A 115,343-nucleotide genomic window follows, 5' to 3' on the forward strand; every position below is an offset into this window, starting at 1 on the left:
ATTAGCCGAAGGTTATTATCATGTAAGGGTTCCAGAAAGTAATGTTAAAGAAACGAGAGAATTATTCGTCACCACTAATGAGCTAGCCAGAAGATTACAACGATTAAATCATAAACAAAAGTTACAATCTAATCGATTGAAAACAACGATAGAAAATATTCCTAGTTCAATTTTAATGATAGATAAATATGGTGAGATTGTAATTGCAAACAAATCATATTATGATGTGTTTAATCCTGAGAATGTTGTAGAACATAAAAGCTATATCGACTTTATAGATCCAGAGATTCAAAAGTTAATCGCCGAAGCATTTAAAGTTGAAAAATCAACTTATGATCAAATAGAGTTGACAATTGACCAAGTCCACCAAAAATACTTTGACACAGCATGTATTCCAATTTTATCTAAAAGTAAAAAGAATCTTTACGGTATGGTAGTCGTGCTACATGATATTACAAATTTGAAAAAATTAGAAAATTTAAGACGTGAATTCGTAGCTAATGTATCACATGAATTGAAAACACCTATCACTTCTATAAAAGGCTTCGCCGAAACACTTTTAGATGGTGCTAAAAATGATGAACAAACATTAAATGACTTTTTAAACATCATTTCTAAAGAATCGAATCGTATTGAAACATTAGTATATGACTTATTAGATTTGTCTCATGTTGAGCAACAAACACAATTAGAAACAGAACCAACAAGTTTATCTGAAATTGCTGAGTCAACAATGAAGCATATGCAAAATATCGCAGAAAGTAAAAATATAACAATAGTTAATGAGATTGAACCAGATATTATTATTGAGGCAAATAAAGATAAAGTTTCGCAAGTAGCACTTAATTTACTTTCGAACGCAATAAGTTATTCTAAAGTTTCTAGTCAAGTCATTGTGCGTGTTTTCAAAGAAGGTAATAAGCGTGTGCTTGAAGTTCAAGATTTTGGTATTGGTATTAGTAAGCAAGATCAAAAACATATCTTTGAACGCTTTTATCGTGTAGATAAAGCCCGCAGTAGAGATTCAGGAGGCACAGGTTTAGGCTTATCTATTACAAAGCATATTATGGAAGCCCATCAAGGTAGAATTAATGTGTTTAGTGAACCAGAAAAGGGTTCTACTTTTAGAGTCACATTTTTTGATTAAAATAATAACTACGACCGATTTAACCATAACCATCATAGGCCAAGGTTAATCGGTCGTTTTATTTTGTGTTAGTAAAAATAGAGTAAGAAAAACTCAAATTTATTAGAAATCATTGTTTTGTCCTATACAAAGAGAAAAGTGCTTGTGAATGAATAGGTTGGAAAGCTGCCTGTGATAGAGACGATAAACATGTGCATAGTGATGCTTAATCATTAAACTATAATATGTGGATTAACAGTGACTGACAATAACATGGAGATTAATTGAAATAATTATTTTATCTCAACCTCATCGAATGAATACGGATTGACCTATAATTTATGATAAAATGGAAAGTAAATATGTGTTGGAGGTTAAAATATTGAATAAATTAATTTTAATTGATGGAAACAGTTTGAGCTTTAGAGCTTTTTATGCGTTACCATTATTACAAAATAAAGCTGGTATTCATACGAACGCCGTTTATGGTTTTGCAATGTTGTTGGAAAAAATTATAAAAGAAGAACAACCCACACATTTTTTAGTTGCTTTTGATGCTGGGAAAACAACATTTAGACATGCGCAATATAGTGAATATAAAGGTGGACGACAATCCACTCCTCCAGAACTTAGTGAGCAATTTCCATACGTTAGACAATTATTGGATGCATACCGTATCAAACGTTACGAATTAGAAAACTATGAAGCAGATGACATTATAGGTACTTTAAGCAAACAAGCTAATCATGAAAACTTCCAAACAATAATCATTACTGGTGATCGTGACTTAACACAATTAGCTACTGACGATGTTACAATCTATTACACTAAAAAGGGTGTTACAGATGTCGACCATTATACTCCAGAATTTATAGCTGAAAAATATAATGGTTTATCGCCGAAACAAATTATTGATATGAAAGGTCTAATGGGGGATAGTTCTGATAATATTCCTGGTGTGGCAGGCGTTGGAGAAAAAACAGCCATTAAACTATTAAACCAATTTTCCACAGTAGAAAATGTATACGAACATATAGATGAAGTTTCGGGTAAAAAATTGAAAGAAAAGCTTGAAAATAGTAAAGATGATGCTTTAATGAGTAAAACGTTGGCGACTATCAATTGTGATAGTCCAATTGAAGTATCATTAGAAGATACTAAATTGCCTGATCAATCAGATACTGATGACAAAATTGAACTATTTAAAAAATTAGAATTTAATCAACTCTTAGACCAGATGGATGCTTCAATTAATGACTCTGACGTTCAAGAGATGGATATTGAACTAGAAGATGATTTTACAAAAATTGATTTCAACTCATTAAAAACAGCAATCATCCATTTCGAGTTAGATGGTGCCAATTACTTAAAAGACAATATTTTGAAATTTGGCTTCTTCGATGGTCAACATTATGTCGTAGTCAATGCCGAACAACTTTCACAAAATCAGTCACTGGTTGCTTGGCTTGAAAATGAGAAGACTGAAAAAATCGTCTACGATGCCAAAAAGTCTTATATCGTAGCACATCGACTTGGTATTAATATTAAGCATATTGTGTTTGATGTGATGCTAGCTAGTTACATTATTGATCCTTCACGCACAATAGATGATGTGAATTCTGTGGTAGCAAACTATGGTCAGCATTATGTTCAATCAAGTGTAGCAATATATGGAAAAGGCAAGAAAAAACAAATTCCATCAGATGACGTATTAAATCCTTATGTGGGAACTATTATCAACGCCATTAACCAAGTTAAACCAAAAATTCAACAACAATTGGATGACTATAATCAAACTGATTTATTACATGATTTAGAATTACCGTTGGCTCGTATTTTAAGTGAAATGGAAGAGACAGGTATTTATACTGAACTTAGTGAACTACAACAAATGGAAGTAGAAATTCAAAGTAAATTAGATGTCTTAATTGACAATATCTATGATGCTGCAGGTGAAAAGTTTAATATTAACTCACCAAAACAATTAGGTGTTGTATTATTTGAAACATTAAAATTACCTGTCATTAAAAAGACAAAGACAGGATACTCTACAGCGGTTGATGTATTAGAACAGTTACAAGGAGAACATCCAATCATAGAATATATTTTAGAATATAGGCAATTAGCTAAATTACAATCAACGTATGTTGAAGGCTTACAAAAAGTGATTGCTGAAGATAATCGTATCCATACTCGATTTAATCAAACATTGGCTCAAACTGGACGTCTATCATCAATCGATCCAAACCTTCAAAATATACCAGTACGTTTAGAAGAAGGTCGAAAAATTAGAAAAGCATTTAAGTCAAGTGATAAAAATAATGTTATCTTTTCAGCCGATTATTCACAAATTGAATTAAGAGTACTGGCACATATTACACAAGATGAAAGTTTGAAACAGGCGTTCATCAATGATGAAGATATTCACACAGCCACAGCAGTGAAAGTTTTTGACGTAGAACCTGAAAATGTTGATAGTTTAATGCGGAGACAAGCAAAAGCTGTGAATTTTGGTATTGTTTATGGTATAAGTGACTATGGATTAAGCCAAAGCTTGGGAATAACTAGAAAACAAGCCAAAAAATTTATAGATGATTATCTGGACAGTTTCCCTGGTGTTAAACAATATATGGAAGACATAGTTAAAGATTGTAAAGCGCAAGGTTATGTAGAGACACTGCTTCATAGAAGACGCTATATTCCAGATATTACAAGTAGAAATTTTAATTTAAGAAGTTTTGCTGAAAGAACAGCAATGAATACACCTATACAAGGAAGCGCAGCAGATATCATCAAACTTGCGATGGTTCATTTTGCTAACGAGGTTAAACATACAGATTTTCATGCTCAACTATTACTACAAGTACACGATGAGTTAATTTTTGAATTGCCAGAAGAAGAAGTAGAAGACTTTGAAAAATTTATTGAAAAGATAATGGATAATGCATTGAAATTAGATGTTCCATTGAAAGTAGAATCTAGTTATGGACAAACATGGTATGACGCGAAATAGAAAGAGGGGAATATGGTGCCTGAACTACCTGAAGTTGAACATGTTACAAGAGGGATAAGGCCTTTTGTAAAAGGGCAAAAAATTGAGGATATTATGTTCTCTGATAAAGTGATAGAAGGAAAAAATAATAATAAAGAAACGATTATTAAAGGGTTATCTTTAGATACATTTAAACATTATACTAAAGGCTACACGATTCATAATATTGAAAGACGTAGCAAATATATTGTTTTTTATATTGAAAATAGTTCGACACAAAGAATAATTATTAGCCATTTAGGTATGGCAGGTGGTTTTTTTGTCGTAGATCATTTAGAAGATATCAGTGCTCCCAATTATCGTAAACATTGGCATGTTATTTTTAAATTAGATAATGACAAACTCTTAGTTTACTCAGATATTCGGAGATTTGGTGAGATTAGAAATGTTGCTTCATTTGAAGGATATCCATCATTTTTAAAAATCGCACCGGAACCTTTTGAGAAAGAAGCATTACCACATTTTATGTCATGGTTTGATAAAAAATTATATCAAAATAAACCAATCAAACAAATGATATTAGACCATAGAGTAGTTTCAGGTTGTGGTAATATCTATGCCTGTGAAGCATTATATAGAGCAGGTATCCATCCAGCACGTATATCTAAAGATTTAAATTATCAAGAAAAAGAAATGTTATTTTATTATGTTCGAGAAGTGTTAGAAGCGGGTATTAAATATGGAGGTACCAGTATTTCAGATTATCTCCATGCAGATGGAAGTACAGGTACGATGCAACAACATTTAAATGTATATAAACAAAAGACATGTAAAGTGTGCGGAAATGATATTGAGACACAAATCATTGCAACACGTAATAGTCATTTCTGTCCTGTATGTCAAAAATGAAGGAAGAGTGAAATTATGCCTAAAGTTATTGGATTAACTGGTGGTATCGCATCAGGAAAATCAACTGTTTCAGAATTGTTAACAGCACATGGTTTTAAAATTGTTGATGCAGATATTGCATCTCGTAAAGCTGTTGAAAAAGGTTCTGAAGGACTAGAGCAGGTGCGTTCAACATTCGGAGAAGAAGCAATCGATGAAGATGGTAATATGAACCGAGAATATGTAGGAGATATTATTTTCAACTATCCAGAAAAAAGATTAGAATTAAATGAAATCGTACATCCAATTGTTAGAACCATTATGGAACAAGAAAAAGAAGCATTTCTAAAAGATGGATATAATGTAATAATGGATATCCCATTACTTTATGAAAATGAACTACAAGATACAGTCGATGAAGTATGGCTTGTCTATACTTCTGAAAGTATCCAAATTGATAGATTAATGCAACGTAATGATATTTCTATGGAGGATGCAAAGGCACGTGTTTATAGTCAAATATCCATAGATAAAAAACGCAGAATGGCAGACCATGTTATCGATAATCGAGATTCTAAATTAGATTTAAAACAAAACTTAGAACAATTATTAACTGATGAAGGTTATATCGAAAGTGAAACAGGTCATTCGCAAGAAATTTAAATAACAATGTTTTTAAAATCATACTTATTTGATTCCTTCAAAGTGGACATTTAACAAATGAAAACTTTGGAGGGATTTTTTGTATATCAATAATAATAAGGATAAAGATTTTTCTAAAATTAATCGTTTAGAAAACTACAATTTTAATTATTTTAAGTTTTTTAAATTTTTCTTTAAGAAAACGCTTTCGCATTCGTCGATTTATGTTATACTAATTCCATAAAGTATAACACTAAAACGAGGGGTGCTTCGAATGACGACAAATATTGCAATTAATGGAATGGGTAGAATAGGTAGAATGGTATTAAGAATAGCGCTAAAAAATGAAAATATGAATGTAGTCGCGATTAATGCTAGCTATCCACCAGAAACAATTGCTCACCTAATCAATTATGATACAACACATGGTAATTTCGATTTAAAGGTAGAACCTATTGAGAATGGTATAAAAGTCGATGACCGCGAAATAAAACTTGTTGCTGACAGAAATCCAGAAAATTTACCATGGGGCGAACTTGATGTAGATATTGTAATTGAAGCTACTGGTAAATTTAATCACGGTGATAAAGCAGTCGCTCATATTTCGGCTGGTGCTAAAAAAGTGTTGTTAACAGGACCATCTAAAGGTGGAGATGTACAAATGATTGTTAAAGGTGTGAATAATGATCAATTAGACATTGAAAAATATGATATCTTTAGTAATGCTTCTTGTACAACGAATTGCATTGGGCCTGTGGCAAAAGTACTTAATGACCAATTCGGTATTCAAAATGGTTTAATGACAACAGTGCATGCTATTACTAATGATCAAAATAATATTGATAATCCACATAAAGACTTAAGACGTGCGCGTTCATGTAATGAAAGTATTATTCCTACTTCGACTGGAGCGGCTAAAGCACTTAAAGAAGTTTTACCTGAACTAGAAGGCAAACTACATGGCATGGCTTTAAGAGTGCCGACTAAAAATGTATCATTAGTTGATTTAGTGGTTGATTTAGATACTAACGTCACAGTAGAACAAGTTAATGAAGCTTTCAGAAATAACACATTAGAAGATGTGATTGCGACTGAAGATGCACCGCTTGTATCTATGGACTTTAACACAAATCCACATTCAGCCATTATTGATACACAAAGTACAATGATTATGGGTGAAAATAAAGTGAAAGTTATAGCTTGGTATGATAATGAATGGGGTTATTCAAATAGAGTTGTTGATGTTGCCGAAGAAATTGGTCAATTATTAAAAAATAATGTATCAACTGTTGTTAATTAATAGCCTAATTACTGTAAATATTTAATGTGGTTACTGCTTTGTAATTGCGTATCCAAGAAAATTAATTTATTGTTAACTTATATCTTTACCTCTCTTTAAAGTGAATGTGCATTTTCACTTTAAAGAGAGGTTTTATTTTAAATATGAAGGATTAAATGTATTTATTATAAATAAATAGCGTTATTGTGTAATACGATTCTTTTGTGGCATAACGATTTATAGTATAATGAATGGTAATCAAATTGAGAGGGTGGTAATTCGATGAAATGCCCGAAATGTAGTTCAACGCACTCTCGCGTTGTAGATTCACGACATGCTGATGAAGTTAATGCGATCAGACGTAGAAGAGAATGTGAACAATGTGGCACAAGGTTTACTACGTTTGAACATATTGAAAAAAGACCGTTAATCGTTGTCAAAAAAGATGGCACACGTGAACAATTTTTACCTGAAAAAATACTCAATGGTTTGGTGCGCTCATGTGAAAAAAGACCTGTGCGTTATCAACAATTAGAAGATATTACTAATAATGTAGAATGGAAATTAAGAGATGAAGGACGTGCCGAAATTTCTTCAAGAGAAATAGGGGAACACGTCATGAATTTATTGATGCATGTGGATCAAGTTTCTTATGTGCGATTTGCATCTGTTTATAAAGAATTTAAAGATGTTGATCAACTATTACAATCAATGCAAGGAATTTTAGCAGAAAACAAACGGAGTGATTCTTAAATGGGATTACAGTCCTATGATTATGGTTTAAGACCACAAGATGATTTCCACGTGTTGCGTCATTTTTATTTAAATCATAAACATTTAGAAATACTTAATAGATTATTTACGCCAATGATTGGCTCAAATGCTATTGGTTTGTATCATTATTTGAATCAGTTCGTAGAATTTGAACAAGATGTTGTGTTGACACATTATATTATTATGAATGAATTAAAAATAAACTTACTTGAATTCAGAAAGGAAATGGATTTGTTAGAAGGCATTGGATTATTAAAATCTTTTGCGCATCATTCTAAACAACACTCTTCTTTTGTATATAAGCTTGTACAACCACCATCAGCAGAGCAATTTTTTAATGATCCTATGTTATCTGTATATTTATATAGTCAAGTAAGTAAGCAACGCTACTTGCAACTGAAATCACATTTCGAGGATCAAATGACCATTGACTTAAGTCAGTACAAAGATGTGACGCGCACATTCATTGATGTGTTTAAAGTGCCTAACAAAGCACTGACTGAAGATACACAGATGATTGAAAGTGAAGAAACTTATGGTGGTGCAGATTTATCTAATGTAAATTTTGATTTTGAAGCACTTTATGATTTATTACAAAATCATTTTATTAGCACTAAAATAATTGATAGTGAAGCTAAAGCATTGATCACACAGATTGCGACTTTATATGGTTTAACACCAGAAGCAATGAAACGCATTATTTTAAAATCAATCACTAGTGCACAAGAGCTCTCTTTTGAAGAAATGCGTAAACATGCTAGAACGTATTACCTCATAGAACATGAGCAACAGCTTCCAAAATTAAAGGCTAAAAAATCAAATTATATAGATGGTGTCAGCACGGAAAAAAATAATATAACAGAAGATGATTCAAATCATTGGTTAAAACAATTAGACGAAACTAGCCCCATCGATATGCTTGCTTCGTGGTCAGAATCTGAACCGACGACGCAGCAAAAGTATATGGTCGAAGAATTAGTTGAAAGAGAACAACTACCATTTGGTGTAATTAATATACTTTTACAATTTGTAATGTTAAAAGAAGACATGAAACTTCCTAAAACTTATATCTTTGAGATTGCATCAAATTGGAAAAAAAAGGGTATCAAAACTGCAGAAGAAGCGTATCATTATGCTAAAAAGGTGAACCAACCTACATCCAAACAGTCAAATCAAACTAAAAATGGTAGTTATAAACCTAAACAACTCGTTTCTAGGGAAATGACACCTAAATGGCTAGAAGAACGAGATAGTAAAGAAACGAAAAATCAAAGTTTAGAAGAACTTAATAATCCAGATGAAGATAAAGCGTTAAAAAGAGACCGTGAAGCGTTGTTAAAACGATTGAATAGTAAGCGAGAGGAGGAATAATATATGAAGTCTTTCAATCATATTATGGGTGACTCTAAGGATTTAAGTCAGCGAATTGAAAAGATAAAAAAAGATGTTATCAATGATCCAGATGTCAAAATGTTTTTAGAGACACATCAATCAGAAGTAACTAATGCAATGATTGATGAAGATTTGAATATTTTACAAGAATACAAAGATCAAGAAAAACATTATGATGGCCATGCCTTTAAAGATTGTCCGAACTTTGTTAAGGGTCATGTGCCTGAATTATATGTAGAAAATCAGCACATAAAAATTCGTTACCTACCTTGTCCATGTAAAATCAAACATGACGAAGAAAAATTTGATGCCCATTTAATTGCTTCACATCATATGCAACGAGATACATTAAATGCGAAATTAAGCGATATTTATATGGACAAAAGAGATCGTATAGATGTTGCAATGGCAGCAACCGATATTTGTGAAAAAATAGTAGAAAAAGCGCCCCAAGTCAAAGGTTTATATATACATGGTCCTTTTGGAACTGGAAAATCATTTATATTAGGTGCGATTGCCAATGAATTAAAAGTTGAAAAAGTACCTTCTACGATTGTATATCTACCAGAATTTATTCGCACTTTAAAAGGTGGATTTAAAGATGGCAGTTTCGAATCAAGGTTAGCGAAAGTACGTGAATCACATGTGTTAATGTTAGATGATATTGGTGCTGAAGAGATTACACCTTGGGCAAGAGATGAAGTAATTGGCCCATTACTTCATTATAGAATGGTTCACGAATTACCAACGTTTTTTAGCTCTAACCTAAGCTTTGAAGAATTAGAATATCATCTTTCTGTTACGCGCAATGGTACTGAAAAAACAAAAGCAGCTAGAATAATGGAAAGAATTAAATCGTTAGCAACACCATATTTTTTGGAAGGCAAAAATTATCGTAACGATTGAATTATTAAAAAAATGTTGTATAATATAATTAAATCTAAATCAAGCGAAATAAAATGAAGACATGATAGATAATTTCATACTTCACAGAGAACCAATGTGTGATGAGAATTTGGTAAGTATCATTATCTGTTACTACTTCATGATAGATGTTCTAATCAACATCCGGCTCAAGACCGTTAACTTATGTAGAGTAAAGTATTTTTATCATTATAAAAATTACTTTAATTAGGGTGGTACCGCGAAGACCTCGTCCCTTTTAGGGATGGGGTCTTTTTGTTTTACGTTTGTAATATGACTATTTCGTGATGATTTAAGGCAAGTATAAATAGGAGGAATTTAAATGGATCAAATAAATATTACTTTTCCAGATGGTAATGCGAAAGCATTTGAAAAAGGAACTACTACAGAAGAGATTGCACACTCAATCAGTCCTGGTTTAAGAAAAAAAGCTGTAGCGGGAAAGTTAAATGGACAAATGATTGATTTAACAAGACCAATCGAAACAGATGGTGAAATTGAAATAGTTACACCTGGTAGTGATGAAGCATTAGAAGTTTTGCGTCACTCTACTGCACATTTAATGGCACAAGCTTTAAAGCGTTTATATGGAGATGTGAAATTTGGTGTGGGTCCAGTCGTTGATGGTGGATTTTATTATGATTTTGATATGTCTGAAAGCGTGTCATCTGATGATTTTGAAAAAATAGAAAAAACAATGAAACAAATCGTCAATGAAAACTATCCTATAGAACGAAAAGTAGTATCGAGAGATGAAGCGAAAACATTTTTTGCTGATGATCCGTATAAACTAGAACTAATAGATGCTATTCCAGAAGATGAAAATGTTACTTTGTATTCGCAGGGTGAATTCACTGATTTATGTCGTGGTGTTCATGTACCATCAACTTCAAAAATTAAAGAGTTTAAACTTTTATCAACTGCAGGCGCATATTGGCGTGGAGATAGTGATAATAAAATGCTTCAACGTATATATGGTACTGCTTTCTTTGATAAAAAAGACTTAAAGGCACATCTTAAAATGCTAGAAGAACGCAAAGAACGCGATCACCGTAAAATTGGTAAAGAATTAGAACTATTCTCAAACAATCAATTAGTAGGTGCAGGTTTACCATTGTGGTTACCGAACGGTGCAACAATTCGTCGCGAAATTGAACGATATATTGTAGATAAAGAAGTAAGCATGGGTTATGATCACGTGTATACACCAGTGATGGCAAATGTAGATTTATATAAAACATCAGGACACTGGGATCATTATCAAGAGGACATGTTCCCAACTATGAAATTAGATGAAAATGAAGAAATGGTGTTAAGACCTATGAATTGCCCTCACCATATGATGATTTATGCGAATAAACCACATTCATATCGTGAATTACCAATTCGCATTGCGGAATTAGGTACAATGCATCGTTATGAAGCAAGTGGTGCTGTTTCTGGATTACAACGTGTTAGAGGAATGACTTTAAATGATGCACATATTTTTGTAAGACCAGATCAAATAAAAGAAGAATTCAAACGCGTTGTTAATTTAATTGTCGATGTTTATGAAGACTTTGGATTTGAAAATTATAAATTCCGCTTGAGTTACAGAGATCCTGAGGATAAAGAAAAGTACTTTGATGATGATGAAATGTGGAATAAAGCAGAGAGCATGTTGAAAGAAGCGGTAGATGAACTAGGTTTAGCATACGAAGAAGCCATTGGGGAAGCAGCCTTTTATGGTCCTAAGTTAGATGTTCAAGTACAAACAGCTATGGGTAAAGAAGAAACGTTATCTACGGCTCAATTAGACTTCTTACTACCTGAAAAATTTGAATTGTCATATATAGGAAAAGACGGTGAGCAACACAGACCTGTAGTCATCCATCGTGGTGTTGTTTCGACAATGGAGCGCTTTGTTGCATTTTTAACAGAAGAAACTAAAGGAGCTTTCCCTACGTGGTTAGCACCAAAACAAGTTGAAATTATTCCAGTAAACGTTGACTTGCATTATGATTATGCTCGACATTTACAAGACGAACTTAAATCACAAGGTATAAGAGTCGAAATAGATGATCGAAATGAAAAAATGGGTTACAAAATCAGAGAAGCACAAATGCAAAAAATCCCTTATCAACTTGTCGTTGGGGATAAAGAGATGGAAAATAATGAAGTGAATGTTAGAAAATATGGTTCGCAAGATCAAGAAACGGTTGAAAAAGAATCATTTATTTGGGATTTGGTAGATGAAATCAGACTTAAAAAACAAAGATAACCTTGAAAGTAATGTTGAAATCATGTATATTGAATCTTAGTGAAATAAAAAAATAAAAAAATTGAGTTAGAGGTTGCGTTTTTAATCAGTAACAATCTGTAAGCTATTTGGAGCGTATGTAGGATTTGTGAAAGGTAAAAATGCCGAAATCAAAAGTGACCATTTTTCACTATTGGTTGGGTCAGTTTTCGAAAGAGACTGGACTGTCACATATGTGATGTGCTACCTATATAAATGCTATGACTAAAATGGTTGCATATCTAATAGGTATGTAACCATTTTATTTAGGTTTAAGATTATTATTCATACTAAAATGGGAAATTTATAGCAAATTGGTTAAATAACATGTATATTCCGATGTAAAGGTTATTAATAACTATAAAAGTATAATTATAATCGCATAGTAAGTTGGCCTCTAAGTTTAAAGGAAAGGGAGCATCTATGGCAAAAGAAGTAAATCAAAATAATGGAGTTAAAAGAGGGCTAAAAGATCGTCATATATCCATGATAGCTATTGGTGGTTGTATTGGTACTGGTTTATTTATGACTTCTGGTGGTGCAATTCATGATGCAGGTGCCTTGGGTGCATTACTTGCATATGCAATTATTGGAGCAATGGTATTTTTCCTTATGACATCTTTAGGAGAAATGGCTACTTATTTACCTGTTTCTGGTTCATTTAGTACTTATGCTACGCGTTTTGTTGATCCATCACTTGGATTTGCATTGGGATGGAATTATTGGTTCAACTGGGTTATTACAGTTGCTGCAGATGTTACGATTGCTGCACAAGTGATTCAATATTGGACACCTCTTTCAGGTATACCAGCTTGGAGTTGGAGCTGTTTGTTCCTAATTATTATATTTGGACTAAACGCTTTGTCTGTTAGAGTTTATGGTGAAAGTGAATACTGGTTTGCATTAATTAAAGTTGTTACAGTTATCATTTTTATTGCCATCGGTCTACTTACTATACTTGGAATTATGGGTGGAGAATTCGTAGGTTTTGACACATTTTCTAAAGGCGGTGGCCCAATTCTTGGTGACGGCTTAGGTGGTAGTCTACTGACAATTCTTGGTGTATTCTTAGTTGCAGGCTTCTCATTCCAAGGTACTGAATTAATCGGTATTACAGCTGGTGAATCTGAAAATCCAGAACGAGCAGTACCTAAAGCAATTAAACAAGTATTTTGGAGAATATTGATTTTCTATATATTAGCAATTTTTGTAATTGGTATGTTAATACCGTATGATAGTCCTTCTTTAATGGGTGGTGGCGATGATATTGCTACCTCACCATTTACACTTGTATTTAAAAATGCTGGATTAGCATTTGCAGCATCATTTATGAATGCCGTTATCTTAACATCGGTATTATCTGCTGGTAATTCTGGAATGTATGCATCGACTAGAATGCTATACTCCATGAGTAAAGACAAATTAGCATATCCAGTTTTTGGTAAAACAAATAGAAACGGCGTACCGTATGTATCGTTAATTACGACAGCTGTGATTGTCGTGGGCATCTTTGTATTGCAACATTTGAGTGGTGATGCTTACGAATATATTGTTGCTGCAAGTGGTATGACTGGTTTTATCGCTTGGGTAGGTATCGCAGTCAGTCATTATAGATTCAGAAAAGCATTTGACAAGCAAAATTATGATAAATCTAAATTAAAATACAAAGCTAAACTATTCCCATTTGGCCCAATCTTTGCTGGTGTCCTATGTGTGTTAGTCATTATTGGACAAGACGTAGATTTTATCAAAACAGGTGACTTTAACCTGAACCGATTTATTATCACATATATGGGTATTCCAGTATTTCTAGCATTCTTTATTTATCATAAATTACGTTATAAAACGAAAATGGTACCATTAGAGAAAGTGAACTTACGACAAGACATAGATATGGACGAAATTAAACATAATTAAAATAAACTGTTGACTTATTTGAAGATAGTTGCTAAGATAGGTAATGTTGAATACGAAACGAACCAAGTAGAAGCTCCCGCTTCTCACCTGTAGCGACGCTAAATGCAGTTGGCAGGTCTATATATACATGAAAATATCATGTGTAGAGAAGAGCGGGTATATTATATACTCGCTCTTTTTGCTTGGGATAATTTCGTAAAAATCTTGGAGGTGTCAACCATAGCAAAAGATCAGACTCAAGTTAACGAAACGATTCGCGCAAAAGAATTACGTTTGATAGGGCAAGACGGAGAACAAATTGGTGTTAAATCAAAATCCGAAGCCCTAGAAATGGCTGAAAGAGTAGGTTTAGATGTAGTCTTAATGGCTCCAAACGCTAAACCACCTGTTGCAAGGATTATGGATTACGGTAAATACAAATTCGAACAACAGAAAAAAGAAAAAGAAATGAAGAAGAAACAAAAAACAATCAACCTTAAAGAAATTCGCTTAAGTCCAACAATTGAGGAACATGATTTCCAAACTAAATTGAAAAATGGACGTAAGTTCTTAGAAAAAGGCGATAAATGTAAAGTTTCTATTCGTTTCAGAGGACGTGCGATTACGCATAAAGAAATTGGTCAACGAGTTTTAGAAAAATTCGCTGAAGAATGTAAAGATATCGCAACTATTGGGCAAAGACCTAAAATGGACGGTCGTCAAATGTTCATTATGCTTAACCCAATAAACGAAAAATAATATTAGATAATACAGGAGGAAATGAATCATGCCTAAAATGAAAACCCACCGTGGAGCTGCTAAACGTGTTAAAAGAACTGCTTCAGGTCAATTAAAACGTTCAAGAGCTTTCACTTCACATATGTTTGCAAATAAAACAACTAAACAAAAACGTAAATTACGTAAAGCTTCATTAGTGCACAAATCAGACATGAAACGTGTAAAACAATTATTATCTTATAAAAAATAATTGACGAGATAGCCTGAGAAACAGCGAAAAATTTAAGAATGTACACATTTTAAGGAGGAATTTATTATGCCACGAGTAAAAGGTGGAACAGTAACAAGAGCGCGTCGTAAAAAGACGATTAAATTAGCTAAAGGTTACTTTGGTGCAAAACGCACATTATATAAAGTTGCAAAACAACAAGTTATGAAATCAGGTCAATATGCTTTCCGTGACCGTCGTCAAAGAAAACGTGACTTCCGTAAATTATGGATTACACGTATTAATGCTGCAGCACGTCAACATGACATGAGTTATTCAAGATTAATGAATGGTTTGAAAAAAGCTGATATCGACGTAAACCGTAAAATGCTTTCTGAAATCGCGATTTCAGATGACAAAGCTTTTGGTGAATTAGTAGCAAAAGCTAAAGAAGCTTTAAAATAATTTTCAAATAAAGCCTGGGACACCATATTGTCTCAGGCTTTTATGTGGTATTGGCACTGCGTAAATACTTTATGATAGATATGCTTGTGTTAATACCTTTATAAGGTTAATGATTTAGATTCAAAGGTTGAAATATTAGATGATTAATAATTTACCTGCGAGTAAGCGTTTTGCTATTAGTATTGTTTTGAGATACGTGAATGTTTTGATAAAATGACAAGGAAGTCACATATGAAGGAGAAACTAATGTCTAAATTTGACGAAATGATTACGGTAGTACCAAGAAAAATTTTATTTGATAATGAAAATAATCAGTTTAATGGATTTTTAGATAAAAATTCGAACAAGGGACAAGACATTTTTGAAACACTATCGAATTATGAAATTAAACGACGTGGTGATATGGAAGAAGATCCAAGTTATAAACAACTTATTTCGTATTGCATTTTAGAAAATGAGCACGATGAAATATTAGTTTATGAACGACTCTCAGGTGGCGGAGAAACACGTTTGCATGGTCAGTCTTCGATCGGTGTTGGTGGCCATATGAATGACGTTAAAGGTGCTGAATCTATTAATGAAGTGCTTAGAGTGAACGCTCAGAGAGAATTAAATGAAGAAGTAGGCCTTTCTGAAAGTAAATCACAAAATTTAGCATACATAGGCTTTATCAATGATGATACAAATGAAGTTGGTGAAGTACATTTAGGTGTTGTATTTAAGATTAATGTTAACAGTAATGATGTAGAAGCAAAAGAGACCGACACTTTAAAAATTAAATGGGTCAACTATAACAAGATAGACAATTATGATGACTTTGAAACATGGAGTGCGCTCATTTTACAGGCAATACAATAGAGGTGTTGATTAATGTCTGATATCATTCCATTTCCGAGATCAAAAGAAAAGTTGATTAGAGAAATTAAACAAGCTTTTAATGAAAATAATTTAGCACAAGCTTATCAGTTGTTTGAGTCATTAGAAGCTCAGTTCGAACTTGATGAACAAATGGCTTTATTAAAATGTGCGATGCTTTTTAAAATGGAACATTATTTAGAGCTACGTGAAGAAGCAATCATTCTATTAAAACAAGGTATATCTAATTATGATGATTTAATGATTTATTATGTTAAAAGTTTAAATGGCTTAGGACAATATTTTGAAGTTGTTGAAATTATTAATCAAATCATAGATGAAGTCAATGATCATAAGACTAGAATGGAATTATTTCCAATCAAGGAATTTGCTTTAAGCCAAATTGATAAACATAATGAACATGCAGCTCAAATGCTACAAAGTTTTGATACATTAACACTTAAAGAACAAGTTAACATTATGCTGACGCTCATAGATCATAGTCAATATCGTTATCAAGATACAGTGATTCATTTGTTGAATGAGCTGAAACTCGCACCGAATGTCGTAACTATTATGTTGGAATACTTGCGTTTTGCAAAAAATGACCAAACGATTTCTATTCATAAATATGGATATGAAATCAATGTGATTCCACAGAATCTTGAAGGGCTAGAACAAACTTTATTTAAAACTGAAGTTATACCTAACGTTCTGAAGCAACTTGAAGATGGTGCAGCACAACAACTTGTAGAAGAAGCGCTTCATATGCTGAATAATCATGCCATTTTACTTTATCCATTAAATGTTGAACTCATTGCAACAAAGGAAACTTGGATAGAAGGTTATACAAATTATTTCAAATCAATGTTAGGTTTAGAAAGTATCGATGAAACGAATCATGTGCTTGCATTCATTGAGTCGTTAGATAAAGAAAAATAAGTAGTTTTATCATTAACTCATATGAAAAATGGGTAATGGAGTTAAGAGGTAATATAAAATTATAATAAATTTCAACTTTTTATTAATTATTCATATAAAATTCATAATTTGTGTCGAGCTTTGACGTGTGCTATAATAATGAAGTTGAAAAAATAAAATAGGATAATCATGGAGGTTTTTATACATGACAGCAACTTGGGAAAAAAAGGAAGGTAACGAAGGTGTTTTATCTGTTACTGTTCCAGCAGAAAAAGTAGACAAAGCAATTGATCAAGCTTTCAAAAAAGTGGTTAAACAAATTAATGTGCCGGGCTTCCGTAAAGGGAAAGTACCTCGCCAAATTTTTGAACAACGCTTTGGTGTAGAAGCATTGTATCAAGATGCAGTTGATATCTTATTACCAGAAGCGTATGGTGAAGCTATTGACGAAACTGGCATTAAACCAGTTGATCAACCAGAAATCAATGTAACATCAATTGAAAAAGGTAAAGACATGACATTTGAAGCAAATGTTGTAGTTGAACCTGAAGTTGAACTTGGTGATTACAAAGGTTTAGAAATTGAAAAACAAAATACTGAATTAACTGAAGAAGAAGTACAAGAATCAATCGATCATCAACTTGGACATCTAGCAGAAATGGTTGTTAAAGAAGATGGTGCAGTTGAAAATGGTGATACGGTAAACATTGATTTTGATGGTTATGTTGATGGTGAACAATTTGAAGGTGGACAAGCTGAAGGCTACGATCTTGAAATTGGTTCAGGTTCATTTATTCCAGGTTTTGAAGAACAATTGGTTGGTGTTAAAACTGGCGAAGAAAAAGATGTTAATGTAACATTCCCAGAAGAATACCATGCTGAAGAATTAGCTGGAAAAGAAGCTACTTTCAAAACAAAAGTTAATGAAATCAAATATAAAGACGTTCCAGAATTAAATGATGAAATTGCAAACGAATTAGATGCAGAGGCTAACTCAGTTGATGAGTATAAAGAAAACTTACGTAAACGTTTAGCTGAACAAAAAGCTACAGACGCTGAGAATACTCAAAAAGAAGAAGCTATTAATAAAGCTACGAATAACACAACAATTGATGTTCCAGAAGCGATGATTAAAACTGAGTTAGACCGCATGGTTCAAGAATTTGGACAACGTATGCAACAACAAGGTCTTAATTTAGAAACTTATTTCCAAATTTCTGGACAAGATGAGTCACAATTAAGAGAGCAAATGAAAGATGATGCTGAGGAACGCGTTAAAACAAATTTAACATTAACTGCGATTGCTGATGCAGAAGAAGTAGAAGTATCTGATGCTGACATCGACAAAGAATTAGAAAAAATGAGTGAACAGTTTAATATATCTGTAGAAGATATTAAACAAACACTTGGTAACACTGACATTGTTAAAAATGATGTACGTATTCAAAAGGTTATTGATATGTTAGTAGAAGAAGCGAAATTAGTAGAACCATCTAAAGATGACTCTGAAGCATAACTAAAAATGTCACAAGCATATTGTTTGTAGAAACAAAGTATAGTTGTTTAATATTGTAAACTAGTAGCAGATGCATTCAATTAATGTGTCTGCTACAATGTTTTGTGCAAAAAACTTGAGATTTGTTCAAGTTGCATATTAAAATGCTATCTAGTATAGTCTTTAGGGAATAGGGGTGTAAATAGAATGTTCAAATTCAATGAAGATGAAGAAAATTTAAAATGCTCTTTCTGTGGTAAAGATCAAGACCAAGTTAAAAAATTGGTCGCAGGAAGTGGCGTATATATTTGTAACGAATGTATTGAGCTATGTTCAGAAATAGTTGAAGAAGAGTTAGCTCAATCAGAATCAGAAGGACTAACAGAATTACCAACTCCTAAAGAAATTATGGATCAATTAAATGATTATGTTATTGGCCAAGAAAAAGCTAAAAAATCTCTAGCTGTCGCAGTATATAATCATTATAAACGTGTTCAAAATTTAGGTCCAAATGAAGATGACGTGGAATTACAAAAAAGTAACGTTGCTTTAATTGGTCCAACAGGTAGCGGTAAAACCCTTTTAGCCCAAACTTTAGCTAAAACATTAAATGTGCCTTTTGCAATCGCAGACGCTACGAGTCTCACTGAAGCCGGATATGTTGGCGATGACGTTGAAAATATATTACTTCGCTTAATTCAAGCAGCTGATTTTGATATAGATAAAGCTGAAAAAGGTATCATTTATGTCGATGAAATCGACAAAATCGCTAGAAAATCAGAAAATACTTCTATCACAAGAGACGTTTCAGGCGAAGGTGTACAACAAGCGCTATTGAAAATTCTTGAAGGTACAACTGCAAGCGTGCCACCACAAGGCGGACGTAAACATCCTAACCAAGAATTAATTCAAATAGATACTACAAATATCTTGTTTGTACTTGGTGGTGCATTTGACGGTATTGATGAAGTCATTAAACGCAGACTAGGTGAAAAAGTCATTGGATTTTCTAGTAGTGAAGCATCTAAATATGATGAGGATGCTATCTTAGAACAAATCAGACCTGAAGATTTACAATCATACGGTCTAATTCCAGAGTTTATTGGTCGTGTGCCTATTGTTGCAAATCTAGAAACACTAGATGTTGATGCATTGAAAAATATTTTAACACAACCAAAAAATGCTTTAGTAAAACAATATACAAAAATGTTAGAACTAGATGATGTAGAACTAGAATTTACAGACGAAGCATTGTCTGCAATTAGTAACAAAGCGATTGAGCGTAAAACAGGTGCGCGTGGCTTACGTTCAATTATTGAAGAAGCATTAATCGATATTATGTATGATGTTCCATCTTCCGATGGTGTTGTAAAAGTGGTAATCACTGAAGAAACGATTAATGATGAAAAAGATCCTGAACTATACGATAAAGAAGGAAATCTCGTTAATAAGGAACAAACTTCTGCTTAATAAAATAGTTTGAAAATAAAGGGCTGAATCAAAGCGAATCAATTGATTAGTACTGGTTGCCCTATGAGTTTTGATTAACGTTGTATATATTAGATTATCAAAGTTTTATATTAGTCAATGTTGAAAATTAAGACTAAAAGGCTGAGACATTATAAATGTGTCTTAGCCTTTTTCTTTTAAAATGGAATATAAATCATATAAAAATACATATAAATAAGTGAAATTGTGTAATATAATAATGAAGTGACTTTAATAGAAAAGAGGGTCGGTAATGAAAATAAATCCTAATGAAATAGAATTATTAATCAGTGCGGTAAAGCCTGAACAATATCCTGAAACTGGTTTGAGCGAGGTAGGACTCAGTGGTCGTTCCAATGTTGGTAAATCATCTTTTATTAATAGTATGATTGGACGTAAAAATATGGCACGAACTTCACAACAACCAGGTAAAACACAAACGCTCAATTTTTATAATATTGATAATCAACTGGTATTTGTAGATGTGCCAGGTTATGGTTATGCTAAAGTGAGTAAAAAACAACGTGAAGCGTTTGGAAAAATGATTGAAAAATATATTTCTCAGAGAACGTCTTTAAAACTTGTCATTCAGCTTGTTGATTTGAGACATAATCCTACAGAAGATGATATTTTAATGTATAACTATTTGAAGTATTTTGATATTCCGACATTAGTAGTTGCTACAAAAGAAGATAAAATCGCTAAAGGTAAAGTACAGAAACATTTAGCCAATGTCCAGCGAAAACTTGAAATGGAACCTGAAGATGAAATTATCAGTTATTCTTCTATCCAAGCGAATAAGCAACAACAAGTATGGGATATAATTGCAAAATATATATAGAATGTTGAGAAAACGGTTAAAGCCTATAAATTATGACAACTATTTGAATGTAGATTAGAATATTTCTAATTTACGTGTGCAATATGCTTAACTCAAATGATAATTGTGTTATAATTTAGTTATTGTAATATGTATGGAGGGCGTTATAAATGCATTTAATTGCGATAAGCATTAATCATCGTACAGCAGATGTAGCACTAAGAGAACAAGTTGCTTTTAAAGATGATGCCATACGTTCAGCCAATGTTGATTTATTCGAAACTAAATCTATTTTAGAAAATGTAATATTATCAACTTGTAATCGCACAGAAGTATATGCTGTTGTTGATCAAATTCATACAGGTCGCTATTATATTCAACGTTTTTTAGCGAGAAATTTTGGGTTTGATGTTGAAGAGATTAAAGAAATGACTGAAGTAACTGTGGGGGACGCAGCAGTAAGACATTTATTGCAAGTTACTTCAGGCTTAGATTCTGTAGTGTTAGGAGAAACTCAAATTCTTGGACAAATTAGAGATGCATTCTTTATTGCTCAAGAAGAAGATACAACTGGTACTATATTTAATCATCTGTTTAAACAAGCGATTACTTTTGCGAAAAAAGCGCATAATGAAACGGATATTGCAGATAATGCAGTTAGTGTTTCATATGCAGCAGTTGAACTTAGTAAAAAAGTATTTGGCAAAATTAATAATAAAAGTGCTTTGATTATTGGTGCAGGGGATATGAGTGAGCTATCACTCTTGAATTTGATAGGTTCAGACGTAACTGATGTAACCATTGTTAATAGGACTGTGAGTAAAGCACAGAAATTAGCAACTGCACACAATGTTAAATATGAATCTATAGAGGCACTACCACAACTTTTGGCACATGCGGATATTGTGATTAGTTCAACGAGTTCAGATGAATATATCATTACAAATAGCATGATGGCTACGATTCAATCACAACGGAAAAATGATTCTCTCGTGTTGATAGATATTGCGGTTCCAAGAGATATTGAACCAGGCATAGATACGATTCAAGATGTTTTTAATTATGATGTTGACGATTTGAAAGGTTTAGTAGACGCGAACCTAAAACAACGTCAAAATGCTGCTGATGAAATTTTACAAAGAATTCCAGCAGAAATTGATGCACATAATGAATGGGTTAATATGTTAGGTGTTGTTCCTGTTATTCGCGCGCTTAGAGAAAAAGCGATGGATATTCAAGAAGATACAATGAGTAGTATTGATCGAAAACTCCCTGGATTAACAGAAAGAGAACGTAAAGTGATATCAAAACACACTAAAAGTATCATAAATCAAATGTTAAAAGATCCTATTAAGCAAGCAAAAGAGTTGAGTAGTGACAAAAAAAGTAACGAAAAATTAGAGCTATTTCAAAACATTTTTGACATTGAAGCTGAACAAGCCTATAAACCAAAAGAGAAAAAACGCAATGTAACAACAACAAGTCAAATTTTTAGTTTTGAATAAGTAAATGCAAATGGTGATGATATGCAAGAATTTTCGTTCATTAGATTAAATGAACTTATATTATTAATTTATTTATTTAGCATTGCTTGTTATTTTTATGATTTTTTGAAAAAGCATCATAGAGTTAAAATGATTGGTTTTGTTTCATTGGGGATTGTTTGGATGTTACAAACAATCTCTTTATCTTTATATGTAAATGTAACGAAACAAATTCCATTAGGTAATATATTTGATGTGTTTTTTGCTGTAGCATGGCTTATTATTTCTATTTCCATAGTAATCAATGTGATAAAACAAATAAACTTATCTATATTTTTATTTAATATGATTGGTTTTTTATTTATTGCAATCAATACGTTCCAACCTATGCATTATCAAAGCACTGGTGAAAAACTCAATATTATCAATGAATTGCTTATTGTGCATATAAGTTTGGCGGTAATTAGTTACGCATTATTTGCCTTTGCGTTTGTAAATTGTATCTTATATTTAATACAATACAATAATTTGAAGCAAAAACGGTTTGACCAGAAATATTTTAGAATAGGTAGTGTAGCTACGCTTGAACAAGTGGTATTTTACAGTAGTTTAATTGGTTTCATATTCATCATATTAAGTATTGTATTAGGTGCACAATGGGGGTTTAATACATTAGGGGTAAATATCATTGTAGATCCTAAAGTTATTATGTCTTCAATCATAACATTACTATATGGAATTTATTTAATTTTTAGAGTTAAAAAAATGCTAACAAAGCACAAATTAATTTATTTTAATATCATATTGTTTTGTCTTAGTATGATTAATTTATTTTTCGCTTCACATATATCTGATTTTCATCAATGGACAGGTATTTATTGAAGTGTGATTTAGTTGAATGAATAGACTTGTTTCTAGGAGGTTGCGCATGATGCGTAAATTAGTAGTAGGTTCACGAAGAAGTAAGTTAGCTTTAACACAAAGTAGACAATTTATTGATAAATTAAAAATGGTAGATCCAAGTTTAGAAGTGGAAATAAAAGAAATCGTAACGAAAGGCGATCGAATTTTAGATAAACAATTATCTAAAGTGGGCGGAAAAGGTCTATTTGTTAAAGAAATTCAAAATGCTCTATTTAATGGAGAAATTGATATGGCAATTCATTCTTTAAAAGATGTTCCAAGCGTAATTCCAGATGGATTGACTTTAGGCTGCATACCTGACAGAGAAAATCCATACGATGCATATATTGCTAAAAATCATGTTCCGCTAGAATCATTGCCAAATCAAAGTATTGTTGGTACCAGTTCGCTAAGACGTGGTGCACAAATACTTGCAAAATATCCACATTTACAAATAAAATGGATTCGCGGTAACATTGACACACGATTGAGTAAATTAAATAATGAGGATTATGATGCCATATTATTAGCTGCAGCAGGGCTAAAACGTATGGGTTGGTCAGATGATATCGTAACATCATATTTAGATGAGCATACTTTAATCCCTGCAATCGGTCAAGGTGCATTGGGTATAGAATGTCGTTCTGATGACAAGGAGCTGCTAGAGCTTCTTGCTAAAGTCCACAATGAGGATGTTGCAGAATGTGTAACTGCCGAACGTACATTTTTAGAACGCATGAATGGAAGTTGCCAAGTGCCTATAGGGGGCTATGCTAGTAAAAATAGTGATGGTACAATAGAATTTACAGGACTAATTATGTCACCTGATGGTAAAGAACGTTACGAACATACCGAGCGCGGGAAGGATCCTGTTGAATTAGGTGAAAAAGTAACAGAAGTCTTAAATACACAAGGTGCGTACGAAATAATAAAAGCACTAAACGAAGAACAATAATCGTTCGAGGTGAAAATAATGAGACCAGTTATAGTTATGACACAAACTTCTAAATTTAAACAAGATGATAAGCATATTTTACACAAGCCGTTTATAGATGTAGAACCTTTATCATTTGATATAAATTTATTAGATGTCGACTATGACTGGCTTATTTTTTCGTCTAAGAACGCAGTGAAGTATTTTCAACCATTTCTATCGCAAGTGAACGTAAAAAATTTTGCTGCAATAGGCGCTAAAACTGCAGAATATTGTAAATCATTGGGATTAGATGTATTATTTTATCCTTCAGATTATTCACAAGAAGGTTTTCTTAAATGTTTTCAAACTGCAAAAAACAGTAAAATATTGATTCCTTCAAGTGCTTATGCACGTCCTTTATTGCAGAGAAGTTTATATCAACAAGGGTATCAAGTTTGTAAAATTGATTTATACCGTCCAGTGCCACATACTAAAAATATAGCAGATGTTAAACGTATGATGCGAAATAATGAGCTAGATGTCATTACTTTTGCGAGTTCATCTGCAGTAAAATATTTTTTTGAGCAAAGTGAAACACCGCGATTTAATCATTATTATGTCATAGGACAACAAACCTTAGACACGGTCAAACAATATGGTTATGATGCAACAACATCAAATATTCAAACGTTAGATTCATTAATAAATAAAGTTGAAGAAAGTTGGGAAAATGATGCAATTTGATAGACATAGAAGATTACGTAGTAGTAAATCTATGAGAGAAATGGTTCGTGAAACACATATACACAAAGAAGATTTAATTTATCCTATTTTTGTGGTAGAACGAGACAATGTTAAAGAAGAAATTAAGTCAATGCCAGGTGTGTATCAACTTAGTTTAAATCTGCTTGATGAAGAAATTAAAGAAGCATATGATTTAGGTATCAGAGGCATCATGTTCTTTGGCGTACCTAATGAAAAAGATGCCATCGGTACAGGCGCTTTTGATCATAATGGTATTGTTCAAGAAGCAACAAGAAAAGCCAAAGCAATGTACAGTGATTTACTCGTTGTTGCAGACACTTGTTTATGTGAGTATACTGACCATGGTCATTGCGGTGTTATTGATGAAAAAACAAATGATGTAGACAATGATAAATCTTTACCATTACTAGTGAAAACTGCTATTTCACAAGTAGAAGCGGGTGCTGATATCATTGCACCAAGTAATATGATGGATGGTTTTGTTGCAGAAATTAGAGCAGGTTTAGATGATGCTGGTTATTATAATATACCAATCATGAGTTACGGTATAAAATATGCTTCTAGCTTTTTCGGTCCATTCCGTGATGCTGCTGAGTCTGCACCTCAATTTGGCGATAGAAAAACGTATCAAATGGATCCAGCAAATAGAAGAGAAGCATTGAGAGAGCTAGACAGTGATTTACATGAAGGTGCAGATATGATGATAGTTAAACCGGCATTAAGCTTTTTAGACATTATTAGAGATGTGCGAAATACGACTAATGTACCAGTAATTGCATACAATGTAAGTGGTGAATATAGCATGACAAAAGCTGCTGCACTTAATGGTTGGATTGATGAAAAACAAGTTGTGATGGAACAGATGATTTCAATGAAACGTGCAGGCGCAGACATGATTATCACATATTTCTCTAAAGATATTTGTAGATATATTGATGAACAATAAGGAGGCAATTTTAAATGGGATATAATAATTCTATAGAAGCAATGAAGACAGCTGAAAATCTAATGCCAGGGGGCGTAAATAGTCCAGTTAGAGCATTTAAATCTGTAGATACACCTGCGATTTTTATGGATCATGGAGAAGGTTCAAAAATATACGATATTGATGGCAATGAATATATTGATTATGTTCTAAGTTGGGGACCATTAATCTTAGGTCATAAAAATAAACAAGTTAATGAAAAATTACATGAAGCTGTTGATAATGGAACAAGTTTTGGTGCTTCTACATTAATTGAAAACAAGTTAGCAGAATTAGTTATTGATCGTGTACCTTCCATTGAAAAACTACGTATGGTATCTTCAGGAACAGAAGCAACATTAGATGCATTACGTTTAGCAAGAGGTTATACTGGTAGAAATAAAATAGTGAAATTCACTGGATGTTATCATGGTCATAGCGATTCGCTTTTAATCAAAGCTGGATCTGGCGTTGCAACTTTAGGATTACCAGATTCTCCTGGCGTACCCGAAGGTATTGCTAAAAATACAATATCAGTGCCATATAATGACTTGGCATCATTAAAAGTAGCTTTCGAAGAGTTTGGTGATGACATTGCTGGCGTTATCGTTGAACCAGTAGCAGGCAATATGGGTGTTGTACCACCAGTTGATGGATTCTTACAAGGTTTAAGAGATATCACAAATGAATATGGCTCATTATTAATATTTGATGAAGTTATGACTGGCTTTAGAGTAGGTTATCATTGTGCACAAGGTTACTTTGATGTGATGCCAGATTTAACTTGTCTCGGTAAGGTTATAGGTGGTGGATTACCTGCAGCAGCATTTGGCGGTAAAAAAGAAATCATGGACCATATAGCACCATCAGGTAATATATATCAAGCAGGAACATTATCAGGAAATCCGCTAGCTATGACAAGCGGTTATGAAACTTTGAAACAATTAACACTAGAGTCATATGATTATTTCAATAGACTGGGAGATATATTAGAAAGTGGATTAAAAGATATTTTTAAAAAACATAATGTACCCATAACTGTGAATCGTGCAGGTTCTATGATAGGGTATTTCCTGAATGAAGGACCGGTAACTAATTTTGAAGAAGCAAACCAAAGTGATTTAGAAATGTTTAGTCAAATGTATAGAGAAATGGCTAAAGAAGGCGTATTTTTACCACCTTCTCAATTCGAGGGGACTTTCCTTTCTACTGCCCATACAGAAGCGGACATAGAAAAAACATTAGCAGCATTTGATACTGCTTTAAGTCGTATTGTTTAATGTTAGTCATTTAAAAATTTAATGTTGGTATTTACTACTTAGCCAAATTAAACAGTATTTTAAAAGCTTCATTAACAAATATTTAATTGTACTTACTTTTTAGAGTTCTTTTTACCTTAATGGGGCGAGGATTCGAAATCAAATTAAGCATTTTGATTTCTAACTCGCTCCATTGTTTTAGTTAGACATGTATATATAACGATACTAAGGAAAGTTGTGAGCATATGAATAAGCATTTTAAAAATAATATAATCGTATTAATATTAGCGCTTATTTTTAGTTTGGCACTAAATGCTGCCCATGTTTTGCTACCATTTATGTTTGGTCCAATTATTGCTAGTATCGTTTGTATACGCTATTTACATTTAGATATAAAGTGGCCGTTTTGGTTGAGCCAAATCGGGTTAGTGCTTTTAGGTGTTCAAATTGGCTCTACGTTTACTAAAAATGTCATATTTGACATTAAAGATGATTGGCTCACGATTGTTTTAATAACAATTATGTTACTTATTTTAGCACTAATCATTGCTTATTTTTTCAAAAAAATTGCCAATGTAAATACTGAAACGGCAATTTTAAGTGTAATTCCTGGCGCTTTAAGTCAAATGTTAATAATGGCAGAAGAAAATAAAAAAGCGAATATCATGGTTGTTAGTTTAACTCAAACATCAAGAATCATTTTCGTAGTTATATTAGTGCCATTTATTTCGTATTTTTTTCAAAGCCCTGGAAATCATTCAACGTCTGGACAATCTACAGAAGTTTTGACACGGGCTTTAACAATTCCCAATATGGCTTTACTCATTATCGCAATAGTCGCTATTTATTTTGTTATGTCAAAAATAAATTTTCCAACCAAGCAATTACTTGCGCCTATCCTCGTACTGATATGTTGGAACTTAGTTACAGGCGTGACTTTCACATTAGATAATTACATCATTGCTGCAGCACAAATCATATATATGATTCGAATAGGGATACAAATAGCAAAATTACTTGACCAAATGAAAGGAAGAATTGCAATAGCAATAGCATTTCAGAATATTTTATTGATATTATTAGCATTTGTCATGGTCTTGTTTATAGCAACGGTATCTCATCATCAAGTAAATGAACTATTCCTTGGTGCTGCGCCTGGGGGTATGAGTCAAATCGTATTAGTTGCTATTGAAACTGGCGCAGATGTTGCGATGATATCTAGTTATCATATCTTTAGAATTTTCTTTATATTATTTTTAATTGCACCGATGTTAAATTATTTTCTTAAATTTAGAGAAAGTCAACGTGAAAGCAATAAAAATGATTAGCGAAATATAACTTTGTAAATCTTTTATTTTTTTACAATAATTTAATATTTAATATATTGAACAACACATTTCTGTTTGATATTATAGAAGAGAAGTACCTCCAGTACTTCATCCTTTTGACCACTCTTCGGAGTGGTTTTTATAAATTTAAATTTTCATGATTTTATGCATATCATTTATATATTTATGACATCGATTCACTTTTGAAAGATTCCTAGTTGTTTAATCTAAAAACATGAACAAAAGCTCATGCCAGACTGACGACAAAGTCTCTAATATGCTCCTCCATGTAGACATTTAAAAATAAAAACTATGAGGGAGCATGTCACTTTTTATACCAAAACTAGTTTGATGTTAATGAAAACCCTCACCGTTGTATATATTAGGATTATAAGGACATGATTGTAAGTGAGCGTTATATAGTCCTGCTGCCTCTAAAAATGAGAAGACAGTTACCGGACCTAAAAAACTAAATCCATATTGTTTTAATTTTTTAGAAAGTTCAGTTGCACGTTGATCGACTGTAATCCGTTCACTTGATTGAATATAACCTAAATCGAGTGGTTTATGATCGACATAAGACCATAAAAATTTACTGAAACTGCCGTAATCTTGCTCAATTTTGAAATAACCTTTAGCTTGATTGACAATAGCCTCTAATTTTTTTCTGTTATGAACAATATTAGGAAATGCCATTAACTTATCAATATCTTCTGAAGTCATTTTTACAATTTTAGCTGGATTGAAATTATAAAATGCTTGTTCATACGCTTCTTTTTTCTTTAAAATGGTTAACCAAGATAGACCAGCATGTTGGGATTCTAACGCCATTAATTTAAACAATTTCAAACTATCATATATAGGATGTCCCCAACTTTCATTGTGATAATTAATATATACAGGATCTGTAGTGCCGAACGCACATTCATTCATAAATTTCACTCCATTTTATTGACTTATTTTCATATCCATTATACTATAATCAAGTAAAGAAATATTGTCTAATGGGAAGAGTAAATAAGCTGAAATTTAACAGAGAGTACATGGTCGCTGAAAATGTACAGTTTAACTTATTGAAGGTAGCCCTCATTGAACTTTAGCTGAAATTTGTCAAAACAAAGATAATAAAGTAGGTTAAAGCGTGTTTGAGCGTTAATCATAATTTTAAGTGCTTGAAATTATTATGTTAATTTCTTGAATTTAGGTGGTACCACGGTAAACCCGTCCTATTTTATAGGATGGGTTTTTATTTATTTAAGGAGGATTTTAAACATGGAAATGAACCCCAAATATAATCCAAACGAAGTTGAAGCTGGGCGTTATGACCAATGGGTCAGTAATGGCTATTTTAAAGCAGCAGAAGATCATTCAAAAGAAACATATACAATTGTTATTCCACCCCCAAACGTAACAGGTAAATTACATTTAGGTCATGCCTGGGATACAACATTACAAGACATTATAACAAGAATGAAACGTATGCAAGGGTATGACACACTATATTTACCAGGTATGGATCATGCTGGCATCGCGACACAAGCTAAAGTAGAAGCGAAACTCAAAGAAGAAGGTTTATCTCGCCATGACTTAGGTAGAGAAAAATTCCTCGAAAAAGCCTGGGACTGGAAAGAAGAGTATGCTGATTTTATCAGACAACAATGGGCAAAATTAGGTTTAGGTTTAGATTATAGTAGAGAACGCTTTACGTTAGATGAAGGACTTAGTAAAGCGGTAAAAAAAGTATTCGTCGATATGTATAATAAAGGACTCATCTATCGAGGTGAATACATTATCAACTGGGACCCAGTTGCACGTACTGCTTTATCTGATATAGAAGTCATTCATGAAGATGTTCAAGGCAAGTTCTATCATTTCAAATATCCTTACGCAGATGGCAATGGGTATATAGAAATAGCAACTACGCGCCCTGAGACAATGTTAGGTGACACTGCAATCGTGGTGAATCCGAATGATAACCGTTATAAAGATGTGATAGGTAAAACTGTAATCTTGCCTATAATTGGAAGAGAATTACCAATTCTAGCAGATGAATATGTGGATATCGATTTTGGTAGTGGTGCGATGAAAGTTACGCCATCACATGATCCAAATGACTTTGAAATTGGTAACCGTCATGATCTAGAGCGCATTACTGTTATGGATGAGTCTGGTCATATGAATGCACATGCTGGTAAATATCAAGGTATGGATAGATTTGAATGTCGTGAAGCATTAGTAAAAGATTTACAAGAACAGGATTTAGTGATTAAAATTGAAGAACATGAACACTCTGTTGGACATTCTGAACGTTCTGGTGCGGTCGTTGAACCTTATCTATCCACACAATGGTTTGTTAAAATGAAACCATTAGCAGAACAAGCGTTAAATAACCAAAAAACGGATAATAGAATTGATTTTGTACCTCAAAGATTTGAAAAAACATTTAATCGTTGGATGGAAGAAATTAGAGATTGGACGATTTCACGACAATTATGGTGGGGGCATCAAATACCTGCATGGTATCATAATGAAACAGGAGAAATTTACGTCGGTGAAACACCTCCACAAAATTCAGAAGAATGGACGCAAGATGAGGATGTATTAGACACTTGGTTCTCAAGTGCGCTTTGGCCATTTTCAACATTAGGTTGGCCTGATACTGAAAACGAAGATTTTCAACGTTATTATCCAACTAATGTACTTGTAACCGGTTATGATATTATTTTCTTTTGGGTTGCCAGAATGATATTCCAAGGACTTGAGTTTACAGGACAACGACCATTTAATGATGTGTTATTACATGGATTAGTACGTGCTGAAGATGGCCGTAAAATGAGTAAATCTTTAGGCAATGGTGTTGATCCTATGGACGTAATCGATGAGTACGGCGCAGATAGTTTAAGATATTTCTTAGCAACTGGGTCATCTCCTGGTCATGATTTACGTTATTCTACGGAAAAAGTTGAATCAATTTGGAATTTTATTAATAAAATTTGGAATGCTGCTAGATTTAGTCTGATGAATATTGGTGACAATTTCAAAGTTGAAGATGTTGACTTAACTCGTAATTTATCATTAGCAGATAAATGGATTTTAACACGCTTAAATGAAACAATAGATACAGTCACTGATTTAAGTGAACGTTATGAATTTGGAGAAGTTGGCAGAGCTTTATATAACTTTATTTGGGATGAATTCTGCGATTGGTATATAGAAATGAGTAAAATACCTATGAACGGAGAAGATGAAGATCAAAAACAAGTTACACGTTCTGTATTAACATATGTATTAGATAATACGATGAGAATGTTGCACCCATTTATGCCATTTGTAACAGAACAAATCTGGCAAAATTTACCACACGAAGGTGAAACGATTGTCAATGCAGCTTGGCCAAAATCCAATAATGAGTTAGTATTTGATGAAAGTAAAGAAACGATGCAACAACTTGTTGAAATAATTAAATCCGTAAGACAATCACGCTTAGAAGTAGATACGCCATTATCTAAAGCAATTCCAATTTTTATTCAAGCAAAAAATGAAAATATAAAAGAGACTTTATTAAATAATTCAAATTATATTGATAGATTTTGTCATCCAAGTGAGTTGATTATTAAAACAACAATAGATATCCCTGAAAAAGCAATGACATCTATTACTTCTGCTGGTGAAGTCGTATTACCATTAGAAGGCTTGATTGACATGGATAAAGAAATTACACGCTTAGAAAATGAACTCAAAAAATGGGAAAAAGAGTTAGACCGTGTTAATAAGAAACTAGCAAATGAAAACTTTGTTAATAAAGCACCTGAAAAAATTATTAATGAAGAACGTGAGAAAAAGCAAACATATCAAGAAAAATATGATGGTGTACAAGAACGCATTAATCAATTAAAAGCATAGGAGTCCTTAACATGAATTACCTAGACAGCTTATATTGGATACATGAACGAACTAAATTTGGCATTAAACCAGGTGTTAAACGCATGGAGTGGATGCTAGATAAATTAAACAATCCACAATTTAATATCAATGGTATTCATGTCGGTGGTACAAATGGTAAAGGATCAACAGTTGCCTATTTAAGGTCAGCGCTTGTTGACAATGGATATGAAATTGGGACCTTTACATCTCCTTTTATAGAAACGTTTAATGAACGTATAAGTTTAAATGGTGTACCAATTAGCGATGATGCCATTGTAGAATTAGTTCAAAAGGTAAAACCAGTAAGTGAAGCATTAGAAGCAGAAACAGAACTTGGAACAGCAACAGAATTTGAAATTATTACAACGATGATGTTTCTATATTTTGGAGAAATTCATCCAGTTGACTTTGTAATAGTAGAAGCAGGCTTGGGTATAAAAAATGATTCTACCAATGTATTTAAACCAATACTTAGCATTTTAACAAGTATTGGTTTAGATCATGTTGATATTTTAGGCGACACATATGTAGATATTGCCAAAGATAAAGGTGCAATTGTTAAACCTGAAACACCTGTTATATATGCTGTGAAGAATGAAGATGCACTTAAAGTCATTCGTGATTTTGTAGAACAACAAAATGCAGAAGGTATCGAGTTAGATAGAGATATCAGTGTGATTTCACAAGGTGAGGAATTTACATATCGCTATAAGAATTATGAACTAGAAACGCTTATTTTGGATATGTTTGGTGAACATCAAAAAGAGAATGCAGCATTGGCAATTACAGCATTAATCGAATTAAATGAATCAGGATTAGTGGAATTAGATTTTAACAAGATGATCAATGGGATTGAAGCGGTGCATTGGACAGGAAGAATTGAAAAGGTTAAAGATGATCCATTGATGATTATAGATGGTGCGCATAATTTAGAAAGTATAGAAGCACTCATAAAGACATTAAAAGATTATTATAAAATAGACAATGTGGACGTTTTGTATGCAGCTATTAATGGCAAACCTATCCACGCAATGGTTGATCAATTAAAAACAATTGCTTCTACAATGTATATTACCGATTTTGATTTTCCAAAAGCATGTACAAAAGAAGAAATTTATGATGAAATACGATTCGAGCAAAAAGAAACTGTAGATGATTTTGTTCAATTTATTGAAAACTATGAAGGACAAGGATTAGTCATTACAGGTAGTTTGTATTTCATTAGTGAAGTTAAAGCGAAAGTGAATTTCTAAATATTTTTATTTGAATATCATAAAGCTAGTTACTATTTTACAACTAAACCAAAGGTATTTATTGTTTTTGTTAAATAGTTAACTAGCTTTTTCTACAAATATTTACTATTCTTTAAAAAATGATGTTTTTGTTAAAAAGCTAGGCTCTTGCAGGTATAATAAGCAAGAGGAGGCGATTCATTGCTGTTATTGTTTGTTGTATGTCCTGTATTATTTAGTTTTCTTTACCAGTTATGTTTTGTAGAAACTTTTAAATTAAAGTATTTGGTAAGTAGATCTAAATGTGATTTCTGTAATAAGCAATTGAGGTACAGAGATATCATACCAATATTCAGTTATATTAGACTTTTTGGAAAGGCGTCGTGCTGTAATCAAACGCTTAGTAGATGTTATATCTTAGGTGAAATATTGTCAGTAGTACCAGCACTTTATACATTATTTCATCCAAGTGTACAAGCGTTAAGTACTTTCATATGTTTATATTTATTTCTGCTTGTTTTTGCTCTCTTTGATATACAAACACTTTCTATCCCATTACATATATTTTTAATATTTGCTTTTGTTAGTGCAATAATTTTTGAGGGTCATCTTAATTATTTTGTCATTGTTACATTCTTTCTACACATATTTTATTTCTTGTTCAAACATGCTATTGGATATGGCGATATATTAATTTGTTCACTTTTATCTTACTTAATACCTTATTCCATCTTTATTAACATACTCTTTCTTACTTTCTTACTAGGCAGTGTAATTTCAACGATATTAGTGCTTCAAACAAAAAAACGAAAAATTAAAATACCACTTATCCCATTTATATATCTTGCTTTTTGTATAGAGACAGTTTTATTACATTTAAGAATTTTCGAAGTAGGATTTAGATATTTATGATTAATTCAGGCAACTATAGCGATTAAAAATGCTTAAAAGAGGGTAAAATATAAAAGTAATGATTTAAAATCAATTTAAGGTTGATTTGTAACAAAACTCACCTAATATTGAAAGGAAGTTATAAATTGAGTTTAAATAAAAAGTTTCTATTAAATGATGGTACCACATTACCTCATATAGCATTAGGTACAGTTAATATTCAAGGTGGTAAAGGTGTTAAAGAATTAGAAAATGCATTAAATCTAGGTTATAGCGTCATTGATACTTCTACTAACTACAATAATGAAGGGATGTTAGGTGAAGCTATTCGTCGTTCTAGTATTCCAAGAGAAGAAATTTATGTCAGTGCCAAATTACCAGGTTCGGCTCATGAATATGATAAGGCAATTAACTTGATACAAGAATCTCTTTATAGAACAGGTTTAGATTATTTTGATAAATATCTAGTTCATTGGCCTAATCCTAAACAAGGTAAATATGTAGAAGCTTGGCAAGCATTAGTTGATGCTCAAAAATATGGATTAATAAAATCAATAGGTGTATCTAATTTTATGCCTGATCATTTAGATGACATCATTGAGGCAACAGGAGTTACTCCAGTAACTAACCAAATAGAAATTCACCCATACTTTAATAATAGTGAATTAATTGAAGAAAATGATAAGCGTGGTATTTTATCAGAAGCGTGGAGTCCATTGGGTCGTGAGATTAATGATGTGCTAATGAATGATACAATTAAAGAAATTGCTGAAAAATATCATCGTTCTACAGCACAAGTCATTATTAATTGGGTAAACCAAAAACATGTTTTTCCTGTAGTTAAAGCATCACAATATAACCATCAACGTGATAACTTTAACTATCTAGACTTTGAACTATCAGATCAAGATATTGCTAAAATTGATGCATTAGACAAAGGTGAAAATGGTCGTGTTGAAGGACAAAATCCTTATGAATACGAAGAGTTTGTATAATAGAATTTAAAGTTACATTTAAGTACTAAAATCTTTAGAAGCTTAGTATTTTAAAAATCTGTGTTTGTTAACTCCTAGAAGCGGGAAATAGAATTGATTAATTTTAGTCGATTTTATTCTCGCTTTTTAATATATTTAAATAACATAAGTATAAATCTGCTAACAGTATAGCATATGCTATTTTAATATTTAAAAATATGATAATATCAAGAAAAGGGAGGGGAACTCATAAAATGGCAGAAAAGAAATTCCCAAAAGATGCAATGCGCGTTTTAAAAGAGACAAGCCGTACGTTTTATATTCCAATTACTTTTTTAGAAAAAGAACTAAAACATTCTGTAGCTTGTGCATATTTAGTTATGCGTGCAATTGATGAAATTGAAGATCATGAAGAAATTAGTAATGATTTAAAGTATCATTTGTTAATGCAAATTAGCGATTTACTTAAAACACCTTTTGATTCAGAAAAATATTTAGAAATCATAAATCCAGTCAAAGATAAATTACCAGAGGTTACAGTAAGATTGGAAGATTGGTTGGATGCTTGCCCTGAACACACACGGTCAATCGTTAGAGAATCTTCTAGTGAAATGGCGTATGGTATGGCAAAATGGGCAAAAGCTAATTGGAGAATTAAATCTCGCGATGATTTAGATGATTATACATATTATGTGGCTGGGCTTGTAGGTGTAATGCTATCTAAACTCTGGGATGTTTGTGCAAATGTTAAAACAGATAGAGATTTAGCAATAGGCTACGGAAGAGGACTGCAGGCTGTCAACATCCTTCGTAACGAGGAAGAAGATCTTGAAGAACGTGACGTAAGCTTTGTTCCAGATGGTTGGACTCGCGCAGATTTATTTGCATATGCTGAAGAAAATTTAGCAAAAGCCGATGAATACATGAAGGCTATCAATAAAAGAACGATATTGTTGTTCTGTCGTTTACCATTAGCGTTCGCACATAAAACATTAAAAGCAATGAAAAATGGACGTGAAAAAATGACACGTGAAGAAGTTGAAAAAACAGTAGAAGAAGTTAAAAAAGAAGAGTAGTTTGATTAAAAGCATAGTTATTTTAATATGTAAGATTTACATGTTGAAACTTACTATGCTTTTTAATTATATATAAAATGTATGATTTTATTTGTCGAATTTTAACGCACTATTATGAGATATCTTTGAACAGACATTAATTTAAGGATGGATTCAGTTATGAATAGAACGACACTATTAAGTTTATTAAATTTTGTATTTTTAATAATATTTGCTTTAGCATTTTTAACTAATATATTTGGGAAACTCACAATATATTTCATCATCATACTTCCTTTAATCATACTTGGATTAGGCATTTTCATTTTAATAGATAGTTTTAGAAAATATCAGCATGATAGTAATCATTTTGATAATCATAAATTTTAATGATGCAACTGTTTCATATTGAATTAAAAATTTTTAGCTAGAAATTAACAATTATTAGATTAATGAGAAAAAAGTCTACATGAGATATCATTCGTAGTAGAATAAATACATCTCACTTTTGAAATCTTCTAAAGAATCTTATTCCAATGACATTACAAATGATTAAGTTTACCAATATTGTAATACATCTAGATTATTTCATAGGAGTTGTTATTTATTGAAAATAAATGAACTTGCAGATCATCAAAAACCAAGAGAACGTATGTTGAGTCAGGGTGCTAGGTATTTATCACATGCTGAATTATTAGCTATTCTAATTAATACAGGTAGAAAAGGTAGTTCAAGTTTAGACATAGCTAATGAATTACTAAAATCAGTAGATAATTTAAAGGAGTTAAAAGCATTATCCATTAACGATTTAAACAAAATAAAAGGTGTGGGACTGTATAAAGCACTTATATTGAAAGCAGCATTTGAATTAGGAGAGCGCATACATTCTGGCAGCGTCGATGATAAAATTCAAATCACTAGCCCTAAAGATGTGGCGGACTTTATGATGGGTCAGATGGAACACTTAAAACAAGAAAAATTTATTGTACTTTTCTTAAATTCCAAAAATATCGTTATAAAAAAGAAAACAATATTTATAGGTACGTTAAATGCTTCAATCGTACATCCAAGAGAAATATTTAGTGAAGCGATTAAATGTGCCAGTAATGCGATTATCGTTTTACATAACCATCCATCTGGTGATACATTAAACATAGTATCCTAAACTAGAGTACTCTAAGTACTCGAAGTTTAGGATTTTTTAATTACAGTGCTTTAACTATTAAATATATAAGGGTATTATTAATAGTAGTTAAAGTATTTAAAGGTGGTGGAAAGATGAAGGTTCAGAAAGTAATTGTGGAGGAAAAATCATATCCGTTATACATATTGCTAGATAAAGAATTTGAAGTGATAGAACCGGTTAAGCGATTTATAAAGTACTTGGATAATACGGGCAAAGCTCCAAATACCATTAAAACATATTGTTATCATCTCAAGCTGTTTTATGAATTTATGAGCCAAAGTAGAATCGAATTAGGAGATTTACAATTTGAGGATTTAGCAAACTTTGTAGGATGGTTAAGAAATCCAGCAGGGCATTTAAAGGTAATAGATATACAACCAAAGAAGGCTAAAAGAGAGGAAACATCAGTTAATTCCATACTTAACGCTGTAACTAGTTTCTTAGAGTATTTAAATCGCACAGAAAATTTTAAAGCTATAGATATGTCTAAAGAAGCAAGAGGAAGAAACTTTAAGGGGTTTCTTCACCATATTTCTAAAGGTAGATCCTATAAAAAAAATATTTTAAAGCTTAGGGTCAAAAAGAAACTTGTACAAGTATTAGAACATGGACAAGTCAAAGCAATAATTGAGGCATGTCATACCAAAAGAGATAAGTTACTTATTATGCTTATGTATGAAGGGGGACTTCGGATAGGAGAAGCATTATCCCTTCGTATTGAAGATATTTCAACATGGGATAACCAGATTAACATCAGGCCAAGAGATCATAATGAAAATGGAGCTTATATTAAACTTAAAAAAAAAAGAACTATTGATGTAAGTAAGGAATTAATGGCATTATATACCGATTACTTAGTACATGAATATGGGGAAGATTTAGATCATGATTATATATTTATTAATCTTAAAGATTCTTATTTTGGCCACCCTCTAAAATATCAAAGTGTATTAGACTTAATAAGAAGACTAGGAAAACGGACAGGGATTACTTTCACTGCCCATATATTACGTCATACGCATGCCACAGAGCTTATTAGAAGTGGATGGGATGCTGCATATGTACAAAAAAGATTAGGGCATGCCCATGTACAAACAACACTTGATACGTATGTTCATCTTTCTGATCAAGATATGAAGAATGAATATAAAAAGTATCTTCAAGGGAGAGAAACATGACAATGAAATTTCCAAGTGTAGCAACTAATCGAAAGCTTATCGCTAGTACAGAGATTAATAAAAAAATAGCTAATATGACAAGTGTTTTAAAAGGTTATTGGGCAGCAGATAGATGGGATATAAGAATTTGTCCGCATCCTAGTGCAATTGAGTTAAGTAAGAATCCGTCACTAAGAAATCGTTGGGTAAATTTCGATAAGGTGGAAAATGTCTGGTTGAAAACAGAATTAAAATATTTTTATTACCTTCACTTGAATAATGGAGCTTGGAATGCAAAATCCGTTTGGATTAGAAAGGGAACAGTGATAAGCCGGATGATGGGATTTTTAAATTTAAAATATCCTAATATTACATCGATAACCGAAGTGCCTATAAAAAAAGCTTTGACAGAATACCGGACCTACTTAACAGAACAAAAAGTAAAAACTACGACTACTAATTACAAACTTGATGTAAATCAGCAGAAAGTTACTGTACATGCGAATTCCTATTACGTTACTCATCTTAAGCAGTTTATGGAATTCTATGAGGACTTCTATTTTGATGGGGAAGAATGGGAAAAAGATGTTTGGAATCGAAGAAAATTATCATTACCGGAAGATAAGGTAAACCCAACATCCTACGAATATACGATCAACTTTAAGGGTTTTAAGAATAATTATTTTAAAGAAATAGTTAAGCGATATTGTAAACTAATGTTAAACACAGCTAGCTTTTCTCACGTAGTAGATATAGCTTCAAAATTAAAAGAATTTTTTAATTTCATGAACAAAAATTGTGAAGGTATACAAAGGATTCATCAATTAACTAGAAATGAAATTGAGCAATATTTTAATTATATTAATTTAAAAGGTTTAAAACCCAGTACTGTAACTGGACGAATATCTACTTTAGACGTTTTTTACTACAATTCAAAGATATGACTGGAAGGATACACCTTCTAAGATCCTTATCTTTCAAGAAGATTACCCTAAAGTGCCGAAGGCACTACCACGTTATATTGATGAACATATACTTGAACAATTAAATGGGAAATTAGATAAATTGGAACCTTATATTGCTACAATGGTTATGGTACTTCAAGAATGCGGGATGCGTATCAGTGAACTTTGTACATTGAAAAAAGGGAGCGTCATAACCGATAAAGAAGGGGATTGCTTTTTAAAGTATTATCAGTGGAAAATGAAGAAAGAGCATATCATTCCTATTTCTAAAGAAATTGCTGCATTGATATTAGTTCAAGAGCAAAGGGTGGCTGATGAACTCGATGATGGATGTGTATATGTGTTTCCCCGAAAAGATTGCTCACCATTGAAACAAGATACCTTTAGGGTTAAATTAAATGAACTAGCTTATGAAGAAAAGATAACGGACAGCAACGGAGAAATTTTTCGTTTTCATGCTCATGCCTTTCGGCATACAGTTGGCACTAGAATGATAAATAACGGAGTGCCACAACATATTGTCCAGAAGTTCTTGGGTCACGAATCACCGGAAATGACGGCAAGATATGCACATATTTTTGATGAAACCCTAAAGAAGGAATTTACGAAATTTAAGGAAACCTTAGTAACGAATAACGGTAGCATTCTGGATTTAAGTGAGGAAAATACTGAAGCTGACAATACAGATCTTCAATGGTTTAAAAAGAATATCAATGCACAGGCACTTCCTAATGGCTATTGTCGGTTACCAGTAATTGCAGGACCATGTCCTCACGCAAATGCATGTTTAGATTGTACGAATTTCTGTACAAGTAAACAATTTCTTACTGAACATGAAGAGCACTTAGAGCGAACTAAAGAAATACTAAATAGGGCTAAACAAAACCAATGGCAGCGTCAGGTTGAAACCAATGAACGTGTTAAAAATAGATTAGAACAGATTATTCATTCGTTAAAGGAGACGAATTAAAATGATTAGAAAAGGTAACACAACTGCCATAGTTCAGCTAGCTAAAGACAAGTCGGAGAAAACAAGAATTAGGGTTGAAAAGACAATTTCAGAGATGGCATTGAAAGAAGAGAAGATTAATTTTAATTCCGTTGCACAAAAAGCAAATGTTTCAAAGTCATGGCTTTACAAACAAAAAGATATTAGAACTAGAGTGGAGACATTAAGAGGGATGCAGATAAGTGAGTTAACCCCCCGTAAACCTAGTAAAAGCCCTCGTTCAGAGGACGTATTAATAAAAACCTTAAAAAGCCGTATAAAGGCGTTAGAAGAAGAGAATGAACGGTTAAAGGATCAAGTTCAAAAATTACATGGCAAGCTGTTTTAGCAGATTTGTGTTTCTTGGAATTTATTGGGCACTTTGAATTGGCTACCTAAAATGAAATCGCTAAAACCTTCAATAACTTCAATAGCCCATTTCCCTAAATGTGTTAAGGGGAAATGGGCTTTCTTCTAGTATTGTTGGCATGATCGCAGAAGTGTTTTATGCTCTTAAATAATACTTTTTAATATATTGCAAATACTCATTAGCACTTTTCTGTATCTCTTCGCCCTTCATATCCGAATTAGCACCGTAAAGTACAAACTCTGGTACATATTCAGCATGAATCTATGCACATAAAGATTTGAATGGTGTTAACATCTGGGTTAATGTATGCTTGTTTTTACCCATACTTGTAAATTCACCTTTTTTACGCCAGCTGATATAGCTAATCCTAATTTTCGATTATAAAATATTCTTTTACCCTTTGATCCGTAAGCCCATCCATATATAATCACTTCATCGATCCATTTTTTTAATAATGAAGGAGAACTATACCAATATAATGGAAATTGAAAAATAATATTATCATGATTTTCAACTAATTCCTGCTCTCTTTTTACATTCATAATAAAATCAGGATACTCTCTATAAAGATCATGAATGGTAATTTCGTTTGAATAAGACGCTGCTTTTTCTACCCAAACTTTATTGATTCGAGAATTTGGCATATCTGGGTGAGAAACGATCACCAATGTTTTCATTGTTTCATCCTTAACATACTCAACTTTCGCACCAATAAAACAGTGTACGAAAGTTGAGTTACTTAAAAGTATTCTATTCTAAGAAATTCAAATTTGCGTGATTCCTAAGCTATTTATTTACAGCTTAAACTATAGAAGATGAACTAAACAATAACTAATCTTTACATAACTAAGTTATTACCCACGCTTTTTAAACCTAATCCAGCTATTAAGGCAATGAGTATTGCCCCTGTAGCTGCAAGGAACGCATCTGAGTAGGACATAGCGTCCAATATATATAATGGATTTATCGGCTCAGTAGCATCACGTCGAGCGGATAATAATGCTCCAATCATACCTGCTCCAGTTCCTGCTCCAAGGTACAAAGCACCTTGGAAAATCCCCATTCCGACACCAACCTTGTCTGCATCGAGTGCACTTACTGCGGCGTTATTTGCGGGAGAATTCGTGAATGCAAAAGCAATCCCTACTCCGAGGACCCCCACGGAAACTAACAGAGGTGAAGCACCAGATGCATAGGTGGACAAGAATAAGGTAGACAGCCCCATCAGAGTCATCCCAGTAATTATCAGACGTTTATCCCCAAATCGATCAGAAAGACGGCCAACGAAGGGAGATAAGATTGCAACAGCCACACCACCTGGCAACAATATCATTCCAGCCTGTCCAGAAGAGAGTCCATTCACCTCAACGACTAGTAATGGGACGAACATAAGAACAGCGAAATAAGCAAACATCGAAAAAAATGCAATTATGACCGTATTGACATAATCCTTGTTATTGAACAGGACAGGTGGTACAAATGGATTTTCTGCGGTAACAATTCTCCAAATAAATCCCACCAAAGCTACAACAGAACCAATTAGGCTAGTTAACGATGAGAACGAAGAAAAACCAGAAGTTTCTCCTTGAGTGATGCCAAAAAGGAGTAATCCTACTGTGAGGCCGAGGAATAAACCACCAATGAAATCAAAGTTCTTATTGCTTCCTACGGATTCTGCCGGTTTAATTGTCGGTAACGCGTAGTAGGCACCAATAACAATCATAATGGCTAACAAAAATGTGAACCAAAACAAGGCATTCCACCCTAAATATTGACCAACTACTCCACCAAATATTGGACCAGCAGCAGTTCCAACACCAATACTTCCTGCGATAATTCCCAAAGCTCCCCCACGTTTTCCTTGTGGGAAAACCTTCGAAATTGCAATGACTGATAGAACTGGAATTGCGGACATCCCAGCACCCTGAACCATTCTTCCCAAAACCAACAATGGGAGGTTCGGGGCAATTGCACATAAAAGACTACCACTTGCCAGAATCATAATGGCAAAGATATATAGCTTTCGTAACTCAAAAAAGTCTGAGATTCGACCATAAATCGGAACTCCAATCGCAAGAACAAGTGCAATACCACTAACTATCCAACTCACTTGAGATTTCGAAGCTTCTAAATCTTTGCTTATTAGTGGAAGTACGGGATTGACTGAATCAGCCGTAATTGCACCTACAAGTACAGATAGGGAGAGTACCATCATTAAAAGCCTAGTAGAACCCCTTTTTTCAGATTGAATCATTTCTTTAGATTTACTATCCTTTTTCATTTTATTTCCTCCTAAAATATATTGTGATTTTAGGAGGCTAAATCCACTGCTTTCACCATAAACCTCACCTCATATCTATTTATATTGTAAAACCAAATCAACGAACTCACCATATTTCTACAGCATGATTAAAGATTCGGTTCTCCAAACTAACTGAACTGATCAAACAAAAAAAAGGCACCAGTTTAACAACCGGTGCCTAATCATTCGTATGCATTTTTACAAATGCAATAGATTCATAAATTTTTGCCCATTATATAAAAGGAGGCAAAAAGTTTTCCGGTAGTGTTTCCATTTTTTGTTTTTGTGAAAAAGGACATACTGATCCCGTTGTACCTAAATCCCTGAAACTTTTACATGCTTTCTAAACTCGACATTAATGAAATCAATTCCCATTACTTTTTGCCTCCTTTCTCATATTGTGATAATAACACAATAATAATTGATGAAAAAGAAATAATCAACCCTACTTTTTGAAAACCAATTTAAAGCTTTACTACTTTTACTTACATAATAAAGGCAGGTGCAGTATAAACTTTTTTAAATAGGTCTTCTTTAACGAGCAGGTAGCGTCAGTTAAAGTAGATAATTTAAGATCGAAATCATATTATAGATATTCCGAAATTGGGCGTGATTGTTGCAGGTCAAAAGCTTAATTCCTCGATAAAATAAAAAGGAATTAGTTTTTTTATTTGTGGTACATTCTTCTGACCGTAATCAATTGTCATCTAATAATGACATTGTATTTTTTCATTTGATTTAACACGTTAAATATATGTTCTTAAAGTAAAAACATTGATGTTAATGGATTTTTAGTAATTTACTCTTGATAAGACATCACACCTTCAAATGAAGATATTAAAACCACCGAAAGACTTAGAGAATGTGGACAACTTTTAGGTATTGATTTATTAGACCATGTCATTATAGGAGACCATGAATATTTAAGTATGGTAGAAGAAGGATATTTTGATTAAACTGTGTTAGTTTAAATGGAGTTAATATTGCTGATGATATTGAATAGCTCTGTCATTATATACTAGATAGTTATTTTATATCCGAGACATCAAATTAGCTGGTTAAGCAGTAGGCAATATACTTTTAGTTGCGCTATTATTACCTGTGATTTATTAAATGCAAATGATTAAAATGATTATAATGATTATAATGTATTTATATAGTACTATTTTGATTTTGACGGTTGGCGGTACAGTTTCATCAACGCGTCTTAATTTTTGAAAGATTAGGATTATTCATTTATAGTACGGTCGTCGTTAGATTAATTTGGGCGTTATTATTGTGTGCTTGTTATTAATGTAAGCGTGTAATTGCGAAAACAGTCATATGAATTAAAAAAGGCGCTTATTGGACATCAATGTCTATAAGCGCTAAAATTTTAATTTATAAAACTGAAAAATTGATTATAATTTTCCATTAACCAAAGAATGCCTTGGTATCCTAGGTAAATACATAATACAATTATGCCAACATAGATTAAAAATCTTAAAATAGATAAACCTACTCTAAATAATAAGATAACTAAGAGTGCAAGCAGGATTATAGATAAAATACTCATTGTCTATTCACTCCTTTTAATATAGTTTAATATTAATGCATGAAACATACATCGGTCTATAGTTAAAATATAAATACACCTATAGTCTGATGATAAACTTTATTAAACATACTATAATTTTGATGAATAAAATAGGAGGATGGTTCATGCGTTTCATATTTAGCATTATAAAGAATATTATAGCTATTATTGCCATTATAGTAATTGTATTTTTCGCACTCAAATACGCGCCTTTTTTAAAAGACCAAGATTGGAATCCAATGCACAATGATGAATCATCCTTAAATAATAGCGCAAATAAAGGGCATCTAACAGGTGGACAAAGATATTCAGTGGAAGATAATGATATTTTAAATAACGTTCCACTTAGTCAAACGAAGAATATGTTTAATTGGATTGATAAACGAGAGTTTATGTCAGTAACTGGTATTGAAAGAATGGGATATAACGACTCTTATTTGGCTGGGCAACGTGGCGATGAATTTATTATATATAAATTTGGTTCTGAATCTATGAGAGTTTATAAAACTGAAATAGAAATGAATCAAGACCTTAATCAATTAGGTGAACATATAGAATTAAAGCCAGCATCAAATTATGAGTAATGGATTTGAATTCTTTTAATAAATAAGTTAGCCTTATATAAGTAATAAGAAAAGGTTGGTGTTTATAATGAGTGAAAAATCTAATGAAAAAAAAGCAGACGAACAAGCAAAAGCACAAAATTTATTTGCACGTTGGCGTAAAGAAGAAACGCTTTATAAAGAAGATGAAAAAGAATCTAGTAAGTCTAACGACTCTAAAACATCATCAGATGAAGAAAAAAATTAGATTTATTTAATCAAGTACTAAAAGTTAATCGAATGTGTATGTAAGAGCAGTTTACACTGCTTCTAAGCATTTCTTAGATTTTTAAAAATAAATAGGATAAATAAGCAGGACGAGTTTTAAAGTCGATTTGGATATGATTGATTTTGACTCGTTCTTTTTTTATGCGGTTGGATATTTATTGAAATGAATAATGGGTTACCTTGACGTTATTTTTAGTTGCCTATTATAAAAATTAATTGATGTGTTAAAATCAATACTAAATAATACACTATTCTATATAATTACTGCTATAATACAAGTTATCACAATGTTTGAATATAAAATATAATAAACTTATCTTCATATTTAAATCCGTAAATAAATTTTGTTCTATATTCTTTATGTTCGTGCTTTATTTCGTTTTAGTAGTAATATAAAATGATAAGAAGAAGATAAAATAGTTGGTTAATAGAGGTGTTTAGGTTGTCAAAGTTTTTTAGAAACAACAAATTGATTGTTATATTATGTGCAATCATTGTGTTTATAGCCTTGATTGGTGTGTCATTACGCTCACAATCACAATCACATGTTGAACAATATGTGGGAGATACGGTTGCTTTTGGCCAAAAAGCTGTGAGTTATCCAGTCCACTTTGTTACTGGATCTATCAATAGTATTTTTTCTAATGGCGACTCCAAAAAGCAATCAAGTGAAATAAAACAGTTAGAAGCAGAAAATCAAAGGTTAAAATCAGAAAATAAAAAGTATAAAAAAGAATTAGATATTGAAGATATATCTAAATTTGATCCAATTTCAAGCACAGTTCTTTCAAGAAATCCTGATCAGTGGATGAATACATTAGTGATTAATCAGGGTGCAAAAGATGGCATCAAAAATAATATGGCAGTAATGACTTCTGATGGATTAGTTGGACGTATCTCTAAAGTGAATCAATTCTCTTCACAAGTAGATTTAATATCAACAAATACAAGGGCGAATCGCTTATCTGTCAATATTCAACATGATGACAAAAATGTGTTTGGTCTCATAGACCATTATGATGCTAAAACTGAAGAGCTAGTAATATCTGATATAAACAATAAAGACAGTATTAAAAAAGGAGATAAAGTAGTTACAAGTGGATTAGCTGATCAGCTTCCAACAGGGTTATACATAGGTGAAGTAGCAAAAGTTGAAAATGATGAGTATGGCTTATCTAAAGAAGTTAGAGTGAAAACTGGTACTGATTTAGCTGATTTAAGCCATGTTTATGTTGCTAAAAGAGACCCTAATACGGTGCCTGATACTGAAAGTGGTGATAATTAATGCGTACGTTTTACTACTTTCTTATTGGTATCATTCTTTTTTATATTGATACTGCAATTGCACTAGTGATACCTATGCAAATTTCTGGAAATGAAATCATCTTCGTGCCTCATTTAACGATAATGTACATCTTAATCATGAGTGTCTATAGAGGTTTTGGTGTAGCAATGGTTTTCTCAATTGTCTTAGGATTAATTACCGATTTATATTATGGAAGTTTTTACGGACTATATTTATTTGGTTATATTTTATTAGTTGTCATCATGGATTTTTTCTTCAAAGTATTTTATCGAGATCATTCGATGCTATTTACAATCGTATTGTTGAGTACACTCGTGTTAGAAATTTATGTAGCAATTATATATAGTGCTTTAGGATTAGTTCAATTTAATTTATTTGAATTTGTGATTTTTAGAATGTTACCGACGTTTATACTTAACTTTATTTTATTAATTATTTTGTATCCGCTAATAACAAAATTTCTCAAAAAAATCCAATTGAAGATTGACAGTAAAAGATTGTAATGCTAAAATGCAGTAGTTGAGTAGTTTCTAGCTACATACAACCGCTCAAATTCAGGTTCAAGTACAGTGATGTCACCTGATTTTGGCGTGACTTAAATTATAGGAGGTGCAAAGTATGTTTGCTATTATTGAAACAGGTGGAAAACAAGTAAAAGTTGAAGAAGGACAAGAAATTTTCGTTGAAAGATTAGACGTAAATGAAGGTGATTCTTTCACTTTTGATAAAGTATTATTTGTAGGTGGAGATTCAGTTAAAGTTGGTGCGCCAACAGTTGAAGGTGCAACAGTTACTGCTACTGTAAACAAACAAGGTCGCGGTAAAAAAATTACTGTATTCACTTATAGACGTCGTAAAGACTCTAAACGTAAAAAAGGTCATCGTCAACCATACACTAAATTAACAATCGACAAAATCAACGCATAATTATGATTAAAGTAGATGTTACATTAAATGATTCGGGCCAAGTAACAGACGTTGTCATGGATGGTCATGCCGAACATGATGAGTATGGTTATGACATTGTATGTGCAGGAGCATCTGCAGTTATTTTCGGTAGTGTTAATGCTATAATGGGATTAACAACCGAGAAACCCGACATTGACTATAGTGATGACGGTGGATACTTCCATGTTAGAAGTGTCGATACACATAACGAAAAAGCGCAATTAATTCTTCAGGCAATGTTAGTCTCTTTGCAGACAATTGAAGAAGAATACAAAGAAAATATTAGATTAAATTATAAGTGAGGTGCAACCAAATGTTAAAATTAAACTTACAGTTCTTCGCATCTAAAAAAGGGGTAAGTTCTACAAAAAACGGACGTGACTCTGAATCAAAACGTTTAGGTGCTAAGCGTGCGGATGGTCAATTCGTTACTGGCGGTTCTATTTTGTTCCGTCAACGTGGTACTAAAATTTATCCTGGTGAAAATGTTGGTCGTGGTGGCGACGATACATTATTCGCTAAAATCGACGGCGTTGTAAAATTCGAACGTAAAGGTCGAGACAAAAAACAAGTATCTGTATACGCAGCTGCTGAGTAATTTTTGTTAATGTTAACACCAGAAGTGATGACTTCTGGTGTTTATTTTTGTCTTTATTTTCTAGTTATCTAGAAAATGCTATAATATACAAGATATGTAAATTAAATTTAGTAAAAAAGAGGTGAAATCATGTTTGTTGATCAAGTTAAAATATCACTTAAAGCTGGTGATGGTGGTAATGGCATAACTGCATACAGAAGAGAAAAATACGTACCATTTGGTGGACCAGCTGGTGGTGATGGTGGTAACGGAGCTTCAATTGTGTTCGAAGTAGATGAAGGTCTAAGAACGTTATTAGATTTCAGATATCAAACACATTTCAAAGCTAAAAGAGGTGAAGGTGGCCAAAGTAGTAATATGCACGGGAAAAACGCTGAGCATTTAGTATTAAAAGTGCCACCAGGTACAATCATTAAAAGTGTTGAAACTGAAGAAGTATTAGCAGATTTAGTAGAGAATGGACAGCGTGCTACAGTTGCTAGAGGCGGTCGTGGTGGTCGTGGGAATTCACGCTTTGCTTCTCCACGAAACCCTGCACCAGATTTTAGTGAAAATGGTGAACCAGGTGAAGAAATTGAGGTTACTTTGGAATTAAAACTACTTGCAGATGTTGGTTTAGTCGGTTTCCCAAGTGTTGGGAAATCTACATTACTATCAACAGTTTCTAAAGCAAAACCAAAGATTGGAGCTTATCATTTTACGACTATTAAACCTAACTTAGGTGTTGTCTCTACCAAAGATCATCGAAGTTTTGTGATGGCGGATTTACCTGGTCTTATACAAGGCGCTTCTGAAGGTATCGGATTAGGTCATCAGTTTTTAAGACACGTTGAGAGAACCAAAGTAATTGTGCATATGATTGATATGAGTGGTTCAGAAGGTCGAGATCCTTACGAAGATTATCAAATTATTAATGAAGAATTAAAAGCTTATGAACATAGATTAGAAGATCGACCACAAATAGTTGTTGCTAATAAAATGGATATCCCCGATGCAGAAGATAATCTAACTATTTTTAAAGAACAATTAAATGATACCAGTGTACGTATTATTCCGTTGTCTACAGTAATGCACGACAATATTGATGAATTATTATATGCTATTGCTGATACACTAGAAGAAGTTAAAGATGTAGATTTTAATAAGGAAGAAGAAGATTTGGGTGTTAATAGAGTTGTCTATAAACACACGCCTAGCCAGGATGCATTTACGATTACAAGAGACGATGATGCTGCTTACGTAGTGAGTGGTAAAGCCATAGAAAGAATGTTCAAAATGACTGACTTTAATAGTGATCCAGCCGTTAGACGTTTTGCGCGTCAAATGCGTTCAATGGGTATTGACGATGCACTACGTGAACGTGGTTGTGAAAATGGAGATATTGTAAGAATACTTGGTGGAGAATTTGAATTTGTTGAATAGGAGTGCTTGATATGGACAAAAATGAAAATAAAAAGTTTTATTTAATTCGTGAAGATGTTTTACCTGAATCAGTGGTTAAAACTTTACAAATCAAAGAAGTTTTGAAAAATGACCCATCATTGTCCATATTTGAAGCAGTGAAGCAATTCGATTTATCCCGCAGTGCGTTTTATAAATATCGAGACACGATATTTCCAGTTGACGAAAAATTAGAGGAAACAAGAGAGTTTACATTGATATTGTATGTAAATGACATCATAGGTATGTTAGCTAAAGTTTTAAATACACTTTCTAAATTAGATTTGTCAGTGCTGACGATTCATCAAAGTATACCGATGGACGGTAGAGCTACCATTACACTATCATTAGATGGTAAAGACACAGATTTAGAAATAGATGAAGTTATAAATTCATTGAAAAAGATTGAACATATTTCTAATGTTGAACTCATTAGTATGACTATATAAGGAAGTGTGACTGTGTACGCATATATTAAAGGAACTTTAACTGTTTTAAATCCTACTCATGTAGTGTTAGAAGCTTCAGGTGTAGGTTATGAGATTCAAACGCCAAACTCATATCGATTTCAAAAATATAAAGATCAAGAGATTTTGATCCATACTTCATTGATTGTAAGAGAAGATGCACAGCTGCTTTATGGCTTTATTAATCAAGAGGAAAAAGACATGTTCTTAAGTTTAATTAAAGTGACAGGCATCGGTCCTAAATCAGCATTAGCAATTTTAGCTAGTAGCTCACCAAATGAAGTGAAAGTTGCAATTGAGAATGAAAATGATGCTTATTTAACAAAATTCCCAGGTATAGGTAAAAAAACAGCGCGTCAAATTGTTTTAGATCTTAAAGGTAAAGTACAAATAACTGAGGAAGATAGCAGTCACTTATTTAATGTAGAACATGATAATCAGCAAAATTCTGCTATTGTTAAAGAAGCGTTACTAGCTTTAGAAGCGCTAGGTTATTCTAAGAGAGAGTTAAATAAAGTTGAAAAAACTTTAAATAAAGAATCTTTTGACTCAATAGACGATGCAGTGAAGCGTGGTTTACAATTGCTCATAGCTTAAGTTTGTTGAAATTTTAAGAAGGGGGAATTACAAATGGATGATAGAATGGTAGATCAATCTATGCATGAAGATGAATCATCATTTGAGTTATCTTTAAGACCAGAAAGATTACGCCAATATATAGGACAGTCAACGATTAAATCAAATTTAGAAGTTTTTATCAAAGCAGCTAAAATTAGGAAAGAACCGTTAGATCATGTGCTATTATTTGGCCCCCCTGGATTAGGCAAGACAACTTTATCCAATATCATCGCGAATGAAATGGAAGTTAATATTAGAACCATATCTGGCCCATCTATTGAAAGACCGGGTGACTTAGCAGCCATTCTGTCTAGTTTACAACCTGGAGACGTGTTGTTTATCGATGAAATACACAGGTTAAGTAGTGTTGTGGAAGAAGTTTTATATCCAGCAATGGAAGATTTCTTTCTTGATATTGTAATAGGTAAGGGAGAAGAAGCGCGAAGTATACGTATAGACTTGCCGCCTTTTACATTGATAGGTGCTACAACCAGAGCAGGAAGCTTAACTGCGCCTTTACGTGATCGATTTGGTGTTCATCTGAGATTAGAATATTATAGAGAAGATGAATTAAAAGAAATTATAATACGCACCGCAGAAGTATTAGGTACGACTATTGATGATGAAAGTGCAATTGAACTTGCGAAAAGAAGTAGAGGTACACCGAGAGTTGCGAACAGACTGTTAAAACGCGTAAGAGATTTTCAACAAGTTAAAGAAGATGAATTGATTAGTATTGATACGACAAAACAATCACTAGCATTGTTACAAGTAGATGATGAAGGATTAGATTATATTGATCATAAGATGATGAACTGCATCCTAGAACAATATAAAGGTGGCCCAGTAGGTTTAGATACAATTGCTGTTTCTATTGGAGAAGAACGTGTCACAATAGAAGATGTTTACGAACCATTTTTAATACAAAAAGGTTTTATTGAACGTACACCAAGAGGGCGTAGAGCGACAGCTTATGCTTATGAACATTTTAGTAAGAATGGAAAGAAGGAATAGTTTTGGATATTGAAGCATTTGATTATCATTTGCCAGAATCATTAATCGCTCAAACGCCTCTAAAAACTAGAGATGAGAGTAGATTGCTTGTGCTTGGTAGAAAAACTGGAAATATTGTGCATAAACACTTTAAAAATATCATTGATTATTTAGAAGCAGGAGATACATTAGTACTTAATGACACAAAAGTCATGCCTGCACGCTTATTTGGTTTGAAAGAAGAAACAGGTGCAAAAGTGGAAATGCTGATGCTAACGCAACTCGAGGATAATGACTGGGAAGTCTTATTGAAACCAGCCAAAAGAATTAAAGTAGGAGACAAATTGTCTTTTGGTGAAGGCAAAATAGTAGCTGAATGTATCGAAACATTAGATCAAGGCGGAAGAATCATGCGTTTAAACTATGAAGGTATATTACAAGAGCGCTTGGATGAATTAGGCGAAATGCCCTTACCTCCTTACATTAAAGAGCGTTTGGATGACCCAGATCGTTATCAAACCGTTTATGCAAAAGCATCCGGATCGGCGGCGGCTCCTACAGCTGGACTTCACTTCACCGATAAACTACTTGAGCAATTGCAAGCTAAAGGTGTTAATATCGCATTCATTACTTTGCATGTTGGATTAGGTACATTTAGACCTGTGAGTGTTGAAAATATAGATGATCACGAAATGCATAGTGAATATTATCAGATGGATCAAGATACGGCAGATTTACTAAACCATACAAAATCAAATGGACATCGTATTATTTCAGTAGGTACGACTTCTACTAGAACATTGGAAACAATCATGCAATCACGTAACAATTTTGTAGCAGACAGTGGATGGACTGATATTTTTATCTATCCTGGCTTTAAATTTAAAGCGATAGATGGATTAATTACCAACTTTCACTTGCCGAAATCCACATTAGTTATGTTAGTTTCTGCATTTAGTTCAAGAGATTACATACTGAACGCCTATCAACAGGCAGTCAAATTGGAATATAGATTTTTTAGTTTCGGCGATGCAATGTTAATTTTATAGGAATGAAACGAAAGGAGTTTTTGTATGCCAGCTGTAACGTATGAACATATAAAAACATGTAAACAATCTGGAGCAAGATTAGGAATCGTGCATACACCTCATGGATCGTTTGAAACACCAATGTTTATGCCTGTTGGAACCAAAGCCACAGTGAAAACGATGAGTCCTGAAGAATTGCATCAGATGGAAGCAAAAATAATATTAGGAAATACATATCATTTGTGGTTGCAACCAGGAAATGATATTATCAAAAAGAGTGGGGGATTACATCAGTTCATGAACTGGAATGGTCCAATACTGACAGATTCAGGTGGTTTTCAAGTATTTAGTTTAAGTAATTTAAGAAAAATTACTGAAGAAGGTGTTGAATTCCGTCATCATACTAATGGTTCGAAATTATTCTTGAGTCCTGAAAAATCAATGCAGATTCAAAATGACCTTGGTTCAGATATTATGATGGCATTTGATGAATGTCCACCTATGCCAGCTGAATATAAATATGTAAAAGATTCAATCGAAAGAACAAGTAGATGGGCTGCTAGATGTTTACAAGCGCATCAAAGACCCGAAGATCAAGCTTTATTTGGTATTATCCAAGGTGGAGAATATAAAGATTTACGTCAACAAAGCGCTGAAGAGTTAGTGGCGTTGGATTTTCCTGGATATGCAATTGGAGGTTTATCTGTTGGAGAACCAAAGCCAGTAATGTATGATATGGTCTCGCATACACAACAATTTATGCCTAAAGACAAACCGCGCTATTTAATGGGTGTGGGTTCGCCAGATGCATTAATAGAATGTAGCATTCGAGGTATGGATATGTTTGATTGTGTATTACCTACGCGTATTGCACGTAATGGTACATGTATGACTTCACATGGCCGTGTTACTATAAAAAATGCTAAATATGCTGAAGATTTAGGTCCACTTGATGATAATTGTGACTGCTATACTTGTAAAAATTATAGTAGAGCATACATAAGGCATTTAATAAAAGCAGAAGAAACTTTTGGTATCCGTCTTACTACTTATCATAATTTACATTTCTTGCTGAAATTAATGGAAAACATCCGACAAGCTATTCGTGATGATCGTTTACTTGATTTTAAAGAAGAATTTTTTGAACAGTATGGACTAAATGTAGAAAACCCAAAAAACTTTTAAAAGGGAGCAATAACTATATGCAATTTACTTCATTGATATTACCGATATTATTATTAGTATTAATGTGGTTCTTCTTAATTAGACCACAACAGAAAAAGGCTAAAGAGCATCGTGAAATGATTAGTCAGATTTCATCTGGACAACACGTTACGACTATAGGTGGCATTAAAGGAACTGTACGTAGCGTTGACGAAACTACAGTTGTATTAACTTTAAATGGCAACGGTACAGAAATTACTCTAGAAAAGCCAGCTATTAAACAAGTTGATCCTTCATAAATCACGTTATAATTACGAACTGATATATACTATCAGTTCGTTTTTTGTTTAACAAAACCTAAAGATATTGGACTTTAAAGATATAGTTGGTGTTATAATGAAAGATAGACAAAAGCAAATATTTTATATAGCTTAAGTAATCATTACAATTGATAACACTTACATTTAAAAAGAAGTTACAAATAAGTTAAGTTTGTTTTTACACTACATGTAATGTGTTAAAATATGTAAGGTTATTGAGAAAAAGTTTAATCGTCGAGTAAATGATAAAGATGGCGATTGAATTCTGACAAAATTATAACATAAGCTTACAATGAGGTGTTCAAGTGAAGAAGAGTAGTAGAATAGTTGCATTTATATTACTTGTGGTTCTATTGTTAGGCGGGATAGGACTTACATATAAAAATGTAGTTAAAAATGTCAGCCTCGGATTAGATTTACAAGGTGGTTTTGAGGTTTTATATCAAGTTGATCCTTTACAAAAAGGAGATAAAATTGATGATAAAGCTGTCAAAGCCACAGCAAAAACACTTGAAAACCGTGTGAACGTTTTAGGGGTTTCTGAACCTAAAATTCAAGTGGAAGATAAAAATAGAATCCGTGTACAATTAGCAGGTATAAAAAATCAATCTCAAGCTAGAGAAATTTTATCATCACAAGCTAATTTAACGATTCGTGATGCTGATGACAATATCAAACTTACGGGTAAAGATATACAACAGGGTTCAGCGAAACAAGAATTCAAACAAAATACGAATCAGCCCGCGGTTACTTTTAAATTAAAAGATAGTGATAAATTTAAAAAAGTAACAGAAGAAATTTCAAAAAAAGATGAAAATGTCATGGTTGTATGGCTAGATCACGAAAAAGGTGATACTTACCATAAAGAAATGAATAAAAAAGATCCAAAATACGTGTCTGCTGCTTCAGTTGACAAACCTATCAATTCAGATAGTGTGGAAATTTCTGGTGGATTTAAAGGTGAAAAAGGGATTGAAGAAGCAAAACAAATTGCTGATTTATTAAATTCCGGGTCATTACCTGTAGATTTAAATGAAATTTACTCTAATTCAGTAGGTGCACAATTTGGACAAGATGCATTAGATAAAACCATATTTGCTGCGGCAATTGGTATTGCAGTTATTTATTTATTTATGTTAGGTTTCTATCGTTTACCAGGATTAGTAGCTGTTATTGCACTTACTGTTTATATTTACTTAACATTAGTAGCATTTAATTTCATTTCTGGTGTCTTAACGTTACCAGGCCTTGCAGCTTTAGTGCTGGGTGTCGGTATGGCAGTCGATGCGAATATTATCATGTATGAACGGATTAAAGATGAACTGAAAATTGGACGAACACTTAAACAAGCTTACAAAAAAGCGAATAAAAGTTCATTCTTAACCATAGTAGATGCGCAGCTTACAACTGTGATTGCTGCTGCTGTATTGTTCTTCTTTGGTGAAAGTTCTGTTAAAGGTTTCGCAACGATGTTGTTACTTGGCATATTAATGATTTTTGTAACAGCAGTATTTTTATCCAGATGGTTGCTATCATTGCTTGTTTCTTCAAATTTCTTCAAAAAATCATCTTGGTTGTTTGGTGTGAACAAGCATCATATTGCAGATATAAATGAAGGTAAGGAAGTTCATGATTTAAAAACCCCTTATGAGCGTTGGGATTTCATGAAGTTAGCCAAGCCATTGTTGTCACTAAGCGTACTAATTTTAATTGTCGGTGCAGTGATACTGTTTATTTTCAAACTAAACTTAGGTATTGATTTTACAAGTGGTACAAGAGTTGACTTTGAATCAAAAGATAAAATATCTGAAGCGAAAGTGACAAAAACACTTGAAGATCAAGATTTTAAACCTACACAAGTTTCTTTAGGTGAAAATGGTAAAAATGCAACAGTACAATTTAAAAATGATTTATCTAAAGATGAAGTTTCAAAAATTAAGAACACAATTGATAAATCATTTGGCAATGATCCAACGGTAAATACTGTTTCACCAGTTATAGGTCAAGAATTGGCTAAAAATGCGATGATGGCATTATTATATGCTGCCATTGGTATCATTATTTATATCACTTTCAGATTTGAATGGCGTATGGGACTGTCTTCAGTACTAGCATTATTACACGATGCATTTATGATTGTGGCAGTTTTCAGTCTATTTAGATTAGAAGTTGATATTACATTTATTGCAGCCGTGCTAACTATCATTGGTTACTCAATTAATGATACGATTGTAACGTTTGACAGGGTGCGTGAGAACTTGCATAAAATAAAAGTGATTACGAAACCTGAACAAATCGATGATATTGTCAATAGATCGATTCGTCAAACAATGACGCGTTCTATCAATACAGTACTGACAGTGATTATTGTCGTAGTTGCACTATTAGCATTCGGTGCACCAAGTATTTTCAATTTCTCATTAGCGTTGTTAATTGGTTTAATATCTGGTGTGTTCTCATCAGTATTTATAGCTGTTCCTTTATGGGGAATTATGAAAAAACGTCAGCTTAAAAAATCAGACGACAATAAACTTATTGTATATAAAGAGAAAAAATCAAATGATGAAAAAATATTAGTTTAATTAATATCTAATAGGTACTAACTTAAAAATCAAACATAAATCAGTATGGGAGAAAAAGCCCGTTTCTAAAATAGATGACTAATCCGTGGTAAAATGAACTGCACCCTGTCAAGTAGACAGTGAAAAAAACAAAATGTTTATGGCTACCTTATATTTACGATATAAGGGTAGCCATTTTTAATGTTATTCTTTCTTGATTAAAAAATTCTATATATGAATTAATTGCTTTTATTGCTGTAGCCTTGTCTTTAAAAATCACTTTTTTTCTTCCTCTAAACAATTCACTTTTAATAGTTCCCCATACACCTTCCATAGGCCCATTATCTATGCAACATCCTGGTCGTGACATACTTTGTTTTATACCAAGTTGCTCTAACGTAACTTTAAATAATCTGCTTGTATATTGATATCCTCTGTCGCTATGCAAGAGTATACCTTCGGTATTCGGCACAAGTTTGACTGCTTTTTTGAGCGTATCTAATACAAATTTATTGTTATTTGAGGTACTTAATTTATGACTGATAATCTGTTTGCTGCCTAAGTCATAAATAGCACTTAAGTAAAGTTTTTTACCATTGCTGAGTTTGAATTCTGTAACGTCAGTTAACCATTTTTTATTTGGGATTTGTTCTTCAAATTTTCTATTTAATATATTATGTGCTGTAATTTCAGGTGTTGTTTTAATATATCGTTTTCTTTTAGGGCGGATAGTAGATTTTAGATTAAGTTGATTCATCAATCTATAGACACGTTTATGATTTACTTTTTGATGTAGTTTAAGTCTTAAATATATGTATATACGACGATATCCATATATGCCTTTGTATTTATTGTAGATATCAACGATATCTTTGATTAATTTTTGATTTTCAATTTCTTTATTTGATGGTTTGCGATGTAACCATTTATAGTAACTTGAACGTGATATCTTTAATACTGAACATAACCAAGCTATCGGATAAAGGTTTTTAAATGCTTTTACCGTTTGGTATGATGCTTTTTGTCTGATGCCTGTTTCATCAACTTCCTTTCTATTTCTTCTTCCTTTTTAAAACGTCATTTTCCATTTGAAGAAATTTATTTTTCTCTTTAAGTATCTTAATTTCAGCTTTTAATGCCTCTTCAGGTGTTAATACAGACTGGGGTTTCCTTTTCCACGTCCATCTTTAAGCCCATCATACCCATGCAAGTTGTACTTTTTACCCAGTTATATACTTGGCTATAATTGATGTTAAAATGATTTGCTGTTGTCTTATACGATTGGCCATGATTCATATAATAATCAACGATTTCTACACGATCTTCAAATGTTAATGATTTATATTTCAATTGATACACCTCGGGTTTTGGAGAATATGTTTTTAATATTTTACCCGATAAATACTTTGAAATCCATTTGTTTACAGTTGAAGTAGTGGGGATATTATATTTAACTACTAAATCAGTTAAAGATAGGCCATCATTTATATATTCGTGCACAACTTTAAGCTTAAATTCATTTGAGTAGGTATTATTTCTCTGAATTGGTAAAAGCACCTTTATTCCATGCTTCTTAAATTTATAATAGTTAATCAATAATGTTCTAGGAGAACAATTTAAATTTAATTTTTGAATTACATTTTTCATACTATATCCTTCTTCATATAAGCTGAAAGCTTTTTGATAAGTTTCAGGTGATAATTTTCTATGAGTCATAAAAAAGCTCCCTTCAAAGTTTACATTTTTAAGTGTCTACTTTGAAGGGAGCATATCAAAAGCGGATTAGTCATTTTTTATATTGAATGTATTGTAATTTTTGACTATGCATGTACTCATAGATAAATGATTTATTTATGTCATAAACTATTCAACTATTAAGAATAGGAGTTTTAAGTTATGGTTGAATTAAAGGTTACTACTTTTTATTTTTTGGATTCTTTTGTATAATTGCTTGTGGAAATGAGGGAGAATAGTATGATTAAATCAAAATATAATTGGGACGTTAAATTACCTGAAGTTGAAATATCAGATCATATTTCAGCAGATTTAAAGCTAACTCCTATTGTAAAAAAAGTTTTGGAAAGTAAAGGTATTACAGATGAAACCGATATTCGTAATCTTTTAGAAGGAGTCCAAATGACACATGATCCTTGGAAGATGAGCGATATGGAAAAAGCTATTGAACGTATCAATGTGGCGATAGATCAAAATCAAAAGATTTTAGTATATGGTGACTATGACGCGGATGGTGTTACTTCAACGACTATATTGGTCACTACATTGAAAGAACTTGGTGCCCATGTAGGTTGGTATATACCAAATCGTTTTTCTGAAGGTTATGGTCCTAATGAATTGGCTTTTAAGAATGCCTATGATGAGGGGATATCTTTAATCATAACCGTAGATAATGGTATTCAAGGACATGATGAAATACAAATGGTTCAAGACTTGGGTGTTGATGTTATTGTCACAGACCACCATGAAATTGGTGAAACGATGCCTAATGCATACGCTATTGTCCATCCAATGCATCCTGAGTTTGAATATCCTTTTAAATATTTATGTGGTGCGGGCGTTGCTTATAAGCTAGCTCAATGTTTATTGGAAGAACCACCTGTTTATTTTTTAGGTTTGGTTGCAATTGGAACAATCGCTGATTTAGTATCTTTAACGGATGAAAATAGAACATTGGTTCAAAACGGTTTAGCATCATTAAATAAATATTGTCCTCCATCAATAAAAGCTATACTTAACCAAGCAGGTTATAATGATGAAATCAACGAGGAGACCGTCGGGTTTATTATAGGGCCTCGATTAAATGCTGTTGGTCGATTAGAAGATGCTGCACTTGCTGCAGAGCTACTAATGACTGAAACAGAAGATGAAGCGATGTTTTTAGCCGAACAAGTTGAATTTTTTAACCAAGAGCGTAAAGACATCGTGTCTCAAATTACCGAAGAAGCACTTGTAATGGCAGAAGAACAAGTACAGCAAGGCTCAAAATTTTTATTGTTAGCCAAAGCAGATTGGCATGAGGGTGTACTTGGTATTGTAGCGTCAAAAATTGTGGAAACATACAGTCTACCAACATTAATTTTAAATATAGATGAAGCTCAAAATCACGCAAAAGGTTCAGCTCGAAGCATCGATCAAGTGTCGATGTTTGAAATTTTAAGTGATTATTCTCAGTTAATTACAAAATTCGGTGGTCACCATATGGCAGCTGGGATCACAATGCCTATAGAAAATATTCAACAACTACAAAACAGTTTAAATGAGTGGATGGCACAATTAGCCAAAACAACTTCACTTGAACCACGTAAAAAAGTTGATGTATTGATTTCAGAAAGTGACATTACGATACAAAACATCAAAGATATTCAGAGATTACGACCATTTGGCACAGATTTCACTAGCCCGTGCTTTGAATTACAAGACGTTCTTGTACAACAAGTTAAAGGCATTGGTCAGGAGAAAAAACATTTGAAACTCGTTATCGGTGAAAGTCAATTACAAGCAATTTTTTGGCAAAATGGTGCTTTAGTAAAAGAATTGGGTGTACAACAGCCTATTAATGTCATTGGCACATTACAAATTAATGAATGGAATGGATTTCAATCGCCTCAATTTATGATTGAAGATTTAGCGAGTCATAATTTACAGATTTTAGACTATAGAAGTAAAAACAAAGTAAATGATTTAAATGCTGATGCTAAGGATGTTGCTTATTTAATTCATCAAAGAAGTGAAAAGTTAGGTGAAAATTATCATTATTATGGTGATGAAATTAGTAATAACTATGAAAAATACGTCTTTAGAGATCTGCCAACGTCTATAAATGATTTAAAAACAACATTAAAAACTGTTGATATATCCCAAATATATCTCGTGTTAAATCATGATAGATCAATATACTTTGAAGGTATGCCAAAAATGGAAACATTTAAACAATGTTTTAAGGCACTTGCTACTAAAAAAGAAACAAATTTAGCTAATGAAGGCGTACAACTATGTAAATTTTTAAATATTCAACCAAACATGCTTAAATTTATCTTGAAAGTTTTCTTGGATTTAGAGTTTATTCAAGTTGAAGATGGTATAATCAAATTAAAAGATGTTTCAACGAAACGTGACATTGCTTCGAGTAAATATTATCAAAGTCGTATTGATAGAATTGAAGTTGAAAAGTTATTGCTTTATGAAGATTTTAATCGCTTAAAGCAATGGATAAAAGATGAATTGGTACAATAATAGGAGGAAGTTTGTATGGATTTAAAACAATATGTATCTGAAGTTTCAGACTGGCCACAACCAGGGGTTAACTTCAAAGATATCACAACAATAATGGACAACGGTGAAGCTTATGGATATGCAACGGATCAAATTGTTAAATATGCAAAACAACGAGATGTTGATGTCGTTGTAGGACCAGAGGCTAGAGGTTTTATCATTGGCTGTCCTGTCGCATATTCAATGGGTATTGGCTTTGCACCAGTGCGAAAAGAAGGCAAACTTCCTAGAGAAGTCATTCGGTATGAGTATAATTTAGAGTATGGCACAAATGTATTAACTATGCACAAAGATGCAATTAAACCAGGGCAACGTGTGTTGATTACGGATGATTTACTAGCTACAGGTGGTACGATTGAAGCGGCAATTAAGTTGGTTGAACAATTAGGTGGTATAGTTGTAGGTATCGCTTTCATTATAGAATTAAAATATTTAAAAGGTATTGAAAAAATTAAAGCGTATGATGTAATGAGTTTAATCTCATATGATGAATAATAATATTTATAATTGACGAAATTTTAAAGCCAAATGAAAACATTTAAGATGATTTCATTTGGCTCTTTATATTTATTAAAATAGTATTTATGATTAATTAACTGAAACATCTTTTATGTGTATTAAAAAAATTAAAATTCAACTACATTTTGCCAATTGTCAAAGGTACGCATTTATTTATTTAATAACATGTAGTATTATATAACTATTATACATAATTTGACCTAATAGCGTAAAAATACGTTACAATCGATATAAAATAATACTGGGTATCTAATCATGATTAATATTTAGTATAGGGGTGTCTTAAGTGAACAATGAATATCCATACAGTGTGGACGAAGTATTATCTAAAGCAAAATCATATTTGTCAAAAGAAGATTATGAATATGTATTGAAAAGTTACCATCTAGCTTATGAGGCACACGAAGGTCAATTTCGTAAAAATGGCTTGCCATATATTATGCATCCTATACAAGTAGCTGGGATTTTAACCGAAATGCATTTAGATGGTCCAACCATTGTTGCAGGTTTTTTACATGACGTGATTGAGGACACACCTTATACGTTTGATGATGTAAAAGGCATGTTTAATGAAGAAATTGCCATAATCGTAGAAGGCGTGACGAAGTTAAAAAAAGTAAAATATCGTTCTAAAGAAGAACAGCAAGCAGAGAACCATCGCAAGCTATTTATTGCTATCGCTAAAGATGTCCGCGTTATTCTTGTTAAATTAGCGGATCGGTTACATAATATGAGAACATTGAAAGCAATGCCACGAGAAAAACAAATAAGGATTTCAAAAGAAACCTTAGAAATCTATGCTCCTTTAGCACATAGATTAGGGATTAATACGATTAAATGGGAATTAGAAGATACAGCACTTAGATATATTGATAGTGTGCAATATTTCAGAATCGTTAATCTCATGAAGAAAAAACGTAGTGAACGAGAAGAATATATACAAAATGCTATCAATCGCATAGATACAGAAATGGGAAAAATGAATATAATCGGCGATATTAATGGTAGACCTAAACATATATATAGTATTTATAGAAAAATGGTTAAACAAAAGAAACAATTTGATCAAATATTTGATTTATTAGCTATTAGAATCATCGTTAATTCAATCAACGATTGCTATGCTGTATTGGGTCTTGTGCATACACTATGGAAACCTATGCCTGGTAGATTTAAAGATTATATTGCTATGCCGAAGCAAAATATGTATCAATCTCTACATACTACGGTCGTTGGACCCAATGGCGATCCTTTAGAAATTCAGATAAGAACTTATGAAATGCATGAAATTGCAGAACATGGGGTTGCAGCACATTGGGCATATAAAGAAGGTAAAAAAGTTACTGAGAAAACACAAAATTTCAATAAAAAATTAAATTGGATCAAAGAACTTGCTGAAACGGATAGTACTACGACCGATGCAGAAGAGTTTATGGAAACTTTAAAATTTGATTTACAAAGCGATAAAGTATATGCCTTTACACCAGAAAGTGATGTAATAGAGTTACCTTATGGTGCTGTGCCAATCGATTTTGCATATGCTGTACATAGCGAGGTAGGAAATAAGATGATTGGTGCTAAGGTCAATGGGAAAATTGAACCAATAGATTATGTGCTGAAAACCGGTGATATCGTTGAGATTAGAACAAGTAAGCACTCTTACGGTCCAAGTCGTGATTGGCTGAAAATTGTTAAATCTTCTAGTGCCAAAAGTAAGATACGCAGTTTCTTTAAAAAACAAGATCGATCTTCTAATATTGAAAAAGGTAAGTTTATGGTCGAAGCAGAAATAAAAGATCAGGGTTACCGAGTAGATGCAGTCTTAACGGATGATAATATAGAAGTTGTAAAAGATAAATATAATTTTTCTAACGAAGAAGATTTATTTGCTGCAGTAGGATTTGGTGGCGTAACTGCTTTACAAATCGTAAATAAGTTAACTGAAAAACAACGGATTCAAGACAAACAAAAAGCCTTGAATTCAGTACAAGAAGTACAAAAATCTGTGCCCATTAAGGACGACATTACTACAGATAGTGGCGTTTACGTTGAAGGAATTGAAAATGTACTGATTAAATTATCAAAATGTTGTAATCCAATCCCTGGTGATGATATTGTTGGATATATCACTAAAGGTCATGGTATTAAAGTGCATCGAACGGATTGCCCTAATATCAAAAATGAAAAAGACAGATTAATTAGTGTCGAATGGGTACGCTCTAAAGATGCGACACAACGATATCAGGTTGACTTAGAAGTTACAGCTTATGACCGCAATGGTTTATTAAATGAAGTTTTACAAGCCGTTAATTCCACTAAAAGTAACTTAGTTAAAGTTTCTGGTCGTTCAGATATTGATAAAAATGCAATCATTAATATTGGTGTTATGGTGAAAAATGTAAATGAAGTCTATCAAGTTGTTGATAAAATAAAACAGCTTGGTGATGTTTACACAGTAACAAGAGTTTGGAATTAGAGGTGAAACATACATGAAGATTATAGTTCAAAGAGTGAAAGAAGCATCTGTTTCTAATGGTTCAATAGATAATAAAATTAATAAAGGCTATTGTTTGTTTGTTGGAGTAGGTAAATCATCTACAGAAGCTGATATTGATACATTAGTAAGAAAAATCGTGAATGCCCGATTGTTTGAAGATGATAATGGCAAACTTAATTTGAATTTGCAACAAGTACAAGGCGAGATTCTTTCTATCTCACAGTTCACACTATATGCAGATGTAAGAAAAGGCAATAGACCTGGGTTTACCAATTCAATGCCGCCAGATAAAGCTAATGAACTTTATGAAAAATTTAATGATGCTTTACGCGATTATCACATAAATGTATTAACAGGTGAATTTGGTACAGATATGCTTGTAAATATTGCTAACGATGGACCAGTGACGATTATTTATGAAAGTCAGGATGGCAAAATCGTATGAAAACAATCAATACTTGGCTAGATAAACATAATTTTAAAAATTTTCCAACGCTAATTGTTGCGTTAGCATTTGTCATATTTATTTTTATGCTCATCGCTTTTCTAAATCATAATGATGAAGATTCGAATACGATATATATCACTGAAGATACTGATTTGAGAACAGGTCCTAATGCTGTATATCCAACTATTAAGCCGGCAAACCAAGGTCAAAGTTATAATAAAATTGGTAAGTCTGGTAAATGGATAGAAGTTGAGTCAAGTAATCATAAAGATAAAGGATGGGTGGCTGGTTGGCATACAAATCTAAATATTCAGGCAGATGCGAACGTAAACGAGAAACCACTAAAAGATAAAACAATTGTACTTGATCCTGGTCATGGAGGAAGTGACCAGGGTGCTTCAAGTAATACAAAAAAGAAAAGTACTGAAAAAGTTTACACACTGAAGACAGCTAAAGAAATGAAAAAACTGCTTGAAAAAGAAGGTGCTACTGTAAATATGACGAGAAGTTCAGATAGTTATGTGAGCTTGGACGATCGTAATATTAAAGGTGATGCTTTTATCAGTATACATAACGATTCACTCAAATCTTCTAAAGCTAATGGAACGACAGTTTATTGGCTTAAAAACAACCAAGAGGCACTTGCAGAAACATTAAATATGTACATACAAAAGAAAGCCTTACTGACAAATAAAGGCGCTAGACAAGAAAACTTCCAAGTATTGAGACAGACGAATGTACCCGCTGTTTTATTAGAGTTAGGTTATATTAGCAACCCAACCGATGAAAATATGATAACAAATCAATTACATCGCCACATTGTTGAACAAGCAGTTGTCGATGGTTTACGTGCATATTTTTCAGAATAAAAAGGTTGCATATTAATCAATAACTCGTTATTATTAAATATGAATTCTATATTAAAACCGTTATTATTCTTGACTATGCTAAATGAAACGTCAACATTTTTAAATGTGTAGAGACATAATTCGTGGCTGGAAAATTATGCTTAGTAGTTTAGTTATAAAAACACAAGAAGAGGTGCTTTATGAAATTAAAGCCGTGTGACGAACGTTATCCGTATGAAGTGGGTTAGAAAAAATTCATTGATGACTTTTTCTAATCAATTAGGGTGGCAACACGGATATTCGTCCCTTGTATAACTGAATAGTTATGCAAGGGACTTTTTATTGTATAAAAGGAGAGGTTTTATGATAAATATTCCTAGAGGAACACAAGATATTTTACCAAGTGAAACAAAAAAATGGCGATATATTGAAGCAAAATTAGATGAATTGATGGAATTATATAATTATGAAGAAATCCGTACACCGATATTTGAAAGTACTGAATTATTTGCACGTGGTGTTGGTGATTCAACGGATGTCGTACAAAAAGAAATGTATACATTCAAAGATAAAGGTGATCGCAGTATCACTCTGAGACCTGAAGGTACTGCTGCAGTCGTACGTTCATATATTGAAAATAAAATGCAAGGGTTACCTAATCAACCAATAAAATTGTACTACAATGGGCCAATGTTCCGGTATGAACGAAAACAAAAAGGTCGTTATCGTCAATTTACACAATTTGGTGTAGAAGCCATAGGTGCAGAAAATCCAAGTATCGATGCTGAAATTTTGGCAATGGTCATGCATATCTATCAGTCATTTGGTCTTAAACATTTAAAATTAGTCATTAATAGTATTGGAGATATTGATTCTCGTAAAGAATATAATGAAGCTTTGGTTAAACATTTTGAACCAGTAATTGGCGATTTTTGTAAAGATTGCCAAGCACGCCTGCACACGAATCCAATGAGAATTTTAGATTGTAAGATTGATAAAGATAAAGAATCAGTTAAAACCGCACCACGAATTACGGAATATTTAAATGCTAATTCAAAGACTTATTTTGAGGAAGTAAAACAACATTTAAATGATTTAGACATTGAATATGAAGAAGATCCTAACTTAGTAAGAGGTCTAGATTATTATACACACACAGCATTTGAACTTATGATCGATAATCCGAATTATGAAGGTGCAATTACGACATTATGTGGGGGTGGCCGTTATAATGGTTTACTTGAATTGTTAGATGGTCCAAGTCAAACTGGTATTGGTTTTGCACTTAGTATTGAGAGATTATTAATGGCCTTAGAAGAAGAAGGCATTGAATTAGACGTAGACCACGACTTTGATTTATTTATCGTTACGATGGGTCAAGAAGCAGACCGTTATGCAGTAAAATTATTAAATGATTTACGTCAAAATGGTGTGAAAGCGGACAAAGATTATATGGAGCGTAAAGTGAAAGGGCAAATGAAACAAGCTGATAGATTAAATGCCAAATATACTGTTGTGATTGGCGATCAAGAGTTAGCAGAAAAAAATATTAATGTAAAAAATATGGAGACCGGGGAATCAGAACGTATTGATTTGAACGAACTTGTTAACTATTTTAGAAATTAAGGAGAAGATATCATGAGTAAGCGTACAACATATTGTGGTTTAGTGACTGAATCACTATTAGAACAAGAAGTTATATTAAAAGGTTGGGTACACAATCGTAGAGATTTAGGTGGACTGATCTTTGTAGATTTACGTGACCGCGAAGGTTATGTACAAATTGTGTTTAATCCAGATTTTTCTGAAGAAGCATTACGTATAGCTGAAACAATTAGATCTGAGTATGTAGTTGAAGTAAAAGGTATTGTAAAAAAACGTGACCCAGAAACAGTAAATCCCAAAATTGCTACAGGTCAAGTTGAAGTACAAGTATCAGATATTGAGATTATTAATAAAGCTGAAACACCACCTTTTGCCTTAAATGAGGATAATCAAAATGTGGATGAAAATATAAGACTAAAATATAGATATTTAGATTTAAGACGTCAAGAATTAGCACAAACGTTTAAGATGAGAAATCAAACGACACGTTCTATTAGACAATATTTAGATGGTGAAGGTTTTTATGATATTGAAACACCAGTGTTAACTAAGTCAACACCAGAAGGTGCGCGAGATTATTTAGTACCATCTCGTGTTCATGAAGGTGAATTTTATGCATTACCTCAATCACCACAAATATTTAAACAATTGTTAATGATTAGTGGTTTTGATAAATATTATCAAATTGTTAAATGTTTCCGTGATGAAGATTTACGTGCAGACCGTCAACCAGAATTTACGCAAGTTGATATTGAAATGAGCTTTGTTGATCAAGAAGATGTCATGGACATGGGTGAAGAAATGTTACAAAAAGTTGTAAAAGATGTAAAAGAAGTGGAAGTGCCTCGTCCATTCCCAAGAATGACTTATGATGAAGCAATGGCGCGTTTTGGTTCTGATAAACCAGATACACGATTTGGTATGGAATTAATGAATGTTTCAGAACTTGGTGAAATCATGGACTTTAAAGTCTTCAAAGATGCAGTAAATAACGATGGACAAGTGAAGGCAATTGTAGCTAAAGGTGCGTCTGATAATTATACTAGAAAAGATATTGATGCTTTAACTGAATTTGTTAATATATATGGTGCCAAAGGTTTGGCATGGGTTAAAGTAGTTGATGAAGGTTTAAATGGCCCTATAGCTAAATTCTTTGAAGCAGACCATGTTGAAAAATTAAAAGCCTTGACTGGTGCGCAATCTGGAGATTTAGTCTTATTTGTAGCTGACAAGCCTAATGTTGTAGCTCAAAGCTTAGGTGCACTTAGATTAAAATTGGCTAAAGAACTAAATTTAATCGACGAAAGTAAGTTGAATTTCTTGTGGGTAACAGATTGGCCATTACTTGAATACGATGAAGAGTTAAAACGTTATACTGCTGCACACCATCCATTTACAGCACCGAAACAAGAAGATATTAGCAAATTAGATACTGAACCTGAAAATGCTCAAGCTAATGCATATGATATTGTTTTAAATGGTTATGAACTTGGTGGCGGTTCAATTAGAATTCACAATGAAGATTTACAATCAAAAATGTTTGAAGTATTAGGATTTACTGAAGAACAAGCTAGAGAACAGTTTGGTTTCTTATTAGATGCATTTAAATATGGTGCGCCACCACATGGCGGTATTGCTTTAGGCTTAGACCGCTTAGTTATGTTGTTAACTGGACGTACAAACTTACGTGACACAATTGCATTCCCTAAAACTGCATCTGCAACTTGTTTATTAACAAATGCACCTAGTGAAGTATCAGAAAATCAATTGGAAGAACTCTCATTAAGAATTAGACATTAATTTTTATTAAGTCTTTATTCTTGCTAAATTCTAATAATGTGTTATTATACTTGCATAAGGTAGTCATCTGTAGTGTTCGTAAGTTTGCTTCATATTTGGGCCTAACACTCTTTGATCCGGGAGCCCAATAGGTTTTCTTGCAGCGCACACGCCTCTTAAGGAGGACTTGCAAAACAAGAAACAGGGCACCCACCTGTTAATAGCAGGCCGAATGATCAAGCAATTTATAACTACGGCACGCACGGACTCTATCGGTACGCAAGACTTCGGTCTTGCGTATTTTTTTTATCGTTATAATTTATTGTTTTACAATTAATCGGATCGTAAAAATGTTATGATTATAGTATTCGCTAAATAAGGAGTTTAAAAATGAAACATCAATTTTCAAGAAATGAATTGGCATACGGCAAAGAGGGTTTAGAATTATTAAAACAAAAAACCGTTGTTGTTTTAGGGATAGGAGGCGTTGGCTCATTTGCAGCTGAAGCATTAGCGCGTACGAATATAGGTCATATTATATTAATAGACAAAGACGATGTTGATATAACGAACGTCAATCGACAGTTACATGCTTTAACATCTACAATAGGTCAAAGTAAAGTCACATTAATGGAAGAGCGCATCAAATTAATCAATCCTGAATGTGAAGTTACATCACTCCATATGTTTTATACAGAAGAAACATACGAAGCCTTGTTTAATAACTATGATATCGATTATTTTATAGATGCAAGTGATACACTGATATATAAAGTTCATCTTATGAAAGAATGTCTTGAAAGAGGTATTTCTGTAATTTCGAGTATGGGTGCAGCAAATAAAACAGATCCGACACGTTTCCAAATTGCAGATATTTCTAAAACTTATATGGATCCAATGGCTAAATTGATACGTCGTAAATTGAAAAAATTAGGTATATACAAAGGGATACCTGTAGTATTTTCAGATGAAAGTCCAATCGTTATAAGAGAAGATGTCAAAGAAACAGTTGGCGATGCAAATGCACCAACTAGGAAAGGGCAAATGCCACCCTCATCAAATGCATTTGTACCCAGTGTTGTGGGGTTGATATGTGCAAGCTATGTGGTTAATGACATACTCAAAGATATACCTGTAACAAGAATCAAAGATAAATAAAGATATCAACGAACCGCGTTAACACAGGATGTCATTTCAAATGTGTTAACGCGGTTGTTTGATATAACCTTAAACTAATGATTATTTTGTTGTGCCTTGTTGATATTGTCAAAAATAGATTTAAGCTGTTGTTCTGTTTTTGATGTTGTTTTAGGTGTATAGTAAATTTTATTTTTTAATTTATCAGGCAAATATTGTTGTGCGATAAATCCATTATCATAATTATGAGGATACTTATAACCTATTGCTCTACCCAAAGCTTTGGCACCTGAGTAATGACCATCTTTTAAATGGTCGGGAATTTGTCCTACATGACCTTTTCGAATATCTGACAGTGCTGCGTCGATAGCAGTGATTCCAGAATTAGATTTAGGAGACAGACACAATTCAATTACCGCTTGACTCAAAGGAATTCTTGCTTCTGGAAATCCTAGTCTTTCAGCAGATTCAATTGCTGCTAAAGTTCGTTGGCCTGCACCAGGTGAAGCTAAACCTATGTCTTCATAACTAATCACTAATAATCTTCTGACAATGGTGGGTAGGTCTCCAGCTTCTATTAAACGTGCTAAATAATGCAATGCTGCATTTACATCACTTCCTCGAATTGACTTTTGAAATGCACTCATCACATCGTAATGCATATCACCATCCTTATCACTGACAAAAGCACCTTTTTGCAAGCAATCTTTAGCATCTTCTAATGTAATATGTCTTTGATTTTCTTTAACTTCAGCACTGAGCACAGCTAATTCTAAAGCATTCAGTGCACTTCTAACGTCACCTTGGCTTTGTGTAGTGAAATAATTCATCGCATCTTCATCAATGACTGGATTGTATGAAGCTAATCCACGTGATTCATCGTGGAGAGCCCTTTCTAAAGAAATTTTTATATCATTATCATCTAATGGATATAATTCGAAAATTTGCGCTCTTGATCGAATTGCAGGATTAATTGCGTGATATGGATTTGATGTTGTAGCACCAATCAACACAATTTTTCCACTTTCGAGATGCGGTAGTAAAAAATCTTGTTTAGCTTTATCTAAACGGTGTATCTCATCTAATAATAAAATGACTTGTCCAGACATTTTTGCTTCTTCAACAATGAGTTGCATATCTTTTTTAGTATTTGTAACAGCATTTAGCTGACGGAATTTAAATTGAGTACTACCTGAAATTGCTTTAGCAATACTCGTTTTACCAATTCCAGGTGGACCATAAAAAATCATGGATGATAGTCGTTTGGTATTGACCATTCTACGTATAATACCTTTATCACCAACTAAGTGATCTTGTGAAATAATTTCATCAATATTATTTGGTCGCATTCTTGAAGCGAGTGGTTCGTTCGTCACAATCTTTCACACCTTTCTAATATTATCTTAACGTAAAAAATGATAGAATGTTAATATATAGTATTCGAATTAAGTGAGGTTATATAATGAAAATATCAACAAAAGGCAGATATGGCTTAACACTAATGATATCTTTAGCCAAAAAGCAAGGGCAAGGATGTGTTTCGTTAAAATCTATAGCTGAAGAAAATAATTTAAGTGATCTTTATCTAGAACAACTCGTAGGTCCATTAAGAAATGCTGGTTTAATCCGAAGTGTTCGTGGAGCAAAAGGTGGTTATCAATTGAGAGTATCAGCTGAAGAAATTACTGCTGGTGACATTATTCGTTTGTTAGAAGGACCAATTACATTTGTAGAAAGTATTGATTCTGAACCTCCTGCGCAAAAACAACTTTGGATTAGAATGAGAGATGCAGTTAGAGAAGTATTAGATAATACAACTTTAAAATATTTAGCAGATTATAATGAAACTAATAATTTAGATGGATATATGTTCTATATATAAGATGTAAAATTGTTATTTATTAAAACGTTTCTTTGTCATTAACTGAAAATATTTAAAAAAATTTGTTTTAAATGTTTACGTCTTAAGTATTGTGGTATTTAATAAATACATTGCTAAGGAGGTATTATTTATGGCAGATGAAAATAAATTCGAACAAGCAAAAGGAAACGTTAAAGAAACAGTTGGTAATGTTGCCGACAATAAAGACTTAGAAAAAGAAGGCAAAGAAGATAAAACTTCTGGTAAAGCCAAAGAAGTAGTAGAAAATGCAAAAGATAAAGCAAATGAAGTTATCGATAAATTTAAAAAATAATAATCGGTAACTAATACTAAAAAGGTGGTTTTATTATGTCTGATTTCTTGAATAAAGCAAAAGAAACTGCAAAAAATGTTTCTGATAAATTAAAAGATACGGATAACGAAAAAGCAAAGCAAGCATCTGAACAAATCGATAATTTCACTGGTGGCAGTGACGATAAAAAAGATGACAAAGATAAAAAAGACGACAAAAAATAAAAATGTCTTTAAAGTTTAAGTTTATTCGCTGAAATATAGAAAAGCCCAGGTTTCTAACTAGAAACTGGGCTTTTTTATATTTAATTAAAAAGTTGAAATAATATTTTTAAGTTTACGATACGATTCAAGTTGTGCTTCTTGATCATAGATGTAACTAATAGCCATTAATTCATCTATTTCACCATATTCATCAATAAATGATTGTAATTTTTGTTTAACCGTTTCTTCAGAACCGATGAGTGAACTTTGCATACTTTGTTTGGCAATTTCATATTCAGTAGGCGTGAGTAGTCCCTTTAAATCGTCAGTTGGTGGTTGTACAGGTTGCATTCTTCCTCTAGTAATGCTTACCATTACCTGAGCCTGTGTTGTTGCCAAATATTCTGCTTGAGTATCTGTATCAGCAACGATGGCATTTAAGCAAACAATCACATATGGCTTGCTTAATATCTCTGAAGGTTCAAATAGTTCTTTATAAATTTCAATTGCTTCTTTCATTTGTTGTGGTGCAAAATGACCTGCAAAGACATAAGGTAATCCTTTGCGTGCAGCCAAGTGTGCAGAATCAGTTGAAGAACCCAATATATAAAGAGGTACATTTTTACCAACAGCTGGATATGCACGGACATACGTTTGTTGATTACCTGGACCAAAATAAGTTGCAAGTTGTTCTACTTCTTCAGGGAATTCATAAACGCCATTGTGTTGGTCTCTACGTAACGCACTTGCAGTCATCATATCAGTACCTGGCGCACGCCCTAAACCTAAATCAACGCGATCTGGAAATACAGTTTCCATTGTCCCAAATTGTTCTGCAACAATAAGAGGTGCATGATTAGGTAACATGATGCCACCAGAGCCTACCCTTATTTTAGAAGTATGTTCTAATGTATGTTGTATTAATAACGCAGTGGCTGAACTGACAAGGTTAGGTGCGTTATGATGTTCTGCAATCCAATATCTTTCATAATCCAGTTCTTCTAAATTTTGTGCTAATTTAACCATATCACTAATTGCATCTTGGTCGGATTGACCTTCTCTAATTGGAACTAGATTAAGTGCAGATAATTTAATATCGCTCATTTCACTATGTCCTCCTTAAATATATTAATATATTGCAGTATAACAGTCTAAATAAAACTTGCGTAAGAAATTGCTCACTGTTATACTATATGAAATTAAAAAGTTAGGTGGCCTTATTAAGACAATGGATAAATCTCATGAAAACAAACAATATCAATTATTTAATCAAAAAAGTAATATATGGGATAAGACCATGTCTTAATGCAAAATCATCACTCAAGTACCTAACATAAATAATGTTCGGATTGTTAAGGCATGTCGTATCCCTTAAGAAAGAGGGAATTGGTATGTCTTTTTATTTTGTTCAAAAACCATTTGAAAAATTTGGTAAAAATTTAATTAACTCTGTAGAAATTCAAATTGATAAAGGCGAACATATTGCAATGATAGGTAACAATGGCGTAGGCAAAACGACTTTGTTAGAAGCGATAAAATCGAAATATAAAGATGAAACTTATTTAATGTACCAAAATATGTTAGCTTATGAACACTTAACAGGGTTAGATTATGTAATGGAAATAAACCCCGAAATATTGCAGATAAAGCAAAAACTTGAAGACAATTATGAATATATTGCAGACTATAGTGCATTAAATGGTTACGAATTTGAACAGAGTATTATTACGCAAGCGAATCAAATGAATTTAACAGAAAAAGATTTAGAAAAACAAATTCAAGATTTAAGTGGTGGTCAACAAACACGACTGGCGTTATTAAAAGCATTCATGTCAAACAAACCACTGATCTTACTGGATGAACCCACGAATCATTTAGATTTAGAAATGTTGGAACAACTGATTAGAAAAATTCAAAAATCAAAACGTACGATTGTTTATGTATCACACCAGCGTGATTTTATCGATCAAACAGCGACTCATGTCATTGAAGTAACATCTGAAAAAACGAATAAATATAATGGTAATTATTCCAAGTACCGTGAAATTAAAGATTTAACGTTACAAACACAACAAAATATGTACGAAAAGCAACAAAAAGAAATAGCAGAACTTAATCGCACGATACAACGAATCCAAACATGGCATCATTCAGCACAACAAAAAGCAAGTGTTCGTAGCCCTATTGAGCAGAAGAAGCTTAGTAAGTTAGCTCAAAAGGCTAAAGTAAAAGAAAAACAAATGACCGAAAAATTAAATGAGAAGACCATAAACCAGCCAGATAACGAACAAAAACATTATCATTTTAATCATGAAGCCCAATTACGTAAGCGTTTTTTAATTCATTTTGAAGACTTCAATGTTGTTATAAGTGAACATCATGTATTTGAACATGCGCATTTCGAAATGAAACAAAAAGAAAACGTATTAATAACGGGACCAAATGGAAGCGGAAAATCTCTTTTAATTGCGATGATCAGACAAAAGATATTTGCTAATCAAGGACATTTAAAAATCACACCTTCACTAAAAATTGGATATTTCGATCAGACGAACAAAAATTTGAATGAAGCAGAATCTCCACTGATGATGCTATTAAGTACGAATAAAATATCAAGAAGCGAAGCGCAAACTATATTAGCTTCATTTGGTTTTAAAGAGGAAAAAATTAATGCACCAATTGGTCAATTATCTATGGGAGAGAAAAGTAGATTTCAATTTGTACTGCTATATTGCTCTGGTGCCAATTTATTAATTTTAGATGAGCCAACTAATTATTTTGATATTTCAACACAGGACTTAATTTTAAATATGATAAAAAGTTTTAACGGTCAAGTATTAGTTGTGAGCCATGATGAGTATTTTCAAGCTAGGTTTAAAGCGACACACTGGGAAATTAGAAATAAAAAATTATATAACTTAACCCAAAATAAAAAGACAAAATCAAATGTAAACGAAACATTAACATTGTTAGATGAATATGAAATGATAGATGAAAATGGTCATTTTGAAACAGACAACTAGAAAAATTAATTAGATGGTGCTATCATTGGAACATTGATAAATTTGTAAGGAGTGTCAAACATGGAAGTATATGCAGATTATGCTGCTACAACGCCTGTTAAACAACAAGTAATAGATAAAATGATGGAAATCTATACAACACATTACGGTAATCCGTCTTCTATACATAGTATAGGTAGAGATGCACGTAAATATTTAGATGAGTCTCGTCGTTTTGTAGCTAAACAACTCAATGCGAAGCCTAGTGAAGTAATTTTTACTAGTGGTGCAACAGAATCTAATAATACAGCGATTAAAGGTATTGCGTATGCAAACCAAGATAAGGGTAAGCATATTATAACAACTAAAATAGAACATCATTCTGTACTCCATGTTTTTGAACAATTAGCAAAAGAAGGTTTTGATGTAACATACCTTGATGTAGATGAAGAAGGTCTGATATCGTTAGAACAATTGAAAAGTGCAATGACTGATGAGACAATCCTTGTTTCAATCATGTTTGTTAATAACGAAATTGGCACAGTGCAACCAATGTACGATATTGATGAAATTGTTAGTCATTCAAATGCTTTATTTCACGTAGATGCTGTACAAGCTATAGGGCACTTAGACATAGATTTTCATGAATTTGATATCGATGCAATGAGTATTACGGCACATAAATTTGGTGGACCAAAGGGTGTCGGTGTATTACTAATAAAATCAGGTACAAACATTAAGTTTCCACAATTAGGTGGAGAACAAGAAGTGAAAAGAAGAGCAGGTACAGAAAACGTACCTCAAATTGTCGGATTGGCTGAAGCTTTAAAACTAGCAAACCAATATAGAGATGAAAACAATGTCCATTTGATGAATTTAAAAAACCAATTTCTTGTATCTTTACAAGAACGTTCAGTGCCTTTTGAATTAAATGGTTCAATGACTGATACTACTGGTCATATTGTTAATTTGTATTTTCCATTTATTGATGTGGAAACTATGTTAACATTGTTAGATTTAGCTAATATATATGTAGCTTCTGGTTCAGCATGTACTGCAGGTTCTACATCACCTTCACATGTTTTAGTAGCAATGTATGATGACGATACAAGAGCGAATCATTCTGTGCGATTTAGTTTTAATGAACAAACGACCGAACAAGAAATTAAATATTTAGTTACCGAAATTCACAAAATTTATCATAAATTCAAGGAGGAAGTTTAGTTGTCAAATAAAGATACACGTGTTGTAGTAGGCATGTCAGGTGGCGTAGACAGTTCCGTAACAGCACATATATTAAAAGAGCAAGGTTATGATGTCATTGGTATTTTTATGAAAAATTGGGATGATACGGATGAAAATGGTGTTTGTACAGCTACAGAAGATTATAATGATGTTATAGCTGTATGTAATCAAATAGGTATACCATATTATGCAGTTAATTTTGAAAAAGAATATTGGGATAAAGTGTTTACTTATTTCTTAGATGAATATAAAAAAGGCCGTACACCAAATCCTGATGTGATGTGTAATAAAGAGATTAAATTCAAAGCATTTTTAGAGCATGCGCTTAAGTTAGGTGCAGATTATGTAGCAACTGGACATTATGCTCGTGTACGACGTCATGAAGATGGACATGTTGAAATGTTGAGGGGCGTTGACAATAATAAAGATCAAACTTATTTCTTAAATCAATTATCACAATCACAATTATCTAGAGTAATGTTCCCAATTGGCGATATTGATAAAAAAGAAGTGCGTAGAATTGCAGAAGCACAAGATTTAGCTACAGCTAAGAAAAAAGATTCAACTGGTATTTGTTTTATCGGTGAACGTAACTTCAAAACATTTTTATCTCAATATCTACCCGCACAGTCAGGTGAAATGAAAACTTTAACTGGTAAGAAAATAGGTACACATGCAGGATTAATGTACTATACTATCGGTCAACGTCACGGTCTAGGTATAGGTGGAGATGGAGACCCTTGGTTTGTAGTAGGCAAAAATTTAAATGATAATGTCTTATATGTAGAACAAGGTTTTCATCATGAAGCGCTTTACAGTGACTATTTGATTGCTTCAGATATTTCATTTGTTAACCCTGTTGATTTAGAAAATGGATTTGAATGTACAGCGAAATTTAGATATCGTCAAAAAGATACTAAAGTTTTTGTTCAAAAAGAGCATGATAATGCAATTCGAGTAACATTTGACGAACCTGTTCGCGCAATTACGCCAGGTCAATCAGTCGTTTTATATGATGGCGATGTTTGTCTAGGTGGCGCTACTATAGATGATGTATATAAAACATCAGGACAATTAAGTTATGTTGTTTAAACAAATTAATTAAATGCTTCGTAATGATTAAAATAGCAAAATGACATTGCTATATTGTTAATTAAATATAAAGTTTCATAGTTTAATCGTATTTTGAGGAGTAAGCATACAATATCAAATTTTAAATTTTTGATTTGTGACTTACTCCTTTTTACTATTTTTTCATTCTTAAATGTTATAATAAGATGTTGAGAGAGAGGGATAGCATGAATCAAGAACAAATTTATACATTGATTAAACAAGGTAATTTTGAGCAAGCTTTAACAGCATTATTCGAAAATATAGAAGCAAACCCGAATGAAGTAGAAAATTATATCAATGCAGGTATATTAATCGCTGAAGCGGGTGAAATAGATAAAGCGGAAAAGTTTTTCCAAAAAGCACTAACCATTGACCCAAAAAATGGGGCTGTTTATTACAATTTAGCTAATGTTTATTATAATGAAGGGCGATATAAAGAAGCGGTTAAATTATACCAACAAGCATTACAATATAAAGTTGACGAAATCGACACCAATTATATGATAGGTATGTCGTTTAACCAGTTAGAAGCATTTACAGAAGCACTTCCCTTTTTAATGACTGCTGCTGAAAAAGATAATCGTAGGGATGTAGAGGTACAATTTCAATATGGATTGGTATTATGTCACTTAGAAATGTACGAACAGGCTGTTTCACAATTACAGTATGTAGTCTCATTAGATGACAAACATACAGACGCTTTATATAACTTAGGTCTAGCAACTTATATGCTAACAGAGGATACTGAATGTGCTATCGAATATTTTGAACGTGCAGTTGCTATCAACCCAGAACATTTGATGAGTCAACATGCCATCAAAACGTTTAAATCCATCGCAGAGGAGGAGTAATTAAGTGGACAACCCTACATTATTCAATAATTCAATGATTAAAGGTACTGTAGATGCTATCTTGTTTCAAAACAAAGACAATTTTTATACTGTTTTAAAAGTAGATACGATAGAATCTAATGAAGATTTTGATTCTATGCCTACAGTTGTAGGGTTCTTTCCAGAAATTGCTGAAGGCGATGTTTATACTTTTAAAGGTCAAGTCGTTTCACATCCTAAATATGGTAAACAGTTAAAAGCTGAAACGTTTGAAAAAGAGCTGCCTCAAACCAAAGAGGCTATTATTAGCTATTTATCTAGTGATTTATTTAAAGGAATAGGTAAAAAAACAGCTCAAAATATTGTGAATACACTTGGAGAAAATGCTATTTCAGACATTTTAAATGATCCATCTGTTTTAGAAAAAGTACCTAGTTTACCTGGGAAAAAACAAAAGCAAATTGCTGAACAAATTGCGAGTAATCAAGAAACAGAACAAATTATTATTCGATTACATGATTTAGGATTTGGGCCTAAACTCGCTATGGCAATCTATCAGGTTTATTTAGGTGATACACTTAATATTGTAGAAAATAAACCCTATCAATTAGTTTACGACGTGAAAGGAATCGGTTTTAACAAAGCGGATACTTTAGCACGAAATGTGGGTATTCAATTTAATGATGATGAGCGTTTAAAAGCGGGTTTATTATATGTATTAGAAGAAGAATGTATTAAGCAAGGGCATACATACTTACCAACACAAAATGTATTAGAAATGACACAAGATATGTTATCACAATCACCAAATGAAGTGATTGAACTTCAACAATTAGAAAATATGATTCAAATCTTAGTTGAAGATACCAAATTAGTAAAACAGGAACACGAATTAGCAATTCCTAGTTTATACTATTCGGAACTTAAAAGTGTTCAAAACTTATATCGTAATTACACCTATACGAATAAATTAAAAGAAATTGAGCAGTCTGAATTATTATTAGAAATTGGTGAAATCGAACAACGCAATCAAGTCACTTATGCTAATTCCCAAAGAGATGCGCTACAGACTGCAATCAATAGTAAAGTTATGCTGCTAACTGGCGGGCCAGGAACAGGAAAAACTACTGTGATTAAAGGTATTGTCGAATTATATGCAGAAATACATGGTTTATCTTTAGATTATGATGATTATCAAAACGATGATTATCCAGTTGTATTAGCAGCACCTACAGGTAGAGCTTCAAAACGATTGGCTGAATCTACAGGGTTGGAAGCTATGACTATACATCGATTGATAGGTTGGAATCAAGATACACAGCCAGAAGATATTTTAGATAATGAGATTTCAGCTAAACTAATCATTATTGATGAAATGTCAATGGTCGACACCTGGCTGTTTCATCAATTTCTTAGCGCGGTACCTATTGATGCCCAAGTGATATTAGTAGGTGATGAAGATCAGTTGCCTTCCGTAGGCCCAGGACAAGTGTTTAAAGATCTCATTGATTCTAAAGTTATACCTAGAGTGAATCTGACTGAAGTTTACCGACAACAAGATGGGTCTAGTATCATAGAATTAGCGCATAGAATGAAATTGGGAGAACCGATTGATATCACACAAAGATTTCATGATCGTAACTTTATTAATTGTTCAACTGAACAAATACCTTCTGTTGTTGAAAAGGTTGTTTCAAGTGCTGTTAAAAAAGGTTATGATATGAGTGATATACAAGTATTAGCCCCTATGTATAAAGGTTCTGCAGGTATAAAAAAATTAAATGCTGTATTGCAAACAATCTTAAACCCTAAAGAAAAGGATACGCGTGAAATTGAATTCGGTGATGTTGTCTTTAGAAAAGGGGATAAGGTGCTACAGCTAGTAAATAGGCCGAGTGATAATATATTTAATGGCGATATTGGTGTGATTGTTGGCATATTTTGGGCAAAAGAAAACGCCTTAAATAAAGATGTATTGGTCGTTGATTTTGACGGAAATGAAATTACTTTTGTAAGACAAGATTTGTTAGAATTAACACATGCATATTGTACGTCTATTCACAAATCGCAAGGTTCTGAATTTCCAATTGTAATTATGCCTATGGTTAAGCAATATTTTAGAATGTTACAAAAACCTATATTATATACAGGATTAACAAGAGCTAAGCAATCACTAGTATTTCTGGGTGATCCACAAGCTTTTGAAATCGGTTTAAATACACATGGTCAAGTGAGAATGACTCAGCTCTGTTCATTCTTAAAAACGTATTTTAATAATGATGATCGTAAAGATGAGGTTGCAGTTGAAGATACGTTTGATGCCACGACTATTTTAACAGAAGAAAATATATATAAAATTAATCCTATGATTAATATGGGAGATATTTCGCCATATGATTTTGTTGAACATTGACAACGTAGGTTAAAGTAAATACAATATAATTGATTGTGCATAAAGATGAGTAAATTATGGTAGTCGACAAGAGATGTACTGGCTGGTGAAAAGTACAGATAGCATAGTTGAAAGCTACTTTATGTTAAATAATAAATATACTTATTTTAAGTGATAAGCGGAATTATTAATTATGATTAATGCTTATAACTAGGGTGGTACCGCGAAACGTTCGTCCCTTTTGATAGGATGGACGTTTTTTATTTTCATTTTTATCAAATAACTGATATAACTTGAGTTGAGATGGAGGAATTTTAAGTATGAAAAACTTAAAAGCAAGTGAAATTAGACAGAATTTTATTGATTACTTTGTTGAACAAGGACATATGGTTGAACCTTCTGCACCTTTAGTACCTATAGATGATGATTCTTTACTATGGATTAACTCTGGTGTTGCGACATTGAAAAAATATTTTGATGGCAGAGAAACACCGAAAAAGCCTCGTATTGTCAATTCTCAAAAAGCCATAAGAACAAATGATATTGAGAATGTTGGCTTTACAGCTAGACATCATACTTTTTTTGAAATGTTAGGTAACTTTTCAATTGGTGATTATTTCAAAAAAGAAGCCATTGAATTTGCTTGGACATTTTTAACGAATGAAAAATGGATGGCTATGGATCCAAAACGATTGTATGTAACCATACATCCTGAGGATACAGAAGCTTATAAAATATGGAATGAAGACATAGGCTTAGAAGAGAGTAGGATTATTCGTATAGAAGGTAATTTCTGGGATATCGGTGAGGGACCATCAGGCCCTAATACAGAGATATTCTATGATCGAGGGGATCAATTTGGACAAGATGATCCTGCAGAAGAAATGTATCCAGGCGGTGAAAATGAAAGATTTTTAGAAGTTTGGAATTTAGTATTTAGTGAATTTAATCATAATAAAGACCATACGTACACACCATTACCAAATAAAAATATTGATACTGGAATGGGTCTCGAAAGAATGGCATCTATCGCACAAAATGTTCGTACAAACTACGAAACGGATTTGTTCATGCCTATCATTAATGAAGTTGAAAATGTTTCGGGTAAAAAATATCTTGAAACAGATTCTTATGATGTCGCATTTAAAGTTATCGCTGACCATATTCGCACAATTTCATTTGCAATTGCTGATGGCGCGTTACCTGCAAATGAAGGAAGAGGTTATGTGCTACGCAGACTTTTACGTCGTGCTGTAAGATTTAGCCAATCCTTAGACATTAATGAGCCGTTTATGTATAAATTAGTTGATATTGTTGCAGATATAATGGAACCATACTATCCAAACGTTAAAGAAAAATCAGATTTCATCAAACGTGTGATTAAATCTGAAGAAGAACGTTTCCATGAAACATTAGAAGAAGGCCTAGCGATATTAAATAATTTAATTACAAAAGCAAAGTCGACGACAAATGAAATTAGTGGTAAAGATGCATTTAAATTATATGACACATATGGTTTTCCAGTTGAACTTACTGAAGAAATTGCAACTCAAGAAAATCTTACCGTTGATATGAATACTTTTGAAGAAGAAATGCAAAAACAACGTGACAGAGCTAGACAAGCACGTCAAAACTCACAATCTATGCAAGTACAAAGTGACATATTAAAAAAAATAACAACAGATAGTCAATTTGTAGGTTATGATGTCATGGACCAAAAAACGATTATTACGGACATCATATATAATGGTGAATTAGTAAATGAAGCTGAAGCAGGAGAAACTATTTACTTTATTTTAAAAGAAACACCATTTTATGCAGTGAGTGGTGGACAAGTTGCAGACGAAGGTACTATAAGTAATGAACAGTTCGAAATCAATGTTACTGAAGTTACCAAAGCGCCCAATGGACAAAACTTACACAAAGGTGAAATTCAATTTGGTACTGTTAAAAAGAATGACGAAGTGTTTGCTAGTGTAAACCACATTGAACGTAGAGATATTAAAAAGAATCACAGCGCTACACATTTATTACATGCAGCATTAAAAGAAGTGCTAGGAGACCATGTCAATCAAGCAGGCTCACTTGTTGAAGCAGAGAGATTAAGATTTGATTTCACGCACTTTGGACCTTTAAATCAAGCAGAAATTGATCAAGTTGAACGAAGAGTTAATGAAGAAATTTGGAATAGTATAGATGTGGATATTCAAGAAATGCCTATTGCTGAAGCTAAAAAGTTAGGCGCGATGGCATTGTTTGGTGAAAAGTATGGTGAGGTTGTTCGAGTAGTGAATATGTCTCCTTTCTCTATTGAATTATGTGGAGGTATCCATGTTAATAATACTTCTGAAATAGGTTTGTTTAAAATAGTAAGTGAATCAGGTACTGGTGCTGGTGTGAGACGTATAGAAGCATTTACTGGAAAATCAGCATTCCTATATTTAGAAACAATTCAAGAACAATTTAATGCAGTGAAAGCACAAATTAAAGTGAAATCAGATGATCAAGTTTTGGATAAAGTCATCCAAATGCAAGCGGATGAAAAAGAATTAACTAAACAACTTGAGCAAAAAAATAAAGAAATCACTACACTAAAAATGGGTGATATTACAAATCAAGTGGAACAAATTAATGGATTTAAAGTTCTTGCAACTGAGGTTGAAGTCGCAAATGCAAAAGCGATTCGTGAGACAATGGATGACTTTAAATCTAAATTGCAAGATGCTATTATAATTTTAATTAGTAATATAGATGGTAAAGTGTCATTAGTAGCAACAGTGCCAAAAGCTTTAACAGACAGTGTAAAAGCTGGTGATATTATTAAAAACATGGCACCTATTGTAGGTGGTAAAGGTGGTGGCCGTCCAGACATGGCTCAAGGTGGAGGCACTCAACCTGAAAACATAACAGAATCATTACGTTTCATTAAAGATTACATTAAATCTCTATAAGTTCTAACTATTGTCATGTAGAATTAACAATAAGTACTTTTTACTCGATATGAAGGAGTGTTACAAAATGGAAAACTTTGATAAAACAATGAAATTTAATTATGATGAAATTCCAAAAGAAGATGTCAAAACAGTACTTCAAAATGTCTATAACACATTGAAAGAACGTGGCTATAATCCTGTTAATCAAATCGTTGGTTACTTATTATCAGGAGATCCTGCGTATATTCCACGTAATAATGAAGCTAGAAACCAAATTCGTCGTATTGATCGTGACGATATCATGGAAGAATTAGTTTCAAATTATTTACAAGAGAATTCAAAGTAATTAATGCTAAAACATAAAATTTTAGGTTTAGATGTAGGAAGTAAAACTGTTGGCATTGCTATAAGCGATCTCATGGGTTGGACAGCCCAGGGATTAGATACACTCCATATAAACGAAGATAAGAATGAACTTGGTATAGACAGACTAGTAACAATCATAGAGAAAGAAAAAGTTGGTACTGTTGTCATTGGTTTGCCAAAGAATATGAATAATTCTATTGGATTTCGAGGCGAAGCTTCGTTACAATACAAGGAGCAACTTCAAGAAGCATTGCCATCTGTAGAGATAATCATGTGGGATGAGCGTTTAAGTACCATGGCTGCAGAACGTTCCTTACTTGAAGCAGATGTTTCTAGACAAAAACGAAAAAAAGTAATAGATAAAATGGCTGCAGTATTTATATTACAAGGCTATTTAGATTCTATACAATAAAAAGGAGCGTTTTATAATGACTGAACACAACCATGAATCTGAATTAGAAATTAATAATCAAGAGGAACTATTAACTTTATATGATGAAGATGGAAACGAAGTACTTTACCGTAAAGTATTAGAATTTTTCCATCCTGAATTTAAAAAAGAATATGTGATTCTTGCTGAAGAAGGTGCAGAATCAGATGATGATGATTTAATCGAATTAGTACCAATGATTAATGAGCCTGATGAAGATGGTGAAGGCGGAAAATTCTTACCGGTTGAAACAGATGAAGAATGGGATATGATTGAAGAAGTCGTTAACACTGAAATGGACGATCATGATCATAACCATGAATAACCTCTAATCTGAACAACTCAAATAATTTGCACCACTAATTAAAACGTGAACGTGGACGACACATTGATTTAATAATGTTTATGTTTTTCTTTGGTGACAATGCTTGTTAGTCAAATCTTGTACAATCGTTAAGGGATAAAATATGAGATACAAAGTGCTTATTTCAAATTATCAAGCCGAGACTTAAAAGTCTCAACTCAGACTGTCAACAAAGTTTCCAGCTTTGTTGACAGTCTTTTTGTGTTTGAATTCTACTGGCGCTAATTTACTCTGTCTCTACCGGCTTTTATTTTATTACATATGCCAGTTTAGTTTTCATATTCGAATAAGTCGAAGAAAAATATCGATTTAATAATGTCAAACTATTTTTAGATTCTGTTGTTTTAAAAAAAGTATCGTTTATTTTGAACATTTTTAATATCAAATCAAAAAGAAATTTTTCAAAAATACACACAAATGTAGCTTATCGTAACTGAGACTTTTAAGTCCCAATTTTTATATTTAAGAATAAAAGTACTCAATCAGCTACAGTTATATTAACTAGTTAATTATCACAATTTACACTTATAAAATATATGGGTTTGTGGTAAAATATATAAAGTTAAATTTTAAATTTATGAGATATTTTCAAAGAATTATATAAAGTAGTTCGAAAATAACAACTTATAGACGTCATTATTAACCATAATACAATCAGTCACGATTATTGGCTGATTTATTTTATTTGTCAAAAATGCTTTGAAATATCTACATTGAAGGAAGTTTTAAAATGGAAAATAATCAATCATATTTATTAGAATTGCACAAAGAGAATGATATTGCTATTGAACAACTTAGACCGTATGCGTTGGAACACCATGTTCCAATCGTTGATAGACTAACATTAGATATGATTAAACAACTGATCAGAATACATAAACCCAAGCGCATTTTAGAAATAGGTACAGCGATTGGTTATAGCAGTATGCAATTTGCTTCTGTTTCTGATGAAATAAAAGTGGTTACCATCGAGCGTGATGATGATATGCAATTAAAAGCCAAAGAAAATTTTGCGAAATTTGGATTTGAAACTCAAATTGAGTTAATTGAAAAGGATGCGTTAGAAGCTTTAGAAAATATCAAACATGAATCTTTTGATATGATATTTATTGATGCTGCAAAGGCACAATCAAAAAAGTTTTTTTCTTTGTACGCCCCTTTATTGAATGAAGGTGGGATAATAGTTACAGATAACGTTTTGTATCATGGTTTTGTTTCTGATATTTCCGAAGTGAGAAGTAGAAATGTTAGACAAATGGTAAAAAAAGTACAAGAATATAATGAATGGCTTATGGCTCAACCTCATTTCACAACTAATTTCCTTAATATGGATGATGGTCTAGCTATTTCGATTAAAGGAGAATCAAAATGACAGAGTTATTAGTAACACCAAAATCTGTTAAACATATTGAGACACTAATTGAAAAAGGTGCAGATGCTTTTGTAATTGGTGAGCAAAGATTCGGCTTAAGATTAGCAGGAGAATTTAAAAGAGAAGCATTGATAGAAGCAGTGGAATTAATACATAATCATGGTAAAAAAGCCTACGTAGCAGTAAATGGTATTTTTCACAATTATCATTTAAATGCACTAAAATCATATATAGATTTTTTACACGAAGTAAGCGTTGACCGCATCATATTTGGCGATCCAGCAGTAGTTATGTATGTGAATGAACAACCAAATCCGATTCCATTAAATTGGGATGCAGAAGCACTAGTCACAAATTATTTCCAGTGTAACTATTGGGGGAAAAAAGGTGCACAACGTGCGCAATTAGCTAGAGAATTAAGTTTAGATGAAATATTAAATATAAAACAAAATGCAGATGTAGAGATTGAAGTACAAGTACATGGTATGACTTGCATGTTTCAATCAAAACGTATGTTATTAGGTAACTATTTTACTTTCCAAGAAAGACAAATGAAAATTCAACGAAATAAAGAAGCGAATGAGTTGCTTTTATATGATGAAGAACGGGATAACAAATATCCTGTTTTTGAAGATTATAATGGAACGCATATAATGTCACCTAATGATATTTGTTTGATCGAAGAGTTAGATCAGCTTTTAGCAGCCAATATTGATGCATTCAAAATCGATGGTGTATTACAAACTGAAGAATATATCAATGTATGTACAGAGCAATATAGAGAAGCGATTGATTTGTTCAAAGAAGATCCTGAAACCTATGATGATGAAAAATTTATGCTTGTAGATCCGATTGAGGCCATTCAGCCTGAGCACCGTCCGTTTGATGAAGGATTCTTGTATAAACAAACAGTCTATTAAAGGAGGTTTAAGTAATGGAATTATTAGAAAAAGTTGAAAATCATACTAATAATAAGATTAAAAAACCTGAACTACTTGCACCAGCAGGTAATTTAGAAAAACTCAAAATAGCAGTACATTATGGTGCTGATGCTGTATTTTTAGGTGGACAAGCATATGGTTTAAGATCAAATGCAGATAATTTTACGATGGAAGAAATAAACGAAGGTGTGACATTCGCTCAGCAATATGGGGCGAAAATTTACGTTACGACTAATATTATTGCTCATGATGAAAATATTGAAGGATTGGACGAGTATTTAAAAAATATTGAGTCAGCAGGCGCCACTGGAATTATTGTTGCAGATCCACTTATTATTGAAACCTGCAAGCATGTAGCGCCGAACTTAGAAATTCATTTATCAACACAACAATCTCTTTCGAATTATAAAGCTGTAGAATTTTGGAAAAATGAAGGTCTAGATCGTGTAGTATTAGCACGTGAAACTGGTGCTATGGAAATGAAGGAAATGAAAGACAAAGTAGATATTGAAATTGAATCATTTATACATGGTGCGATGTGTATTGCGTATTCTGGTAGATGTACATTAAGTAATCACATGACTGCTCGAGACTCTAACAGAGGCGGTTGTTGTCAAAGTTGTAGATGGGATTATGATCTGTTGGAAGTTGATGAAGATGGTGAATTAGATTTATATTATGACGAAAATGCAGTGACTCCATTTGCAATGAGTCCAAAAGATTTGAAACTTATTGAATCAATCCCTAAAATGATGGATATTGGTGTGGATTCACTTAAAGTTGAAGGACGCATGAAATCAATACACTATATTGCAACTGTAGTGTCTGTATATCGCAAAGTCATCGATGCTTATGCAGAAGATCCTGATAACTTTAAAATTAAGCCAGAATGGTTAACTGAGCTGGAAAAATGTGCTAATAGAGATACTGCTTCTGCATTTATTGAAGGCACACCTGGATATGAGGAACAAATGTTTGGGCAACAAAATAAAAAGAACTCAGCTTATGATTTTTGTGGATTGGTTCTGGCTTATGATGAAACAACTAAGCTTGCTACGATTCAACAGCGGAACAAATTTGAACCTGGAGACGAAATAGAGTTTTTTGGTCCTGAAATCGATACATTTAGACAAGTTGTTGACACTATCTATGATGAAGAAGGTAACCAACTTGATGCTGCACGACATCCATTGCAAATCGTGCAAATTAAAGTTGATCATCCAATTTATACCAACAACATGATGAGAAAGGAAATTGGATAATGAAACGTACGACTATTATTGGAATCGCTGGTGGTTCGGGTTCGGGTAAAACCTCAGTGACAAATGAAATAATGAAAAATTTAGAAGGCCATAGTGTTGCATTATTGGCACAAGACTATTATTATAAGGACCAATCGCATTTAAGTTTCGAAGAACGTTTAGAGACCAATTATGATCATCCTTTTGCTTTTGATAATGACTTATTAATAGAAAATTTAAACGATTTGAGAAATGGCAAACAAATCGAAGTACCAACATATGATTATACAAATCACACTAGAAGTGAAGAAACGATTGCATTTAAACCAAAAGATGTTATTATCGTAGAAGGCATATTTGCGCTTGAAAATAAAACGTTAAGAGATTTAATGGATGTCAAGATTTATGTTGATACAGATGCAGATTTACGAATTTTACGTCGCTTACTTCGTGATACAGAAGAAAGAGGACGAACAATGGATTCTGTAATAAGTCAATATCTAAATGTAGTTCGACCAATGCATAATCAATTTATAGAACCCACAAAAAGATATGCAGATATTATCATTCCAGAAGGTGGAAGTAATAAAGTTGCGATCGATATAATGACGACGAAAATTCAGACTTTAGTAAGTAAACAATAGTATTATAGTAAAGGAAGATGACAATATGGAAAACCAAAAACAATATCCTATGACGCAAGAAGGTTTCGAAAAACTAGAAAATGAACTTGAAGAGTTAAAAACGGTTAAGAGACCAGAAGTCGTAGAAAAAATAAAAGTAGCACGTTCATTCGGAGACTTATCTGAGAACTCTGAGTATGATGCTGCGAAAGATGAACAAGGATTTATCGAACAAGATATACAAAGAATTGAGCATATGCTACGTAATGCCCTAATAATCGAAGATACTGGTGATAACAACCAAGTACAAATTGGTAAAACTGTAACTTTTGTAGAATTACCTGGTGAAGACGAAGAGGAATACCAAATTGTTGGATCAGCTGAATCTGATGCATTTAATGGTAAAATTTCAAATGAATCACCAATGGCAAAAAGTTTAATCGGTAAAAAATTAAACGAAGAAGTTCGTGTTCCACTACCAAATGGTGCAGAAATTAATGTCAAAATTGTAAATATCAAATAATATCAAAATCCCCTTAACACTTATTGTTAGGGGGATTTTACACTTTATAAATAAAAACATATACTTATCTTCAACTATTTGATAAATTTATATCATTGATACAATAATTGAAATATTGAGATAATTTTGGATTAATTTGTATTTAACAATAGTAGTTTATTATCGACAATTATAACTATTTTTAATTAAACATAGTCTGACAGTTAATGATACAATTATAATGTTGCACACATATTAATGTTTGAATCATAGTTTAATGTATAAAATACAAAGGGGGAAATGTGTTGGAATATAAATTGATCAATGAAGAGACAATTATGATTTACTTTGAACAACAAATCAATCCTTCGACATTTAAGGAAGTTCAAAAAGTTGAAAATTATATTAAAGATCAACAACATAAAGCAATTATTGAAGTGATACCTTCTTATCGGGCAATTATGCTACATATAGATATTACAAAACAAAGTTTAGTGGAAGTAGTTAAAGCGTTGAATCTAGAACGATTAAATCAACTGGATTTTGATGAAAATAAAAATGAAGTAAAAATAATTAGTTTACCAGTTCTTTATGGTGGTGATTATGGTCCAGATATTCAAGAAGTAGCCACACATCATCAATTATCAATAAAGGACGTCATTAATTTACATACAGAAAATCGATATTTAATTTATATGCTTGGATTTATGCCAGGCTTTCCGTTTTTAGGTGGTTTAAATCCAGAGCTGGCTACACCTAGACGCGAAGAACCAAGAACGAGCATTCCTGCGGGTTCTGTAGGTATTGCGAATAATCAAACAGGTTTATATCCAAAACAATCTCCAGGTGGTTGGCAAATCATCGGACGTACACCAATTACTGTATTTGATATTTCAAAAACACCTATGTGTTTATATGAATCTGGTGACTATATAAAATTCTATCCTATCGATGAATCAACGTTCGAACAGATTATAGAAGAACAGCAAGGTGAATTTGATATTAAGAAATGGGTGAAAATTCAATATGAGTATTAAAATTATTAATCCAGGGTTATTTAGTACGATTCAAGATTTAGGAAGAATCGGCTATCAAGACCAAGGATTTTCTACTGCAGGTGTTTTAGATCGGTACGCTTATCGAACTGGACAAGCACTCATTGGCAATGAAGGGCCAGCAATTGAATGTACAATAATTGGCCCAACAATTGAATTCTTAGAAGACAATGCTTTTGTATTAATAGGTGCTGAGTTCAAAGCAACTGTTAACGAAGCAATTATTGATGAATCTACTGTAATAGCAGTAAAAAAAGGTGACGTTTTGAAAGTTGGACAGGTCACTAAAGGGGCTAGAGGGTACTTATTATTTGGTAAACCTTTGACAATTCATAAAGTAGCAAATAGTTATTCTACACACACACGAAGTCAAATTGGTGGTTTTAAAGGGCGCGCATTAAAATCTGGTGATGTAATTGAGTGCGAAAACGATTATCCATATGCACAAAATCTTGGATTGAGTGTACCAAAAGATGTAGGTGAAGTTGAAGAAAAACCTATTCAAATCATCAAAGGGCCTCAATTTGATAGCTTTAGCGAAGAGGCACAACAAAAACTAGTAGCTAATGAATTTAAAATATCAGAAAAGTCAGACCGTATGGGATATCGGTTACAAGGTGAAGCGATTTCACCAAACACATCGGCTGACATAATATCAGAGCCTGTTGCCTTAGGCAGTATACAAGTGCCAAATGATGGCAATCCGATCATTTTATTAAATGATAAACAAACAGTAGGCGGTTATACAAAAATAGCAACTGTTTGCGCATCTGATTTACATAAATTAGCTCAAATGCAACCTAATGATACGATTCGTTTTGAATGGACGACAATCGAAGAAGCAGTTAAAAAATTAGAGCAACAAGAAGAAGCGTTTAAAAATACAATCAATAATATTAAAGAGCAACCAATTTTTGATATTTCACAATTGAGAAATACATCTACTCGTATTAATCATTTATTGAAAGGGGAATTATAATGAATTTTGAAAAAGTAGAACAATTAATAAAGATGGTAAAAGATAACGGGGTTAAAAAATTTAATTATAAAGATTATGAAAATGAAATCACTATAGATTTTACCGATAATACATCTGCGTCAACTGCACAACAACAATTAGTTTCAAATAATGAATCAAGTTTAAATGAACAAAGTGCATCAAATGAAGAACAATCCGATCAAGTTATCAAATCACCAATGGTTGGTACGTTTTATTTACAAGACGAGAAGGAATTAACAAATCCACTTATTCATGAAGGTGATGAAATTAAAAAAGGAGATATCATTGGTTATATAGAAGCGATGAAAGTCATGAATGAAGTAAAAAGTGATGTGAGTGGAGTAGTCGACACAATACATGTCAATCACGGCGCAAATGTTGAGTATGATCAAACGATTATAACTGTGAAATAAGTATAAAGGGGGTATTTGAGTTGTATCGTTGTTTAATTGCAAATAGAGGAGAAATTGCTGTAAGAATCATCCGCGCTTGTAGAGAAATGGATATTGAAACTGTAGCTATCTATGCTTTAGGGGATGAGTCTAGCCTACATGTCAGCTTAGCTGATCAAGCGATATGTATTGGTGAAGCCAATGCATTAGATAGCTATTTAAACCAAGATAGAATTATTAGTGCAGCAAAAATTAGTGGTGCAAATGCAATTCACCCAGGATATGGTTTTTTATCAGAAAGTACTTCATTCGCTAAAAATGTTGAAGAAAACGGTATTTATTTTATAGGGCCAACTGATCAAACTATGGAGATGATGGGTGATAAAATAACAGCACGACAAACAGTAGACCAAGCTAATGTGCCTATCATACCAGGTTCTACTTCTGCTGTAGAGTCAATCGAAGAAGTTAAGGAAATTGCGCAAGATATTGGTTATCCACTTGTATTAAAAGCTGCCAGTGGTGGTGGCGGCAAAGGGATAAGGATTGTCAAAAAAGAAGAATCTTTAGAAAAGTCATTTAAAGAAGCCAAAAGTGAGGGGCAAAAATATTTTAATGATGATCGCGTATATGTGGAAGCGTTTATCCCAGTAGCTAAACATGTGGAAGTTCAGGTGTTAGGAGACGGTAAAGAAAATTACATACACTTAGGTGAACGTGATTGCTCAGTTCAGAGAAAAAATCAAAAATTAATTGAAGAATCGCCTTGTGCTGCATTATCTGAACATATGAGAACATCTATGTGTAATGATGCTGTGAAAGTAGCAAGAGCATCTGGTTATAGAAGTGCAGGTACTATCGAATATTTAGTGACAGAAGATGCTTATTACTTCATAGAGATGAATGCGCGTATCCAAGTAGAACATACAGTAACTGAAATGAGATCAAATCGTGATTTACTACACGCACAGCTCTATTTAATGAAACACGGTACATTACCGTTCAATCAAGATGAAGTGATATTTGATGGTCATGTCATTGAAGCAAGAATCAACGCAGAAAATCCTCAGAAAGGATTTCAGCCTTCACCAGGTAAAGTAAAAGCATTACATTTGCCTCAAGGCTTTAACGTCCGTATCGACAGTTTACTTTATCATGGCTATACGGTATCGCCAAATTACGATTCACTTGTAGCTAAAGTGATTGTAAAAGCACCAAATAGAGATTCAGCAATAAAAAAATTAAAAGTAACATTGGATGAAATGGTAATCGATGGCTTTACTACGACAGCTGATTTCTTATATGCTGTTTTATCGTATCCGCAATATGCTAATGATGATGCAAAAGATGTAGATATTAAATTCTTAGATAGACATCAAATAATTAAGGAGGAATCATGATGAAAGTTGATTTAAACTGTGATTTAGGCGAAGCTTTTGGAAATTATTCATTCGGTGGAGACAATCAAATTATTCCGCTAATTACTTCAGCTAATATTGCATGTGGTTTTCATGCTGGTGACCAACATGTCATGAATCAAACGGTGGAATTAGCTAAAGCAAATGGTGTTGGTATAGGTGCTCATCCTGGCCTCCCAGATTTACAAGGATTTGGACGTAGAAATATGGACTTGTCACCCAAAGAAATTTATGATATCGTCATTTACCAGCTCGGTGCATTAAGCGGATTCTGTAATGTTCACCAAGTTAAAATAAATCACGTGAAACCACATGGAGCACTTTATCAAATGGGGGCGCGTGATAAAACAATTGCTAATGCAATTGCACAAGCTGTATATGATTTTGATAAATCATTAATTTATGTTGGATTATCAAATACACTACTTGTTACAGAGGCGCAAGCTGTTGGTTTAACTACTGCTGCCGAAGTGTTTGCAGATAGACGCTATGAAGATGATGGTCAATTAGTTAGTCGTAAAGAAAGTGATGCATTGATCACTGACACTGAAGAAGCTATTGAACAAGTTGTCAAAATGGTTAAGTCACAAAAAGTCGTTACGAAAAATAACAAGGAAATTGATATTCAAGCAGATACAATTTGTGTTCATGGAGATGGTGAACACGCACTAGAATTTGTTACAAAAATAAGAGACAGATTATCGAAAGAAGGCGTTTCTATATCTAAGCTGGGAGGCTAACACATGGGAGAAAAATTAAAAACAGAATCAAAGGATTTTGAATTTACAAAAAATCATAAAAGATTATTATTAGGTTCTGTATTCTTAATGGCTACATCTGCAATTGGACCCGCGTTTCTAACTCAGACAGCAGTATTTACTGCTCAGTTTACTTCAAGTTTTGCTTTTGCAATTTTATTATCAATATTGATTGATATAGGGGCGCAAATTAATATTTGGAGAGTGTTGGTAGTTACAGGTAAACGTGGACAAGAAGTAGCTAATGAAATCTTTAAAGGATTGGGTACTTTTATATCGATATTAATTGCAATAGGAGGACTTGCATTTAATATCGGTAATATTGCAGGTGCTGGATTAGGATTAAATGCAATTTTTGGCTTAGATGTAAAGATTGGTGCAGCTATTACAGCTGTATTATCAATACTTATTTTTGTAAGTAAAAGTGGTCAAAAAATTATGGATGTTGTCACGATGTTTTTAGGCGTTTTAATGATTGTAGTTGTTGCATTTGTAATGTTTAAGGCAAACCCACCATATGCAGACGCAGCTAAACATCTCGTGATGCCAGAGCAACCATTAGCGCTTGTCTTACCGATTATCACATTAGTAGGAGGAACAGTTGGTGGTTATATCACTTTTGCTGGTGCACATAGAATATTAGATTCAGGTATCAAAGGTAAACACTATTTGCCATTTGTCAATAAGGCGGCAATTTCAGGAATATTAACAACGGGTGTACTTAGAGCCTTATTATTCTTAGCGGTACTCGGTGTGGTCGTTACAGGTGTAACTTTAAATGATACTAACCCACCAGCTTCTGTATTTGAACATGTATTAGGACCAGTCGGTCGAAATATTTTTGGTGTCGTTTTATTTGCTGCAGCAATGTCTTCAGTTATTGGTTCAGCATACACAAGTGCAACTTTCTTAAAAACATTGCATAAATCTATCTATAATAAAACAAACATTATTGTAATTTCATTTATAGTCATTTCAACTTTTGTTTTTCTATTTTTAGGAAAACCAGTTACATTATTAATCGTTGCAGGTGCTTTAAATGGACTTATCTTACCAATTATATTAACGACAATACTAATTGCTAGTAAACGAAAATCAATCGTCGGAGATTATCATCATCCAACATGGATGTTAGTCTTTGGAGCAATTGCTGTGATCGTTACAGTTGTTACAGGTGTTTATTCACTACAAGGATTGACAGAATTAATGGGTAGTTAACAAAACAATTATAGTGACAAATAAACCATTCTCTAGTTCTTAATGCAAAACAAGGACTTAGGGAATGGTATTTTTTATGATGATTTTTTCACTAAATAGCCTCGAATAGTTTGATATATTAAGCAAGAAATTTACAGATTAATTCAATTGAAAGCAGAGAAATTATTCTTATGTTTCTTATGGAAAAGAATGAAATAATAAATTGATATAAATATCGTTCAATCGTCGAGCTATTGGTTTAAATGTGGTAGAATAACTAAGGTTAGGATTTTAAATTGAGGTGAAAAACGATGATCGGTATTATAGGAGCTATGGAAGAAGAAGTAGCAATCTTAAAAGATAAACTTGTTGACTTTGAAGAGATTAATATTGCACATGTATATTTTTATAAAGGGTATATAAATGATAAAGCAATCGTATTAACTCAAAGTGGTATTGGTAAAGTGAATGTTGCAATTTCAACAGCATTATTAATTGAAAAGTTCAAACCTGATTTAATTATAAATACTGGTTCTGCAGGAGCATTGGATAAATCATTAAGCGTAGGAGATATCGTGGTAAGTGATATGGTTGCTTATCATGATGCTGATGCTAGAGCATTTGGTTATCAATTAGGACAAATTCCACAAATGCCAGCGCAATTCGTAGCAGATAAATCATTGATTGATAAAGCGACACAAGTAATTACTAATCAACAGTTAACTGCAAAGACAGGCTTGATTGTAAGCGGCGATAGTTTTATTGGAACAAAAGATCAACGAATGAAAATTAAAACAAATTTCCCTCAAGCGATGGCTGCAGAAATGGAAGCAACTGCAATTGCTCAGACTTGCTATCAATTTAATTTACCATTTATTATCACGCGCGCAATTTCAGATTTAGCTGATGGCGACGCAGGTATCACATTTGATGAATTTTTAACAAAAGCAGCAAAGTCTTCTAGTACAATGGTAGAAAATTTAATAAAAAAAATATAAAAAAGGTGAATAGAAATAATGGGTATAATAAAGAAATACTTTATGCCAAATGAATATGTACAGTCAATTTTTCAAATTGATATAGATAAGCTTGCAGAATCTGGCGTAAAAGGTATCGTTACTGATTTAGACAATACACTAGTAGGATGGGATGTAGCCGATCCTACTGAAGCGGTTAAAACATGGTTTGAAGAAGCAAGACAAAAAGGGATTACAATTACAATTGTGTCTAACAATAATGAAAAAAGAGTCGGTAGTTTTTCAAAATCATTAAAAGTAGATTATATTTTTAAAGCTAAAAAACCTAGAGGACGTGCGTTTGATCGTGCAATGCATTCTATGAATTTAAATCCATCAGAGATTGTAGTGATTGGTGATCAAATGTTAACGGATGTATTTGGTGGGAATAGACGCGGTTTATTTACTATTATGGTAGTACCTGTTAAACAAACGGATGGTTTTATTACTAAATTTAATCGCCTTATTGAACGCAGATTATTACAACATTTTAGAAAAAAAGGATATATAAAATGGGAGGAAAATTGATTGAGTGAAGTGGATGTATTGAAATGTATAGGGTGTGGTGCACCATTACAATCTGAAGATTCTGATGCACCTGGTTATGTTCCGGAACATAATTTATTTCGTGAAGATGTTGTATGTAAAAGATGTTTTAGATTAAAGAATTACAACGAGGTACAAGATGTAGGTTTAGATAGTGATGACTTTTTAAATTTACTTAACGGTCTAGCAGATAAAAAAGGAATAATAGTAAATGTTGTAGATGTTTTTGATTTTGAAGGATCATTTATTAATGCAATCAAACGTATTGTTGGCAACAAAAAAATTATTCTCGTAGCTAATAAAATAGATCTACTGCCAAAACAAATAAATAAACGTCGTGTAAAAGAGTGGTTGAAGAAATCAGCCAAAAAATATGGACTTGATGCCGAAGACGTAGTACTTATTTCTGCTGACAAAAATGAAGGTATTGAAAATCTATTAACTTCTATTAACAATATTAGAAATGATGAGGATGTATATATAGTAGGAACTACAAATGTAGGTAAATCAACCCTAATTAACAAATTAATAGAACGCAGTGTAGGAGAAAAAGATGTTGTTACTACTTCAAGATTTCCTGGCACAACATTGGACATGATTGATATTCCACTTGATGAAACAACATTTATGTATGATACACCAGGAATTATTCAAGCGCACCAAATGACACATTTAGTATCTGAACATGAACTTAAAACAATTATGCCAAAAAAAGAAATTAAACAACGTGTGTACCAACTTAACGAAGGACAAACATTATTTTTCGGTGGACTCGCACGTATAGACTATATAAGTGGTGGTAAAAGACCATTAGTCTGTTACTTTTCTAATGATTTAAATATTCATCGAACAAAAACAGAAAAGGCTAATGAATTATGGCGAAATCAATTAGGATCTGTATTAGCACCACCGCATAACCCTGAAAATTTTGATTTGAGTAATGTTAAAGCCGTAAGATTAGAAACAGGTAAGGAAAAACGTGATGTGATGATTTCGGGATTAGGTTTTATCACAATTGATGTAGGTGCAAAAGTAATTGTACGCGTGCCAAAAAATGTTGATGTTATTTTAAGAAATTCAATTATGTAAGGTGTGAAGAGTATGAAATATGCAGTAATAGGCCACCCTATCGATCATTCTTTATCTCCAGTGATGCATAATGCCAATTTTGAAACTTTAAATTGCAATGCAACATATGAAGCGATTAATATTCCTGAAGATAAATTCAACCAAATAAGAGAAATTATTTCAGATAAAGCACTCTCAGGTTTCAATGTAACAATTCCTCATAAGGAACGCATTATACCTTTTTTAGATGAAATTGACGAACAATCTGAAACTGTAGGTGCCGTGAATACAGTTAAAATAGAAGACGGCAAATGGACTGGTTATAATACAGACGGCATCGGCTACGTTAAAGGATTACAACGCGTGTACCCAGATTTAAAACAGGCTTATATTTTAATATTAGGTGCAGGCGGTGCTAGTAAAGGTATTGCGAATGAATTAACCAAATATGTACAACCGAAACTTACTATAGCCAACAGATCTTTAGACAGGTTTGATCAATGGCATTTGAATGTAAATAAAATTCGCTTATCAGATGCTGAATTAGCTTTATCTGAATTCGACATTATTATAAATACGACACCAGCAGGGATGAATACAAATCAAGAAATACCAATTAGTTTGAAAAATTTGGATCCGGAAACTTTAGTAAGTGATATTGTGTATGTACCCTTTAAAACACCCATCTTAGAACAAGCTGAAGCCCAAGGTAACCCAATTTATAATGGTTTGGATATGTTTGTTTATCAAGGTGCAGAAAGTTTTAAGATTTGGACAGGTACAGAACCAGACGTGGAAGTTATGAAACGCACAGTATTAGATTATTTATAAAAGGAGCATTTTATGTTAACAGGTAAACAGAAAAGATTTTTGAGAAGTAAAGCACATAATATTGATCCAACTTTCCAAATCGGAAAAGCAGGTGTTGGTGAAAATATGATAGAACAATTAAAAGATATTTTAGAAAATAGAGAATTAATTAAAATACATGTATTACAAAACAACTTTGAAGATAAAAATGACTTAGCACAAACTTTAAGCGATGCAACTCATAGTGAAATTGTTCAAGTAATCGGGTCTATGATTGTCTTGTATAAAGAATCACATGATAATAAACAAATTCAATTACCATAATGTCTAAAACGATAGTCTTATATGGTGGGCAGTTTAACCCGATTCATACGGCTCACATGGTTGTTGCTAGTGAAGTGAATCATGTTATTAAACCAGATTTGTTTTATTTTATTCCAAGTTATATGTCGCCGCTCAAAGCGCATGATGATTACTTAGATGCAGCATATAGAATCGATATGATTCGGTGTGCAATTAACGAACTAGGGTTTGGCTTTGTTTATTTAGATGAAGTAGAACGCAAGGGACAAAGTTACACATATCTCACAATTAAACACATTTTAGAAAAGCATCCTAATGCACAACTATATTTTGTTATAGGGACCGACCAATATATACAATTGGAAAAATGGTATGAGATTGATAAATTGAAATCGATGGTAACCTTTGTAATTGTGAATCGTGGAAAAGCAAAGCAAGAAGTTTCAAATAATATGATTGCAATTAATATTCCACGCATAGATATAAGTTCAACGCTGATTAGGGATAGAGTGAAACAACAGGGAAATATTCATACGCTTGTTCCTCAAAGTGTAGAAAAATATATCAGAGAGGAAGGATTATATGAAATTTGATGAAGCAGTCTCGTTAGTAAAAGATAAATTACCGGAGAAAAGATTTAATCATTCACTAAGAGTAGCAGAAACGGCTGTTAAATTAGCTGAATTATATGATGGGGATAAAGATAAAGCAGAACTTGCAGGTATCTTACATGACTATAGTAAATATGATGATTTAGGATCTATGTATCAGATTGTTAGACAAAATGATTTAGATAGTAACTTGTTGAGCTATGGATCAGAAATCTTACACGGCCCAGTCTGTGCAGTTATAATGGAACAAAAATTCGCTGTGAACGACGAAGAAGTTTTGCTTGCCATTAAAAATCATACTACTGGTCGTGCTCAAATGACTAAAACAGAAAAATTAGTTTTTATTGCAGATTATATTGAACCTGGTCGTCAAACCCCAGGCGTTGAAGAAATTCGAGATTTAGCATACAATCAAGGTAGCTTAGATAAAACCATTTATGAAATATCTAAGCGAACTGTTTTATATTTAATCACGCAAGATATTACCGTTTATGATGCCACGATTGCCTGCTTGAATTATTACAATTATAGTAACGAAAGAGTAAAGGATGATTAAATGAAATCAGATCAATTATTAAATTTAGCTGTCAATGCAACTGAGAATAAAAAAGCGGAAGATATAATTTCTTTAAATATGCAAGGTATTAGCGATATGACCGATTATTTTATCGTATGCCACGGCAATAATGAAAGACAAGTACAATCCATCGCACGCGCAGTAAAAGATGCTGCTAACGAAGCGGAAATTGAAGTGAAACGAATGGAAGGTTTTAATGAAGCAAGATGGATTTTAATTGACTTGGCCAATGTAGTCGTACACGTATTCCATAAAGATGAACGTGATTATTATAACTTGGAGAAATTATATCGTGATGCACCTTTAGAATCTTATGGACAGGCAGTTTATTAATAATGGTTCAATATGAAGAAATGAGCTATTACTATGATCAATTAACTTTAGATCAGCCTTACGAATCATGGCTTGATATTGTAGAATTTTATGCTAAAAATAAATCAACCATCTTGGATATAGGTTGTGGAACAGGCAGTTTCACCTCGAAATTAAATGATTTTGATTGTATAACTGGTATGGATTTAAGTGTTGATATGCTTTCGATAGCGATGCAAAAATCTAGTGAAGTAAATTGGATTGAAGGCGATATGACTGATTTCGACCTAAACCAACAATTTGATGTAATAACTATTTTTTGTGATTCTTTAAATTATTTAACAGAATATGAAGATGTGTTGTCCACTTTTCAGCAAGTATATCATCATTTAGAGCCGAATGAAGGTATATTTATGTTTGATGTGCATACAGAACATAAAATGAATACTTTATTCAATAATCAAAGTTATATTGATGAAACTGAAAATGTATTTTTAGCTTGGGAAGCTGTTCGCGGGGAAGAACCATTAAGTGTATGGCATGATATGACGTTTTTTATAAAACAAGATGATAAGCATTATAAGAGATTTGATGAGTCACATTATCAAAAGACTTATTCAAAAGATGTTTACACTAAAATGTTAGAATCATGTGGTTTTAAAAATATAACAACATTCGTTGATTTTGAAATCAATAACCATAATCAAAAAGGAGAGCGCTTGTTCTTCGTTGTAAAAAAATAAAAAGTAAAATCACTCCTTTATGCGTGTAAAGTATAAAGGAGTGATTTTTTGTTACCATTATGGGAATTATTCAAAGAAAGATTCAGTCGATGTAATTTAAAAATAAAGGCCTGTGTTATGCTAATTATAATAGTGATTGCAGTGCTAACACTATCATTTTTGATGAATCGTGGTGTTGATCAAATCAAGCAAAATGATGAATCTGCACTAATTGAAACATCTGACCATAATCAATCATTACCACATGTGAAAAGTGAACGGTCATCTAAAAAAACTACTGCAAAAAGCAATAATGATAGTAAAGATTCATTTGTTTATGTTGATATTAAAGGTGCAGTAAAACATCCTAATGTTTATAAAATGAGCAGTAATGATAGAATTAAACAGTTGTTGGACAAAGCTATTGCTACAGAACGTGCTGATTTAACGAACATTAACTTATCCGAACGATTAATCGATCAAAAAATGATATATGTTCCAGAAAAAGGGCAACAAACTAATAATCCATTGAATAAAAATAAAACTGTTACAAATTTATCAGAAAATAAGGATGCTGATGTAGCAAAAGTAAATATAAATACTGCAACAGAAAGCGAACTCACAACGATACCAGGGATAGGAAAGGTTAAAGCCAAATCTATCATTGAGTATCGTGAGCAGAATGGAAATTTTAAATCTATTGATGAGTTAAAAGAAATTAATGGTTTCGGTGCTAAAACGATAGAAAAATTAAGTTCACATTTAACAATGTAAAATTTTGTTGTATTTTTCTAAAAGCGATATAATCTATAATAAACATATTAAAGAATACATAAATTGGAGGCTAAGTATCATGGATCGTATTAAATGGGAAGAATACTTTATGGCGCAAAGTCACTTATTAGCATTGCGTTCTACATGTCAAAGACTATCTGTAGGGGCAACGATTGTAAAGGATAATAGAATTATAGCAGGAGGGTATAATGGTTCTGTGTCTGGCGAAGTACATTGTATTGATGAAGGATGTCTATTAGAAGATGGTCATTGTATTCGTACGATTCACGCAGAAATGAATGCTTTATTACAATGCGCAAAACAAGGGGTGTCAACAGAGGACGCAACGATTTATGTTACTCACTTCCCTTGTTTAAATTGCACCAAGTCTATTATTCAAGCAGGTATTAAAACAATTTATTATGCTGAAGATTACCATAATCATCATTATGCTTTAGAATTGTTAAAACAATCAGGTATTGTGTATAAAAAAATTCCATTTAATCAAGAACATGTAGCACAATATTTAATAAATAAATAAAATTGATTTATTATGCTTTAGCTTATTTAGCTGGTAACTTATTACTTTTTAATAAAGTTTTATCTCTTATTTTAATATTGGGCCTATTTATTATAATGAAAAGAAAAAGATTTAATGTAATTCATTTTATAATGGTTGCCATCATATCTTTAAGTAGTTATATGATGTTTCAAAATGATTTAAAATTAGAAAAAATAACCATGCTTTACTTTTGAACAAAGCATTTCAAGGAGAAGCAAAGTTAATTACAAAACCAATTTTGGAGCATCATAAACTTAAAGGTAAGATTGAAATAAATAAAAAACATTATACTTACGTTTATAATTTACAAACATCAAAAAATATAGATTTAAAAAAGTTTCTGCTTTTTTATTACAAAAAACCTGTAAAGTCAATGGGAAGTTTAATACTATAAAAAACGAACCAAATTCTAATCTTATTTTTATGATTCAAAATATTCATCTTTCAAGTTGTAAAACTAACAATAATAACTTTACTGATATTTTAAATAAACATAAAGCATTGATTTACGAAAGAATGCAACAATGGAAAATAATTTCACCTGAAAAAACGATCGCATTTATAACAGGTGATACATCACTTATGAATAAAGATGAATTAGATAGAATAAAAGAAATTGGCATAGCGCATCTTCTGGCTATTAGCGGGACACATATTGCTATTATTATTACAATTATATGCTATATACTTAACAGATTAAAATGCCCATTGTTTTTAATTAAAATAATATTAATCATATTATTACCTATCTATTGCATGTATACAAACATGTCGGCAAGTGCTGTCAGGGCAATATTAATGAGTTTGATAATAATCATTTTTCCAAAATACATTATAAAGCATTCAATGAACGTTTTAGCTTTTTTATTTATTTGCTTAACAATTTTAACCCCCTCGTTAATTTATCATATCGGATTTCAACTTTCGTTTTTAATTACTTTTTCAATCCTTTTTGCCAGCCCGTTACTAAAGAATTTAGGTATCTTTAAATCTTTATGCGCTATCACATGGATAGCACAATTAAGTTCATTTATTTTAAGTTGTATCCATTTTCACCAGATTCAATGGATTGGCTTGATATCTAATATCTTTTTTGTTCCATTTTATTCTTTCATACTATTTCCTTTTGTTATTTTTCTTACTTTTATAATACATTTACCATTCAAACCTATTATTATAACCAATTTATATAACTTATTAATTATTTTTCATGATAAAATGGTTGAACTTTTTGATAAACTCAACTTTTTCAAATGGTATATTCCTACATTAAATAATCTTCAAATAGCTATAATAACTATCGTTGCATTTTTGACCTTAGTTCTATTCGTTCATAAATGCTATAAACTAATGTCAATTACTTTAATTACTTTGTATATTGTCTCTACAATGCTACCTCAAGTGCATGCATATCAACTTACTATGTTGGATGTAGGGCAAGGGGACTCACTTTTATTTGAAACTCAATACCACGAATCACTATTAATCGACACGGGTGGTAACTTTAATTCGAAACAAAAAGTTGCGAATCATAATATTTCTAGATATCATATCTTACCAACTTTAAAACGACATAATGTAAAAGAACTTGATTACGTTATAATTACTCATCCTCATCTAGATCATATGGGTGAACTAAGTTATTTAATTAAACAACTCAAAATTAAAAGTATCATTATCAATGCTAATAGTTTTAAAATGAAAGAATTAAATCTTTTAAAAGTGAAATGTATAAAAAAAGGCATAAAGTTAATAGATTTTAAAAATAAATCACAATTTTTTATGAATAAAGCGAAACTTAATCTGTTAGATGCTACTATTCCTAACTCTAATAATTTAAATGAACAATCAATTATAATATTGATACAGTACAATAGTTATAAAATATTACTGATGGGTGATGCTACAAATCATAACGAAGAGAAATTGATACATAAATATCATTTATCCAATGTTAATATTTTAAAAATTGGTCATCATGGTAGTCGTACGAGTACAAGTAACAGTTTATTGCAATCAATTAGACCAAAAATAGCTCTAATTTCGGTAGGAGAAAAAAATAAATATGGTCTTCCTAATCGTCAAATTATTGATAGATTAAGATATAATAATATTAAAGTTTTTCAAACAAATGTAAATGGAGAAGTGAACATTTTATTTAAAGATCAAATAGAAATAAAATCTCAATACCATTGAAATTTTTTAGTTAGTGAGAAACTATTAGGCGTGTTATAATTACAAAATGTGTAATAGAATTGAAAGGGTGCCGAGAATGAGTAGCAATATAATAACGATATATGGTGAAGTACCTGAATTAATTGAAAAAAAAGCTTCTGAAGTTATTGAACAATATTTAGATGCACCAAAAGATGAATTCAACTTCGTTAAATATAACTTATATGAAAATGATTTAGCTCCAATTATTGAAGAAACGCTTACCATGCCATTTTTCTCTAATAAAAAAGCTGTTCTAGTACAAAATGCATATGTTTTTACTGGTGAGAAACCGCCTAAAGAATTAAATCATAACATTGATCAAATGATAGAATTTATAGAAAAATATGATGGTGACACTTTAATATTGTTTGAAGTTAATCATTCTAAATTAGATGAGAGAAAAAAAGTTGTTAAATCATTGAAAAAACATGCGCAAATTAAAAAGATAGAACAAATGTCAGAAGAAGAAATAAAACATTGGATAAAAAGTCAACTGCATGAGAATTATAAAGATATTAAGCAAGATGCGCTTGATTTAGTTATTGAATTAACAGGAGTTAATTTTAATGTTGTTAAGCAAGAGATAGAAAAACTCATTTTATTTTTGGGTGATAGAACGACTATTAATAAAGATGATGTTCATCAAATTGTAAATAGAAGTCTAGAACAAAATGTTTTTTTGCTCACTGAATATATACAAAAAAATAAAAAATCAAAAGCCATTCAACTAGTTAAAGACTTAATAGCAATGAAAGAGGAGCCTATAAAATTATTAGCACTGATTACAAGTAATTATCGACTTTTTTATCAAAGTAAAATATTGGGACAAAAAGGATATAGTGGCCAACAAATTGCTAAAACAATCAACGTTCATCCCTATAGGGTGAAGTTAGCTTTAAACCAAGCAAGGCATTATGAATTAGAAAGTTTATTAAATATTATTGATAATTGCGCAGAAACAGATTATAAATTAAAGTCATCTTATATGGATAAACACCTTATCCTCGAATTGTTTATTTTGTCCTTATAAATGTGAAGCTTTTTGTTTTCGTCTAGTCATTTCACTGGATAGATTTCTGTAGATGAATTTTAAAGCATGTTGATAGTTATGATGCTAAAACTAATAAATATTAAAGTTGTAAAAAAGCCCAGAAATGATTTCTCTTATTATAAATCATTTCTGGGCTAATCTTATGTAGCAGGTCGCATGAAATATTGAAATAAAAAAAGTTCAAGCGTAGGCTTGAACTTTAGTTTATTTAGCAGCTGTCATTAAAGAAGATTTAATTCTAGCAGCTTTGTTAGAATGTATTAAGTTGCGTTGCGCAGCTTTATCTACTTTTTTCAATGCAAAGCTAATTAATTCAGCTTTGTTGTCAGCGTTAGTGTCAATTGCTGTATGAGCTCTTTTCACAGCTGTACGCATTGCATTTTTTTGTGAAATATTACGTTCCTCAGTTACACGAGTAGTATTAACACGTTTAATTGCAGATTTAATGTTTGGCATGTCTGTCACCTCCTAAAAGTGTGATCTTCGCTATCAAAAATTAATTTGATTACAACAAGAAATATTTTATCAAAACAACCAAGTTTCTGCAATCATTTATTTATAATAAGGCGCGTAAACTCGCGATAAATGATACAATAATAATTATAACAAGAAAAGATATTAGTAAAAATAGTAACATAAGCGACGAAAGATAAACATAAATTGAAATTTTACTATTAATTTTATCAAGTTTGCAATTAGTAGATAAAAACGTTATTATATCAAAGAATGTCATACATATTACGGGCTAGAATTATGAAAGTGAGACTGATAATACATGGATAAAGAAAATCGTTTAAACAAGCGTGAAAATATAAGAAACTTTTCTATTATTGCACATATTGATCATGGAAAATCTACATTAGCAGATAGAATTTTGGAAAATACTAAATCTGTTGAATCACGTGAAATGCAATCACAGTTATTGGATTCCATGGATTTAGAGAGAGAACGTGGTATAACAATAAAATTAAATGCGGTACGTTTAAAATATGATGCAAAAGATGGTGAGACTTATACGTTTCATTTAATTGATACACCTGGACACGTAGATTTTACATATGAAGTTTCAAGATCATTAGCTGCATGTGAAGGCGCTATATTAGTAGTAGATGCTGCACAAGGCATAGAGGCCCAAACATTAGCCAATGTTTATTTGGCATTAGACAACGATTTAGAGTTATTACCAGTTGTGAATAAAATAGATTTACCAGCAGCGGAACCTGAACGTGTAAAGCAAGAAGTAGAAGATGTCATAGGACTAGATAAAGATGATGTTGTATTAGCTAGTGCAAAATCAAATATTGGTATTGATGATATATTAGAAAAAATTGTAGAAGTCGTGCCACCACCACAAGGAGATCCAGACGAACCATTAAAAGCATTGATTTTCGATTCAGAATATGATCCCTATAGAGGTGTTATTTCATCAATTAGAATTGTTGAAGGTACTTTGAAAACGGGTGATGAAATAAAAATGATGGCTACAGGAAAATCTTTTGAAGTTACAGAAGTAGGCATCAATACACCAAAGCAATTACCAGTTAGCGAGCTAACTGTTGGAGATGTTGGTTATGTCATTGCTAATATCAAAAATGTAGATGATTCACGTGTCGGGGATACAATTACCCATCTACACCGTCCAGCAGCTGAGCCGTTAAAAGGATATAAGAAAATGAACCCAATGGTTTTCTGCGGTTTATTCCCTATAGACAATAAAGACTATAACGATTTACGTGAAGCATTAGAGAAGTTACAGTTGAATGATGCTTCATTAGAATTTGAACCTGAGTCTTCTCAAGCATTAGGTTTTGGATACAGAACAGGGTTTTTAGGCATGTTGCACATGGAAATTATCCAAGAACGTATTGAACGTGAATTTGGAATAGAATTAATCGCTACAGCCCCATCTGTAATTTATGAATGTATTCTTAAAAATGGTGATGAAATCTCAGTCGATAATCCAGCGCATATGCCTGAAAGAGATCAAATTGATACGATTTATGAACCTTTTGTAAGAGCGACAATGATGGTACCAAACGATTATGTGGGTGCAGTTATGGAATTGTGTCAACGTAAGCGTGGCCAATTTATTAATATGGAGTATTTAGATGATATACGCGTCAATATTATCTATGAACTGCCTTTATCTGAAGTAGTGTTTGATTTCTTTGATCAGCTAAAATCAAATACAAAAGGTTATGCTTCTTTTGACTATGAATTTATTGATAATAAAGAAAGCGACTTAGTTAAAATGGATATATTACTAAATGGAGAGAAAGTAGATGCACTTAGTTTTATAGTTCATAAAGACTTCGCATATGAAAGAGGGAAAGCGTTAGTTGAAAAGCTTAAAACGCTAATACCTAGACAACAGTTCGAAGTACCGGTACAAGCAGCAGTTGGACAAAAAATAGTTGCTCGTACAAATATAAAATCAATGGGTAAAAACGTTTTATCTAAGTGTTATGGTGGCGATATTAGTCGTAAAAGAAAATTATTAGAAAAGCAAAAAGCTGGTAAGGCAAAAATGAAAGCAGTGGGGAATGTTGAAATACCACAAGATGCTTTCCTTGCAGTGCTTAAGATGGACGAAGATTAATATGATTTTTTAAACATTGGGGCCTTAAATCCATTCGATTTATGGCCCAGTTTTTGTTATATGAATCTATTTTATTTAACGAAAGAAGGTCATTTCAAAAATGGAAGTGAAAAGTGCTTATATCCATATCCCTTTCTGTGTCAAAATTTGTACTTATTGCGATTTCAATAAATACTTTATACAAAATCAACCAGTGGATCAATATTTAGATTGCTTAATTAACGAAATGAAACAGAGCGAAGTTAGATCTTTAGAAACCGTTTTTGTGGGTGGTGGGACACCTACCGCGTTATCATATGAGCAACTGGAAAAACTATTAACTGCAATTACCGATATTTTTGAAATTAAAGGTGAATTTAGTTTTGAAGCCAATCCGGACGAACTAACTTTAGCCAAAGTACAACTTTTAAGAGATTATGGTGTAAATAGATTATCGATGGGCGTTCAAACATTCAAACCCGAATTACTAGCGATATTAGGACGTTCTCATAAGACAGAGGACATTTATAGAGCAGTGAACAATGCAAGGAAAGTTGGTATACCTTCTATAAGTTTAGATTTAATGTATCATCTACCCCAGCAAAGCCTAGAAGATTTTCAAGAAAGTTTAGAAAAAGCGTTAGCGATGGATATTGATCATATTTCAAGTTATGGATTGATTTTAGAGCCAAAAACTCAATTCTATAATATGTACCGTAAAGGTCAATTGAAAATTCCAAACGAAGATGTTGGTGAAGAAATGTACGAATATTTATTAAAGCGAATGCACGAGACTGAATTACACCAATATGAGATTTCAAATTTTGGTAAAAAAGGACATGAATCAGAGCATAATAAAGTATATTGGAAAAACGAAGGCTATTATGGATTTGGCGCAGGGGCAAGTGGTTATGTAAATGGCGAGCGATATAATAATGTAAACCCTGTGAATCATTATATAAATAAGATACAAAATAAGGAAAGGCCCGTTCTTGACTCAGTTTATCCAACAGAAAGTGAACAAATGGAAGAGGAAATGTTTCTAGGTTTAAGAATGAATCAAGGCGTTAGTAGAAAACGGTTCGAACAAAAATTTAATAAAACAATTGATGATGTTTATAACGACACAATCAAAGATTTAAAGCAACGAGAATTAATTAATGATACTGGCGGATATATTTCTTTAACAGAGAGAGGTAAAGTAATTGGAAATCTAGTATTTGAGTCGTTTTTACTAAATGTTTAATTTTTTTCAAAAACTAGGGCTTTAACATTGACTTACTTTGACCAATTTGATAAATTATAATTAGCACTTGAAACAAAAGAGTGCTAATGAGGTGAAAACATGATTAGTGATAGACAATTGAGCATTTTAAATGCAATTGTTGAAGATTATGTTGATTTAGGTCAACCGATTGGTTCCAAAACACTGATTGAAAGACATAATTTAAATGTTAGTCCTGCTACTATTAGAAATGAAATGAAACAACTAGAAGAACTACAGTTAATAGAGAAGACACATACTTCATCAGGACGTTCGCCGTCAGAGTCAGGCATCAGATATTATGTGAATCAATTATTGCAACAAACATCTCATCAACAACACAAAAAAATACAACGTTTAAGAGACTTACTGGTTGAAAATCATTATGATATCTCCTCAGCTTTGAGTGAGTTCGCAAATGAACTTTCAATCGCTTCTCAGTATACAACGTTGGTAATGCGTCCAAATCACAAAAAAGATATTATTAATAACATTCACTTGATTCGAGCGAATGCATATTTAGTAATCATGGTTGTTGTTTTTACTTCTGGCCATGTTGAGCATTTACATTTAGTATCCAAAGCACGTTTATCGAGTGATGAATTGACTAAAATAGCTAACTTTGTGACTGCAAGATACAATGCATTAAATCAACAACGCTTAGAAAATGAACTTAATGCTTTTGCGAAGTCGGATTTTGAAAAAGACTTTATAAAAGAAATGTTAGATACGATAGATGTTCATTTTGATAATCAAAGTAATGGCATTTACATGGGTGGAAAGGTTAAACTAATTGATGCACTTAATGAATCAAATGTTTCTTCTATTCAACCTATCTTGCAGTATATTGAATCAAACAAAATTACTCAGCTACTTGATGAAATGTCAAATTCATCAATTAATGTTAAGATTGGACAGGAAATCGAATCAAGCTTGAGCGATATTTCTATCGTCACTACAGAATATCATATTGATGATAGACTTAAAGGCCAAATTGCGGTTATCGGACCAACGGCAATGAACTATCAGAATGTAATACAATTACTAAATACGATTTGGTAATTAAGAATTGTATTGGAGGGCAGAAAATGACAGAAAAAAATGAATCAGTATTCGATGAAAACGAAAAAACTGAAGATATTAATCAAGAATCACAGAACGACCAAACTACTTCAGTTGAAGATGCTGATGAAATGAATAATGAATCACAAGATAATCTGCAAGAAGAAAATTCTGAAGATACTGAGGCAGATATCGATCCTAAAGATGAAGAAATTCAACAATTAAAAAATAATGTTCAAGAAGAAGAAGAAAAATATTTAAGATTATACGCAGAATTTGAAAATTATAAGCGTAGAATCCAAAAAGAAAATCAAACGATGAAAGCATATAAAGCTCAGGATGTTTTAAATGACATTTTACCGACTATAGACAATATAGAACGAGCTTTACAAATCGAAGGCGAAGATGAGCAATTTAAATCATTACAAAAAGGTGTGGAAATGGTTTATGAAAGCTTATTGAACGCATTGAAAAATAACGGTTTAGAAAAAATTGAGGCTGAAGGTCAACAGTTTGATCCAAATATACATCAAGCTGTAGTACAAGACGACAATCCTGATTATGAATCAGGTCAGGTCACTCAAGAACTACAAACTGGTTATAAATTGAAGGAACGTGTTTTAAGACCTTCAATGGTTAAAGTAAATCAATAGTTATATTGATGAAAATACCAAATTTTCAAAACAAACAGGAGGAATTTAGTTATGAGTAAAGTAATAGGTATTGACTTAGGTACAACAAATTCATGTGTAGCAATTTTAGAAGGTGACGAACCAAAAGTTGTTCAAAATCCAGAAGGTGCTAGAACAACACCATCTGTTGTTGCATTTAAAAATGGTGAAACTCAAGTAGGTGAAGTTGCTAAGCGTCAAGCAATTACTAACCCTAATACGATTCAATCTATCAAACGTCATATGGGTACTGAACATAAAGTAGATGTAGAAGGTAAATCATATACACCACAAGAAATATCTGCGATGGTATTACAAAACCTTAAAAGTACAGCAGAAGATTATTTAGGTGAAAAAGTAGAAAAAGCAGTTATCACTGTTCCTGCATACTTTAATGACAGTGAACGTCAAGCTACAAAAGATGCTGGTAAAATAGCTGGCTTAGAAGTTGAACGTATCATTAACGAACCAACAGCAGCAGCATTAGCTTATGGTTTAGATAAAACTGAACAAGACCAAAAAGTCCTAGTATTTGACTTAGGTGGCGGTACATTCGACGTATCTATTCTTGAATTAGGTGACGGTGTATTTGAAGTACTTTCTACTGCAGGTGATAATAAACTAGGTGGAGATGACTTTGACCAAGTTATTATCGATTATTTAGTAGCAGAATTTAAAAAAGAAAATGGCGTAGATTTATCACAAGACAAAATGGCATTACAACGTCTAAAAGATGCAGCTGAAAAAGCTAAAAAAGATTTATCAGGTGTTTCTCAAACACAAATCTCATTACCATTTATTTCTGCAGGTGAAAATGGTCCATTGCACTTAGAATTAAGTTTAACACGTTCAAAATTTGAAGAATTAGCTGATTCATTAATCAGAAGAACAATGGAACCAACGCGTCAAGCTATGAAAGATGCTGGTATTAGTAGTTCTGATATCGATGAAGTTATTTTAGTTGGTGGTTCAACAAGAATCCCTGCTGTTCAAGAAGCTGTGAAAAAAGAAGTGGGTAAAGATCCTCACAAAGGTGTTAACCCAGACGAAGTAGTAGCAATGGGTGCTGCTATCCAAGGTGGCGTTATCACTGGTGACGTTAAGGATGTAGTATTATTAGACGTAACACCTCTATCATTAGGTATTGAGATTATGGGTGGACGTATGAATACATTGATTGAAAGAAATACTACTATTCCGACATCTAAATCACAAGTGTATTCAACAGCAGCAGATAATCAACCAGCAGTTGATATTCACGTATTACAAGGTGAACGCCCAATGGCTTCTGACAACAAAACACTTGGCAGATTCCAATTGACTGATATTCCACCAGCTCCACGTGGCGTACCACAAATCGAAGTAACTTTTGATATCGATAAAAATGGTATCGTTAATGTTACTGCAAAAGATTTAGGTACTAATAAAGAGCAAAATATCACTATTCAATCAAGCTCTTCACTTTCTGACGAAGAAATCGATCGTATGGTTAAAGATGCTGAGGAAAATGCTGAAGCAGATAAACAACGTCGTGAAGAAAGTGATTTAAGAAACGAAGCAGATAGCTTAGTATTCCAAGTTGAAAAAACAATTACTGATTTAGGTGAAAACATCAGTGAAGATGATAAAAATAATGCAGAAGAGAAAAAAGAAGCTTTAAAATCTGCGCTTGAAGGCGAAGATATTGATGATATTAAAGCTAAAAAAGAAGAATTAGAAAAAGTAGTTCAAGACTTATCTGCTAAAGTTTACGAACAAGCTGCTCAAGCACAACAACAAGCACAAGGTGAACAAGCAAATGGTTCAGATGATAGCAATGTTGAAGATGCTGATTTCACAGAAGTGAACGAAGACGATAACAAAGACGATAAAAAATAAGTTTAGTTATTAATTGCTATTAAAAGCAAAATATGACACAATTGCTTAGCCAAATTAAGTCAAAGTCAATTGAACATTGGCTTTGACTTTTTCCTTTTTAATAAGTAATTTAATCCATCGTAAAAGGAGAGATAAAAGTGGCCAAAAGAGATTATTATGATATCTTAGGTGTCAGTAAAGACGCTTCTAAAGATGAAATAAAAAAGGCTTACCGTAAATTATCAAAAAAATATCATCCTGACATCAATAAAGAAGAAGGCGCAGACGAAAAATTTAAAGAAATCTCAGAAGCATATGAAACATTGAGTGATGAAAACAAACGTGCAAATTATGATCAATTTGGTCATGATGGACCACAAGGTGGTTTTGGCGGCCAAGGATTTGGTGGTCAAGACTTTAGCGGTTTCGGTGGTGGCTTCGAAGATATATTCAGTTCATTCTTTGGTGGTGGACGTCAAAGAGACCCAAATGCACCTAGAAAAGGTGATGACCTACAATATACAATGACTGTTACCTTTGAAGAAGCCGTATTCGGTACAAACAAAGAAATTTCAATTCGCAAAGATGTAACTTGTCATACCTGTGATGGCGAAGGTGCTAAACCGGGTACTAAGAAAAAAACGTGTCATTACTGTAATGGTTCAGGACATGTTGCAGTAGAACAAAATACGATTTTAGGTAGAGTTAGAACTGAAAAAGTTTGTCCAGTATGTAGTGGTTCTGGTCAAGAATTTGAAGAACCTTGTCCAACATGTCATGGTAAAGGTACTGAAAATAAAACAGTTAAAATTAATGTGACAGTACCTGAAGGTGTAGATAATGAACAACAAATAAGATTAGCAGGTGAAGGTGCACCAGGAGAAAACGGTGGACCACAAGGTGATTTATACGTTGTATTTAGAGTTAAACCATCTGAAACTTTTGAAAGAGACGGCGACGATATTTACTTTTCAC

Annotated in this window: 105 protein-coding genes, 1 other RNA gene, 4 pseudogenes, 1 riboswitch and 3 other annotated features (2 of these 114 cut by a window edge); of the genes and pseudogenes, 102 read left to right on the plus strand and 8 right to left on the minus strand. The window is 32.5% G+C overall.

Annotated elements, in window-relative coordinates:
• From pnpS to JG554_RS05890, 25 genes are all read left to right on the plus strand, one after another.
• Positions 1–1,147, plus strand: partial view of a two-component system histidine kinase PnpS gene (gene pnpS, locus JG554_RS05770; protein WP_046206877.1) — the 3' portion only. 542 nt of this gene lie to the left of the window's left edge; 1,147 of the gene's 1,689 nt are visible here — the last part of the coding sequence; the start codon falls outside the window, past its left edge; it ends in the stop codon at positions 1,145–1,147.
• Positions 1,148–1,508: 361 nt separating this feature from the next.
• The gene (polA, locus tag JG554_RS05775) at positions 1,509–4,139 is read left to right on the plus strand and encodes a DNA polymerase I (protein ID WP_046206878.1); all 2,631 of its coding nucleotides are present in this window, start codon (positions 1,509–1,511) and stop codon (positions 4,137–4,139) included.
• Positions 4,140–4,154: 15 nt separating this feature from the next.
• Positions 4,155–5,027: a bifunctional DNA-formamidopyrimidine glycosylase/DNA-(apurinic or apyrimidinic site) lyase gene (mutM, locus tag JG554_RS05780; RefSeq protein ID WP_046206978.1), complete on the plus strand. Its 873-nt coding sequence runs from the start codon at positions 4,155–4,157 to the stop codon at positions 5,025–5,027.
• Positions 5,028–5,042: 15 nt separating this feature from the next.
• Complete coding sequence (gene coaE, locus JG554_RS05785) at positions 5,043–5,669, plus strand: dephospho-CoA kinase (RefSeq protein WP_046206879.1); 627 nt, start codon at positions 5,043–5,045, stop codon at positions 5,667–5,669.
• Between the two features lie 253 nt (positions 5,670–5,922).
• A complete protein-coding gene (gene gap, locus JG554_RS05790; RefSeq protein WP_046206880.1) occupies positions 5,923–6,948 on the plus strand; it encodes a type I glyceraldehyde-3-phosphate dehydrogenase in 1,026 nt (341 codons plus the stop codon).
• Positions 6,949–7,209: 261 nt separating this feature from the next.
• The gene (nrdR, locus tag JG554_RS05795) at positions 7,210–7,680 is read left to right on the plus strand and encodes a transcriptional regulator NrdR (RefSeq protein ID WP_046207668.1); all 471 of its coding nucleotides are present in this window, start codon (positions 7,210–7,212) and stop codon (positions 7,678–7,680) included.
• Positions 7,681–9,072: a replicative helicase loading/DNA remodeling protein DnaB gene (locus JG554_RS05800; protein ID WP_203265387.1), complete on the plus strand. Its 1,392-nt coding sequence runs from the start codon at positions 7,681–7,683 to the stop codon at positions 9,070–9,072.
• Positions 9,073–9,075: 3 nt separating this feature from the next.
• Positions 9,076–9,999: a primosomal protein DnaI gene (gene dnaI, locus JG554_RS05805; RefSeq protein ID WP_046207666.1), complete on the plus strand. Its 924-nt coding sequence runs from the start codon at positions 9,076–9,078 to the stop codon at positions 9,997–9,999.
• A 340-nt stretch (positions 10,000–10,339) separates the two neighbouring features.
• Positions 10,340–12,277, plus strand: coding sequence for a threonine--tRNA ligase (gene thrS / locus JG554_RS05810; RefSeq protein WP_064208857.1), 1,938 nt, complete (start codon positions 10,340–10,342; stop codon positions 12,275–12,277).
• A 59-nt stretch (positions 12,278–12,336) separates the two neighbouring features.
• Positions 12,337–12,510: riboswitch (Lysine riboswitch) on the plus strand.
• A gap of 208 nt (positions 12,511–12,718) precedes the next feature.
• Positions 12,719–14,212, plus strand: coding sequence for an amino acid permease (locus tag JG554_RS05815; protein ID WP_046207664.1), 1,494 nt, complete (start codon positions 12,719–12,721; stop codon positions 14,210–14,212).
• 58 nt (positions 14,213–14,270) lie between these two features.
• Positions 14,271–14,399, plus strand: a sequence feature (ribosomal protein L20 leader region).
• A gap of 23 nt (positions 14,400–14,422) precedes the next feature.
• Positions 14,423–14,950, plus strand: a complete 528-nt coding sequence (gene infC / locus JG554_RS05820; protein ID WP_203265388.1) for a translation initiation factor IF-3 — start codon at positions 14,423–14,425, stop codon at positions 14,948–14,950.
• Between the two features lie 28 nt (positions 14,951–14,978).
• A complete protein-coding gene (gene rpmI / locus JG554_RS05825; RefSeq protein WP_019468477.1) occupies positions 14,979–15,179 on the plus strand; it encodes a 50S ribosomal protein L35 in 201 nt (66 codons plus the stop codon).
• Positions 15,180–15,245: 66 nt separating this feature from the next.
• Positions 15,246–15,602, plus strand: coding sequence for a 50S ribosomal protein L20 (rplT, locus tag JG554_RS05830; RefSeq protein WP_019468478.1), 357 nt, complete (start codon positions 15,246–15,248; stop codon positions 15,600–15,602).
• A 246-nt stretch (positions 15,603–15,848) separates the two neighbouring features.
• The gene (locus JG554_RS05835; RefSeq protein ID WP_070039338.1) at positions 15,849–16,460 is read left to right on the plus strand and encodes an NUDIX domain-containing protein; all 612 of its coding nucleotides are present in this window, start codon (positions 15,849–15,851) and stop codon (positions 16,458–16,460) included.
• Between the two features lie 12 nt (positions 16,461–16,472).
• Entirely contained in the window at positions 16,473–17,399 is a 927-nt protein-coding gene (locus tag JG554_RS05840) for a hypothetical protein (RefSeq protein ID WP_046207662.1), read from the plus strand.
• A 184-nt stretch (positions 17,400–17,583) separates the two neighbouring features.
• The gene (gene tig, locus JG554_RS05845; RefSeq protein WP_046207661.1) at positions 17,584–18,894 is read left to right on the plus strand and encodes a trigger factor; all 1,311 of its coding nucleotides are present in this window, start codon (positions 17,584–17,586) and stop codon (positions 18,892–18,894) included.
• A gap of 186 nt (positions 18,895–19,080) precedes the next feature.
• Positions 19,081–20,343 (plus strand): ATP-dependent Clp protease ATP-binding subunit ClpX, encoded by a 1,263-nt coding sequence (gene clpX / locus JG554_RS05850; protein WP_046207660.1) that lies wholly within the window; start codon positions 19,081–19,083, stop codon positions 20,341–20,343.
• A gap of 271 nt (positions 20,344–20,614) precedes the next feature.
• On the plus strand, positions 20,615–21,202 hold the full coding sequence (yihA, locus tag JG554_RS05855) for a ribosome biogenesis GTP-binding protein YihA/YsxC (RefSeq protein ID WP_046207659.1): 588 nt from the start codon (positions 20,615–20,617) through the stop codon (positions 21,200–21,202).
• A gap of 149 nt (positions 21,203–21,351) precedes the next feature.
• Positions 21,352–22,686 carry a glutamyl-tRNA reductase gene (gene hemA, locus JG554_RS05860; protein ID WP_046207658.1) on the plus strand — a complete coding sequence of 445 codons (1,335 nt, stop codon included), beginning with the start codon at positions 21,352–21,354 and terminating at the stop codon, positions 22,684–22,686.
• Between the two features lie 21 nt (positions 22,687–22,707).
• On the plus strand, positions 22,708–23,547 hold the full coding sequence (locus tag JG554_RS05865) for a cytochrome C assembly family protein (protein WP_064208860.1): 840 nt from the start codon (positions 22,708–22,710) through the stop codon (positions 23,545–23,547).
• Positions 23,548–23,596: 49 nt separating this feature from the next.
• Positions 23,597–24,523, plus strand: coding sequence for a hydroxymethylbilane synthase (gene hemC / locus JG554_RS05870; RefSeq protein WP_070039339.1), 927 nt, complete (start codon positions 23,597–23,599; stop codon positions 24,521–24,523).
• An 18-nt stretch (positions 24,524–24,541) separates the two neighbouring features.
• Entirely contained in the window at positions 24,542–25,228 is a 687-nt protein-coding gene (locus JG554_RS05875; protein WP_046207656.1) for a uroporphyrinogen-III synthase, read from the plus strand.
• Complete coding sequence (gene hemB / locus JG554_RS05880; RefSeq protein WP_046207655.1) at positions 25,218–26,195, plus strand: porphobilinogen synthase; 978 nt, start codon at positions 25,218–25,220, stop codon at positions 26,193–26,195. The genes JG554_RS05875 and hemB overlap by 11 nt, the downstream gene beginning before the upstream one ends.
• Before the next feature lie 14 nt (positions 26,196–26,209).
• Positions 26,210–27,493 (plus strand): glutamate-1-semialdehyde 2,1-aminomutase, encoded by a 1,284-nt coding sequence (gene hemL, locus JG554_RS05885; RefSeq protein ID WP_070039341.1) that lies wholly within the window; start codon positions 26,210–26,212, stop codon positions 27,491–27,493.
• A 224-nt stretch (positions 27,494–27,717) separates the two neighbouring features.
• Positions 27,718–28,800 carry an AbrB family transcriptional regulator gene (locus tag JG554_RS05890; RefSeq protein WP_064208863.1) on the plus strand — a complete coding sequence of 361 codons (1,083 nt, stop codon included), beginning with the start codon at positions 27,718–27,720 and terminating at the stop codon, positions 28,798–28,800.
• A gap of 354 nt (positions 28,801–29,154) precedes the next feature.
• On the opposite strand, the gene JG554_RS05895 is transcribed toward JG554_RS05890, so the two are convergent.
• Positions 29,155–29,733: a DNA-3-methyladenine glycosylase I gene (locus JG554_RS05895; protein WP_046207652.1), complete on the minus strand. Its 579-nt coding sequence runs from the start codon at positions 29,731–29,733 to the stop codon at positions 29,155–29,157.
• Positions 29,734–29,791: 58 nt separating this feature from the next.
• Positions 29,792–30,032 (plus strand) — a binding site (T-box leader).
• 40 nt (positions 30,033–30,072) lie between these two features.
• Between JG554_RS05895 and JG554_RS05900 the strand changes: the two genes are divergently transcribed.
• The 10 genes and pseudogenes from JG554_RS05900 to JG554_RS05945 all read left to right on the plus strand — a co-directional run bounded on the left by JG554_RS05900 (position 30,073) and on the right by JG554_RS05945 (position 41,521).
• Positions 30,073–32,703: a valine--tRNA ligase gene (locus JG554_RS05900; RefSeq protein ID WP_070039343.1), complete on the plus strand. Its 2,631-nt coding sequence runs from the start codon at positions 30,073–30,075 to the stop codon at positions 32,701–32,703.
• Between the two features lie 11 nt (positions 32,704–32,714).
• Entirely contained in the window at positions 32,715–33,977 is a 1,263-nt protein-coding gene (locus tag JG554_RS05905; protein ID WP_064208865.1) for a bifunctional folylpolyglutamate synthase/dihydrofolate synthase, read from the plus strand.
• 189 nt (positions 33,978–34,166) lie between these two features.
• Complete coding sequence (locus JG554_RS13350; RefSeq protein WP_368855989.1) at positions 34,167–34,868, plus strand: prepilin peptidase; 702 nt, start codon at positions 34,167–34,169, stop codon at positions 34,866–34,868.
• Positions 34,869–34,993: 125 nt separating this feature from the next.
• Complete coding sequence (locus tag JG554_RS05915; protein ID WP_070039345.1) at positions 34,994–35,842, plus strand: aldo/keto reductase; 849 nt, start codon at positions 34,994–34,996, stop codon at positions 35,840–35,842.
• 233 nt (positions 35,843–36,075) lie between these two features.
• Complete coding sequence (locus JG554_RS05920) at positions 36,076–36,897, plus strand: squalene/phytoene synthase family protein (protein ID WP_070039346.1); 822 nt, start codon at positions 36,076–36,078, stop codon at positions 36,895–36,897.
• Positions 36,898–37,056: 159 nt separating this feature from the next.
• Positions 37,057–37,266 (plus strand): hypothetical protein, encoded by a 210-nt coding sequence (locus JG554_RS05925; protein WP_075100080.1) that lies wholly within the window; start codon positions 37,057–37,059, stop codon positions 37,264–37,266.
• Between the two features lie 217 nt (positions 37,267–37,483).
• Positions 37,484–38,020 (plus strand): annotated as a pseudogene (radC, locus tag JG554_RS05930) (RadC family protein); the annotation flags it as partial.
• A 134-nt stretch (positions 38,021–38,154) separates the two neighbouring features.
• The gene (locus tag JG554_RS05935; RefSeq protein ID WP_031883924.1) at positions 38,155–39,240 is read left to right on the plus strand and encodes a tyrosine-type recombinase/integrase; all 1,086 of its coding nucleotides are present in this window, start codon (positions 38,155–38,157) and stop codon (positions 39,238–39,240) included.
• A gap of 2 nt (positions 39,241–39,242) precedes the next feature.
• Positions 39,243–41,154: pseudogene (locus tag JG554_RS05940) on the plus strand (tyrosine-type recombinase/integrase).
• Position 41,155: 1 nt separating this feature from the next.
• Positions 41,156–41,521 (plus strand): DUF6262 family protein, encoded by a 366-nt coding sequence (locus tag JG554_RS05945; protein ID WP_000619629.1) that lies wholly within the window; start codon positions 41,156–41,158, stop codon positions 41,519–41,521.
• Positions 41,522–41,841: 320 nt separating this feature from the next.
• On the opposite strand, the gene JG554_RS05950 is transcribed toward JG554_RS05945, so the two are convergent.
• Together JG554_RS05950 and fexA are read right to left on the minus strand one after the other, a co-directional pair.
• Complete coding sequence (locus tag JG554_RS05950; RefSeq protein WP_238394755.1) at positions 41,842–42,219, minus strand: NAD(P)H-dependent oxidoreductase; 378 nt, start codon at positions 42,217–42,219, stop codon at positions 41,842–41,844.
• Positions 42,220–42,380: 161 nt separating this feature from the next.
• Positions 42,381–43,823: a chloramphenicol/florfenicol efflux MFS transporter FexA gene (gene fexA / locus JG554_RS05955; RefSeq protein ID WP_203265389.1), complete on the minus strand. Its 1,443-nt coding sequence runs from the start codon at positions 43,821–43,823 to the stop codon at positions 42,381–42,383.
• A gap of 833 nt (positions 43,824–44,656) precedes the next feature.
• Between fexA and JG554_RS05960 the strand changes: the two are divergent.
• Positions 44,657–44,800, plus strand: a pseudogene (locus tag JG554_RS05960) (JAB domain-containing protein); the annotation flags it as partial.
• 419 nt (positions 44,801–45,219) lie between these two features.
• On the opposite strand, the gene JG554_RS05965 reads toward JG554_RS05960, so the two are convergent.
• A complete protein-coding gene (locus JG554_RS05965) occupies positions 45,220–45,399 on the minus strand; it encodes a hypothetical protein (protein WP_019468500.1) in 180 nt (59 codons plus the stop codon).
• Between the two features lie 146 nt (positions 45,400–45,545).
• On the opposite strand from JG554_RS05965, the gene JG554_RS05970 reads away from it, so the two are divergent.
• The 15 genes from JG554_RS05970 to secDF all read left to right on the plus strand — a co-directional run bounded on the left by JG554_RS05970 (position 45,546) and on the right by secDF (position 57,714).
• Positions 45,546–46,004 carry a DUF4930 family protein gene (locus tag JG554_RS05970; protein WP_046207927.1) on the plus strand — a complete coding sequence of 153 codons (459 nt, stop codon included), beginning with the start codon at positions 45,546–45,548 and terminating at the stop codon, positions 46,002–46,004.
• 67 nt (positions 46,005–46,071) lie between these two features.
• Complete coding sequence (locus JG554_RS05975) at positions 46,072–46,230, plus strand: hypothetical protein (protein ID WP_164987239.1); 159 nt, start codon at positions 46,072–46,074, stop codon at positions 46,228–46,230.
• 462 nt (positions 46,231–46,692) lie between these two features.
• Positions 46,693–47,535: a rod shape-determining protein MreC gene (mreC, locus tag JG554_RS05980; RefSeq protein ID WP_046207926.1), complete on the plus strand. Its 843-nt coding sequence runs from the start codon at positions 46,693–46,695 to the stop codon at positions 47,533–47,535.
• A complete protein-coding gene (mreD, locus tag JG554_RS05985; protein WP_046207925.1) occupies positions 47,535–48,059 on the plus strand; it encodes a rod shape-determining protein MreD in 525 nt (174 codons plus the stop codon). The genes mreC and mreD overlap by 1 nt, the downstream gene beginning before the upstream one ends.
• Positions 48,060–48,088: 29 nt before the next feature.
• Positions 48,089–48,162 (plus strand) — a sequence feature (ribosomal protein L21 leader region).
• A 12-nt stretch (positions 48,163–48,174) separates the two neighbouring features.
• A complete protein-coding gene (gene rplU / locus JG554_RS05990) occupies positions 48,175–48,483 on the plus strand; it encodes a 50S ribosomal protein L21 (RefSeq protein ID WP_046207924.1) in 309 nt (102 codons plus the stop codon).
• 2 nt (positions 48,484–48,485) lie between these two features.
• The gene (locus JG554_RS05995) at positions 48,486–48,806 is read left to right on the plus strand and encodes a ribosomal-processing cysteine protease Prp (RefSeq protein ID WP_070039349.1); all 321 of its coding nucleotides are present in this window, start codon (positions 48,486–48,488) and stop codon (positions 48,804–48,806) included.
• Positions 48,807–48,817: 11 nt separating this feature from the next.
• Entirely contained in the window at positions 48,818–49,102 is a 285-nt protein-coding gene (rpmA, locus tag JG554_RS06000) for a 50S ribosomal protein L27 (protein ID WP_019468507.1), read from the plus strand.
• Positions 49,103–49,231: 129 nt separating this feature from the next.
• Positions 49,232–50,524, plus strand: coding sequence for a GTPase ObgE (gene obgE, locus JG554_RS06005; RefSeq protein WP_064208870.1), 1,293 nt, complete (start codon positions 49,232–49,234; stop codon positions 50,522–50,524).
• 11 nt (positions 50,525–50,535) lie between these two features.
• A complete protein-coding gene (locus tag JG554_RS06010) occupies positions 50,536–50,991 on the plus strand; it encodes an ACT domain-containing protein (protein WP_046207921.1) in 456 nt (151 codons plus the stop codon).
• Positions 50,992–51,003: 12 nt separating this feature from the next.
• Complete coding sequence (ruvA, locus tag JG554_RS06015) at positions 51,004–51,606, plus strand: Holliday junction branch migration protein RuvA (RefSeq protein WP_070039353.1); 603 nt, start codon at positions 51,004–51,006, stop codon at positions 51,604–51,606.
• Between the two features lie 33 nt (positions 51,607–51,639).
• On the plus strand, positions 51,640–52,641 hold the full coding sequence (gene ruvB, locus JG554_RS06020; RefSeq protein ID WP_046207919.1) for a Holliday junction branch migration DNA helicase RuvB: 1,002 nt from the start codon (positions 51,640–51,642) through the stop codon (positions 52,639–52,641).
• A 2-nt stretch (positions 52,642–52,643) separates the two neighbouring features.
• Positions 52,644–53,669, plus strand: a complete 1,026-nt coding sequence (queA, locus tag JG554_RS06025) for a tRNA preQ1(34) S-adenosylmethionine ribosyltransferase-isomerase QueA (RefSeq protein WP_070039355.1) — start codon at positions 52,644–52,646, stop codon at positions 53,667–53,669.
• A gap of 24 nt (positions 53,670–53,693) precedes the next feature.
• A complete protein-coding gene (tgt, locus tag JG554_RS06030) occupies positions 53,694–54,833 on the plus strand; it encodes a tRNA guanosine(34) transglycosylase Tgt (protein WP_019468513.1) in 1,140 nt (379 codons plus the stop codon).
• 17 nt (positions 54,834–54,850) lie between these two features.
• Positions 54,851–55,111: a preprotein translocase subunit YajC gene (gene yajC / locus JG554_RS06035; protein WP_019468514.1), complete on the plus strand. Its 261-nt coding sequence runs from the start codon at positions 54,851–54,853 to the stop codon at positions 55,109–55,111.
• A gap of 326 nt (positions 55,112–55,437) precedes the next feature.
• Positions 55,438–57,714, plus strand: a complete 2,277-nt coding sequence (gene secDF, locus JG554_RS06040; protein WP_046207916.1) for a protein translocase subunit SecDF — start codon at positions 55,438–55,440, stop codon at positions 57,712–57,714.
• 154 nt (positions 57,715–57,868) lie between these two features.
• Here secDF and JG554_RS13355 read toward each other — a convergent pair.
• Positions 57,869–59,409: pseudogene (locus JG554_RS13355) on the minus strand (IS3 family transposase).
• Positions 59,410–59,667: 258 nt separating this feature from the next.
• Between JG554_RS13355 and recJ the strand changes: the two are divergent.
• The 9 genes from recJ to JG554_RS06095 all read left to right on the plus strand — a co-directional run bounded on the left by recJ (position 59,668) and on the right by JG554_RS06095 (position 70,837).
• The gene (recJ, locus tag JG554_RS06055) at positions 59,668–61,944 is read left to right on the plus strand and encodes a single-stranded-DNA-specific exonuclease RecJ (protein WP_064208875.1); all 2,277 of its coding nucleotides are present in this window, start codon (positions 59,668–59,670) and stop codon (positions 61,942–61,944) included.
• Positions 61,945–61,959: 15 nt separating this feature from the next.
• Positions 61,960–62,478: an adenine phosphoribosyltransferase gene (locus tag JG554_RS06060; protein ID WP_046208094.1), complete on the plus strand. Its 519-nt coding sequence runs from the start codon at positions 61,960–61,962 to the stop codon at positions 62,476–62,478.
• Between the two features lie 310 nt (positions 62,479–62,788).
• The gene (locus JG554_RS06065; protein WP_046208095.1) at positions 62,789–64,978 is read left to right on the plus strand and encodes a RelA/SpoT family protein; all 2,190 of its coding nucleotides are present in this window, start codon (positions 62,789–62,791) and stop codon (positions 64,976–64,978) included.
• Between the two features lie 13 nt (positions 64,979–64,991).
• Complete coding sequence (gene dtd, locus JG554_RS06070) at positions 64,992–65,444, plus strand: D-aminoacyl-tRNA deacylase (RefSeq protein ID WP_046208096.1); 453 nt, start codon at positions 64,992–64,994, stop codon at positions 65,442–65,444.
• Positions 65,441–66,316: an N-acetylmuramoyl-L-alanine amidase family protein gene (locus tag JG554_RS06075; protein WP_070039419.1), complete on the plus strand. Its 876-nt coding sequence runs from the start codon at positions 65,441–65,443 to the stop codon at positions 66,314–66,316. The genes dtd and JG554_RS06075 overlap by 4 nt, the downstream gene beginning before the upstream one ends.
• A 342-nt stretch (positions 66,317–66,658) precedes the next feature.
• A complete protein-coding gene (gene hisS / locus JG554_RS06080) occupies positions 66,659–67,921 on the plus strand; it encodes a histidine--tRNA ligase (protein ID WP_046208098.1) in 1,263 nt (420 codons plus the stop codon).
• 12 nt (positions 67,922–67,933) lie between these two features.
• On the plus strand, positions 67,934–69,700 hold the full coding sequence (aspS, locus tag JG554_RS06085; protein WP_070039417.1) for an aspartate--tRNA ligase: 1,767 nt from the start codon (positions 67,934–67,936) through the stop codon (positions 69,698–69,700).
• A 61-nt stretch (positions 69,701–69,761) separates the two neighbouring features.
• A non-coding RNA gene (ssrS, locus tag JG554_RS06090) (6S RNA) lies at positions 69,762–69,952 on the plus strand.
• Positions 69,953–70,069: 117 nt separating this feature from the next.
• Entirely contained in the window at positions 70,070–70,837 is a 768-nt protein-coding gene (locus tag JG554_RS06095; protein ID WP_203265391.1) for a tRNA threonylcarbamoyladenosine dehydratase, read from the plus strand.
• A gap of 74 nt (positions 70,838–70,911) precedes the next feature.
• Here JG554_RS06095 and JG554_RS06100 read toward each other — a convergent pair whose 3' ends face one another.
• Positions 70,912–72,192 (minus strand): replication-associated recombination protein A, encoded by a 1,281-nt coding sequence (locus JG554_RS06100; protein ID WP_046208101.1) that lies wholly within the window; start codon positions 72,190–72,192, stop codon positions 70,912–70,914.
• 86 nt (positions 72,193–72,278) lie between these two features.
• On the opposite strand from JG554_RS06100, the gene cymR reads away from it, so the two are divergent.
• The 3 genes from cymR to JG554_RS06115 all read left to right on the plus strand — a co-directional run bounded on the left by cymR (position 72,279) and on the right by JG554_RS06115 (position 73,214).
• A complete protein-coding gene (cymR, locus tag JG554_RS06105) occupies positions 72,279–72,698 on the plus strand; it encodes a cysteine metabolism transcriptional regulator CymR (protein WP_019469423.1) in 420 nt (139 codons plus the stop codon).
• Between the two features lie 130 nt (positions 72,699–72,828).
• On the plus strand, positions 72,829–73,011 hold the full coding sequence (locus tag JG554_RS06110; protein ID WP_046208102.1) for a CsbD family protein: 183 nt from the start codon (positions 72,829–72,831) through the stop codon (positions 73,009–73,011).
• Between the two features lie 35 nt (positions 73,012–73,046).
• Positions 73,047–73,214, plus strand: a complete 168-nt coding sequence (locus JG554_RS06115; protein WP_157947928.1) for a hypothetical protein — start codon at positions 73,047–73,049, stop codon at positions 73,212–73,214.
• An 84-nt stretch (positions 73,215–73,298) separates the two neighbouring features.
• Here JG554_RS06115 and JG554_RS06120 read toward each other — a convergent pair whose 3' ends face one another.
• On the minus strand, positions 73,299–74,297 hold the full coding sequence (locus JG554_RS06120; protein ID WP_203265392.1) for an LLM class flavin-dependent oxidoreductase: 999 nt from the start codon (positions 74,295–74,297) through the stop codon (positions 73,299–73,301).
• Between the two features lie 287 nt (positions 74,298–74,584).
• On the opposite strand from JG554_RS06120, the gene sal reads away from it, so the two are divergent.
• From sal to holA, 33 genes are all read left to right on the plus strand, one after another.
• A complete protein-coding gene (gene sal, locus JG554_RS06125; protein WP_081338796.1) occupies positions 74,585–76,216 on the plus strand; it encodes a Sal family ABC-F type ribosomal protection protein in 1,632 nt (543 codons plus the stop codon).
• 60 nt (positions 76,217–76,276) lie between these two features.
• On the plus strand, positions 76,277–77,419 hold the full coding sequence (locus tag JG554_RS06130; protein ID WP_046208104.1) for a cysteine desulfurase family protein: 1,143 nt from the start codon (positions 76,277–76,279) through the stop codon (positions 77,417–77,419).
• Positions 77,420–78,532, plus strand: a complete 1,113-nt coding sequence (gene mnmA, locus JG554_RS06135; protein WP_046208105.1) for a tRNA 2-thiouridine(34) synthase MnmA — start codon at positions 77,420–77,422, stop codon at positions 78,530–78,532.
• Positions 78,533–78,717: 185 nt separating this feature from the next.
• Positions 78,718–79,404: a tetratricopeptide repeat protein gene (locus JG554_RS06140; protein ID WP_438873771.1), complete on the plus strand. Its 687-nt coding sequence runs from the start codon at positions 78,718–78,720 to the stop codon at positions 79,402–79,404.
• 4 nt (positions 79,405–79,408) lie between these two features.
• Complete coding sequence (gene recD2, locus JG554_RS06145; protein ID WP_070039409.1) at positions 79,409–81,796, plus strand: SF1B family DNA helicase RecD2; 2,388 nt, start codon at positions 79,409–79,411, stop codon at positions 81,794–81,796.
• A 299-nt stretch (positions 81,797–82,095) separates the two neighbouring features.
• Complete coding sequence (gene alaS / locus JG554_RS06150; protein WP_070039408.1) at positions 82,096–84,726, plus strand: alanine--tRNA ligase; 2,631 nt, start codon at positions 82,096–82,098, stop codon at positions 84,724–84,726.
• A gap of 67 nt (positions 84,727–84,793) precedes the next feature.
• Positions 84,794–85,054, plus strand: coding sequence for an IreB family regulatory phosphoprotein (locus JG554_RS06155; RefSeq protein ID WP_046208109.1), 261 nt, complete (start codon positions 84,794–84,796; stop codon positions 85,052–85,054).
• 3 nt (positions 85,055–85,057) lie between these two features.
• The gene (ruvX, locus tag JG554_RS06160; protein ID WP_019469412.1) at positions 85,058–85,486 is read left to right on the plus strand and encodes a Holliday junction resolvase RuvX; all 429 of its coding nucleotides are present in this window, start codon (positions 85,058–85,060) and stop codon (positions 85,484–85,486) included.
• 16 nt (positions 85,487–85,502) lie between these two features.
• The gene (locus JG554_RS06165; protein ID WP_046208110.1) at positions 85,503–85,829 is read left to right on the plus strand and encodes a DUF1292 domain-containing protein; all 327 of its coding nucleotides are present in this window, start codon (positions 85,503–85,505) and stop codon (positions 85,827–85,829) included.
• A 769-nt stretch (positions 85,830–86,598) separates the two neighbouring features.
• The gene (locus tag JG554_RS06170; RefSeq protein ID WP_046208111.1) at positions 86,599–87,240 is read left to right on the plus strand and encodes an O-methyltransferase; all 642 of its coding nucleotides are present in this window, start codon (positions 86,599–86,601) and stop codon (positions 87,238–87,240) included.
• Positions 87,237–88,160: a peptidase U32 family protein gene (locus JG554_RS06175; protein WP_046208112.1), complete on the plus strand. Its 924-nt coding sequence runs from the start codon at positions 87,237–87,239 to the stop codon at positions 88,158–88,160. Before JG554_RS06170 ends, JG554_RS06175 begins: the two co-directional genes overlap by 4 nt.
• Positions 88,161–88,174: 14 nt before the next feature.
• Positions 88,175–89,443, plus strand: coding sequence for a peptidase U32 family protein (locus JG554_RS06180; RefSeq protein WP_070039406.1), 1,269 nt, complete (start codon positions 88,175–88,177; stop codon positions 89,441–89,443).
• The gene (udk, locus tag JG554_RS06185) at positions 89,443–90,066 is read left to right on the plus strand and encodes a uridine kinase (RefSeq protein WP_046208114.1); all 624 of its coding nucleotides are present in this window, start codon (positions 89,443–89,445) and stop codon (positions 90,064–90,066) included. Before JG554_RS06180 ends, udk begins: the two co-directional genes overlap by 1 nt.
• Positions 90,067–90,091: 25 nt before the next feature.
• A complete protein-coding gene (gene greA / locus JG554_RS06190; protein WP_019469406.1) occupies positions 90,092–90,568 on the plus strand; it encodes a transcription elongation factor GreA in 477 nt (158 codons plus the stop codon).
• Between the two features lie 284 nt (positions 90,569–90,852).
• On the plus strand, positions 90,853–91,584 hold the full coding sequence (pxpB, locus tag JG554_RS06195; RefSeq protein ID WP_070039404.1) for a 5-oxoprolinase subunit PxpB: 732 nt from the start codon (positions 90,853–90,855) through the stop codon (positions 91,582–91,584).
• Complete coding sequence (locus JG554_RS06200; RefSeq protein ID WP_046208116.1) at positions 91,574–92,581, plus strand: 5-oxoprolinase subunit C family protein; 1,008 nt, start codon at positions 91,574–91,576, stop codon at positions 92,579–92,581. The genes pxpB and JG554_RS06200 overlap by 11 nt, the downstream gene beginning before the upstream one ends.
• Entirely contained in the window at positions 92,581–93,015 is a 435-nt protein-coding gene (locus tag JG554_RS06205) for an acetyl-CoA carboxylase biotin carboxyl carrier protein (RefSeq protein WP_070039402.1), read from the plus strand. Before JG554_RS06200 ends, JG554_RS06205 begins: the two co-directional genes overlap by 1 nt.
• A 20-nt stretch (positions 93,016–93,035) precedes the next feature.
• Positions 93,036–94,394 (plus strand): acetyl-CoA carboxylase biotin carboxylase subunit, encoded by a 1,359-nt coding sequence (locus JG554_RS06210; protein WP_070039401.1) that lies wholly within the window; start codon positions 93,036–93,038, stop codon positions 94,392–94,394.
• Positions 94,394–95,152 (plus strand): 5-oxoprolinase subunit PxpA, encoded by a 759-nt coding sequence (gene pxpA, locus JG554_RS06215; protein ID WP_070039400.1) that lies wholly within the window; start codon positions 94,394–94,396, stop codon positions 95,150–95,152. Before JG554_RS06210 ends, pxpA begins: the two co-directional genes overlap by 1 nt.
• Positions 95,153–95,155: 3 nt before the next feature.
• Positions 95,156–96,388 carry an NRAMP family divalent metal transporter gene (locus JG554_RS06220; protein ID WP_064208884.1) on the plus strand — a complete coding sequence of 411 codons (1,233 nt, stop codon included), beginning with the start codon at positions 95,156–95,158 and terminating at the stop codon, positions 96,386–96,388.
• Positions 96,389–96,678: 290 nt separating this feature from the next.
• Positions 96,679–97,365 carry a 5'-methylthioadenosine/adenosylhomocysteine nucleosidase gene (locus tag JG554_RS06225; protein ID WP_070039397.1) on the plus strand — a complete coding sequence of 229 codons (687 nt, stop codon included), beginning with the start codon at positions 96,679–96,681 and terminating at the stop codon, positions 97,363–97,365.
• 18 nt (positions 97,366–97,383) lie between these two features.
• A complete protein-coding gene (locus JG554_RS06230; RefSeq protein ID WP_046208122.1) occupies positions 97,384–97,911 on the plus strand; it encodes a YqeG family HAD IIIA-type phosphatase in 528 nt (175 codons plus the stop codon).
• 9 nt (positions 97,912–97,920) lie between these two features.
• Positions 97,921–99,018, plus strand: coding sequence for a ribosome biogenesis GTPase YqeH (gene yqeH / locus JG554_RS06235; protein ID WP_406992545.1), 1,098 nt, complete (start codon positions 97,921–97,923; stop codon positions 99,016–99,018).
• A 12-nt stretch (positions 99,019–99,030) separates the two neighbouring features.
• Positions 99,031–99,828, plus strand: a complete 798-nt coding sequence (gene aroE / locus JG554_RS06240) for a shikimate dehydrogenase (RefSeq protein ID WP_070039395.1) — start codon at positions 99,031–99,033, stop codon at positions 99,826–99,828.
• Between the two features lie 12 nt (positions 99,829–99,840).
• Positions 99,841–100,131, plus strand: a complete 291-nt coding sequence (gene yhbY / locus JG554_RS06245; RefSeq protein WP_046208125.1) for a ribosome assembly RNA-binding protein YhbY — start codon at positions 99,841–99,843, stop codon at positions 100,129–100,131.
• Complete coding sequence (gene nadD / locus JG554_RS06250) at positions 100,131–100,703, plus strand: nicotinate (nicotinamide) nucleotide adenylyltransferase (protein ID WP_046208126.1); 573 nt, start codon at positions 100,131–100,133, stop codon at positions 100,701–100,703. The genes yhbY and nadD overlap by 1 nt, the downstream gene beginning before the upstream one ends.
• Entirely contained in the window at positions 100,693–101,277 is a 585-nt protein-coding gene (gene yqeK / locus JG554_RS06255) for a bis(5'-nucleosyl)-tetraphosphatase (symmetrical) YqeK (protein ID WP_046208127.1), read from the plus strand. The genes nadD and yqeK overlap by 11 nt, the downstream gene beginning before the upstream one ends.
• Positions 101,278–101,631, plus strand: a complete 354-nt coding sequence (gene rsfS / locus JG554_RS06260; RefSeq protein ID WP_046208128.1) for a ribosome silencing factor — start codon at positions 101,278–101,280, stop codon at positions 101,629–101,631.
• 2 nt (positions 101,632–101,633) lie between these two features.
• Complete coding sequence (locus tag JG554_RS06265; RefSeq protein ID WP_046208129.1) at positions 101,634–102,353, plus strand: class I SAM-dependent DNA methyltransferase; 720 nt, start codon at positions 101,634–101,636, stop codon at positions 102,351–102,353.
• Positions 102,354–102,401: 48 nt separating this feature from the next.
• On the plus strand, positions 102,402–103,106 hold the full coding sequence (locus JG554_RS06270) for a helix-hairpin-helix domain-containing protein (RefSeq protein WP_238394790.1): 705 nt from the start codon (positions 102,402–102,404) through the stop codon (positions 103,104–103,106).
• A gap of 79 nt (positions 103,107–103,185) precedes the next feature.
• Positions 103,186–103,647, plus strand: a complete 462-nt coding sequence (locus tag JG554_RS06275; RefSeq protein WP_046208130.1) for a ComE operon protein 2 — start codon at positions 103,186–103,188, stop codon at positions 103,645–103,647.
• Between the two features lie 444 nt (positions 103,648–104,091).
• On the plus strand, positions 104,092–105,864 hold the full coding sequence (locus JG554_RS06280) for a DNA internalization-related competence protein ComEC/Rec2 (protein ID WP_238394791.1): 1,773 nt from the start codon (positions 104,092–104,094) through the stop codon (positions 105,862–105,864).
• 76 nt (positions 105,865–105,940) lie between these two features.
• Positions 105,941–106,915: a DNA polymerase III subunit delta gene (gene holA / locus JG554_RS06285; protein WP_203265393.1), complete on the plus strand. Its 975-nt coding sequence runs from the start codon at positions 105,941–105,943 to the stop codon at positions 106,913–106,915.
• A 225-nt stretch (positions 106,916–107,140) separates the two neighbouring features.
• Here holA and rpsT read toward each other — a convergent pair whose 3' ends face one another.
• On the minus strand, positions 107,141–107,392 hold the full coding sequence (gene rpsT, locus JG554_RS06290) for a 30S ribosomal protein S20 (RefSeq protein ID WP_046208132.1): 252 nt from the start codon (positions 107,390–107,392) through the stop codon (positions 107,141–107,143).
• A gap of 319 nt (positions 107,393–107,711) precedes the next feature.
• Here rpsT and lepA point away from each other — a divergent pair, with 319 nt between their 5' ends.
• The 6 genes from lepA to dnaJ form a co-directional block, all read left to right on the plus strand.
• Positions 107,712–109,535, plus strand: a complete 1,824-nt coding sequence (gene lepA, locus JG554_RS06295; RefSeq protein ID WP_070039393.1) for a translation elongation factor 4 — start codon at positions 107,712–107,714, stop codon at positions 109,533–109,535.
• Between the two features lie 100 nt (positions 109,536–109,635).
• Positions 109,636–110,760: a radical SAM family heme chaperone HemW gene (gene hemW, locus JG554_RS06300; RefSeq protein WP_070039392.1), complete on the plus strand. Its 1,125-nt coding sequence runs from the start codon at positions 109,636–109,638 to the stop codon at positions 110,758–110,760.
• Positions 110,761–110,859: 99 nt separating this feature from the next.
• Complete coding sequence (hrcA, locus tag JG554_RS06305) at positions 110,860–111,840, plus strand: heat-inducible transcriptional repressor HrcA (protein WP_046208135.1); 981 nt, start codon at positions 110,860–110,862, stop codon at positions 111,838–111,840.
• A gap of 26 nt (positions 111,841–111,866) precedes the next feature.
• Positions 111,867–112,493, plus strand: a complete 627-nt coding sequence (grpE, locus tag JG554_RS06310) for a nucleotide exchange factor GrpE (RefSeq protein WP_064208889.1) — start codon at positions 111,867–111,869, stop codon at positions 112,491–112,493.
• Positions 112,494–112,544: 51 nt separating this feature from the next.
• A complete protein-coding gene (gene dnaK / locus JG554_RS06315; RefSeq protein WP_046208137.1) occupies positions 112,545–114,389 on the plus strand; it encodes a molecular chaperone DnaK in 1,845 nt (614 codons plus the stop codon).
• Between the two features lie 137 nt (positions 114,390–114,526).
• Positions 114,527–115,343, plus strand: partial view of a molecular chaperone DnaJ gene (dnaJ, locus tag JG554_RS06320; protein ID WP_046208138.1) — the 5' portion only. It continues 314 nt past the right edge of the window; 817 of the gene's 1,131 nt are visible here — the first part of the coding sequence; the start codon lies at positions 114,527–114,529; the stop codon falls past the right edge of the window.

Origin of the sequence: Staphylococcus sp. 11-B-312, assembly GCF_016743055.1 — a bacterium.
GTDB lineage: Bacteria > Bacillota > Bacilli > Staphylococcales > Staphylococcaceae > Staphylococcus > Staphylococcus ureilyticus.

Coding starts and splice junctions, on each gene's coding strand:
- clpX (WP_046207660.1), top strand. CDS start 19,081: ATGTTCAAATTCAATGAAGATGAAGAAAATTTAAAATGCTCTTTCTGT.
- aroE (WP_070039395.1), top strand. CDS start 99,031: ATGAAATATGCAGTAATAGGCCACCCTATCGATCATTCTTTATCTCCA.
- JG554_RS05920 (WP_070039346.1), top strand. CDS start 36,076: ATGGCAGAAAAGAAATTCCCAAAAGATGCAATGCGCGTTTTAAAAGAG.
- JG554_RS06200 (WP_046208116.1), top strand. CDS start 91,574: ATGAGTATTAAAATTATTAATCCAGGGTTATTTAGTACGATTCAAGAT.
- JG554_RS06265 (WP_046208129.1), top strand. CDS start 101,634: ATGGTTCAATATGAAGAAATGAGCTATTACTATGATCAATTAACTTTA.
- aspS (WP_070039417.1), top strand. CDS start 67,934: ATGAGTAAGCGTACAACATATTGTGGTTTAGTGACTGAATCACTATTA.
- recJ (WP_064208875.1), top strand. CDS start 59,668: ATGATTAAATCAAAATATAATTGGGACGTTAAATTACCTGAAGTTGAA.
- udk (WP_046208114.1), top strand. CDS start 89,443: ATGAAACGTACGACTATTATTGGAATCGCTGGTGGTTCGGGTTCGGGT.
- JG554_RS06140 (WP_438873771.1), top strand. CDS start 78,718: ATGTTGAGAGAGAGGGATAGCATGAATCAAGAACAAATTTATACATTG.
- gap (WP_046206880.1), top strand. CDS start 5,923: ATGACGACAAATATTGCAATTAATGGAATGGGTAGAATAGGTAGAATG.
- yihA (WP_046207659.1), top strand. CDS start 20,615: ATGAAAATAAATCCTAATGAAATAGAATTATTAATCAGTGCGGTAAAG.
- rplT (WP_019468478.1), top strand. CDS start 15,246: ATGCCACGAGTAAAAGGTGGAACAGTAACAAGAGCGCGTCGTAAAAAG.
- greA (WP_019469406.1), top strand. CDS start 90,092: ATGGAAAACCAAAAACAATATCCTATGACGCAAGAAGGTTTCGAAAAA.
- JG554_RS05895 (WP_046207652.1), bottom strand. CDS start 29,733: ATGAATGAATGTGCGTTCGGCACTACAGATCCTGTATATATTAATTAT.
- JG554_RS05905 (WP_064208865.1), top strand. CDS start 32,715: ATGAATTACCTAGACAGCTTATATTGGATACATGAACGAACTAAATTT.
- JG554_RS05890 (WP_064208863.1), top strand. CDS start 27,718: ATGAATAAGCATTTTAAAAATAATATAATCGTATTAATATTAGCGCTT.
- JG554_RS05935 (WP_031883924.1), top strand. CDS start 38,155: ATGAAGGTTCAGAAAGTAATTGTGGAGGAAAAATCATATCCGTTATAC.
- nadD (WP_046208126.1), top strand. CDS start 100,131: ATGTCTAAAACGATAGTCTTATATGGTGGGCAGTTTAACCCGATTCAT.
- yhbY (WP_046208125.1), top strand. CDS start 99,841: ATGTTAACAGGTAAACAGAAAAGATTTTTGAGAAGTAAAGCACATAAT.
- JG554_RS06130 (WP_046208104.1), top strand. CDS start 76,277: ATGGAAGTATATGCAGATTATGCTGCTACAACGCCTGTTAAACAACAA.
- rplU (WP_046207924.1), top strand. CDS start 48,175: ATGTTTGCTATTATTGAAACAGGTGGAAAACAAGTAAAAGTTGAAGAA.
- JG554_RS06010 (WP_046207921.1), top strand. CDS start 50,536: ATGGACAAAAATGAAAATAAAAAGTTTTATTTAATTCGTGAAGATGTT.
- rpmI (WP_019468477.1), top strand. CDS start 14,979: ATGCCTAAAATGAAAACCCACCGTGGAGCTGCTAAACGTGTTAAAAGA.
- thrS (WP_064208857.1), top strand. CDS start 10,340: ATGGATCAAATAAATATTACTTTTCCAGATGGTAATGCGAAAGCATTT.
- JG554_RS06075 (WP_070039419.1), top strand. CDS start 65,441: ATGAAAACAATCAATACTTGGCTAGATAAACATAATTTTAAAAATTTT.
- dtd (WP_046208096.1), top strand. CDS start 64,992: ATGAAGATTATAGTTCAAAGAGTGAAAGAAGCATCTGTTTCTAATGGT.
- JG554_RS06225 (WP_070039397.1), top strand. CDS start 96,679: ATGATCGGTATTATAGGAGCTATGGAAGAAGAAGTAGCAATCTTAAAA.
- hemA (WP_046207658.1), top strand. CDS start 21,352: ATGCATTTAATTGCGATAAGCATTAATCATCGTACAGCAGATGTAGCA.
- JG554_RS06060 (WP_046208094.1), top strand. CDS start 61,960: ATGGATTTAAAACAATATGTATCTGAAGTTTCAGACTGGCCACAACCA.
- JG554_RS06110 (WP_046208102.1), top strand. CDS start 72,829: ATGGCAGATGAAAATAAATTCGAACAAGCAAAAGGAAACGTTAAAGAA.
- JG554_RS05925 (WP_075100080.1), top strand. CDS start 37,057: ATGAATAGAACGACACTATTAAGTTTATTAAATTTTGTATTTTTAATA.
- hrcA (WP_046208135.1), top strand. CDS start 110,860: ATGATTAGTGATAGACAATTGAGCATTTTAAATGCAATTGTTGAAGAT.
- JG554_RS05945 (WP_000619629.1), top strand. CDS start 41,156: ATGATTAGAAAAGGTAACACAACTGCCATAGTTCAGCTAGCTAAAGAC.
- JG554_RS06115 (WP_157947928.1), top strand. CDS start 73,047: ATGTCTGATTTCTTGAATAAAGCAAAAGAAACTGCAAAAAATGTTTCT.
- fexA (WP_203265389.1), bottom strand. CDS start 43,823: ATGAAAAAGGATAGTAAATCTAAAGAAATGATTCAATCTGAAAAAAGG.
- JG554_RS05800 (WP_203265387.1), top strand. CDS start 7,681: ATGGGATTACAGTCCTATGATTATGGTTTAAGACCACAAGATGATTTC.
- rsfS (WP_046208128.1), top strand. CDS start 101,278: ATGAAATCAGATCAATTATTAAATTTAGCTGTCAATGCAACTGAGAAT.
- JG554_RS05975 (WP_164987239.1), top strand. CDS start 46,072: ATGAGTGAAAAATCTAATGAAAAAAAAGCAGACGAACAAGCAAAAGCA.
- JG554_RS05815 (WP_046207664.1), top strand. CDS start 12,719: ATGGCAAAAGAAGTAAATCAAAATAATGGAGTTAAAAGAGGGCTAAAA.
- yqeK (WP_046208127.1), top strand. CDS start 100,693: ATGAAATTTGATGAAGCAGTCTCGTTAGTAAAAGATAAATTACCGGAG.
- tig (WP_046207661.1), top strand. CDS start 17,584: ATGACAGCAACTTGGGAAAAAAAGGAAGGTAACGAAGGTGTTTTATCT.
- JG554_RS05875 (WP_046207656.1), top strand. CDS start 24,542: ATGAGACCAGTTATAGTTATGACACAAACTTCTAAATTTAAACAAGAT.
- mreD (WP_046207925.1), top strand. CDS start 47,535: ATGCGTACGTTTTACTACTTTCTTATTGGTATCATTCTTTTTTATATT.
- coaE (WP_046206879.1), top strand. CDS start 5,043: ATGCCTAAAGTTATTGGATTAACTGGTGGTATCGCATCAGGAAAATCA.
- hemL (WP_070039341.1), top strand. CDS start 26,210: ATGGGATATAATAATTCTATAGAAGCAATGAAGACAGCTGAAAATCTA.
- JG554_RS06180 (WP_070039406.1), top strand. CDS start 88,175: ATGGAATTATTAGAAAAAGTTGAAAATCATACTAATAATAAGATTAAA.
- JG554_RS05835 (WP_070039338.1), top strand. CDS start 15,849: ATGTCTAAATTTGACGAAATGATTACGGTAGTACCAAGAAAAATTTTA.
- hemC (WP_070039339.1), top strand. CDS start 23,597: ATGCGTAAATTAGTAGTAGGTTCACGAAGAAGTAAGTTAGCTTTAACA.
- JG554_RS06095 (WP_203265391.1), top strand. CDS start 70,070: ATGAAACATCAATTTTCAAGAAATGAATTGGCATACGGCAAAGAGGGT.
- rpsT (WP_046208132.1), bottom strand. CDS start 107,392: ATGCCAAACATTAAATCTGCAATTAAACGTGTTAATACTACTCGTGTA.
- tgt (WP_019468513.1), top strand. CDS start 53,694: ATGCCAGCTGTAACGTATGAACATATAAAAACATGTAAACAATCTGGA.
- ruvX (WP_019469412.1), top strand. CDS start 85,058: ATGCTAAAACATAAAATTTTAGGTTTAGATGTAGGAAGTAAAACTGTT.
- lepA (WP_070039393.1), top strand. CDS start 107,712: ATGGATAAAGAAAATCGTTTAAACAAGCGTGAAAATATAAGAAACTTT.
- JG554_RS05840 (WP_046207662.1), top strand. CDS start 16,473: ATGTCTGATATCATTCCATTTCCGAGATCAAAAGAAAAGTTGATTAGA.
- JG554_RS05865 (WP_064208860.1), top strand. CDS start 22,708: ATGCAAGAATTTTCGTTCATTAGATTAAATGAACTTATATTATTAATT.
- JG554_RS06205 (WP_070039402.1), top strand. CDS start 92,581: ATGAATTTTGAAAAAGTAGAACAATTAATAAAGATGGTAAAAGATAAC.
- nrdR (WP_046207668.1), top strand. CDS start 7,210: ATGAAATGCCCGAAATGTAGTTCAACGCACTCTCGCGTTGTAGATTCA.
- JG554_RS06230 (WP_046208122.1), top strand. CDS start 97,384: ATGGGTATAATAAAGAAATACTTTATGCCAAATGAATATGTACAGTCA.
- JG554_RS05965 (WP_019468500.1), bottom strand. CDS start 45,399: ATGAGTATTTTATCTATAATCCTGCTTGCACTCTTAGTTATCTTATTA.
- JG554_RS05900 (WP_070039343.1), top strand. CDS start 30,073: ATGGAAATGAACCCCAAATATAATCCAAACGAAGTTGAAGCTGGGCGT.
- cymR (WP_019469423.1), top strand. CDS start 72,279: ATGAAAATATCAACAAAAGGCAGATATGGCTTAACACTAATGATATCT.
- ruvB (WP_046207919.1), top strand. CDS start 51,640: ATGGATGATAGAATGGTAGATCAATCTATGCATGAAGATGAATCATCA.
- pxpA (WP_070039400.1), top strand. CDS start 94,394: ATGAAAGTTGATTTAAACTGTGATTTAGGCGAAGCTTTTGGAAATTAT.
- dnaI (WP_046207666.1), top strand. CDS start 9,076: ATGAAGTCTTTCAATCATATTATGGGTGACTCTAAGGATTTAAGTCAG.
- JG554_RS05970 (WP_046207927.1), top strand. CDS start 45,546: ATGCGTTTCATATTTAGCATTATAAAGAATATTATAGCTATTATTGCC.
- alaS (WP_070039408.1), top strand. CDS start 82,096: ATGAAAAACTTAAAAGCAAGTGAAATTAGACAGAATTTTATTGATTAC.
- dnaK (WP_046208137.1), top strand. CDS start 112,545: ATGAGTAAAGTAATAGGTATTGACTTAGGTACAACAAATTCATGTGTA.
- JG554_RS06170 (WP_046208111.1), top strand. CDS start 86,599: ATGGAAAATAATCAATCATATTTATTAGAATTGCACAAAGAGAATGAT.
- holA (WP_203265393.1), top strand. CDS start 105,941: ATGAGTAGCAATATAATAACGATATATGGTGAAGTACCTGAATTAATT.
- obgE (WP_064208870.1), top strand. CDS start 49,232: ATGTTTGTTGATCAAGTTAAAATATCACTTAAAGCTGGTGATGGTGGT.
- sal (WP_081338796.1), top strand. CDS start 74,585: ATGTCTTTTTATTTTGTTCAAAAACCATTTGAAAAATTTGGTAAAAAT.
- JG554_RS06175 (WP_046208112.1), top strand. CDS start 87,237: ATGACAGAGTTATTAGTAACACCAAAATCTGTTAAACATATTGAGACA.
- grpE (WP_064208889.1), top strand. CDS start 111,867: ATGACAGAAAAAAATGAATCAGTATTCGATGAAAACGAAAAAACTGAA.
- JG554_RS06280 (WP_238394791.1), top strand. CDS start 104,092: ATGATTCAAAATATTCATCTTTCAAGTTGTAAAACTAACAATAATAAC.
- hisS (WP_046208098.1), top strand. CDS start 66,659: ATGATAAATATTCCTAGAGGAACACAAGATATTTTACCAAGTGAAACA.
- JG554_RS05950 (WP_238394755.1), bottom strand. CDS start 42,219: ATGAAAACATTGGTGATCGTTTCTCACCCAGATATGCCAAATTCTCGA.
- hemB (WP_046207655.1), top strand. CDS start 25,218: ATGCAATTTGATAGACATAGAAGATTACGTAGTAGTAAATCTATGAGA.
- JG554_RS06165 (WP_046208110.1), top strand. CDS start 85,503: ATGACTGAACACAACCATGAATCTGAATTAGAAATTAATAATCAAGAG.
- rpmA (WP_019468507.1), top strand. CDS start 48,818: ATGTTAAAATTAAACTTACAGTTCTTCGCATCTAAAAAAGGGGTAAGT.
- JG554_RS06275 (WP_046208130.1), top strand. CDS start 103,186: ATGGATCGTATTAAATGGGAAGAATACTTTATGGCGCAAAGTCACTTA.
- JG554_RS06120 (WP_203265392.1), bottom strand. CDS start 74,297: ATGAGCGATATTAAATTATCTGCACTTAATCTAGTTCCAATTAGAGAA.
- JG554_RS06155 (WP_046208109.1), top strand. CDS start 84,794: ATGGAAAACTTTGATAAAACAATGAAATTTAATTATGATGAAATTCCA.
- JG554_RS05995 (WP_070039349.1), top strand. CDS start 48,486: ATGATTAAAGTAGATGTTACATTAAATGATTCGGGCCAAGTAACAGAC.
- hemW (WP_070039392.1), top strand. CDS start 109,636: ATGGAAGTGAAAAGTGCTTATATCCATATCCCTTTCTGTGTCAAAATT.
- JG554_RS06220 (WP_064208884.1), top strand. CDS start 95,156: ATGGGAGAAAAATTAAAAACAGAATCAAAGGATTTTGAATTTACAAAA.
- yajC (WP_019468514.1), top strand. CDS start 54,851: ATGCAATTTACTTCATTGATATTACCGATATTATTATTAGTATTAATG.